The sequence below is a fragment of the Flavobacteriales bacterium genome, assembly GCA_016699575.1.
Taxonomy (GTDB): domain Bacteria; phylum Bacteroidota; class Bacteroidia; order Flavobacteriales_F; family PHOS-HE28; genus PHOS-HE28.
On the sequence record CP064979.1, the window covers coordinates 2593474 to 2706798 of the forward strand.

General features: G+C 59.9%; 114 protein-coding genes and 3 tRNA genes (2 of these 117 cut by a window edge). 63 read left to right on the forward strand and 54 right to left on the reverse strand.

From position 1 onward, the window contains the following. From IPJ76_10680 to IPJ76_10695, 4 genes are all read right to left on the reverse strand, one after another. On the reverse strand, positions 1-996 hold the 5' portion of the coding sequence (locus IPJ76_10680; GenBank protein ID QQR85084.1) for a hypothetical protein. Its footprint begins 891 nt before the window's first position; the window shows 996 of its 1887 coding nt (coding positions 1-996); its start codon is at positions 994-996; its stop codon lies beyond the left edge, outside the window. Positions 997-1035: 39 nt separating this feature from the next. Continuing rightward, positions 1036-1944 carry a TIGR01777 family protein gene (locus IPJ76_10685; protein ID QQR85085.1) on the reverse strand — a complete coding sequence of 303 codons (909 nt, stop codon included), beginning with the start codon at positions 1942-1944 and terminating at the stop codon, positions 1036-1038. A gap of 67 nt (positions 1945-2011) precedes the next feature. Continuing rightward, on the reverse strand, positions 2012-2566 hold the full coding sequence (locus tag IPJ76_10690) for a hypothetical protein (GenBank protein QQR85086.1): 555 nt from the start codon (positions 2564-2566) through the stop codon (positions 2012-2014). Further along, entirely contained in the window at positions 2567-3448 is an 882-nt protein-coding gene (locus tag IPJ76_10695) for a hypothetical protein (protein ID QQR85087.1), read from the reverse strand. Between the two features lie 75 nt (positions 3449-3523). Here IPJ76_10695 and IPJ76_10700 point away from each other — a divergent pair, with 75 nt between their 5' ends. The 4 genes from IPJ76_10700 to IPJ76_10715 all read left to right on the forward strand — a co-directional run bounded on the left by IPJ76_10700 (position 3524) and on the right by IPJ76_10715 (position 8527). Then, positions 3524-3883: a hypothetical protein gene (locus IPJ76_10700; GenBank protein ID QQR85088.1), complete on the forward strand. Its 360-nt coding sequence runs from the start codon at positions 3524-3526 to the stop codon at positions 3881-3883. 89 nt (positions 3884-3972) lie between these two features. After that, positions 3973-6747, forward strand: a complete 2775-nt coding sequence (locus IPJ76_10705) for a 2-oxoglutarate dehydrogenase E1 component (GenBank protein ID QQR85089.1) — start codon at positions 3973-3975, stop codon at positions 6745-6747. Positions 6748-6862: 115 nt separating this feature from the next. Then, on the forward strand, positions 6863-8098 hold the full coding sequence (odhB, locus tag IPJ76_10710; protein ID QQR85090.1) for a 2-oxoglutarate dehydrogenase complex dihydrolipoyllysine-residue succinyltransferase: 1236 nt from the start codon (positions 6863-6865) through the stop codon (positions 8096-8098). Positions 8099-8185: 87 nt separating this feature from the next. Continuing rightward, positions 8186-8527 carry a hypothetical protein gene (locus tag IPJ76_10715; protein QQR85091.1) on the forward strand — a complete coding sequence of 114 codons (342 nt, stop codon included), beginning with the start codon at positions 8186-8188 and terminating at the stop codon, positions 8525-8527. A gap of 69 nt (positions 8528-8596) precedes the next feature. Here the strand turns inward: IPJ76_10715 and IPJ76_10720 are convergent, their stop codons facing one another. The 4 genes from IPJ76_10720 to IPJ76_10735 all read right to left on the reverse strand — a co-directional run bounded on the left by IPJ76_10720 (position 8597) and on the right by IPJ76_10735 (position 11339). Continuing rightward, a complete protein-coding gene (locus IPJ76_10720) occupies positions 8597-9247 on the reverse strand; it encodes a hypothetical protein (protein QQR85092.1) in 651 nt (216 codons plus the stop codon). Between the two features lie 30 nt (positions 9248-9277). Next, positions 9278-10153 (reverse strand): ACP S-malonyltransferase, encoded by an 876-nt coding sequence (gene fabD, locus IPJ76_10725; protein ID QQR85093.1) that lies wholly within the window; start codon positions 10151-10153, stop codon positions 9278-9280. Between the two features lie 93 nt (positions 10154-10246). Then, positions 10247-10885 (reverse strand): GTP cyclohydrolase I FolE, encoded by a 639-nt coding sequence (gene folE, locus IPJ76_10730; protein QQR85094.1) that lies wholly within the window; start codon positions 10883-10885, stop codon positions 10247-10249. A 10-nt stretch (positions 10886-10895) separates the two neighbouring features. Then, entirely contained in the window at positions 10896-11339 is a 444-nt protein-coding gene (locus IPJ76_10735) for a 6-carboxytetrahydropterin synthase (protein QQR85095.1), read from the reverse strand. A 95-nt stretch (positions 11340-11434) separates the two neighbouring features. Between IPJ76_10735 and rfaD the strand changes: the two genes are divergently transcribed. Continuing rightward, on the forward strand, positions 11435-12400 hold the full coding sequence (rfaD, locus tag IPJ76_10740; GenBank protein QQR85096.1) for an ADP-glyceromanno-heptose 6-epimerase: 966 nt from the start codon (positions 11435-11437) through the stop codon (positions 12398-12400). On the opposite strand, the gene IPJ76_10745 is transcribed toward rfaD, so the two are convergent. The 4 genes from IPJ76_10745 to IPJ76_10760 form a co-directional block, all read right to left on the reverse strand. Continuing rightward, positions 12391-12735 carry a MerR family transcriptional regulator gene (locus tag IPJ76_10745; GenBank protein QQR85097.1) on the reverse strand — a complete coding sequence of 115 codons (345 nt, stop codon included), beginning with the start codon at positions 12733-12735 and terminating at the stop codon, positions 12391-12393. The two genes, rfaD and IPJ76_10745, sit on opposite strands and share 10 nt — an antisense overlap. Positions 12736-12772: 37 nt before the next feature. Then, positions 12773-13576: a DUF2490 domain-containing protein gene (locus IPJ76_10750; protein QQR85098.1), complete on the reverse strand. Its 804-nt coding sequence runs from the start codon at positions 13574-13576 to the stop codon at positions 12773-12775. 55 nt (positions 13577-13631) lie between these two features. Next, positions 13632-13718, reverse strand: a tRNA-Ser gene (locus tag IPJ76_10755). A gap of 41 nt (positions 13719-13759) precedes the next feature. Continuing rightward, complete coding sequence (locus IPJ76_10760) at positions 13760-14191, reverse strand: hypothetical protein (GenBank protein QQR85099.1); 432 nt, start codon at positions 14189-14191, stop codon at positions 13760-13762. Between the two features lie 117 nt (positions 14192-14308). Between IPJ76_10760 and IPJ76_10765 the strand changes: the two genes are divergently transcribed. Next, complete coding sequence (locus tag IPJ76_10765; protein ID QQR85100.1) at positions 14309-14671, forward strand: hypothetical protein; 363 nt, start codon at positions 14309-14311, stop codon at positions 14669-14671. Here the strand turns inward: IPJ76_10765 and IPJ76_10770 are convergent. Beyond that, positions 14668-15693: a type I asparaginase gene (locus IPJ76_10770; GenBank protein QQR85101.1), complete on the reverse strand. Its 1026-nt coding sequence runs from the start codon at positions 15691-15693 to the stop codon at positions 14668-14670. The genes IPJ76_10765 and IPJ76_10770 overlap by 4 nt on opposite strands. Beyond that, positions 15693-16457: a TatD family hydrolase gene (locus IPJ76_10775; GenBank protein ID QQR85102.1), complete on the reverse strand. Its 765-nt coding sequence runs from the start codon at positions 16455-16457 to the stop codon at positions 15693-15695. Before IPJ76_10775 ends, IPJ76_10770 begins: the two co-directional genes overlap by 1 nt. A gap of 129 nt (positions 16458-16586) precedes the next feature. On the opposite strand from IPJ76_10775, the gene IPJ76_10780 reads away from it, so the two are divergent. Together IPJ76_10780 and IPJ76_10785 are read left to right on the forward strand one after the other, a co-directional pair. Next, positions 16587-17564 (forward strand): glycosyltransferase family 9 protein, encoded by a 978-nt coding sequence (locus tag IPJ76_10780; protein QQR85103.1) that lies wholly within the window; start codon positions 16587-16589, stop codon positions 17562-17564. Next, a complete protein-coding gene (locus IPJ76_10785; GenBank protein ID QQR85104.1) occupies positions 17561-17920 on the forward strand; it encodes a hypothetical protein in 360 nt (119 codons plus the stop codon). Before IPJ76_10780 ends, IPJ76_10785 begins: the two co-directional genes overlap by 4 nt. 3 nt (positions 17921-17923) lie before the next feature. Here the strand turns inward: IPJ76_10785 and IPJ76_10790 are convergent, their stop codons facing one another. Next, on the reverse strand, positions 17924-18442 hold the full coding sequence (locus IPJ76_10790) for an acyl-CoA thioesterase (protein QQR85105.1): 519 nt from the start codon (positions 18440-18442) through the stop codon (positions 17924-17926). Between the two features lie 95 nt (positions 18443-18537). On the opposite strand from IPJ76_10790, the gene IPJ76_10795 reads away from it, so the two are divergent. Then, entirely contained in the window at positions 18538-19092 is a 555-nt protein-coding gene (locus IPJ76_10795) for a CopD family protein (protein QQR85106.1), read from the forward strand. Here IPJ76_10795 and IPJ76_10800 read toward each other — a convergent pair. The 5 genes from IPJ76_10800 to IPJ76_10820 all read right to left on the reverse strand — a co-directional run bounded on the left by IPJ76_10800 (position 19089) and on the right by IPJ76_10820 (position 24269). Further along, positions 19089-19484, reverse strand: a complete 396-nt coding sequence (locus IPJ76_10800) for a hypothetical protein (GenBank protein ID QQR85107.1) — start codon at positions 19482-19484, stop codon at positions 19089-19091. The genes IPJ76_10795 and IPJ76_10800 overlap by 4 nt on opposite strands. Positions 19485-19539: 55 nt before the next feature. After that, complete coding sequence (locus IPJ76_10805; protein ID QQR85108.1) at positions 19540-20586, reverse strand: SPOR domain-containing protein; 1047 nt, start codon at positions 20584-20586, stop codon at positions 19540-19542. A 169-nt stretch (positions 20587-20755) separates the two neighbouring features. Continuing rightward, positions 20756-21094 carry a GIY-YIG nuclease family protein gene (locus tag IPJ76_10810; GenBank protein QQR85109.1) on the reverse strand — a complete coding sequence of 113 codons (339 nt, stop codon included), beginning with the start codon at positions 21092-21094 and terminating at the stop codon, positions 20756-20758. Positions 21095-21134: 40 nt separating this feature from the next. Beyond that, a complete protein-coding gene (gene kdsB, locus IPJ76_10815; protein ID QQR85110.1) occupies positions 21135-21881 on the reverse strand; it encodes a 3-deoxy-manno-octulosonate cytidylyltransferase in 747 nt (248 codons plus the stop codon). A 6-nt stretch (positions 21882-21887) separates the two neighbouring features. Continuing rightward, positions 21888-24269: a TonB-dependent receptor gene (locus IPJ76_10820; GenBank protein ID QQR85111.1), complete on the reverse strand. Its 2382-nt coding sequence runs from the start codon at positions 24267-24269 to the stop codon at positions 21888-21890. A gap of 122 nt (positions 24270-24391) precedes the next feature. On the opposite strand from IPJ76_10820, the gene dprA reads away from it, so the two are divergent. Next, positions 24392-25498 (forward strand): DNA-protecting protein DprA, encoded by a 1107-nt coding sequence (gene dprA / locus IPJ76_10825; protein QQR85112.1) that lies wholly within the window; start codon positions 24392-24394, stop codon positions 25496-25498. 10 nt (positions 25499-25508) lie between these two features. On the opposite strand, the gene IPJ76_10830 is transcribed toward dprA, so the two are convergent. Continuing rightward, entirely contained in the window at positions 25509-27431 is a 1923-nt protein-coding gene (locus IPJ76_10830; GenBank protein QQR85113.1) for a cytochrome C peroxidase, read from the reverse strand. A gap of 187 nt (positions 27432-27618) precedes the next feature. Here IPJ76_10830 and IPJ76_10835 point away from each other — a divergent pair, with 187 nt between their 5' ends. The 5 genes from IPJ76_10835 (at position 27619) to IPJ76_10855 (ending at position 32440) form a co-directional block, all read left to right on the forward strand. Beyond that, positions 27619-27945 (forward strand): hypothetical protein, encoded by a 327-nt coding sequence (locus IPJ76_10835; protein QQR88443.1) that lies wholly within the window; start codon positions 27619-27621, stop codon positions 27943-27945. 48 nt (positions 27946-27993) lie between these two features. After that, positions 27994-28275: a DUF2752 domain-containing protein gene (locus IPJ76_10840; protein QQR88444.1), complete on the forward strand. Its 282-nt coding sequence runs from the start codon at positions 27994-27996 to the stop codon at positions 28273-28275. A 660-nt stretch (positions 28276-28935) separates the two neighbouring features. After that, the gene (locus IPJ76_10845) at positions 28936-29622 is read left to right on the forward strand and encodes a hypothetical protein (protein QQR85114.1); all 687 of its coding nucleotides are present in this window, start codon (positions 28936-28938) and stop codon (positions 29620-29622) included. 223 nt (positions 29623-29845) lie between these two features. Further along, complete coding sequence (locus IPJ76_10850; protein ID QQR85115.1) at positions 29846-31735, forward strand: hypothetical protein; 1890 nt, start codon at positions 29846-29848, stop codon at positions 31733-31735. 309 nt (positions 31736-32044) lie between these two features. Then, complete coding sequence (locus IPJ76_10855; protein ID QQR85116.1) at positions 32045-32440, forward strand: hypothetical protein; 396 nt, start codon at positions 32045-32047, stop codon at positions 32438-32440. 151 nt (positions 32441-32591) lie between these two features. Here IPJ76_10855 and IPJ76_10860 read toward each other — a convergent pair whose 3' ends face one another. The 4 genes from IPJ76_10860 to IPJ76_10875 are packed head-to-tail and all read right to left on the reverse strand — an operon-like array spanning position 32592 to position 34402. Continuing rightward, positions 32592-32807, reverse strand: coding sequence for a hypothetical protein (locus IPJ76_10860; protein ID QQR85117.1), 216 nt, complete (start codon positions 32805-32807; stop codon positions 32592-32594). A gap of 56 nt (positions 32808-32863) precedes the next feature. Continuing rightward, positions 32864-33112: a type II toxin-antitoxin system RelE/ParE family toxin gene (locus IPJ76_10865; GenBank protein ID QQR85118.1), complete on the reverse strand. Its 249-nt coding sequence runs from the start codon at positions 33110-33112 to the stop codon at positions 32864-32866. 29 nt (positions 33113-33141) lie between these two features. Beyond that, entirely contained in the window at positions 33142-33378 is a 237-nt protein-coding gene (locus IPJ76_10870; GenBank protein QQR85119.1) for a hypothetical protein, read from the reverse strand. Positions 33379-33427: 49 nt separating this feature from the next. Further along, entirely contained in the window at positions 33428-34402 is a 975-nt protein-coding gene (locus IPJ76_10875; GenBank protein QQR85120.1) for a Fic family protein, read from the reverse strand. A gap of 528 nt (positions 34403-34930) precedes the next feature. On the opposite strand from IPJ76_10875, the gene IPJ76_10880 reads away from it, so the two are divergent. The 33 genes from IPJ76_10880 to rplQ all read left to right on the forward strand — a co-directional run bounded on the left by IPJ76_10880 (position 34931) and on the right by rplQ (position 52899). Then, entirely contained in the window at positions 34931-35314 is a 384-nt protein-coding gene (locus IPJ76_10880; protein ID QQR85121.1) for a 30S ribosomal protein S12, read from the forward strand. A 12-nt stretch (positions 35315-35326) separates the two neighbouring features. Beyond that, positions 35327-35791: a 30S ribosomal protein S7 gene (gene rpsG / locus IPJ76_10885; protein ID QQR85122.1), complete on the forward strand. Its 465-nt coding sequence runs from the start codon at positions 35327-35329 to the stop codon at positions 35789-35791. A 15-nt stretch (positions 35792-35806) separates the two neighbouring features. Continuing rightward, complete coding sequence (gene fusA, locus IPJ76_10890) at positions 35807-37912, forward strand: elongation factor G (protein QQR85123.1); 2106 nt, start codon at positions 35807-35809, stop codon at positions 37910-37912. 13 nt (positions 37913-37925) lie between these two features. Further along, positions 37926-38231, forward strand: coding sequence for a 30S ribosomal protein S10 (gene rpsJ / locus IPJ76_10895; GenBank protein QQR85124.1), 306 nt, complete (start codon positions 37926-37928; stop codon positions 38229-38231). Positions 38232-38250: 19 nt separating this feature from the next. Continuing rightward, complete coding sequence (gene rplC / locus IPJ76_10900; GenBank protein ID QQR85125.1) at positions 38251-38868, forward strand: 50S ribosomal protein L3; 618 nt, start codon at positions 38251-38253, stop codon at positions 38866-38868. Between the two features lie 42 nt (positions 38869-38910). Continuing rightward, entirely contained in the window at positions 38911-39537 is a 627-nt protein-coding gene (rplD, locus tag IPJ76_10905; GenBank protein QQR88445.1) for a 50S ribosomal protein L4, read from the forward strand. Beyond that, positions 39534-39830, forward strand: coding sequence for a 50S ribosomal protein L23 (gene rplW, locus IPJ76_10910; protein ID QQR85126.1), 297 nt, complete (start codon positions 39534-39536; stop codon positions 39828-39830). Before rplD ends, rplW begins: the two co-directional genes overlap by 4 nt. Before the next feature lie 20 nt (positions 39831-39850). After that, positions 39851-40690, forward strand: a complete 840-nt coding sequence (gene rplB, locus IPJ76_10915; GenBank protein ID QQR85127.1) for a 50S ribosomal protein L2 — start codon at positions 39851-39853, stop codon at positions 40688-40690. Between the two features lie 6 nt (positions 40691-40696). Then, the gene (gene rpsS / locus IPJ76_10920) at positions 40697-40969 is read left to right on the forward strand and encodes a 30S ribosomal protein S19 (protein QQR85128.1); all 273 of its coding nucleotides are present in this window, start codon (positions 40697-40699) and stop codon (positions 40967-40969) included. 2 nt (positions 40970-40971) lie between these two features. Further along, positions 40972-41370 carry a 50S ribosomal protein L22 gene (rplV, locus tag IPJ76_10925; GenBank protein ID QQR85129.1) on the forward strand — a complete coding sequence of 133 codons (399 nt, stop codon included), beginning with the start codon at positions 40972-40974 and terminating at the stop codon, positions 41368-41370. A 2-nt stretch (positions 41371-41372) separates the two neighbouring features. Next, positions 41373-42188 carry a 30S ribosomal protein S3 gene (gene rpsC / locus IPJ76_10930; protein ID QQR85130.1) on the forward strand — a complete coding sequence of 272 codons (816 nt, stop codon included), beginning with the start codon at positions 41373-41375 and terminating at the stop codon, positions 42186-42188. An 11-nt stretch (positions 42189-42199) separates the two neighbouring features. After that, positions 42200-42622, forward strand: coding sequence for a 50S ribosomal protein L16 (gene rplP / locus IPJ76_10935; GenBank protein ID QQR85131.1), 423 nt, complete (start codon positions 42200-42202; stop codon positions 42620-42622). A gap of 9 nt (positions 42623-42631) precedes the next feature. Then, positions 42632-42835 carry a 50S ribosomal protein L29 gene (rpmC, locus tag IPJ76_10940; GenBank protein QQR85132.1) on the forward strand — a complete coding sequence of 68 codons (204 nt, stop codon included), beginning with the start codon at positions 42632-42634 and terminating at the stop codon, positions 42833-42835. Further along, positions 42832-43107, forward strand: a complete 276-nt coding sequence (gene rpsQ / locus IPJ76_10945) for a 30S ribosomal protein S17 (protein ID QQR85133.1) — start codon at positions 42832-42834, stop codon at positions 43105-43107. The genes rpmC and rpsQ overlap by 4 nt, the downstream gene beginning before the upstream one ends. A gap of 15 nt (positions 43108-43122) precedes the next feature. Further along, the gene (gene rplN, locus IPJ76_10950) at positions 43123-43491 is read left to right on the forward strand and encodes a 50S ribosomal protein L14 (GenBank protein ID QQR85134.1); all 369 of its coding nucleotides are present in this window, start codon (positions 43123-43125) and stop codon (positions 43489-43491) included. 41 nt (positions 43492-43532) lie between these two features. Continuing rightward, entirely contained in the window at positions 43533-43853 is a 321-nt protein-coding gene (gene rplX, locus IPJ76_10955; GenBank protein ID QQR85135.1) for a 50S ribosomal protein L24, read from the forward strand. After that, entirely contained in the window at positions 43853-44404 is a 552-nt protein-coding gene (gene rplE / locus IPJ76_10960; GenBank protein QQR85136.1) for a 50S ribosomal protein L5, read from the forward strand. The genes rplX and rplE overlap by 1 nt, the downstream gene beginning before the upstream one ends. 9 nt (positions 44405-44413) lie before the next feature. Next, positions 44414-44683, forward strand: a complete 270-nt coding sequence (gene rpsN, locus IPJ76_10965) for a 30S ribosomal protein S14 (GenBank protein ID QQR85137.1) — start codon at positions 44414-44416, stop codon at positions 44681-44683. Between the two features lie 12 nt (positions 44684-44695). Continuing rightward, positions 44696-45091 carry a 30S ribosomal protein S8 gene (rpsH, locus tag IPJ76_10970; GenBank protein QQR85138.1) on the forward strand — a complete coding sequence of 132 codons (396 nt, stop codon included), beginning with the start codon at positions 44696-44698 and terminating at the stop codon, positions 45089-45091. 20 nt (positions 45092-45111) lie between these two features. Beyond that, a complete protein-coding gene (gene rplF / locus IPJ76_10975) occupies positions 45112-45666 on the forward strand; it encodes a 50S ribosomal protein L6 (protein ID QQR85139.1) in 555 nt (184 codons plus the stop codon). 11 nt (positions 45667-45677) lie between these two features. Further along, positions 45678-46031: a 50S ribosomal protein L18 gene (locus tag IPJ76_10980; protein ID QQR85140.1), complete on the forward strand. Its 354-nt coding sequence runs from the start codon at positions 45678-45680 to the stop codon at positions 46029-46031. A gap of 10 nt (positions 46032-46041) precedes the next feature. Next, positions 46042-46554: a 30S ribosomal protein S5 gene (gene rpsE / locus IPJ76_10985; protein ID QQR85141.1), complete on the forward strand. Its 513-nt coding sequence runs from the start codon at positions 46042-46044 to the stop codon at positions 46552-46554. Between the two features lie 31 nt (positions 46555-46585). After that, positions 46586-46765, forward strand: coding sequence for a 50S ribosomal protein L30 (gene rpmD, locus IPJ76_10990; protein ID QQR85142.1), 180 nt, complete (start codon positions 46586-46588; stop codon positions 46763-46765). Positions 46766-46780: 15 nt separating this feature from the next. Continuing rightward, positions 46781-47227 (forward strand): 50S ribosomal protein L15, encoded by a 447-nt coding sequence (gene rplO / locus IPJ76_10995; protein QQR85143.1) that lies wholly within the window; start codon positions 46781-46783, stop codon positions 47225-47227. Between the two features lie 8 nt (positions 47228-47235). Then, entirely contained in the window at positions 47236-48579 is a 1344-nt protein-coding gene (gene secY / locus IPJ76_11000) for a preprotein translocase subunit SecY (protein QQR85144.1), read from the forward strand. 3 nt (positions 48580-48582) lie between these two features. Then, on the forward strand, positions 48583-49383 hold the full coding sequence (gene map, locus IPJ76_11005) for a type I methionyl aminopeptidase (protein ID QQR85145.1): 801 nt from the start codon (positions 48583-48585) through the stop codon (positions 49381-49383). A 57-nt stretch (positions 49384-49440) separates the two neighbouring features. Beyond that, positions 49441-49662 carry a translation initiation factor IF-1 gene (infA, locus tag IPJ76_11010; GenBank protein QQR85146.1) on the forward strand — a complete coding sequence of 74 codons (222 nt, stop codon included), beginning with the start codon at positions 49441-49443 and terminating at the stop codon, positions 49660-49662. 17 nt (positions 49663-49679) lie between these two features. After that, positions 49680-49796 carry a 50S ribosomal protein L36 gene (gene rpmJ / locus IPJ76_11015; GenBank protein QQR85147.1) on the forward strand — a complete coding sequence of 39 codons (117 nt, stop codon included), beginning with the start codon at positions 49680-49682 and terminating at the stop codon, positions 49794-49796. Positions 49797-49814: 18 nt separating this feature from the next. After that, positions 49815-50192, forward strand: a complete 378-nt coding sequence (gene rpsM / locus IPJ76_11020) for a 30S ribosomal protein S13 (GenBank protein ID QQR85148.1) — start codon at positions 49815-49817, stop codon at positions 50190-50192. Positions 50193-50234: 42 nt separating this feature from the next. After that, positions 50235-50648, forward strand: a complete 414-nt coding sequence (gene rpsK, locus IPJ76_11025; protein QQR85149.1) for a 30S ribosomal protein S11 — start codon at positions 50235-50237, stop codon at positions 50646-50648. Positions 50649-50693: 45 nt separating this feature from the next. After that, a complete protein-coding gene (gene rpsD / locus IPJ76_11030; protein QQR85150.1) occupies positions 50694-51308 on the forward strand; it encodes a 30S ribosomal protein S4 in 615 nt (204 codons plus the stop codon). A gap of 67 nt (positions 51309-51375) precedes the next feature. Beyond that, positions 51376-52368, forward strand: a complete 993-nt coding sequence (locus tag IPJ76_11035; GenBank protein ID QQR85151.1) for a DNA-directed RNA polymerase subunit alpha — start codon at positions 51376-51378, stop codon at positions 52366-52368. Positions 52369-52422: 54 nt separating this feature from the next. Continuing rightward, entirely contained in the window at positions 52423-52899 is a 477-nt protein-coding gene (rplQ, locus tag IPJ76_11040; protein ID QQR85152.1) for a 50S ribosomal protein L17, read from the forward strand. Positions 52900-52965: 66 nt separating this feature from the next. Here the strand turns inward: rplQ and IPJ76_11045 are convergent, their stop codons facing one another. Next, positions 52966-54516, reverse strand: a complete 1551-nt coding sequence (locus tag IPJ76_11045; GenBank protein ID QQR85153.1) for a S8 family serine peptidase — start codon at positions 54514-54516, stop codon at positions 52966-52968. Positions 54517-54693: 177 nt separating this feature from the next. Here IPJ76_11045 and carA point away from each other — a divergent pair, with 177 nt between their 5' ends. Both carA and eno read left to right on the forward strand, forming a co-directional pair. After that, positions 54694-55824 (forward strand): glutamine-hydrolyzing carbamoyl-phosphate synthase small subunit, encoded by a 1131-nt coding sequence (gene carA / locus IPJ76_11050; GenBank protein QQR85154.1) that lies wholly within the window; start codon positions 54694-54696, stop codon positions 55822-55824. Between the two features lie 9 nt (positions 55825-55833). After that, positions 55834-57120 carry a phosphopyruvate hydratase gene (gene eno, locus IPJ76_11055; protein ID QQR85155.1) on the forward strand — a complete coding sequence of 429 codons (1287 nt, stop codon included), beginning with the start codon at positions 55834-55836 and terminating at the stop codon, positions 57118-57120. A 61-nt stretch (positions 57121-57181) separates the two neighbouring features. Here the strand turns inward: eno and IPJ76_11060 are convergent, their stop codons facing one another. Continuing rightward, the gene (locus IPJ76_11060) at positions 57182-58360 is read right to left on the reverse strand and encodes a T9SS type A sorting domain-containing protein (GenBank protein QQR85156.1); all 1179 of its coding nucleotides are present in this window, start codon (positions 58358-58360) and stop codon (positions 57182-57184) included. Positions 58361-61151: 2791 nt separating this feature from the next. After that, on the reverse strand, positions 61152-63473 hold the full coding sequence (locus tag IPJ76_11065) for a right-handed parallel beta-helix repeat-containing protein (GenBank protein QQR85157.1): 2322 nt from the start codon (positions 63471-63473) through the stop codon (positions 61152-61154). Between the two features lie 24 nt (positions 63474-63497). On the opposite strand from IPJ76_11065, the gene IPJ76_11070 reads away from it, so the two are divergent. Beyond that, positions 63498-63833, forward strand: coding sequence for a hypothetical protein (locus IPJ76_11070; GenBank protein ID QQR85158.1), 336 nt, complete (start codon positions 63498-63500; stop codon positions 63831-63833). Between the two features lie 455 nt (positions 63834-64288). Continuing rightward, positions 64289-65107 (forward strand): hypothetical protein, encoded by an 819-nt coding sequence (locus tag IPJ76_11075; protein ID QQR85159.1) that lies wholly within the window; start codon positions 64289-64291, stop codon positions 65105-65107. Here the strand turns inward: IPJ76_11075 and IPJ76_11080 are convergent. Then, the gene (locus tag IPJ76_11080) at positions 65101-67539 is read right to left on the reverse strand and encodes a hypothetical protein (protein QQR85160.1); all 2439 of its coding nucleotides are present in this window, start codon (positions 67537-67539) and stop codon (positions 65101-65103) included. The two genes, IPJ76_11075 and IPJ76_11080, sit on opposite strands and share 7 nt — an antisense overlap. A 195-nt stretch (positions 67540-67734) precedes the next feature. Here IPJ76_11080 and IPJ76_11085 point away from each other — a divergent pair, with 195 nt between their 5' ends. Then, on the forward strand, positions 67735-68241 hold the full coding sequence (locus tag IPJ76_11085; GenBank protein ID QQR85161.1) for a hypothetical protein: 507 nt from the start codon (positions 67735-67737) through the stop codon (positions 68239-68241). Positions 68242-68244: 3 nt separating this feature from the next. Here the strand turns inward: IPJ76_11085 and IPJ76_11090 are convergent, their stop codons facing one another. Continuing rightward, the gene (locus IPJ76_11090; protein QQR85162.1) at positions 68245-69141 is read right to left on the reverse strand and encodes a MerR family transcriptional regulator; all 897 of its coding nucleotides are present in this window, start codon (positions 69139-69141) and stop codon (positions 68245-68247) included. 133 nt (positions 69142-69274) lie between these two features. Further along, entirely contained in the window at positions 69275-71701 is a 2427-nt protein-coding gene (locus tag IPJ76_11095; GenBank protein QQR85163.1) for a DUF4397 domain-containing protein, read from the reverse strand. Positions 71702-71938: 237 nt separating this feature from the next. On the opposite strand from IPJ76_11095, the gene IPJ76_11100 reads away from it, so the two are divergent. Together IPJ76_11100 and IPJ76_11105 are read left to right on the forward strand one after the other, a co-directional pair. After that, on the forward strand, positions 71939-72568 hold the full coding sequence (locus IPJ76_11100; protein QQR85164.1) for a deoxynucleoside kinase: 630 nt from the start codon (positions 71939-71941) through the stop codon (positions 72566-72568). A gap of 101 nt (positions 72569-72669) precedes the next feature. Continuing rightward, complete coding sequence (locus IPJ76_11105; GenBank protein QQR85165.1) at positions 72670-74379, forward strand: hypothetical protein; 1710 nt, start codon at positions 72670-72672, stop codon at positions 74377-74379. 49 nt (positions 74380-74428) lie between these two features. Here the strand turns inward: IPJ76_11105 and IPJ76_11110 are convergent, their stop codons facing one another. The 3 genes from IPJ76_11110 to IPJ76_11120 form a co-directional block, all read right to left on the reverse strand. Then, positions 74429-74917, reverse strand: coding sequence for a hypothetical protein (locus IPJ76_11110; protein ID QQR85166.1), 489 nt, complete (start codon positions 74915-74917; stop codon positions 74429-74431). A gap of 81 nt (positions 74918-74998) precedes the next feature. Then, on the reverse strand, positions 74999-75955 hold the full coding sequence (locus tag IPJ76_11115) for a hypothetical protein (GenBank protein ID QQR85167.1): 957 nt from the start codon (positions 75953-75955) through the stop codon (positions 74999-75001). 139 nt (positions 75956-76094) lie between these two features. Continuing rightward, a complete protein-coding gene (locus IPJ76_11120) occupies positions 76095-76610 on the reverse strand; it encodes an RNA methyltransferase (protein ID QQR88446.1) in 516 nt (171 codons plus the stop codon). Between the two features lie 127 nt (positions 76611-76737). Between IPJ76_11120 and mutS the strand changes: the two genes are divergently transcribed. Continuing rightward, complete coding sequence (gene mutS / locus IPJ76_11125; protein QQR85168.1) at positions 76738-79431, forward strand: DNA mismatch repair protein MutS; 2694 nt, start codon at positions 76738-76740, stop codon at positions 79429-79431. A gap of 58 nt (positions 79432-79489) precedes the next feature. Then, positions 79490-79565: transfer RNA gene (locus tag IPJ76_11130), tRNA-Gly, on the forward strand. A gap of 112 nt (positions 79566-79677) precedes the next feature. Here the strand turns inward: IPJ76_11130 and gdhA are convergent. After that, complete coding sequence (gdhA, locus tag IPJ76_11135; protein ID QQR85169.1) at positions 79678-81033, reverse strand: NADP-specific glutamate dehydrogenase; 1356 nt, start codon at positions 81031-81033, stop codon at positions 79678-79680. A gap of 232 nt (positions 81034-81265) precedes the next feature. Between gdhA and alaS the strand changes: the two genes are divergently transcribed. Continuing rightward, on the forward strand, positions 81266-83869 hold the full coding sequence (alaS, locus tag IPJ76_11140) for an alanine--tRNA ligase (protein QQR85170.1): 2604 nt from the start codon (positions 81266-81268) through the stop codon (positions 83867-83869). 83 nt (positions 83870-83952) lie between these two features. Here alaS and IPJ76_11145 read toward each other — a convergent pair whose 3' ends face one another. Both IPJ76_11145 and IPJ76_11150 read right to left on the reverse strand, forming a co-directional pair. Further along, a complete protein-coding gene (locus tag IPJ76_11145) occupies positions 83953-84405 on the reverse strand; it encodes a hypothetical protein (protein ID QQR85171.1) in 453 nt (150 codons plus the stop codon). 179 nt (positions 84406-84584) lie between these two features. Further along, positions 84585-85760: a sigma-54-dependent Fis family transcriptional regulator gene (locus IPJ76_11150; GenBank protein QQR85172.1), complete on the reverse strand. Its 1176-nt coding sequence runs from the start codon at positions 85758-85760 to the stop codon at positions 84585-84587. A gap of 133 nt (positions 85761-85893) precedes the next feature. On the opposite strand from IPJ76_11150, the gene IPJ76_11155 reads away from it, so the two are divergent. Both IPJ76_11155 and IPJ76_11160 read left to right on the forward strand, forming a co-directional pair. Continuing rightward, a complete protein-coding gene (locus tag IPJ76_11155; protein QQR85173.1) occupies positions 85894-87351 on the forward strand; it encodes a hypothetical protein in 1458 nt (485 codons plus the stop codon). Positions 87352-87466: 115 nt separating this feature from the next. Beyond that, complete coding sequence (locus tag IPJ76_11160) at positions 87467-90211, forward strand: PQQ-dependent sugar dehydrogenase (protein QQR85174.1); 2745 nt, start codon at positions 87467-87469, stop codon at positions 90209-90211. Between the two features lie 8 nt (positions 90212-90219). Here IPJ76_11160 and IPJ76_11165 read toward each other — a convergent pair whose 3' ends face one another. The 10 genes from IPJ76_11165 to IPJ76_11210 all read right to left on the reverse strand — a co-directional run bounded on the left by IPJ76_11165 (position 90220) and on the right by IPJ76_11210 (position 100783). Beyond that, positions 90220-91176, reverse strand: a complete 957-nt coding sequence (locus IPJ76_11165; protein QQR85175.1) for a hypothetical protein — start codon at positions 91174-91176, stop codon at positions 90220-90222. A 36-nt stretch (positions 91177-91212) separates the two neighbouring features. Next, positions 91213-92553 (reverse strand): ABC transporter permease, encoded by a 1341-nt coding sequence (locus IPJ76_11170; GenBank protein ID QQR85176.1) that lies wholly within the window; start codon positions 92551-92553, stop codon positions 91213-91215. Beyond that, on the reverse strand, positions 92550-93491 hold the full coding sequence (locus tag IPJ76_11175) for an ATP-binding cassette domain-containing protein (GenBank protein ID QQR85177.1): 942 nt from the start codon (positions 93489-93491) through the stop codon (positions 92550-92552). The genes IPJ76_11170 and IPJ76_11175 overlap by 4 nt, the downstream gene beginning before the upstream one ends. A gap of 90 nt (positions 93492-93581) precedes the next feature. After that, positions 93582-95171 carry a glycosyltransferase family 39 protein gene (locus IPJ76_11180; protein ID QQR85178.1) on the reverse strand — a complete coding sequence of 530 codons (1590 nt, stop codon included), beginning with the start codon at positions 95169-95171 and terminating at the stop codon, positions 93582-93584. Between the two features lie 59 nt (positions 95172-95230). Further along, the gene (locus IPJ76_11185) at positions 95231-96181 is read right to left on the reverse strand and encodes a DUF2167 domain-containing protein (GenBank protein QQR85179.1); all 951 of its coding nucleotides are present in this window, start codon (positions 96179-96181) and stop codon (positions 95231-95233) included. A gap of 106 nt (positions 96182-96287) precedes the next feature. Beyond that, positions 96288-97124, reverse strand: a complete 837-nt coding sequence (locus IPJ76_11190; protein ID QQR85180.1) for a DUF2911 domain-containing protein — start codon at positions 97122-97124, stop codon at positions 96288-96290. Positions 97125-97174: 50 nt separating this feature from the next. Next, a complete protein-coding gene (clpX, locus tag IPJ76_11195) occupies positions 97175-98416 on the reverse strand; it encodes an ATP-dependent Clp protease ATP-binding subunit ClpX (GenBank protein ID QQR85181.1) in 1242 nt (413 codons plus the stop codon). 101 nt (positions 98417-98517) lie between these two features. Beyond that, positions 98518-99198 (reverse strand): ATP-dependent Clp endopeptidase proteolytic subunit ClpP, encoded by a 681-nt coding sequence (gene clpP, locus IPJ76_11200; GenBank protein QQR85182.1) that lies wholly within the window; start codon positions 99196-99198, stop codon positions 98518-98520. Positions 99199-99242: 44 nt separating this feature from the next. Continuing rightward, positions 99243-100598, reverse strand: a complete 1356-nt coding sequence (tig, locus tag IPJ76_11205) for a trigger factor (GenBank protein QQR85183.1) — start codon at positions 100596-100598, stop codon at positions 99243-99245. A 103-nt stretch (positions 100599-100701) separates the two neighbouring features. Next, positions 100702-100783 (reverse strand) — tRNA-Leu (locus tag IPJ76_11210). A gap of 99 nt (positions 100784-100882) precedes the next feature. Between IPJ76_11210 and IPJ76_11215 the strand changes: the two genes are divergently transcribed. Together IPJ76_11215 and IPJ76_11220 are read left to right on the forward strand one after the other, a co-directional pair. After that, complete coding sequence (locus tag IPJ76_11215) at positions 100883-101779, forward strand: flavin reductase family protein (GenBank protein ID QQR85184.1); 897 nt, start codon at positions 100883-100885, stop codon at positions 101777-101779. Positions 101780-101804: 25 nt separating this feature from the next. Further along, the gene (locus IPJ76_11220) at positions 101805-102188 is read left to right on the forward strand and encodes a DUF3127 domain-containing protein (protein ID QQR85185.1); all 384 of its coding nucleotides are present in this window, start codon (positions 101805-101807) and stop codon (positions 102186-102188) included. A 4-nt stretch (positions 102189-102192) separates the two neighbouring features. Here the strand turns inward: IPJ76_11220 and IPJ76_11225 are convergent, their stop codons facing one another. Then, the gene (locus IPJ76_11225; protein QQR85186.1) at positions 102193-103356 is read right to left on the reverse strand and encodes a glycosyltransferase; all 1164 of its coding nucleotides are present in this window, start codon (positions 103354-103356) and stop codon (positions 102193-102195) included. A 1-nt stretch (position 103357) separates the two neighbouring features. Continuing rightward, the gene (locus IPJ76_11230) at positions 103358-104332 is read right to left on the reverse strand and encodes a flippase-like domain-containing protein (GenBank protein QQR85187.1); all 975 of its coding nucleotides are present in this window, start codon (positions 104330-104332) and stop codon (positions 103358-103360) included. On the opposite strand from IPJ76_11230, the gene ruvC reads away from it, so the two are divergent. Then, a complete protein-coding gene (gene ruvC, locus IPJ76_11235; protein QQR85188.1) occupies positions 104319-104918 on the forward strand; it encodes a crossover junction endodeoxyribonuclease RuvC in 600 nt (199 codons plus the stop codon). The genes IPJ76_11230 and ruvC overlap by 14 nt on opposite strands. On the opposite strand, the gene IPJ76_11240 is transcribed toward ruvC, so the two are convergent. The 5 genes from IPJ76_11240 to IPJ76_11260 all read right to left on the reverse strand — a co-directional run. Beyond that, positions 104915-105304, reverse strand: coding sequence for an HIT family protein (locus tag IPJ76_11240; GenBank protein ID QQR85189.1), 390 nt, complete (start codon positions 105302-105304; stop codon positions 104915-104917). The two genes, ruvC and IPJ76_11240, sit on opposite strands and share 4 nt — an antisense overlap. Continuing rightward, on the reverse strand, positions 105304-105777 hold the full coding sequence (greA, locus tag IPJ76_11245; protein ID QQR85190.1) for a transcription elongation factor GreA: 474 nt from the start codon (positions 105775-105777) through the stop codon (positions 105304-105306). Before greA ends, IPJ76_11240 begins: the two co-directional genes overlap by 1 nt. 77 nt (positions 105778-105854) lie before the next feature. Beyond that, positions 105855-106913 carry a PorV/PorQ family protein gene (locus IPJ76_11250; GenBank protein ID QQR85191.1) on the reverse strand — a complete coding sequence of 353 codons (1059 nt, stop codon included), beginning with the start codon at positions 106911-106913 and terminating at the stop codon, positions 105855-105857. Positions 106914-106937: 24 nt separating this feature from the next. Next, the gene (locus tag IPJ76_11255) at positions 106938-111035 is read right to left on the reverse strand and encodes a T9SS C-terminal target domain-containing protein (GenBank protein ID QQR85192.1); all 4098 of its coding nucleotides are present in this window, start codon (positions 111033-111035) and stop codon (positions 106938-106940) included. Between the two features lie 19 nt (positions 111036-111054). Next, positions 111055-113325: the 3' portion of a carboxypeptidase-like regulatory domain-containing protein gene (locus tag IPJ76_11260; GenBank protein QQR85193.1), read on the reverse strand. Its footprint extends 1491 nt past the window's final position; 2271 of the gene's 3762 nt are visible here — the last part of the coding sequence; its start codon lies off the right edge, out of view — the gene reads right to left on this strand; the stop codon is at positions 111055-111057.

Here is a 113325-nt window from a genome sequence, read left to right on the forward strand (position 1 = left end):
CTTGGCAAGCATGGGTTCCAGTGCCTCTGCCGTGCGTTTGTCCAACAACCGGCGTTTCACCTCGGCTTTCGGCAACGTGGCCAGTTCGCTTTGCGAGGTCAGCAGCACGTCGCTGAGGAACTCCACCCAGTTCTCGCTGGCCGAGACTTCCGTGATGATGCCTTGCTGCTGGTAGCTCTGCATGGCCGCAACGATGCTCTGCGCGCGCTTTTGCTGCAGTTCCAGGTTGCGTTCCTCGGGCCCCTCTACACTACTGTACGCTTCAATGACGATGCGTTTGATGTGGAAGTCGGTGAGCCGGAGCGAGTCGCGCAATGGTTGCAGGTCGGCAGCGGAGTACTCGGCCTTGTTGCGTTCGAAAGGGATGGTGAAGTGCATCGCTTTGCGCCGCAGGATCGTGTTGCGCACTTCTGTCCGTGAAGTGTCGTACTGTTCGCCGTACGTGAGCGTGTCCATGTACAGCCCCATGTTCAGCAGGTCCCAGCGGTACACGCGCAGGTCGAAGTTGTAGTTGTAGTAGCAGTAGAACCGGTCTTTCAGGATGATGAAGTTGAGCTCGTGATCGGTGTTCCTGAGCGTGTTCGGCAGTGTCCCGACTTTCACTGCGACACCCGTGCCCCAAGGGATCTTGCTGCGTTTCAGTTCGAACTGATAAACTGGTTTCAGCACAGTGCCACGGTACATTCCATCGGCCGCTGGCCCACCCGTTGCACATGAGTAGCGCGAACGAGGGACCACGTCCACCGCGATACCATCACTTGGTTTGGTGATCAACGCGTTGAGCAACCGTTCATCTGTGACGATGAACCAGATGTCGCCTTGTGCGTCGGCAGACAATCCGTACAGTATTTCCTTGGCTTGCTTTTCGAACACGGACCGGCATTCGGTGCAGCGCAGGTCGTACTGCTCGCCCGGGTTGCGGATGTCGAAGACCTCTTGGGGAAATGCCCGACCAGCCAGGAGCCAAAGGAGAAGAACAAGCGTCCTTTCTTTCATGATGGCAAGGTAGCGGCCGCTGGGAAAGGCGAGGATGGCCTACCGCGAGGTGGCCAGTTCGCGCAAAGCGTCGGCCAGTAGACCATACTTGAATTCGAACCCCGGCGCGCTTAGCCGAACGCTCTCCACCCGGCTTCCCTCCGTCAGCAGCGCTGCCATTTCCCCCATGGCGGCCTTCAGGACAAAGCCGGGGACGGCGATCGGGAACAACGGACGATGCACCGAGCGCGCAACGGCCTGCAGGAAACTCTGGTTGGTGTTATGCTCCGGTGCAACGATGTTGTATGCGCCCTGCCAGGTTGTGCCATCAATGGCGCACAGATAGGCGCGCACCAGATCATCGATGTGCACCCACGGAATCCATTGCCTGCCGGACCCCAGCGGCGCGAGAACGCACCAGCGGGCGAGCTGCGCGAACCGTGGCCACGCGCCGCCTTCGCGGGCCAGCACCACCGGCGTGCGAAATTTCACCACGCGGGCCAGTGTGCTCCATTCATCCACCGCGTCCTCCCAGGCACGTGTCAGGTTCCCGATCGCGTCGGTGGCACTTGCATCGTTCTCGCCGAAGATGTGATCCAGGGTTTGGGCACCGTAATATCCCACGCCGCTGGCACTGATGAAGCTCTGCGGTCGCACACCTGCCTCCCTCGCTGCACGCAGGACAAGTCTCGCCGACTCCGTGCGGCTTTCCTCGCACAGTCTCAACCGCTCAGGCGACCAGCGTTTGGCAATGATGTTCTCACCGGCGAGGTGCACGATATGGTCCACGCCCTCAAGTGCTGACGCGTCGATGGTGCGCTCCTGTATATTCCATGCAAAGGCTTGCACGCCGTTGCGCGAGCCCGGCGTGCGGCTCAGGTGGCGGACACTGTGGCCTCGGCCGACCAGCGCATTGGTAAGCGCCGAGCCGATGAGGCCGCTACCGCCGGTGATGAGGATGGTGGGCACGGTGCAAACCAAGTCATGGACGGAACATTGTCCGATCCGGTTCACACATCATTGGATCTCCTGTTGCTCACATGATGGGCGCCTTCTCAAAAAGCTGGAGCAATACGGCCCCGTTCAGGCCGAGCCGGACCAGCACAAGGTTTTCAGCTTGTAGCAGCTCGGTGGAGGTCAACGGTGTCGTCCTGGCGTACTCCACGGTCACGAAGTCGATGAGCGTAATGCCAGCATGAAGCGTAAGCCGCGTGTCGTCCAGCGCTGCGCGGTAGCTGATGTTGTCGAACGAGATGCCACCGCATGGCCCTATGGCGCCATGGAACAGGTGCATCGCGCGGATCCCCACCGTACCCCTGCGGTATGTGCGGTCGCCTGCGAACACCGCGCTCAGAGACAGTTCAGGTCCGAACGCGGTGAGCCCGCTGCCCAGCTTGCGTTGACGGGCGACCATCCACTGGCCGTATAACCCGACTTCCGTGTCGTTCTTCCCGGCGGCAAAACGGAAACCGATCCCGGGGAAGTTCACCCACGGTTCTCTTCTTTCGGCCTTGAGTGTTGTGTCCTGCAACGTTTGCGCTACAGAGGAGCAAACTAGGATGAGGTGCAGGGCGATAGCCGGAACGCGCATCTACCTCGACCGCTCCAACGTCAGCAGGTCTTCCTCAATGAAGCCTTCCTTCTTGCCGAACAACGAAGCATCATCGGCCAGGTACATCAGTTCACCGCTGCCCGCGTTGAACACACGTTTGAAGCAATGGCGGGTCTTGTGTTCGCCGGTCATCACCACATCACTGATGCAAACGCCCTTGTTCTGGGCTTCCACGGCGGTGAGCAACTGGCTTTCGGCCATCACCTGAGCGGTGCCTTTCACATAGCTGGCTTTCACCGTAGCCGCATCGGGGATGCTCTTGTCCAAATGCTCTTTCGCGAGCCAGAACTCGTGGTTGTCGCGCAGTAGGCGGTTGCGGCTGGCGTAGAAGCGATCGGCGGTGCTCTTGTCGGTGAACTTGCCCGCTTCCACCTGCTTTAGGTAGTCCTGGATGTTCTTCACATACACGGTGAGCAGCAAGCTGGTGTTGTCAGCGGCCATCGCGTTGGGGTCGATCATGATGAAGGCCAGTTCCTGCGCCGTGGGGATGTTCGTGAAGCCGCCGTCCTGCGTTTGCAGTGCTTCGCCCTTCTTCTGCTTCCATCCCTGCACCAGCGTCAGGTAGAACGCGCCGTGTTTCTCCGGGTCCACTTTCCAGGTCTTCAGCAGGTAGGTCTTGGTGGCGTCCATGGGCTGCAGTGCCATGTCGTTCACTGTTGCCACGTCGTAGCTGCCGGTGAACTTCCAGTTGGCCTTCACGGCATCCATGATGGCGCGGTTGTACGGCGAGTCGCCGGCATCGAGCACGAGCACGGTGGTGGTGCCCTTCGCGGCGGCAATGGCCTTGGTGTCGAAGCTGCCGTACTGTGCCTTGGCGATGAGGGTGGCAAGCAGGGAGAGGGTGAAGAGGAAATTGCGCATCGGTTCGTTCAACGGTTTGTCGGTCGCGGCCAAACTTAGTGCCACCGTCTGCCGACCTTCGGCCGGGTTTTCCACATGGCCAACGAGGAACTGTCAAGATCCGGGGATGCCCTGCGCAAACGCCTCGATGAACAGGAGGTGCTCTTGTTCACCGTTCAACAGTTGCGCAAGGACCTCGACGAGCCGGACCTGGCCCTGCCACGGTTGGGCAACGAGGCCTTTGAGCAGTTGCGTGCGGAAGTCAAGGCCCGGTTGGAGCTTTGGCAGCGCTCGGGGTCAACGTCCATGGCCCGGGCCATCAACCGTGTTGACCTGACGGAGGCCCAGGTGGATCGGGCCTTGGAAGCGGGCGGTTTGCACGAACTGGCCGGTGCCATGGTGCTGCGTTGCTTACAGAAAGTGCTGCTGCGCGAGCGTTACGCGGGCCGGTTCTGAACCTGGTTTTCCCCGCGCGTACCTGTGCATTTCTCCGTGCCGCCGCGCCTCCATATGACCTATTAGCCCTTCTACCTTCGCTGCCCCGAATGGACAAGTACTCCTACCTGAGCAACGTCGACAGCGCCTGGCTCGACGACCTGCACCAACAATACCAGAAGGACCCCGCCAGCGTCGAAACCGGTTGGGCCCGCTTCTTCGAGGGCTTCGAGTTCGCCCGATCACTGGAAGGCGACACTTACCTGACGGCTGCCCCGAATGCACCAGCACCCGGTGGTAATGACCGCTTCGAGAAGGAGTTCAAGGTGCTCGACCTCATCAATGCCTACCGCCAGCGCGGGCACCTGTTCACGAAAACGAACCCCGTTCGCGATCGGCGCAAGTACAGTCCTACGCTCGATCTGGAGAACTTCAACCTGAGCGACGCCGACCTGGACACCGTTTTCAGCGCGGGCAATGAAGTGGGCATCGGCCCCAGCAAGTTGCGCGATATCGTGGCGCTGCTCCAGCAGACCTATTGCCAGAGCATCGGCGTGGAGTTCAAGTTCATCCGCGATCCGGAAAAGATCAAGTGGATGCAGCAGCGCATGGAAGGGGTGCGCAATACGCCCTCTTTCAGCATCGATCAGAAGAAGGACATCCTGGAGAAGCTGAACGAAGCCGTGGTCTTCGAGCGCTTCCTAGGCAAGAAGTTCATCGGCGCCAAACGCTTCAGCATCGAAGGCGCGGAGGCGTTGATCCCCGCATTGGACACGGTGATCGAGCATGGCGCGGAGCTGGGCATCACGGAGTATGTCATCGGCATGGCGCACCGCGGGCGCTTGAACGTGCTGGCCAATACACTGCGCAAGAGCTACGACCAGATCTTCTCGGAGTTCGAAGGCAAGGACTACGAGGATCAGCTCGTGGAGGGCGATGTGAAGTACCACATGGGGTACAGCAGCAAGGTGAAGACGAACACCGGAAAGGAGGTTCGTTTGACGCTTGCGCCGAACCCGAGCCATTTGGAAACCGTGGGCCCGATCATGGAAGGCATCTCCCGCGCCATCATCGAGCACGACGACAACTTCGCGAAGGGCATCACTGCGCCGATCCTCATCCACGGCGATGCGGCTGTCGCTGGTCAAGGCGTCGTGTACGAAGTGGTGCAGATGGCCGGGCTGAAGGCCTACGAGGTCGGTGGCACCATCCACATCGTGGTGAACAACCAGGTCGGCTTCACCACCAACTACATCGACGCGCGTACCAGCACGTACTGCACCGATGTCGCCAAGGTGACCCAATGCCCCGTCTTCCACGTGAACGGCGACGATGCCGAGGCGGTGGCCTACACCGTGCAGCTGGCCATGGATTTCCGCCAGCGCTACAGCAAGGACGTGTGGGTGGACATCCTCTGCTACCGCAAGCACGGCCACAACGAGGGCGACGAGCCCAAGTTCACGCAGCCGGTGCTGTACAAAAAGATCGCGGCACACCCTGATCCGCGCGAAATCTATACGCAGAAGCTCATCGACAGCGGCGTGGAAGGTGCGCGGGAGATGGCGCAGGAGATGGAGCGCTCGTTCACCGAGATGCTGGACGCACGCCTCACTGAAGCGAAGCAAGTGCGCGTAGGCAAGATCACCAACTTCCTCGAAGAGCGCTGGAAAGGCTTCAAGCGCGCCGACGCGAAGGACTTCCTGAAGTCACCGGCCACGGGCGTGAAGAAGGAGACGCTTCAACTGATCGGGGAAAAGCTGAGCGTGCTTCACCCGGACGGCAAGAAGTTCTTCAGCAAGGTGGAGAAGATCCTCGGTGACCGGAAGAAGATGATGGATACCGGCGTCCTCGACTGGAGCATGGGCGAGCTGCTGGCTTATGGATCCTTGCTGGTCGAAGGTCATCCCGTGCGCTTCACAGGACAGGATGTAGAACGCGGCACGTTCTCACACCGCCATGCTGTTGTGAAAGTCGAGGATAGCGAGGAGGAGTTCATCCACCTGAAGCACATCCGGGAAGGACAAGCGCTGTTGCAGATCTACAACTCGCTGCTCAGCGAGTACGCGGTGCTCGGCTTCGAGTACGGCTACGCGCTGGCCATGCCGAATTCGCTCACCATCTGGGAAGCGCAGTTCGGTGATTTCGTCAACGGCGCGCAGATCGTACTGGACCAATACCTGTGTTGCGCAGAGGAGAAGTGGGGCACGCAGAACGGCACGGTGCTCCTGCTGCCCCACGGCTACGAAGGCCAGGGCGCGGAGCACAGCAGCGCGCGCATGGAGCGCTTCCTGCAGAGCTGTGCCGATGAGAACATGGTGGTGGTGAACTGCACCACGCCCGCTAATTTCTTCCACGCGTTACGTCGCCAGTTGAAGTGGGACTTCCGCAAGCCGCTCGTCGCCTTCTCCCCGAAGAGTTTGCTGCGTCACCCGAAGTGCGTGAGCAAATTGGATGAGTTGACGACCGGCTCGTTCCAAGAGCTGATCGACGATGCAAGTGCCGATGCGAAGAAGGTGAAGACCGTGATCTTCACGCAAGGCAAGATCCACTACGACCTCGCCGAGCATCGTGAGAAGAACAACATCACGGATACCGCGCTCGTGCGCATCGAACAGATCCATCCGCTGCCCGCAGAGCAGATGCGTGCGGTGATCAAGAAGTACGCGAAGGCCGAGCGCTACATCTGGGTACAGGAGGAGCCGTTGAACATGGGTGCGTGGCAGTACATCGCCATGAACTTCACCGATGTGAAATGGGAAGTGATCGCGCGCCCTGCCAGCGGCGCCCCGGCCACCGGCAGCAGCAAACGCAGCGCGAACCAGCAGATCGCGATCATCGAGAAGGCGTTCGCCAATGCGGCGACGAAGGTGAAAGTAAAAGCCTGAGCAAGACTCAATTCACAAGACACAAGTCCAAAGACACAAGTAGGATCACCAAGCACCCGGACCTTGACACTTGAGTCTTGTGTCTTGTGACTTGAGTCTTCAATCAAGAACGATCATGGCAATAGTTGAAATAAAGGTTCCCAGTCCCGGAGAAAGCATCAGCGAAGTGCGCATTGCGCGCTGGCTTGTGAAGGATGGTGATGTGGTGAGCAAGGACCAGGTGCTGGGCGAGATCGACAGCGACAAGGCCACGCTGGAGCTGAGTGCCGAGGCCGAAGGCAAAGTGCAACTGCTCGCTAAGGAAGACCAGACGGTGAACGTGGGTGATGTGGTGGTGAAAGTCGACACCTCGTTCAAGGCCGAGAAGAAGGAGAAAGCCGCCGCACCAGTCGCAGCTGCCTCTGCGCCCGCCGCGAAAGCTGAAGCGCCCAAAGCTGCTCCGGCTGCTACCGCTGCACACGCGACGCCGGTAGCCAAGGCCATGCTCGATGACAAAGGCGTGAGCGCCGACAAGGTGAAGGGCAGCGGTCCGAACGGACGTATTACCAAGAGCGACGTGGTGGCCTACGTGGCCGGCGGTGTAAAGGCCGATGCGATCGCTCTCAACGGCTGGGGCGGTTCCCGTAACCAGAACCGCGTGAAGATGACCACCCTCCGCAAGAAGGTGGCGGAACGACTTGTCGCGGTGAAGAACCAGACCGCCATGCTCACCACGTTCAACGAGGTGGATATGAGCGCGGTGATAGCCCTGCGCGACAAATACAAGGACAAGTTCAAGGAGCAGCACGGCGTGAACCTCGGCTTCATGAGCTTCTTCACCAAGGCAGTGACGGAAGCACTGCGCCTCTTCCCGGCTGTGAACGGCCAGATCGACGGCGAGGAACTCGTGATGCACGACTACGCGGATATCGGTATCGCCGTGAGTTCGCCGAAAGGTCTCATGGTACCCGTGCTGCGGAATGCGGAAAAAATGTCGCTCGCCGAGATCGAGGCGGGAATCAAGACCCTTGCGGTGAAAGCGCGCGACGGCAAGCTCAGCATTGATGAGATGACCGGTGGCACGTTCACCATCACCAACGGCGGCGTGTTCGGCAGCATGCTCAGCACGCCGATCATCAACCCGCCGCAGAGCGCCATCCTCGGCATGCACAACATCGTGGAGCGGCCCGTAGCCGTGAATGGCCAGGTGGTCATCCGCCCGATCATGTACGTGGCGCTCAGCTACGATCACCGCATCATCGACGGCAAGGAAAGCGTGAGCTTCCTCATGGCCGTGAAGCAGATGATCGAGGATCCCGATAAGATGGTCTTCGGGAACCGGGAGCCGGGCGAGGTGTTATTGGGGTTGTAGGTCGAACACGAATTCTATTGGCGCATGCCAGCTCGGGGAACACAACAACTTGAACAGATTCTCCGGGAGAGGTTCACGACGACGTACATGTCGGATTCCAAGTGGAGGAAGTTTGCCGATTTGGTGCGTGAGCCACGCTTCAACATCCAGCAGGTGGTCTGGAAGTTTGTTTACACGGACAAGGAGATTCGCAGCCGACTGAATTGGCTCCAGGACAACGGAGAAGACACGTTCGAAGTAGGACCCTTCTTCTACAAAGAGGTGGAATGGGTCGAAATTCCCCAAGTCGGCTTTAACCATGGCGATGAGAAGGTTCCAACGCGCCACTGGCAGCAGGATGTTCCGGCTTTCCGTGAAGCGCTTTGTGCTCTGGGTGAATTTGAGGTTTTTGCGACAGACCGTGGACTCCGAGTCATCGGATACAGGTGATCATCTTATTGGTCTAGTAGGGCGGGCCTCGCTTTCAGCCATGGTTTAGCCACGCGAAATCGAATCTTACTAGTCCAGCACATCCACCATGATCGCCTCTGTGCTGTCCGGATCCACGTACAGCCAGCGCCAGTTCCGGCCAGGTTGTACCTCCCAGTAGTAGGTGGTGATGGTGTCCCCAAGGTTTTCAGGAGCAAAGGGACCGGCAGCATCCGCGCCACCATATACGCGGTCGGCTGCGTGGCTGACGCTTCGCGTTCCAGTGTACGGGGCCATCGATAGGATCCTCTGGACCTCGCGCGGGCAGGTCTTCATGCGCAGGCTTATGCCGGTGTCGATCTTCGGCACCACTTGATCGCGATGGTCGGTGACAGTCACGCAGGCGGGTGTTTCGTCGAAGAATGCTGCATATATCTCGCTGCCTGTTCTTGGCTTGAAGGCGTCCGGTATGCCGCGAACCACTTCGCTCGCCTTGTCCATTCCCGCGCGCGTTGTATGGAAGACATCCTGCGCGTCTTGAGCAACTCCTCTTGCAGCACCTGCGGCTTTGTGGGCGGTCAGGTATACAGCGCTTAACCCACAACCCACTGCAACGACCAGTGCAGCAACGGCGCCAAGGATCCAAAAGGGTCGCTTCTTGATCAGTCCGAAGATCAGGAGCAGCAGGAACGCCAACCCGAAAAGGCCGCACGCAACGAAGAGCAGGGCGATGGTCAGCATGGTTGGTCGCTCCCCCCTCGGGTGCCGAGACTATGCCCCCACCGCCTCCACCTCCTTGCTCACCTTCTTGAAAAGCCCTTGTAGCACGGTGCCCGGCCCGACTTCCACCACCTTCTTCGCGCCATCGCCGAGCATGTTCTGCATGGTCTGCGTCCAGCGCACGGGCGCGGTGAGCTGCGCGATGAGGTTGGCCTTGATGCGCGCAGGGTCGGTGTGTGCGCGGGCGTCCACGTTTTGGTAAACTGGGCAGCGCGGGTTCACGATGGGCGTGTACTCGATCGCAGTGGCGAGCTCGGCACGTGCGGGTTCCATCAGCGGGCTGTGGAACGCGCCGCCCACTTGCAGCACGAGCGCACGCTTTGCACCGGCGGTCTTCATGGCTTCGCACGCGGCGTTCACGGCTTCCACCGTGCCGCTGATCACCAATTGGCCGGGGCAGTTGTAGTTGGCGGGCACCACCACGCCGGGGATGGCAGCACAGATCTCTTCCACTTTGGCATCTTCCAATCCGATGATGGCGGCCATGGTGCTGGGCTGCAGTTCGCAGGCTTTCTGCATGGCGTTGGCGCGCGCGGCCACCAGCTTCAAGCCATCGCTGAATTCCATGGCACCTGCCGCCACCAGCGCGCTGAACTCGCCCAGCGAGTGCCCGGCCGTCATGGCGGGTTGGAACGCATCGCCCATCACTTTGGCCTTCACCACGCTGTGCAGGAAGATGGCGGGTTGCGTCACCTTGGTCTGCTTCAGGTCCGCCTCGGTGCCCTTGAACATCACATCGGTGATGTTGAAGCCGAGCGTGTCGTTGGCATGCTCGAACCAGATGCGGGCGTTGTTGTCGGCGTCGTACAGGTCCTTGCCCATGCCGGGGAATTGGGAACCCTGGCCGGGGAATACATAGGCGGTCATGCGTGATGGGTTGTTGGTGCGTCCCGGAGCGCGCTGCTCGTCGGAAGCGTGACGAATATCGCTAACGGCCCGATCGCTCGGTGTTCCGGCGGGTCAATGAAGTTTCGAGGAGATGAGCTGGATGAACTCCTTGCGGGTAGTATCACTCTTGAGGAACACGCCGGTGAAGGCACTGGTAGTGGTGACACTGTTCTGCTTCTGCACCCCGCGCATGCGCATGCACAGGTGGTCGCACTCCATCACCACGGCCACGCCTTGGGGCTTCAACGTCTCATGGATGCAGTCGCGGATCTGGTCGGTGAGGCGCTCCTGCACCTGCAACCGGCGTGCGAAGGCGTCGACCACGCGCGGGATCTTGCTCAGGCCCACGATGCGGCCGTTCGGGATGTAGGCCACGTGTGCCTTGCCGAAGAAGGGCAGCATGTGGTGCTCGCACAGGCTGTACACCTCGATGTCCTTCACCAGCACCATCTGGCTGTACTTCTCCGTGAACATGGCGCTGCGCAGGATCTCGCGCGGGTCGAGGTCGTAACCGTGCGTGAGGTACTGCAGCGCCTTGGCCACGCGCTCGGGGGTCTTCGCCAGGCCCTCGCGCTTGGGGTCCTCGCCGATCTGGTGCAGGATGTCGCCGTAATGCTGACCGATGCGCGCAATGCGCTTCGCGTCGTACATGTCGATGCGCTCGTAGCCCTCGGCCGAGTCGCCCGTTGCGGAGGTTTTGCTTTTGGCCATGGTCGATCGTTCACCTCTTCACCGGAGAGGATGGGTGAGGCCCGTAGTACTCCACGCTGTTGTTCTCCGTCTCCTGCAGCTTGATGCAGTGCAAGGTGCAACCCAGCGCGTTGATGGGCTGTTCCAGTTGCTTCCAGAAGGCGATGGCCAGGTTCTCCGTGCTGCTGTATGTGCCCTTCATGAACGCCACGTCGAGGTCGATGTTCTTGTGGTCCACCTGATCGATGACGCGCTCCTTGATGATGCGGCTCACCTGCGACAGGTCGGCCACGAAACCGGTCTCGTTGCTGGGCTCGCCCTTCACCGTCACCCACAGCTCGTAGTTGTGCCCATGCCAGTTGGGGTTGGCGCACTTGCCGAACACGCTCATGTTCTTTTCCGGCGACCAGTCGGGCCGGCTCAGCTTGTGGGCCGCGCTGAACCGTTCGCGGCGGGTGATGAACACTGTGGGCATCGTGCCTGGTTATGAGGGCGGCGAAGGTAGGCCGGGCGCTTTCGCCGCTCCTACTTTCGCCCCCCGTCTTCGCCTAAGGCTATGGCGGCCAACGCATGATCGTCGTCACGGGTGCCGCAGGTTTCATCGGGAGCTGTTTGCTGGGCGAGCTCCAGCGCCAAGGCTGGCACGACCTGGTGGCCGTGGACGATTTCTCGCGCGTGGACAAGGCGCCCAACCTGCTCAACAAGAAGCTGACGGCCCGTGTGGATCGGCGCGACTTTCCGCAGTGGCTCGATGCCAACCAGAAGTTGGTGCAGTTCGTCTTCCACCTCGGGGCGCGCACGGACACCACCGAGTTCGACAAGAGCATCTTCGACGAGCTGAACGTGCGCTACAGCAAGGCGGTGTGGGAGCGGTGCACGCGCTACCAGATCCCCTTGGTGTACGCCAGCAGCGCGGCCACCTACGGCGGTGGCGAACTGGGCTATGATGACGATCATGCACTGATCCCGCAGCTCAAGCCGCTCAATCCCTACGGCGATAGCAAGAACGAGTTCGACCAGTGGGTGCTGGAACAGGCGGAGGCGCCGTTCTTCTGGGCAGGTTTGAAGTTCTTCAACGTGTACGGCCCGAACGAGTACCACAAGGCACGGATGGCAAGCGTCATCTTCCATGCCTTCAACCAGGTGCGCGACGAGGGCGAGGTGAAGCTCTTCCGCAGCCACCGGCCAGACTACAAGGACGGCGAGCAACTGCGCGACTTCGTGTACGTGAAGGACCTCTGCAATGTGTGCATGTGGCTGATGGAGACGCGCAAGCACCCTGCGATCTACAACCTCGGCAGCGGCCGCGCCCGCACCTTCCTCGACCTCGTGCGCGCCACCTTCAAGACGATGGGGAAGGAGGAGCGCATCGTGTTCATCGATACGCCGGCGGACATCCGCGACAAGTACCAGTACTTCACGGAAGCCCGCATGGAGAAGCTGCGTGCTGCGGGGTACGACAAGCCTTTCCACACGTTGGAAGAGGGCGTTGCGGATTACGTGGGGAACTACCTGCTGAAGGCCGCTTACTGCTGATCGAGCAGGTTGCGCAAGGCGCTCAGTTGGCTGCGCACGTCAAGCAGCTTGTCGTGCAGGTCGGTGGCGGATCCCTGCACTTTGTGCTTCGCCTTCAACTGGGTGCGTGCACCTTCAATGGTGTGGCCCTTCACCTTCAGCAGTTCGTACTGCTCGCGCACCATGTTCTTTTCCTCGGCCGTATAAAGGCGGTCGCCCTTGGCATCGCGCTTGGGACTGGGCTTGCCGAACTGTTTTTCCCAGAAGCGGATCTGCGTGGCGGTCACCCCCAGCTCAACGGCGATCTCGCCGATGGTCCAGTAGAACTTGCCGATCGTTTTCGGTTTCAGTGGCATGCTAGGCACCGCGAATGTACCTGCGACGGTGGCATGATCAAGGCTTGTGTGTGGGCGGAGCGGTCTTGCGGAAGTCGAGGTTGTAGGTGAGCAGTAAGTGCACCGTGCTGTTCATCTCCTGCAGGTCCGCTCCTTGCGCCGCTCCGGGTCGTTGGATGGTCTGCAGCAGATAGCCGATCTGCACATTGCCACCGGAACTGTACTGGTACCCGAGCAACGCGCTCAAGCGGTTCTGCTGCACGAAGTCCGCTCGCTGGCTATCGCCGAAGCTGATGAACAGTTCGTCGTAGGCCGTGGCGAAAAGCGCGCCCTGTTCCACTTTGGTGTGATTACCGAACGGCACCGTGATGCCGATGCGGTAACGGAAGCGGTTCTGGTAGTTGTAACGGTCGAGCTCGTAGGCGCCAGGCTCATTGGCCACGGGTTGCATCACGCTCAGCCAGCGCTCCTCCATGCGGAAGCGGTGCGAAAGCGCCACGCGGCCAAGCGCATTGGACAGCGTCACCTGCTGGTAGAGGTTGTGCTCCCAGGCTCGCGTTGCGATCGGGTAGTTGCCGTACGGATAATTGATGTAATAGCTGTAACCCCCGGTGATCACCACCTCCGGGCGCCAGTGGAAACTGACGGCAGGGCGCACGAGCAGCTGTTGCCAGTGTTCGCCCAGTCCTGAACGACGCCAGTGCGCTTCGGAATGAAAGCTCCAACGGTCATGCAACATATGATCACCGAGGTGGCTCACCCACAGGTGCGCGTTGCGATCAATGGCCCGTTGTGCGGCGGCCTTCGCGCCGTGCATGAACACCACCGCGGCGAACACGGTGTGCAGGAGCAGGGATCCCATGGGCGTCCGTTCCATCTCAAAAGAGAAGAGCCACGTTCGGTGGCTCTTGTTCCAGCGGAGAGAGAGGGATTCGAACCCCCGTTACCCTTTCAGGTAAACGCACTTTCCAGGCGCGCGCCTTAAACCACTCGGCCATCTCTCCTTCCGGCCATCGGGACCCTCCCGCTGGCAAGGGCGGCGAAACTAACCAAGACGACGGAGGGACTGCTTCCCGGGGCCCCTGCGGGCGCTTTCCATCAGCTCCGCGCGTGCTATCGGGTCGCGGAAGTGGATCTGCAGGTTGTGGAACACGCTTCTGACCTGCATTTCGACAAGCGCGTGCCTTGAGAGCAGCAGCACGTCATTTCCGGAAAGACGGAACTCCAGGCACAGGGCAGGAGAGGTGGTCGGGACCGTCTCCCAGTTCGACCGGTCGGCGTCGCAGTGAAGTACGAGCATGGCACTGTTCTCCAGGACCGCGATGACCAGGATGGAACCCAAAGGGTCGAGGAAACGTCGCGCCAAGCCGGTCAGGCGAACATAGAGTACCGGCTGGTCATCGACGGTGGCGAGCCAGATGGCGGAACCCGTCGTGCCGGTCTGCCAAGGGCCGGTGAACAGGACGCAGCTGTGCATGTCCTTGGAACGGAACAGTAACGCAACGGTTACATAGATACCCAAAGGTTATTGAGTGAGGACATCAACGTTCTTTGCGCGCGCGGACCAACCCCTCCCCACTGGGACCTTCGCAACGTGGCAGTCCATATCGGCACAGAGCTTCGCAAGAGGCTGGTGGTAAGCGGCATTCCAGTGACCCGCTTCGCGAAGCGTATCGGTACATCGGCCAAAACGGTGCACGCCCTTTTCAAGCGCCCCAGCATGGACACCATGCTGCTGAAGAAGTGCTCCGAGGTGCTCAACTTCGACTTCTTCCGGTTGTACAGCGACGAGCTCCGGCCGAAGTTGCGTGACGGTGAAGCTGTATCAGAACCTGCCGCCCGCTACGGCAAACGGGCGGCGATGGACGAGCTGGAGATCATCATCAGGCCTGGCCAGAACCAGGAGCTCCTTCAATCGCTTATCAAGGCGATGGAAAAGAAGGACAAGGGCCGTTAGATGGTCAGCTCACCGCAAAGCGGTACACCGAAGCGTTCCTGCACAACACGTTCAGCAAGGCCTTGGCCGAAGAGGAACATGAGTTTTGTAACGGCTGCTTCGACGGTCATGTCGCTTGCCGGCGTTATGCCCATATCGTTGAACGCCCGACTGGTCTCATAGCGTCCCTGTTCCACGCGACCACCGAAGCACTGTGTGGCGTTCACCAGAACGATGCCGCGCGCGCGCGCTTCGCGCAGAGCGTTCAGGAAGTCCTCGTTGCGCGGTCCATTGCCACTGCCGAAGGTGGTGAGCACGGCCCCGCGCAACCCTGGTGTAGCCAAAGAGTGCCGTACCCATTCGCCGGTGATCCCGGGGAAGAGACGGACGACGCCCACATTGGGATCGAGCAGCGGATGCACATCCAACGGGCCAGTGCGCTTCGGTAGCATGGCGGCGAGGTTCCAGCGGATGTGCACGCCGGCCTCGGCCAGCCTCGGCCAGTTGGGGCTACGGAAGGCCTCGAAGCGTTCGGCATGCGTCTTCACCGCACGGTTGCCGCGGTACAAACTGTATTCGAAGTAGATGGCCACCTCCTGCAGCGTAGCAACGCCATCGGTGTGCGCCGCGGCGATCTCGATGGCGGTGAGCAGGTTTTCTTTTCCGTCGGTCCGCAGCACGCCCAATGGCAACAAGGCCCCGGTGAGCACCACGGGTTTCGTCAGGCCTTCAAGGAGATAGCTCAGCGCGCTTGCCGTGTAGGCCATGGTGTCCGTGCCGTGCAGCACTACGTAACCGTCCTCGTTGGGATGTTGGGCAATGAGCTGTGCGATGCGCACCCAATCGGCGGGCCCCATATCGCTGCTGTCCATTACCGGTTCCAATGATGCAGTGCTAAGCGCGGCGGGGATGTTGCCCAGTTCCGGCACCAGGTCTTCCAGATGCTCGAGGTCCATGGGTTGCAGAGCCCCTGTGCGCGGGTCTTTCATCATCCCGATGGTGCCTCCGGTGTAGATCAGCAATACCCTGCGGTGCTTGGCCATCAGCTGAAGAGTTGTTGTGCGTTGCGCGTGGTGGTGCGGGCAATGTCGTCGAGCGACAGGCCCGTTGCCGTGGCCAAAGCCTGCGCGATGAACGGGATGTAACTGCTCTCGTTGCGCTTGCCGCGGTGCGGGACCGGGGAGAGGTACGGTGCGTCGGTCTCAAGAACGCAACGGTCGGCGCCCACCTCGGCAATGGTCTGTGCCAAACCACTTTTGGGATAGGTGATCACTCCACCAATGCCGAGGTAGAATCCATCGAGCGCGAGAATGCGACGTGCCTCGTCGGCGCTGCCGGTAAAACAATGGAACACGCCACGCAGCTCCGGTGTCTTCTCTTCTTCCACGATGGCAACGGTCTCCGCGAAGCTCTCGCGGCAGTGGATGGCGATGGGCAGCTTCTTCTCCTTGGCCCAACGGATCTGCTGGCGGAAAGCCAACTGCTGCTGCGGAAGGTTGCTCTTGTCCCAGTACAGGTCGATGCCGATCTCGCCGACGGCTGCATAGCGACGCTCGCTGAGCAAGCGCTCAACATTGGCCAGTTCCTGCGAGGGGTCCACACCCACATGGCACGGATGAAGGCCCATCATGGGGAAACACGCGTCCGGGTACGCAGCGCACAGATCGTGCATCGGCCCCACGCTTGCCATGTCGATGTTCGGCAAGTAGAGCTTCGTGACACCGGCATCCAGGGCGCGCTGCACCATGGCTACGCGGTCCTCAGCGAACCTGTCCGCGTACAGGTGGGCATGGGTGTCGACGAACATGGTGCGAAGAAAGGCCATGAGGACATGTGACCATGGGCCCATGTGGCCATGTGACCGTGCGGAAGCTGCACGGCGCGCGATCCTACATTCGCCCCCTATGAGCGCATGTCCACATGGGCCCATGGGCACATGAAAGTCCTCATCATCCGCTTCTCGTCCATTGGCGACATCGTGCTCACCTCGCCTGTGGTCCGTTGCCTGAAGCTGCAGCGTCCGGATGCCGAGATCCACTTCCTGACCAAACGTGTTTTCGCCGATCTGGTTCAGCACTCGCCGCACATCGCCAAGGTGCATCTGTTGGATGATGGGCTCGGTTCGATCCTTCCCGTGCTGAAGAATGAGCGTTTCGATGCGGTTGTGGACCTGCACAACAACCTGCGGACCTGGCGGGTGAAGCGTGCGCTTGGTTTGCCCTCCCACAGCTTCCCGAAACTGAACTGGGAGAAGTGGTTGATGGTGAATCTCAAGGCCGACCGGCTGCCGAAGGAGCACATCGTGGACCGTTACTTGAGAACGGTGAACGGCCTCGGGGTCAAGAACGACGGTATGGGCTTGGACTTCTTCGTTCCTGCCAACAGCGAGGTGCCGCTCACAGCATTCCCAGAGCCGCACAGGAATGGCTACACGGCACTATGCATCGGTGGTGGTCATGCCACCAAGCGCCTGCCGCCGCACAAACTGCTGGCACTGGCCAGGGAAGTGCAGGGTCCCATCGTCATCATCGGTGGGAACGAGGACAGCGCCACTGCGCAACGCATTTCCACGGAGATCGGACCGCGCGTGTTCGATGCAACCGGCCAGTTCGACCTCTTGGGCAGTGCCTCGCTCATCCGTCAGGCGCGCAGTGTTGTTGCTCACGATAGCGGTGCAATGCATGTGGCGGCAGCGTTCAACAAACCACTGGTGAGCGTGTGGGGCAACACGGTGCCGCACTTCGGTATGGGGCCATACATGCCGCAGCACAAGGAGCGCGCCCATGTGGTGGAAGTCATGGGCCTGGGGTGCAGACCGTGCAGCAAGCTCGGCTACGACAAATGCCCCAAGGGCCACTTCCACTGCATGGAGAAACAGGACATTGGACGCATTGCACAATTGGTCAACCAATGAGCTGGGACATCTACATCCAGGACCTGCCGCCTGTAAAGAGCGTGCGTGACCTTCCGGCGGACTTCCAGCTGAAGCCGATCGGAACCCGGGCTGAGCTCGAAGACAAGATCACCGCAGCGGTCGGGCACGCGGAGAAGCAAGATGGATGGCTCTTTGTGCAAGGCAGCGGCATCGACCTGAGCATTTCGTTCCAGATGGAAACGCCCGAGCTGGTGCGCTACATCACTGTGCATGTGCACGGCGGCGAGCAGAGCGCGGCCTGCGTGGCAGCCATCGTGAAACAGCTTGGCTTGCGTGCCCTGGACACGGCCACAGGCGAGTTCCTCGACACGGACGCGTTGGACGAGAGCTTGTAGCTACTACTCGAACAACGCCTTCAGCTCCGTCGCTTCCTCGGGCTTCATCTTGCCACTGAGGATGAGCCTTAGCTGGCGGCGGCGCAGGGCACCGTCGTAGCGCTTTTGTTCTTCTTCGTTGGTGGGTTCAACGGGCGGCACCGTCGCGGTATGTCCGCCATGGTCCACGGCCACGAACGTGTAGATGGCGCTGTTGCACTTGATGCGCTCGCTGGTCAGCTGGTCTTCCACCCACACGTCGGCCCATACTTCCATGCTGGTGCCGAACGCACGGCTCACGTGGCTCTTGATGGTGACGAAATCGCCGAGCTTGATGGGCCGGTCGAAGCTCACGTGGTTCACGGCCACGGTGACCACCACGCGTTTGCAATGCCGGTGGGCGCTGATGGCGCACGAGATGTCCAGCCATTCCAGCAGACGCCCGCCGAACAGATTGCCCAAGGTGTTGGTGTCGTTGGGCAGCACCAGGTTGGTGGTCTCCGCGTAGCTGTCCGTGGCCGGTCGGGCGCTCTTCATGTTCATGGCGCAAAGGTGCGCAGGTCCTGTGCAGCGCTCCGTGGGCGCATCAACTCTTTTCAACCGTTCGGCGGGCCGCAAGCACGGGCTACCTTCGGAGCATGTTCAGCTACGAGGGCCAGCACGTGCTCCATGTGTTCTTCACGGTGGGCTATTTCGCAGGCACGTTCAGCACACTGTGGATGATAGCCCAGCTGAAGGAGGCGGAGCGCAAGTTCGATCCCGACCGGGGCATCATCACGGCCCAGCTCTCTCGTATGATGCGGCGCACATGGCTGCACATCGCATGGCCATCGCTCATCGGCATGCTGCTGATGGGTGTTCTGCTGATCGCGAAGAACAGTGGGCTCTTCATGGAACCGTGGATGTACACGAAGACCGGGCTTGTCGCCCTGCTCATCGTGCATCACAGTGTCACTCATGGGCTGTGGGCGAAGGCGCGAGCTGGCGAACTGCGTTGGAAGAGTATCACCGTTCGCTTGTGGAACGCGTTGGCGATGTTGCTCTTGTTCGCGCTGATCTATGTGGTCGTTCGTCGCGGCGAGCTGGGCACGCTGTGGGGCGTGCTGGGAGGCGTGATGCTCGCGACCGCCGTGTTCCTGCTGGTGCGCAAGCTCCGCAACGGGAAAAGCGCGGACGGTGAAAAGGCAGCCTAGGCCGAACCCACCAAGTGCCGCTGCTGATCCAGCCAGGTGAGTGCGCTGTCCATGTCGCCGAACAGCTGGATGGGCCGTTGGGGCTTGTTGTAACGCACGAACACATTGGCCGTGAGCTGGTGCCCGAAGTCCCGCACCACGATGGCGTCCGCTGCGATGTACTTGGATGACTCCGGTGATGAGGCGTACTGGCGGGCTTCGTTGCTGAGCGTGCTGCCCACGCCCACGCTCACCACCAGCAGCACCTTGCGGCCATTGCGGCCCTCGGCAGCGGCCTCGAACATCGCTTGCACTTCCTCGGGGCTCACCGTGTGACCGTCCTTGAAGTGCGCGTGCACAACATCGTCTTCGATGAAGGTCAGCGTGCAGACGTCGAGTTCGATGGAGCGCAAGGGAAGTGCGAAAGGGGCGCAAATCTATGCGGACGGTGCACCGTCCGTCACGCTCTTATTTGTGCAGGATCCAAGCCCCGGGGGCTTCCTCTTTGCGAGCGGCGACCAAAGCCTCCACGGCGATGCGCTCGTCGGCAAAGCTGCCGATGGCCACGCGCCACAAGCCCCGGTGCTGGTCGATGATGCCGGCATCGAACCCGCGTCCGCGCAGCCCGGCAACCAGGTTGTCGGCATTGCCCCGCACTGAGAAACAGCCCGCCATCACATGGTAAAGACCCTTGGCGCGCGGCGTAACGGGTGTCACGGCCACATGCGTGGTGTCCGGGAGAACGATCGGGGCCACCACCAGCTCCACACCGGGTTCCACATCCACCGTCACTGCTGAATCAAGCGTCTCGGGAAGGCTGAAGTTCTCGTCTCCCGATTCCTCCACGATCACAGGTGTTGTACCCCGCTGCACATAACCGGGTGCTTCACGCTGCAGCCAGCTTGCCCACCCGCCTAATTGCTCGTTGCCGGTGGTGGGGGTGAGCACGAACGTGGCCACCGCCACCAGCACGGCTGCAGCCGCGGAAGCAGCCCACAGCAGCGGACGGTTGCGCGATGCGGAAGTGCCTTCGTCGGCCAGGACGGGCTCCAGCTTCCTCACCACCGCCTCTTTCAACGTCTCCACCACCACCGGCTTGGCGATCGGCGATGCCGCCACGGCCCGCAACCCGAACGCATCCTTCAGAAAGTTGGCGTGCGGGTCCGGTTCAAAGCGGAGGTTCCGGGCGGTATCGGTCCAGAAGGTGCCCACGCCGGAGACTTCCACGCGGCCGCCATGGCCCAGCGTGCGCTGCCACTGTTCCACTTGTTGGGCCACTTGGGTACGTGCTTGCTCGAAGCGCACATCGTCCTGCTTGGCCACCGAGTCCACCAACAGCCCGTCGTTGCGGGTCAACTGCTTGTTGAACCCCACTTCCTTGCTGGGCGGATGCACCAGTCGGCGTGCTTCGTCGATGCGGGCACCCTTGTACTGCACCAGGAACCCGCCGAACTCGGGCACGATCACGCAATCGTGGTCGAAGAGCAGTTCGCGGATGCGCTGGTCGATGGACATGGCGCGGCGAACTTAGTGAGCCACCCGCCGCCGTGCTATCTCTTCCGTCGTGGTGAAGTTGGATGGAGACTGGTCTGGCATTGCGTAAACCGATCTGTCACCCTGAGCCCGTCGAAGGGCGACTCCAAGTCTTATTGAGCCCAAGGCGGGCTATTCTGTCAAAGCAGGACTAGATGTCACCTTTATGAAGCGGTGGGAAGACCCGTCTGCTGTAAGCCAAGGAGTTGAGGGAAAGAGATCTCAGGTCACCGGCTATCAATGCCTCTTTCTTCCTCCGGGACCATCCTTTCAGCTGCTTCTCGCGGGCCAGCGCTTGTTCGACCCGGTTGAACCATTCGTAATGGGCAAGCTCTACGGGCCTTCGGGAAAACGTGAAACAGCCGCGGTCAACGCCTTCAAAATGTTCCAACATGCGCCGTTCCAGATCATTTGTCACACCAGTGTAGTAACTGCCGTCCGCGCATCGGAGGATGTAAACGAAGTAGTTGTGGAAACGGGTGGAGGGCATTGTTCGGGCATCTGGTTCCGCCGGTCATGGTTCGACGGGCTCACCATGACAGAACCCGCCGCCGTGCCTCTTCCAGGTCGGCCGGGGTGTCCACGCAGAAGGACGGATGCTCCGTAAGCCCCACCCGGATGCGGAGCCCAGCCTCCAGCCATCGCAGTTGTTCCAAGGACTCGGCCCGTTCCAGTGGCGAGGGTTCCAACTGGACAACCCGCGCCAGAGCTTCCGTCCGGTAGGCATAAAGACCCACGTGCTTCAAGTATCTGAACTGCTGGTGGCGGGGACGATGGTCCGGGTTGCGCAGGTAGGGGATGGGCGCCCGGGAGAACAGTACGGCGTTCATCGCATGATCCACGACCACCTTGGCTTCACCGGGATCGTCGATCTCGCGGTCGTCGCTGATCACTTGCACCAACGTGGCGATGTCCACAGCGGTGCCGTTCAGCACGGCAGCCACTTCACCGATCTGTTCAGGGGCCACGAACGGTTCATCGCCCTGGATGTTCACCACGCCATCAAAGCGGCCACCGGCCAAGAGCAGGGCTTCGTGGCAGCGATCCGTTCCGCTCGGATGGTCGGTGCGTGTCATCACGGCCTCCCCACCGAACACGCGCACATGGTCCATAATGCGCTCATCATCCGTGGCCACCACCACGCGCGAAAGCGCATTTGATGCCTGTGCCTGTTCCCACACCCGCTGCACCATGCTCTTGCCACCGATGTCCACCAGTGGTTTGCCGGGCAAGCGGCTGCTGCCGTATCGGGCGGGAATGATGCCGAGCAGATCCATCGGCGATCAGAGCGCGTAGGTCATCATCACCTGGAACGATCGCGGCGCTTCAACGCTCAACGGGCGTATGGCGTACACCTCGTTGCTGATGTTGTTCACGATGAACGAGGCCTGCACCTGCTCGCTCAGTTTCCATTGCACGCGCGCGTCGAGGATCCAATCGCCGCTGTTGTGGTCCGTCATCCACTGATCCACGCCCGTTGCCAACTGGCCTGACCGGTCGAGGTTCACGAAGATGACGTCGATGTTGCGCACATGGCTGTTGTAACGCACGCTGAACCCGAAGCCGAAGCGCTTGTAGTTCATCTGCACATCGCTGCGGAACATTTCCTCCACGCGGAACTTCAGCACGTTGTCCACATTGGTGTAGCTCGTGTTGTTGTACGTGCTTGCCGGGAAGCTGGCGCCTTGTTGGGTGGCTTCGGCGTAAACGAAGTCGGGAGTGGTGCTGACGGGTTTGGTCTTGGTATAGCCGATCAGGGTGCTCACCTCCACCATGCCGATCTTCCCTTTTGCCGCAAGCTCCAGTTCCAGACCTGTCACGCGTGCGTTGCCGGTGTTGGTGCTGCGGAAGCCCAGGCCGAGGAAGTTGTCGATGGTGACGGCGCCCCACTGCCCGAAGGTGAACTCGATGTAGTTTGCGTATTCCTGCTGGAAGACGACAGCATCGAAGTAGCCGCTGAAGTTGCCGATCTTGAAGCCTTGCTTCAGGCCGCCTTCCAGGTTCCAGCTCTCTTCGGGCTGAAGACCGGGATTCGGATAGATGTTCAACTGCCCCACGCTGGTGGTGATGAACCGCTCGCCGATGGTGGGGAAGCGGTAGCCCTGGCCGTAGCTGGCGCGCAGGTAGGTGGCCTTATGGAACCGAAAGGTTGTGCCTGCGCGGAAAACGGGTTGCTCCTGCGTGTCATCATTCACCTTGAAGTGCTCGTAGCGCATGCCGCCGCTCAGCATCCAGCGGTCGAAGAACTTCTTGTCCAGTTGCAGATAACCGCTGGCGTTCACTGCGGTGTTGGTGCTGTTGCCCTCCACGTTGCCGCTGTAGAGCTCGCTGTTGCTGATGGTGCTCTGCCCGCTGAAGCCGGCCGTCACGTTCATTTCGCCGAGCAGGTCCACCTTCTGCTGTATCTGGTACTCGCCGTAGAGGAAGTCGCTGGCGTTGCTCTGGCCGTTGTCGTTGTCGAAGATCTGCCGGTACCAGCGGCCGCGCAGGCTGTGCTTGGTGCCGCGCGCGCCGAAGTAGTTCACGTACGGGTCAACGTACACCTGCGTGCCCACGGTGCGGGTAACCGTGCCGGGCTCCGGGCGAAGGATGTTATCGCTGCCGTTGTCCCAGATGAACACGCTGGTGCTACGGCTTTTCATGGCGTTGGCGTTGATGCCGTAGTTGAGGCCCTTGATCTTCTTGCTCCGGTAACGCGTCGCCACATTGAAGCGGACGCGGTTCTCATAACCGCCGGGACCCACCCGCAACGGATCACCGATGCTGTCCGCCGGCAGTGGTTCTGGGCCCACGTATCCCGCATCGGACCATGCGTTGCCGCCGAGCACCAGATCGAACCGCCCGAACTGACGGCTATGGAAGAAGTTGGCGCCGCTGAACAACGGAGAGTTGTTGTCCCACCAGCGCGCCGGCTCGTGCCCGGGGCCATCGTACATGCCGGCGAACACGTTCACGCGCGTCTGTGGCTCCAAGCGCGGATAGGCCGTGCGCACGTTGATGACGCCGGTGAGCGCCGCGCTTCCGTAGAGCACGCTGCTCGCGCCTTTCATCACCTCGATCTGTTCCAGGTTCTCCGTGGGCAGGAAGGCCCACTGAGCGCGGCCGATGTCGCCGCTGAGGACCGGCAGATCGTCCACGAGCAGCATCACACGGCTGCCCGCACCGTAGCTGAACCCGCTGCCACTGCGGATCTGCGGGTCCTCGTCGATGATGATGACGCCCGGCACCTGGTCCAGCGCCTCGCTCACCTTCATGTTGTTCTTGTTGCGCACCAGTTCGGTGGGCAGCACGCTCAGGCTTTGTGTCACTTCACCTACGCGCTGCTTGAATTTCCCGGCGCTCACCACCACCTGGTCCAGCTGCTTGGCCGTGGCCTTCAACCCGGCATCCAGCGTTACGTCCTGTCCTGCCACGGTGGTCACGGTCAGTTGCACAGGCTCGTAACCGATCATGCTGAAGGTCACGGTCAGCGCTCCCTTCGGCGCTACAACGCGGAACGTGCCATCGAGGTCGGTACTGGTGCCTTGGCCAACGGCCCATGAAACACCGGCGCCGTATAAGGGTTCCTTGGTTTCGGCATCGGTAACGGAACCCACCAGCACGGCGTCCTGCGCGGTCAAGGTGGTGACAAGGAAAGCGCAAAGCGCGAAGAGGCAGATCCGCATACGGGTGGGTGTCGGGCGAATGTATTCCTATCGCAGTTGCGACCAAGTTGGCCGGACAACGCCGCCGCGTTCGCATATTGTCACCGGGGCTTCGACGGTAATCCCGTCGGATGCACCGTTCCATGGACGACCGCACACTGGTGCACCGTATCGCGCTCAGCATGCTCAAAGGCATCGGCCCGGTGAACGCGCGCAACTTGGTGGCGTACTGCGGCGGTGTGGATGTGCTCTTCACCGACAAACACATCAGGCGGAAGCTTGATAGTGTACCGGGCATAGGTGCAAAGCTCATCGGCAACATCCTCGACCGGTCGGTGCTTCAACAGGCCGAACGTGAACTGGAGTATGTGCGCAAGCATGATGTGCGTGTGCTTTTCTACCTCGATGACGATTACCCGAAACGATTGCGCAACTGCGAGGACGCGCCCGTGCTGCTCTTCGCCAAAGGCAACACGGACCTGGATGCGCAACGCACCGTGAGCATCGTAGGCACCCGCCAACCCACCGAGCACGGCAAGCTCACCTGCGAGCAGCTGGTGGAAGAGCTGGTGCCCACTGGTGCCACCATCATCAGCGGACTGGCTTACGGTATAGATATCACCGCGCACCGTGCCGCGTTGAGGCACAAACTGCCAACGGTGGCCAGCGTTGCGCACGGCCTGGACAAATGCTACCCCAGCGAACATGCGGCCACCGCACGTCAAATGATGCGGCACGGCGCACTGGTCAGCGAACTGCCGAGCGGGTCACCGTTCGCTCCGGGCAATTTCCCCGCACGCAACCGCATCATCGCCGGCTTGGGCGATTGCACCATTGTGGTGGAAAGCGGGCCCAAGGGCGGTTCGCTCATCACGGCCGACATCGCCAACAGCTACGACCGCGATGTGATGGCCATTCCAGGGCGTGTTGCCGACACCCGCAGCCTCGGATGCAACGCCCTCATCAAGCAGAATAAGGCAGCGCTGATCACCGGGGCGGAAGACATCATCAAGGCGATGGGGTGGGAGGAACGCAAGAAGAAGGCCCCCAAGCAATCCGCGCTCTTCGTGGACCTGAGCCCGGAGGAGCAGCAGTTGGTGGAAGTGCTCAAGAAAAGCGGCAAAGCGGAGATCGACGAGCTCTGCCTTCACAGCCGCATGCCGCAAGGCAAGGTGGCCGCGCTGCTGCTGAACATGGAGTTCAATGGCGTGGTGAAAAGCCTGCCCGGCAAGGTGTGGGCGCTGGCGTGAAGGAGCGCGATCAGTACTCGCCGCCCACCTTCCGGCGTGCCATGCTCTCAGCGGTGCATGCGGGTAGTTTCACGGGAACGGTGACGACCGGCAGGTCCTCGTTCAAGGAGATCATGAAAGCTTCCAACGCGCGCTTTTCCGTTTCGGACAGGTGGAGACTATCGCTGGAAAGCGTCTGGTTCGGCACATCGAGCCCGCGCCCGGCACCGCCACCGTTGTTGTAGTGGTCGATCGTTTGCCGCAGCGTGCGGAACACGCCGTTGTGCATGTAGGGCGCCGTGCGTGCGATGTTCCGCAGGCCACCGGTGCGGAAGGCATGGTCCATTTCCGGTTCCGGCAGCGCATCGAAACGACCGCGGTCCTCGCTGAGCGCGGTGTAGGCCGTATCGGCCGGCGTGCCGATCACTTCGAACTCGTTACTGCCGTACGGCGGTTTCACCCCGTTGAAGTGCGGCACGAAATGGCAGGTGGCGCACTCGGCCTTGCCCATGAACAGGTTGAACCCGTGCACGACTTCCGCCGGTGCCGCCGCCTTGCCCTGCATGGCCCTGTCGAACGGCGATAAGCCGGTGCTCTGCCGGGTGTAGAAGTAGGTGATGGCGGAGAGTACGTGGTGCGGTCCGATCCCCGTCAACCTGGGTGTGTACTTGAGCAGCGGTGTGAAGCCCTTGACGTACTCGGGGCTGCGCTGCACGCGGTCGATCACGGCGGTCATTTCGCCGCCCATTTCGCGCGCATCGCTGATCACCGCATGTGCTTGTGCGCGCAAGTGCGCGTGCCTGCCATCGTGCATCAGCAAGTGGTTCAGGTCGGCGTTGATGAGCGTGGGCGCGTTGCGGTCCAGGGTGCCTTGGTGGTCGAACACGATGGGCGTAGCACGCGTGGTGTCGGTGAAGGCCATCGCTGAGGAATGGCACGAGGCACAGCTGCGCTGTCCGTTCCCGGAAAGGAGCGGGTCGAAGTAGAGCTGGCGTCCGAGCTCTTCTAAGCGCTTCAGGTCTGCAGCATCCGTCACCTGCGCGAACACGCCCTTGCCATCCTGTGCGCTGTAGAGCCCTTTGCTGAAGAGCTCGCGCTCGGTGGGGCTCAGTGCATAGTCCACCGTGCTGCTGCTGCGCACGCCGTAGCGAGCTATCATATCCTGCACGGAGCGGTACAACGGTGCCACATGGTTGCGCAGGAAGGTGTACCTGTCAAAGGCGTCAGCATCGTTCGGCGCGGCTTGCACGAACTCCAATGCGGCCGAGTACAAGCGTTGGTGTTCAGGTGTGATCGGCGTGCTGGGGTAGGTGGCGTTGAAGGCCGCATGCGCTTCCAGTCCCGCGCTCAACAAGGCTTCCAGCTCGGGCACCAGCCGGTCGGCGTCCGGGCACTCGAAGCCTGTGGTGTAAATGGCGGCCAGGTTGAGGATCTGCAGTCGTTCGCAGAAAAGGAAATGGTCAGGCTGGGCCAGCTTGGCCGACAGACCCTTGTAGCGTTGTACAGCTTCTTGGGCAGGGGCCAGGAGCGAGCGAAGGGCTTCACGGGTCGGATGCTCTTCATCGGTCATGTGAAGCTCGGCCAGGATCAAGCCCGCACCGGTCCGCTTATGCGGGCGTCCGTTCTTCTCGTACGCTTCAGACTCCCACTCCACCGGTAATGGACCATTGATCGAGCGGTACCCGACCGGATCGAGGTAGCGCAACCAGAGATCGGCGCGCTTCACGGCTAGACGCGCTTCGTGCAGTGAAGCCAGGATGATGGCGCGCCCGTTCTCCGTGGCCGGATCTTGCGCATCCACGGTGTGCAGCGCCTTCTCCAGCGCTTTATCCACAGCGGTAACGCGTTCAATGAAAAGTGTGGGGTAGGCCGCGTCGTTCTCGCGGTAACCGGCGCCGAGGAACGCAGTGCACAGCGCCACCACCGCTCCGATGACCATCCACTTCGCACGCATGGCCGGCGAAAGTACCCCGGCGTCCAACTGTTATGCCTGCCGACTGTCAGTCCATTGTCATAGTGGTAAGCAACCCGCATCAGACCGCAGTTCGGAAAATCCTTTTCTTGCCGCACGAACGAACGTCATACCCGCCCATTCCATGGACACATCCAATACCGGCCGCATCGATCAGCCTCTTCCACCCTTGGGTGGCCCTGAGCCCATTCCCAATTCCACCACGGCTCTTGTGCTGGGCATCTTGTCCATTGTGTTCTGCTGGTGCTATGGCGTTATCGGCTTGACGCTCGGGATCGTGGCCTTGGTGCTGGCGAACAAAGGCAGGAAGCTCGATGCCCAGAACCCGGGCTTTTACACCCCTGGCTCGCGCAACAACCTGAACGCCGGACGTGTCTGCGGGATCATCGGCATTTGCCTCTCGTCGATCTACGTCGTGTTCCTTATCATCTACGTCTTCATCATCGGAGCTGCGTTTATGACCCTGCCTTTGCAGGAGCTCATGAACCAGCAGTAGTTCTGGAATGGATGGTCGAAGCTTTCGACGCACTGTCCAATGGATGAGCTGGAGCAGCACTTGTTGCCGTGCTTCTACAAGCAATACTTCGGCGTTGATTGCCCGGGTTGCGGCATGCAACGATCAATGGTCGCTCTGCTGGAGGGCAACTTCTCCGAGAGTTTCCACTTGTTCCCTGCGTTGGTCCCGATGATGGTCATGCTGGGCTTCCTCGCCCTGCACTTGGTGTTCAAGTTCGAGCGGGGCGGCACCTGGTTGAAGTACATGTTCATCGGTGTAGCGGCCATCGTTACGGTGAACTATGTGTGGAAGATGGTGTGCGCGCAGTAGGAACGGCCGATTGGTTGTGCTGGCTATCGGCACAGGCTCAACTTCCCACAGCGCCAGGTCTTTCGCGACGGAGTGGTTCCATTGAACGTGCCTGACGGTCTCTATTGTCAGGTGGAGCGTGTCTTGGGGCGGAGTGAGGGCTTCTCGCACGGCGCTGACCTTGTCCTTTTAGGGGCGGAGATCTTCTTGGAAGGCTTGAAGAGCTTGTTGTCAAGGGCGGAGGGCTTCTTGGAAAGGGCGATGAGGTTGTTGGGAGGGTGGGAGTGGATGTTTTGTCAGGGAGAGAGGCTTTTGGAGCGGTGTGCGAGCGTTTGCCAACACCAAGTCGTTTCCACCTTTTGCTCGCCAAAAGGTGGAGCCAAAAGGCGCCCACGATCAAAGCACTGGCCCAGCCCACGCAAGGCCCACGCACGGCCTTCGGGCTGGGCCGTGCCGCGCTGATCGTGGACATCCCCGCACGACTGCCTGCCGAGGCAAACACGCGAGGGCAAGCGGGGTAATACAGGGTACCGGTGACGCTGCTTTGTTAAATGGTACCGTTGCTGAGATCGGGTGGCGGAAATGCACGGTGGGCGTGGGTTTGGACGTTGATGAGTGCGAGCCCGGGCATTGTGCCCGGGAACCGAAGGGCGGCCGGACCGCCCAGTAAAACCAAGTACCATGAAGAAGACCGCTGAGAACCGCATGAGCATGTTCTATGCGGTGGAGGGGGTGTGCGACAAGCACACGCTCGTGTGGACCCCTTTGGTGCCCTACGCCACGGCCGTGGGCGAACTGAAGGACAAGATCCTGTTGTTGGAGGACGCTGTGCAGCTGCAGGAAAGCGAGCTGAAGGGCTACGCCGAGGACAAGCGGCACAAGAAGGAGGCGATGGTGGACAAGACCCTTGAGGTTGCGCAGGCCACCTACGCCTTGGCGGTGGACAAAGGCGACGATGTGCTGAAGGCCCAAATGGACCACAGCCGCAGCGACCTGCTGCTGGGCCGCGATACGGTGGTGGGCCAACGCTGCCAGGACGTGCACGACCTGGCCAATGCGGTGGTGGTGCAACTGGCGCCGTACGGCATACTGCCCGCCGACATGACCGCGCTACAAACGGCCATTAACGCCTACGTGACGGTGGTGGACGCACCGCGTGTGGCGGTGACCGTGCGCAAAGGCGCCACGACGGCCATTGACAAGTTGGTGACGGAAGCCACGGCGATCCTGACCGAGCGGATGGACAAGCTGATGGTGGAGTTCAAGAGCAGCGCGCCGGACTTTTGGCAGCAGTACTTCGATGCCCGGATCATTGTGGATCTGGGCGGGAAGGAAGAGGACGAAGAACCGCCGCCGCCTACGCCTTAAGGCGGTGATGTGGAAGCCCGCGCAGAAGACAGCTGCGCAGGGCACACGCCAACAAGTGGCCCTGTTGGCGGCGGCAAGGCCCGGTGAAAGCCGGGCCTTGTTGTTCGTGTGAGGATTTCGGATACGTTTGGATTGACCATGCACAGGACAGGAGGCGGGCCAGAGGCCATAGAGCGTCCCGGTAGGGACGGGGACTTACTCGGGCAAGACTCGGGCGCGTTCAATGGACAACGTTCGAGCGTTTGCGGGGCCTGGAGTGTGGGCGTTTCGCTTTATAGCCGTTGTTGGCTGGCTTTACGAAACCCCCTTCCTCACCCAAGCCCGGATATTGACGCAATGCGTTAACCCTCAGTTACCTGCAAGGCTAAAAAACGACACGACAATGAAGAAACTAACTGTAATAATATTGACTTTCTCTTTTGCATTGACTGCATTAGGACAGACATTTGAACCTCAAATTTTAATTTTGACACCAAATGAGTTCAAGTACGAAAAAACTTTTGATAAGGAGATAAAATCAGCTAACAAAGAACTCTCAAAAAGACCAAAGAATTCCGAACAAACCGACTTTGTAAAATCAGAAGAATTTAAAAAGCAGCCTGACAACATTCAAAGAATAACGCTTTCTGAAATCAGCTTTTCAGAGAAACTTGACTTTTCAAAACAAGCAAGTTTTATTGCACAGCAGTATTTAGCTTATCGTTTTTATGAACGTTTTCCAAATTTGCTCATTCTACTTTCTAATAACAAATCAAATGGCAGTCCGACAGAATTAAAGAAAATCGCAGACAGTGATAAAATTCAGTATGTTCTAAATTTTCCACGAATAGAACTTTATAAAAGAGACGGGATTAGTTTTGCGAAAATAACCGTTCAGCTATATGACAATTCTTCTCAAACCTTTCTAATAAATACCGAATATGAAGGAGATTGGACAAACCCAGGTTTTGAATTTGCTTGTACTGACAAATCTATTGACTGCACAATTAGCAACGCCTTATCAAAAGCACTTGGAGATGTAATTTATCAAGTAGCTTCAAACAGTCCGACAATAAAAAGAGACCGAGAACTTGCACAACTTCGTTTTGACGAGCTTGTTTCAAAGTATTATTCAAATACTAACAACAAGGAGTTTTTAAAACCAATAATTACTCAGCCTGACAGCAATATTGTGTTAAAAGACCAATATCAAATTTTGATAGACCCTTCACAAACTAAGTTTGTTGCCTTTTTCATAGAACAAGTTTCTGCGCAGGACTTCAAAGCTATGAAAGACAACAAGAGAGATAAAAATGTAAATATCATATCAAGCAAAGACATTAAAGATGAAGGTTTCTTAGATGATATTCCACAAACTTATGCTTACATTGTTAAGGGTGTAAAACATAATGAAAAGTGGTATTACGAAAAATCAAATGTTACTTACTTTGAAGCAAAAACTCTTGAAGAAGGCAAACAGAAATATTTTTACAACCTTAATAAATGGAACTTTTTCAAAGAGAACTCAACTGAATTTAATCCTGACTTTTGGGAAACGAGTCTATTCAAAAAAGTCAAAGACTTAAAACAAGAACCTGATTGGGACAAATACGGTGAAACTATATGGAAAACTCAAGAAGTAAACGACCGTCCTTATATTGGTCATTATGAAATTGTCGCCAATCAACTAAAAAAAGATGCTTCAGCGAAATCAGAAAACTTTGACCGAAAAATAATTGAAGAAATAACACGACCACTTTCTGAAAAAATCAAGATAGAAGGAAATTACGAGATTGTTTCTCTAAAACAAATGTCAAAGGACTATTTGTTAATCTACCCTACGGACAAATCAATTATACTGACCCCTATTAAAGTCAAAGAAAAAGATGGAGAAATGTTTATAAGATACTTTGTTCTTATTCCAAACAAAGACAGTTATGACATTTATGAATGGAATTACTTAGACCCGAAAAAATTTAAGAACTCGCAATTGGGACCGAGTTTTATGGACCAAATCAATACTTTGACAACTTGGAATTTTTCATACAAAAATTTAGACGACAAAGATTTTTGGGAAAAGTATGTATTATTAAAAGTAGGTGACAACTATAAATACCTAACCAAAAGACAATGACAACAAAGAGAAGCCCAGCAGGTAACAGCACCTACCCAAAAGTGGCGGTTCAGTGGTTAAATCAAGCTTTGTGCTTTTATCAAAGTTTGTGCTTGGTTGACAGTGAAGTGCTTCGAAATCGCCACCTTCGGGTAGCTGCAAAACGTTATAGGGCATTTTAAAAGACTACAAAAGCACGACAAAAATGATAGTTCGGAGGGAAAAATATTCATACAATCCAATAATGCAAAACCTTATTTTTTCTAAATTTGGAAAGACATTGAAAAATAATTTTTAGGTCAATTCGATTAACACAATAAAAAAGAAAATATGAACACAACGTTGAGACATTTAATATTTCTTCTTCTAGTAACTGCATTTTTAAGCTCTTGCGAAAAAGAGACTATTATTGATTACTATATAGATAACCAATCCTCAACCTCGATTTCTATAGATGGAACTGATATTATTCATTCGGTGGATATAGACTATACTATATCTGAAAATGAAAAAATGAAAATCACTAATTGGTCAAAACGAGGTATTCAATCCGACTTATTTGAACCTACGACAATGTTTGGAAATGATTTGCTAATTATTAATTCCAATAGTGATACACTTCAGAAAGATTATAAACTCTTGTCGAATTGGCAATCTAGTGTGGACGACGAAAGAAAAACTGTTTCTCACGACTATATTTTAGTAATAACAGATGCAGACTTCTAAAAAACGCCCTATAACAGCACCTACCCAAAAGGCGGGGTTTCGTGTTCTAAAGACAGTTTTGTGGTTAATCAAACATTAGTTTTTCAAATCAGGTTTTGTGGTAAAAGTCCCGCCCTTCGGGTAGCTGCAAACCGTTAGCGGTCGTTTGTTTTCAGTGACTGGTCGGATGCCTGTACACCGCCGCCCTGCCTTCCCCGATCCTCACCAGTCGCGCCCTTGCCACCGCCTCGGCCAGATCCCTGCTCGCACTGGCCGTGCTGAGCCTTGGGAACGCGTTCATGTGATCCTTGCGGCGGAATGGACGGTCCGGTGCTTGGGCCATGAAGAGCGCGATGCGGTCGGGTGCGCGGCGCACGGGGTCGGGCATGGACAGGAGTTCGGCCAGGGCTTCATCGAGGCGAAGTCTACTGGTCTGCGCGAAATTCAGAAGGGCCTGTCTGCCGGGTTGCGCCGAACGTGCCAAAGTGTGAGGACGTGCACGGCGTTCGACGTGGCGCTGTAGAAGATCAAATGGTCTCCTACGGTCTTCACTCGAACGTCAGGGTCGCTTGTCGGTCGCCCGATCTTCGGTTGGGAGGCGATGAGCCGGAGGGCGGAACGGAACATGCCGTCGAGTTTTTCGCTGTAAAGCGTTGAGCCATTGCGCTCGACCCAATAAGCCAGGATCTCCAATCGCTGCCGGTGGGCTTGCGCGGACCAGACTATTTGCCGAACCATTCGTCCACGGCCTTGTTGGCCTGCGCGGCCGAGAGCGTACGGCCCTCTTTGATGTCTTTCTTGCCGCGCTTGATGGAAGCTTGCTGCTCCTTGCTCAACTTATACGGTTCCAGGTCTGCGGCGTCGGTGCCGAGCAAGCGGTAGGCTTCGCGGAGCAAGGCACTATCGCGTGAGCGCTGAATGCGGTTGATGAGGCGCTTTTTCAGTTCAACATCCGACATGGTGCAATGGATCGATCGCGTAAATCTAGCGTGCTAACGGTCGTTTGTTTCAGTGACTGGCCGGATGCCTGTACACCGCAGCCCGGCCTTCCCCGATCCTCACCAGTCGCGCCGTTGCAACCGCCTCCGCCAGATCTCTGCTCGCACTGGCCGTGCTGAGCCGCGGGAACGCGTTCATGTAATCCTTGCGGCGGAAGGGCCGGTCAGAGGCTTGGGCCAGGAAGAGCGCGATGCGGTCAGGCGCGCGGCGCACGGGGTCGGGCATGGACAGGAGTTCGGCCAATGCTTCATCGATGCGCTCCATGAGGTAGGTGACGAAGAGGCCGCAGTCGCCCTGGCGGTCGGCGTACTCGAGCGCGGCGTAGTAGGCGGGCTGGGTGCGCTGGATGAAGCCCTCCACCGGCAGGAAGCCGAAGACGGGCCAGTGGCGCATGAGCACGCGGCGCTGCCAGAGTCGGGCCATGCGCCCGTTGCCGGCAGTGAAGGGCCGCAAGTACACCAGGCCGAAGTGCAGCAAACAACTGGTGATGATGGGCGGCGCATCGTCGTTCTCCACGAAGTGCAGGAGCTCCTCCACCAGCACGGACATGTTCTCGGCCGGGGCCACGCGCAGCGGAGGCGGTTCGCCGTAGAGGACGTCCATGGGCCCGGTGCGGTAGGTGCCGGCATCGAGGGCCAGGCCGTGCATGAGCACCCCGTGCGCGTGGCGCAGGTCGTGGGCCATGAAGGGGTCGAGCCCCGGCAGCAGCTCATGGGCGCGCTGGGTGTTCACGGCTTCCAGGGCTTCGGGCCCGGCGGTGTGGGTGGGGTGCGCGACGAGTTCGGCCACGGGCAGGGGCTCCAGCTGGTTCCCTTCCAAAGCCAGCGTGGCGTGCACGGTGCGGATGCGGTATGCCAGGTCGAGGTCGGCCGCCGGGCGCCCCAAGTGGCGGGCGTGCACTTCGCCCAAGCGATGGTAAATGGACGTGAGCAGGGTGAGCATCCTGCTGTGCATGGTGTAGAAGGCGTAGGAGGAGGGGAGCATGGAGTTCAAGTGTCAAGGCTCAAGTTCCAAGTCCCAAGCTTCAAGAAGACTGAAGACACAAGGCCATAGGCGCAAATGGCTTCGAGCTGTGAGCCATGAGCAGCGAGCGCTGGTAGGGTGGGAGTGAATGAAAAAAGTAGAATGAAGAATGTAGAAGTGGGAACGCGGTGGGGCGAGGCTTGAGGCTCATGGCTAGGCGCGAAAGAAGGGCTTCAAAGGTGGCAATATGATATCAAATGATGCTATCGAATGGATCGGAGGGGTGGGAACAGGGGTGGGGCAGATGGAGATGTTCTGGAGATCAACGAGGGTGCGGGATCCTGGGACGGGGATAGCTGGAGTGCTTGATGGACAAGGGTTTCGGAGGGTCGGCCGCGGGAAAGGCCGATCAGATCAGGGAGGTGGTGAACGAGGGTGGTGAGATTTTTCATTGAACAGGCATGCGTTGAAAGGGTGGTTCGGCTACATTTGCAGCCCGTTTTTCGCGCCGCATGCGAAACCGGCTGAAAGACAGAAGAAAACCGCGCGATGCCAACCATCCAGCAGCTCATCCGCAAAGGCCGCGAAAGCCAGACCTACGCGAGCAAGTCGGTAGCCCTCACCCGCTGTCCGCAGCGCCGTGGGGTATGCACCAAGGTGTACACCACCACCCCGAAGAAGCCGAACTCGGCCCTTCGCAAGGTGGCCAAGGTGCGCCTGACGAACAAGTACGAGGTGATCGCCTACATCGGCGGCGAGGGCCACAACCTGCAGGAGCACAGCATCGTGCTGGTGCGCGGCGGCAGGGTGAAGGACCTTCCCGGCGTGAAGTACCACATCGTGCGCGGCGTGCTGGACACCGCCGGTGTGGAAGGCCGCAACCAGCGCCGCAGCAAGTACGGAACGAAGAAGCCCAAGGCCAAGAAGGCATAAGAGCACTGAGCCATGCGCAAGAAAGCAGTCAAGCACGCCACGCTCCCCGACCCCAAGTTCGGTGATGTGATGGTGACCAAGTTCGTGAACAACATGATGTACGACGGGAAGAAGAGCAAAGCGCTCGACATCTTCTACGGCGCCATCGACATCGTTGCCGAGAAGAGCGGCGAGGACGGTCTGGAGACCTTCCGCAAGGCCCTCAGCAACGTGACCCCGCAAGTGGAAGTGCGCAGCCGTCGCGTGGGCGGTGCCAACTTCCAGATCCCGCAGCCCGTGCGCGAGGACCGCAAGAAGAGCCTGGCCATGAAGTGGCTGATCGGCTACAGCCGCGGTCGCAACGAGCGCGGCATGACCGCCAAGCTGGCCGGCGAGATCCTCGCTGCCGCCAAGGAGGAAGGTGCAGCCTTCAAGAAGAAAGAAGAAGTCCACAAAATGGCCGAAGCGAACAAGGCCTTCAGCCACTTCCGCTTCTAAGCCAACGAAAGCCACATGGCACGCGACCTCAAATACACGCGCAACATCGGCATCATGGCGCACATCGATGCCGGGAAGACCACCACTTCCGAGCGCATCCTGTACTACACCGGCCTTGTGCACAAGATCGGTGAGGTGCATGACGGTGCTGCCACCATGGACTGGATGGAGCAGGAGCAGGAGCGCGGTATCACCATCACCAGCGCCGCCACGACGACGAGCTGGAAGTACCGCGACCAGTTGTACAAGATCAACCTGATCGATACGCCGGGCCACGTTGACTTCACCGTGGAGGTGGAGCGCAGCCTGCGCGTGCTGGACGGTGCCGTTGCGTTGTTCTGCGCGGTGGGCGGTGTTGAGCCTCAGAGCGAGACGGTGTGGCGCCAGGCCAATAAATACAAGGTGCCCCGCTTGGGCTTCGTGAACAAGATGGACCGCAGCGGTGCGGACTTCTTCAACGTGGTGAAGCAGATCCAGGAGCGTTTGGGCGCCAAGCCCGTGCCCCTGCAAGTGCCCATCGGCGCAGAGGCCGGTTTCAAAGGCGTTGTTGACCTGATCAACAACCGCGGCATGGTGTGGAACGAGGCGGACCAGGGCATGACCTGGAACGAAGTGGCCATCCCTGAGGACCTGAAGGAGACGGTGAAGGAGTGGCGCGACAAGCTGATCGAGGCCGTGGCCGAGAGCGACGACACCTTGATGGAGAAGTATTTCGCTGATCCCGACAGCCTCACGGAGGCCGAGATCATGAATGCCGTGCGCAAGAGCACCATCAACATGAGCATCACGCCGATCCTGTGCGGCAGCGCCTTCAAGAACAAGGGCGTGCAGACGATGCTCGATGCCGTGATGGCCTACCTGCCGAGCCCGGTGGACATCGACGCCGTGACCGGTACCGACCCCGACAGCGGTGAGGAGATCCTGCGCAGGCCGAACGTGACCGAGCCGATGGCGAGCCTCGCGTTCAAGATCGCCACGGACCCCTTCGTGGGCCGTCTGGCCTTCTTCCGCTGCTACAGCGGCAGCGTGCCCGCCGGCAGCTACGTGAAGAACATGCGCACCGGCAACAAGGAGCGCATCAGCCGCATCTTCCAGATGCACGCCAACAAGCAGAACCCTGTTGAGGTCATCGAGGCCGGCGACATCGGTGCTGCAGTGGGCTTCAAGGACATCCGCACGGGCGACACGCTCTGCGCGGAGGACAAGCCGATCATCCTGGAGAGCATGAGCTTCCCCGAGCCGGTGATCGGCATCGCGGTGGAGCCCAAGACGCAGGCCGATCTGGACAAGATGGGTGCTGCCCTGTACAAGCTTGCCGAAGAGGATCCGACCTTCAAGGTGCACACCGACGATGAGACCGGTCAAACGGTGATCAGCGGTATGGGCGAACTCCACTTGGAGATCCTGGTGGACCGCATGAAGCGCGAGTTCAAGGTGGAGTGCAACCAAGGCGCTCCCCAGGTGAAATACAAGGAGTCCATCACCGGCACCGTGAACCACCGCGAGGTGTACAAGAAGCAGACGGGTGGTCGCGGTAAGTTCGCTGACATCCACGTCACCATCGAGCCGCAGACGGACATGACCAAGGAGGGCTTGGAGTTCGTGGACTCGATCAAGGGCGGTTCGATCCCCAAGGAATTCATCCCGGCCGTCGAGAAGGGCTTCAAGGCCTGCCTCAAGAACGGTACGCTGGCGGGCTTCCCCATGGAGCGCCTGAAAGTGACCCTGACGGACGGCAGCTTCCACAACGTGGACTCGGATGCGTTGAGCTTCGAGATCTGCGCCAAGAGCGCCTTCCGCGAAGCGGTGCCCAAGTGCAAGCCGGTGCTGATGGAACCGATCATGAAGATCGAGGTCATCACCCCCGAGGAGAACATGGGCGACATCGTGGGCGACCTGAACCGCCGTCGCGGGCAGATCGAAGGCATGGAGGACCGTGCCGGTGCGAAGGCCATCAAGGCCACCGTGCCCCTGAGCGAAATGTTCGGCTACGTGACCAGCCTGCGCACGCTCTCGAGCGGCCGCGCAAGCAGCACGATGGAATTCTCGCACTACACCCAGGCCCCCGGCAACGTGCAGGAGGCCGTGATCGCCAAAGTGCGTGGCAAAGTGACCGCCTGATCCAACAAGAACCATGAACCAGAAGATCCGGATCAAGCTGCGCTCGTACGACCACAACCTCGTGGACAAGAGCGCGGAGAAGATCGTGAAGACGGTGAAGAGCACCGGTGCGGTGGTGAGCGGGCCCATCCCCCTGCCGACGCACAAGCGCATCTTCACCGTGCTGCGCAGCCCGCACGTGAACAAGAAGGCGCGGGAACAGTTCCAGTTGTGCTCCTACAAGCGCATCATGGACATCTACAGCAGCAGCAGCAAAACCATCGACGCGCTGATGAAACTGGAGCTCCCCAGCGGCGTGGACGTGGAGATCAAAGTCTGACCGATAGCACTACGAAGCCATGAGCGGGATCATTGGAAAGAAGATCGGGATGACCAGTCTGTACGACACGGACGGTAGCCTTGTGGGCTGCACCGTGATCGAGGCAGCACCCAATGTGGTCAGCCACATCAAGACGGCGGAGAAGGACGGCTACGCGGCCATCCAGCTCAGCTACGGCGACAAGAAGGAGAAGCACGCCACCAAGGCGAGCATCGGCCACTACAAGAAGGCCAGCACGGCCCCCAAGGCGAAGAGCCACGAGTTCAAGGAATTCGAGGAAGAGTTCAAGCTGGGCGATACGGTAGGCGTTGGCCTCTTCGAAGAGGGCAGCTTCGTTACCGTTACCGGCACGAACAAGGGCAAGGGCTTCCAGGGCGTGGTGAAGCGCCACGGCTTCAGCGGCGTGGGCGAGGCAACGCACGGTCAGCACGACCGTTTGCGCGCCCCCGGTTCGCTGGGCGGATCGAGCTATCCCGCACGCGTGTTCAAGGGCATGCGCATGGCCGGCCGCGACGGTGGCAAGAAGATCACCACCGAGAACCTGAAAGTGGTGAAGGTGGACGCAGAAAAGAACCTCGTGCTGTTGCGCGGAGCCGTTCCCGGCCCCAAAGGCAGCTACGTCATCATCTGGAAGTAGATATGGTAAGGGCGGGACATGTCCCGCCCCAACAAGACAACAATGGAACTCGACATCCATAGCGCTGACGGAAAAGCCACTGGCAAGAAAGCCAAGCTGAGCGACGCGGTATTCGCGATCGAACCCAACGATCACGCGATCTACCTCGACGTGAAGCAGCACCTGGCCAACAAGCGCCAAGGCACGCACAAAGCGCTTGAGAAGGGCGAAGTGAGCGGCAGCACGAAGAAGTTGCACCGCCAGAAGGGCACCGGTGGCAGCCGCAAAGGCTCCATCAAGGCCCCGAACTTCAAGGGCGGTGCACGCGCCTTCGGTCCGCGCCCGCGCGACTACTCCTTCAAAGTGAACCAACAGGTGAAGGACCTGGCCCGCCGCAGCGCCCTTACCTACAAGGCCAAGGACGGCGCCATCAAGGTGATCGACGCACTGGCGCTGACGGCCCCCAAAACGAAGGACTACGCCAAGATGCTGGGCGCCTTCGGTCTGGACCGCAAGAGCCTGCTGGTGATGGCCGAGCGCAACGACAACGTGCTGCTGAGCGCCCGCAACCTGCAAGGTGCGCGCGTGGTGATGGCCACCGAGCTGAGCACCTACGACATCCTCAACGCGAACGGCCTCTTGATCGTGAAGGACGCGATCGCGCCGATCGAAGCCACCCTGAGCAAATGAGCAAGACCATCCTCATCCGTCCGGTGATCACCGAAAAGGTGACCAAACAGACCGAGAACGAGGGCCGTTACGGCTTCGTTGTGGCGCGCACCGCCAACAAGATCGAGATCAAGAACGCCGTGGAGAAGGAGTACGGTGTTTCGGTAACGGGCGTGCGCACCATGATCGTGCGCGGCAAGAACAAGACCCGCTACACGAAGACCAACATCCTCCAAGGTGGGACCAGCAGCTACAAGAAAGCGGTGATCACCCTGAAGAAGGGCGAGGTCATCGACCTGTACAGCGCCATCTAAGACAGCGATAGCAGAGCGCCATGGGCATCAAGAAACTGAACCCCGTCACCCCCGGCACACGCCACCGGGTGATCACCGACCACGAAGGCATCACCACGCGTGTGCCCGAAGCGAGCCTCACCGAAGGCCGCGTGAAGAGCGGTGGCCGTAACAACACCGGCAAAATGACCATGCGCTATCTCGGCGGTGGTCACAAGCAGCGTTATCGCATCATCGATTTCAAGCGCGACAAGCACGGCATCAACGCCACGGTGAAGACGATCGAGTACGATCCGAACCGCAGCGCGCGCATCGCCCTGCTGCAGTACGCCGACGGTGAGAAGCGCTACATCCTCGCGCCCAACGGGGTGAAGGTGGGCCAGGTGCTCGTAAGCGGCACCGGCGTTCCGCCCGAAGTGGGCAACACGCTGCCGCTGGGCGAGATGCCCTTGGGTACCATCGTGCACAACGTGGAACTGCAACCCGGCAAGGGCGGCAGCTTCGTGCGCAGTGCCGGCACCTTCGCGCAGCTGAACGCCCGCGACGGCAAGTACGCCACGCTGAAGATGCCGAGCGGTGAAGTGCGCATGGTGCTCTGCGCCTGCCTCGCCACCGTGGGCACCGTGGGCAACGCCGAGCACATGCTGCAGAAGAGCGGTAAGGCCGGTCGCAGCCGCTGGCTGGGCCGCCGTCCCCGCACCCGTGCCGTTGCCATGAACCCGGTCGATCACCCGATGGGTGGTGGCGAGGGCCGTGCATCGGGCGGACACCCGCGCAGCCGCAAGGGCCTATTGGCGAAGGGCAAGAAGACCCGCCACCCGAAGAACACTTCCAGCAAGTTCATCATCTCGCGCCGCAAGAGCAAAGCGGCCGCCATCTGATAGCACATGAGCCGTTCACTCAAAAAACCGCCGTTCATCCACTACAAGCTCGCGAAGCGCGTAGGGGAAGCCACGGCCAGCGGTAAGAAGAGCGTGATCAAGACCTGGTCGCGCGCCAGCACCATCGCTCCGGAGTTCGTGGGCATGACGTTCGCCGTGCACAACGGCAACAAGTTCATCCCCGTGTACGTGACGGAGAACATGGTGGGCCACAAGCTGGGCGAGTTCGCGCCCACGCGCACCTTCCGCGGCCACAGCGGTAACAACAAAGGCGCATAACCATGGGAGCCCGCAAGAAACTGAGCGCCGATAAGCGCAAGGAAGCCATGAAGACGGTGGCCATCGCCACGCTGCGCAACGTGCCCACCAGCCCGCGTAAAATGCGCCAGGTGGCCGATGTGATCCGTGGCCTCGAAGTGGAGAAAGCCCTGGGCATCCTCCAGTTCAGCACCCGCCACACCAGCCTGCCGATGCGCAAGCTCCTGTTGAGCGCCATCGCCAACTGGGAGGCCAAGAACGAAGGCAAGAAGGCCGATGAGAGCAAGCTGGTGGTGAAGACCATCCAGGTGGACGAAGCCAAGGGCCTCCGCCGCATGTTGCCCGCACCGCAAGGCCGCGCCTACCGCATGAAGAAGCGCAGCAACCACGTGACCCTCATCGTCGATACCGCAGCCAACTGATAATGGGACAGAAAGCACATCCGATCGGACAACGCCTGGGCTTCATCAGGGGCTGGGACAGCAACTGGTACGGCGGTAGCGACTACACCGACAAACTGGTGGAGGACGAAAAGATCCGCACGTACCTCATGGCCCGCTTGAAGAAGGCGAGCGTGAGCAAGATCATCATCGAGCGCACCATGAAACTGGTGACGGTGACGATCAACACGGCGCGCCCCGGCGTCATCATCGGCAAGGGCGGCACCGAGGTGGACAAGCTGCGCGAGGAACTGAAGAAGTTCACCGGGAAGGACGTGCAGATCAACATCTTCGAGATCAAACGTCCTGAGCTGGACGCCAAGTTGGTGGCCGACAGCATCGCCCGCCAATTGGAAGGCCGCATCAGCTTCCGCCGCGCCATGAAGATGGCCATGGCCAGCAGCATGCGCATGGGCGCCGAAGGCATCAAACTGCAGGTGAGCGGCCGCTTGAACGGCGCCGAGATCGCCCGCACCGAGAAATACCGCGACGGCCGTGTGCCCCTGCACACGCTCCGCGCCGACATCGACTTCGCGATCAGCGAGGCGCACACCAAGATGGGACGCATCGGGGTGAAGTGCTGGATCTGCCGCGGCGAAGTGTTCGGCAAGCGCGACCTGAGCCCCAACGTGGGCCAAGTGAAAACGACCGGTACGGCAGCCCGTGGTGGTGGCCGTCCGGGCGGCGACCGCGAACGCCGTGGCGGCGATCGTCCTGACCGTCGTGGTCCGGGCGGTGATCGCCGTGGTGGCCCCGGTGGAGATCGCCGTGGTGGTGGACGTGATCGTAACAACAGCTAAGAACCAAGGCAATGCTCCAACCGAAGCGTTCCAAGTTCAGGAACATGCACAAGGGCCGCATGAAAGGCCAGGCCCAGCGCGGGCACCGCGTGGCCCTCGGCTCCTTCGGCCTGAAGGCCGTTGAAGGCGCGTGGCTCACCGGCCGCCAGATCGAAGCCGCCCGCGTGGCGCTCACCCGTCACATGAAGCGCGAAGGCCAGGTGTGGATCCGCGTGTTCCCCGACAAGCCGGTGACCAGCAAGCCCGCCGAGGTGCGTATGGGTAAGGGCAAAGGTGCCCTGGACCATTGGGTGGCCGTAGTGCACCCCGGTCGCATCATTTTCGAGGCGGATGGTGTGCCCATGGCCACCGCCAAAGCAGCCCTGAAGCTGGCCGCTGGCAAACTGCCCATCATGACCAAGTTCGTGATCCGCGAGGACTACGCGGGCCAATAAGACAGCGCCATGAAAAAGAAAGGAACAGAGATCAAGGACCTCACCGTGCAGGAGCTGCAGGACAAGGTGGCGGAAACGCGCCAGACCCTTGGCAAGCTGCGCTTCAACCACGCGCTGAGCCCCATCGAAAGCCCTGCCCAACTGCGCACCAAGCGCAAGGAAGTGGCCCGCCTCCTCACTGAACTGCGAAAGCGCGAACTGAACGCGAAATGAGCACCGAGAAGACCCCCATCGAGCGCAACCTGCGCAAAGAGCGCATCGGCATCGTCACCAGCGACAAGATGACCAAGAGCATCACGGTGACCGTTGAGCGCCGGGTGATGCACCCCAAATACGGCAAGTTCGTGAAGCGTTCGAGCACCTTCATGGCGCACGACGAGAACCGCGACGCCAAAGTGGGCGACACGGTGAAGATCGAAGAGACCCGCCCCTTGAGCAAGCTGAAGCGCTGGCGCCTGGTGGAGATCGTTGAACGCGCCAAGTAATCCCGCACCCGAGCCATGATCCAACAAGAATCCCGCCTGGCGGTGGCCGACAACAGCGGCGCCAAGGAAGTGCTCTGCATCCGCGTGCTCGGTGGCACCGCCCGCCGTTACGCATACATCGGCGACACCATCGTGGTGAGCATCAAACATGCATTGCCCAACGGCACCGCCAAGAAGGGCACCGTGAGCAAGGCCGTGGTGGTGCGCACCAAGAAGGAGACGCGCCGCAAGGACGGCAGCTACATCCGCTTCGATGACAACGCCGTGGTGCTGCTCGATGCGGCCGGCGAGATGCGGGGCACCCGCATTTTCGGTCCGGTGGCCAAGGAGCTGCGCGAGAAGAAGTTCACCAAGATCATTTCGCTCGCACCCGAAGTACTCTGATCGTTAAGGGCGGTGCGTGCACCGCACCAACAAGAGATCCCATGAAGAAGACACACATCAAGAAAGGCGACCTGGTGAAGGTGCTGAGCGGTACCGAGCGCGGCAAGCAAGGCCGGGTGCTCGACGTGGACCGCACGGCCGACCGCGCCTTCGTGGAGGGCCTGAACCTGGTCTCCAAGCACAGCAAGCCCAACACGGCAAACCCGCAGGGCGGCATCGTGAAGCAGGAGGCGGCCATCCACCTGAGCAACCTCATGCTCATCGATCCCAAGAGCGGCGAAGCCACCCGTGTGGGCCGCAAGAAGGACAAGGACGGCAACCTCGTCCGTTACGCAAAACGCTCCGGCGCAACCATCCAGTGATGAGCACCTACCAACCCCGCCTGAAGGAGAAGTACCGGGCCGAAGTGGCGCCGGCACTGAAGAAGGAGTTCAACTACACGAGCTCCATGCAGATCCCCCGCCTGATGAAGATCAGCGTGAACCAGGGATTGGGCAGCGCCGTCGGTGACAAGAAGCTCATCGAGAACGCGCAGACCGAGATGACCACCATCACGGGCCAGAAGGCCGTGCAGACGGTGAGCCGCAAGGACATCAGCAACTTCAAGTTGCGCAAAGGCATGCCCATCGGCGTGCGCGTAACACTGCGCGGCGACAAGATGTACGAGTTCCTCGACCGCTTGATCAGCGTGAGCCTGCCCCGTACCCGCGACTTCCGCGGTGTGAAGCCCAGCGGCTTCGACGGAAACGGCAACTTCACCTTCGGCGTGAAGGAGCAGATCATCTTCCCGGAGATCGACATCGACAAGACCCCGAAGATCCAAGGCATGGACATCACGTTCGTGACCTCGGCCCGTACGGACGAAGAAGCAAAAGCCCTATTGACCGCGTTCGGGATGCCGTTCGCCAAGTAAGCGCAGACCATGGCCAAAGAATCGATGAAAGCCCGCGAGCGCAAGCGCGCCCGCATGGTGGAACTGCACAAGGACAAGCGTGCAGCCCTGAAAGCAGCAGGCGATTGGGACGCGCTGCAGAAGATGCCCCGCAACGGCAGCTACGTGCGCATGCACAACCGTTGCCAGCTCACGGGCCGTCCCCGTGGCTACGTGCGCATCTTCGGCATCAGCCGGAACATGCTCCGCCAAATGGCCCTGGAAGGCAAGATCCCGGGCGTAACCAAGTGCAGCTGGTAAGACCATAAGACCATGACCGACCCCATTTCAGACTACCTGACCCGCTTGCGCAACGCCATCATGGCGCGCAAGAAGATCGTGGAGGTTCCCGCCAGCGGCCTGAAGAAGGACATCACGCGGATCCTGTACGACAAGGGCTACATCCTGAGCTGGAAGGCCGAGGACGACGGCAAACAGGGCACCATCAAGATCGCCCTGAAGTACGATCGCGCCACGCGCCAGAGCGCCATCCGTGAGCTCTCCCGTGTGAGCTCGCCCGGCCTGCGCCAGTACAGCCATGTGCGCGAGCTGCCCCGCGTGATGAACGGCCTCGGTGTGGCCATCATCAGCACCAGCAAGGGCGTGATGACCGACAAGGAAGCCCGTCAATTGAACGTGGGCGGCGAAGTCCTCTGCTTCGTCAGCTGATCCACAAAGAGCACAGTACCATGTCACGCATTGGAAAAGCACCGATCAGCATCCCGAAAGGCGTGCAGATCAACATCAGCGACAAGAACCTGGTGACCGTCAAAGGTCCCAAGGGCACGCTGGTGCAGAGCGTCGACCCGACCATCACGGTGAAGGAAGAGGACGGCAGCATCAACGTGAGCCGCCCCAGCGACGCCAAGCCGCACCGGTCCATGCACGGTCTTTACCGTGCGCTCATCGCCAACATGGTGAAGGGCGTTACGGAAGGCTTCGTGATCGAGCAGGAACTGGTGGGCGTGGGTTACCGCGCCACCACCAAGGGCCAGCGCCTCGACCTGTCGTTGGGCTTCAGCCACAACGTGGCGTTCGAACTGCCCAGCGAGATCAAGGTGACCGCCGCCCAGGAGAAAGGAAAGAACCCCATCATCCGCATGGAGAGCGCCGACAAGCAATTGTTGGGCGCCGTGGCTGCCAAGATCCGTGGCCTCCGCAAGCCTGAGCCGTACAAAGGCAAGGGTGTGCGCTTCGTGGGTGAGATCGTCCGCCGCAAAGCCGGTAAGGCCGCAGGCAAATAAGAGAACCGACCATGGCAACGACCAAGACCATCCGCCGCGCCAAGATCAAGCGCCACATCCGCAAGCGCGTGAAGGGTACGCCCGAGCGCCCGCGGCTGAGCGTGTACCGCAGCAATGCCGATTTCTACGCGCAGATCATCAACGACGAAGAGGGCCGCACGCTCGTGAGCACCGGCAGCCTCAAGGACAAAAAGGCGCATGGTGCCAGCGGCATCGAGCAGGCCAAATTGGTGGGCGTGGCACTGGCCGAGAAGGCCAAGGCAGCGGGCATCGAAAAGGTGGTGTTCGATCGCAACGGTTACCTGTACCATGGCCGCGTGAAGGCCTTTGCCGACGCAGCACGCGAAGCCGGTCTCAACTTCTGAACACAGCAACATGGCTGACAGCAACAAAGTCAAGAGCAGCGACCTCGAACTGAAGGACAAGCTCGTAGCGCTGAACCGCGTCACCAAGGTGACCAAGGGCGGCCGCACCTTCACCTTCGCCGCCATCGTGGTGGTGGGGAACGAGAAAGGCGTGGTGGGCCACGGTCTTGGCAAGGCCAAGGAAGTGCAGGAGGCCATTGCCAAGGGCGTGGACGATGCCAAGAAGAACCTGGTGAAAGTCCCGGTCCGCAAAGGCACCATCCCCCACACACAAGAAGGGAAGTTCGCCGGTGCGAAAGTGCTGCTGAAGCCTGCCGCGCACGGTACCGGTGTTATCGCCGGTGGTGCCATGCGCGCCGTGCTGGAGAGCGTGGGCGTAACGGACGTTCTGGCCAAGAGCAAAGGCAGCAGCAACCCGCACAACGTGGTGAAGGCCACGATCCAGGCCCTGCAGAGCCTGCGCGATGCGAACGCGGTGAGCACGCAGCGCGGTGTGGCGGTGGAACGCGTATTCAACGGATGAACCGGTCGGTAACGGCCAACACGAGAACACGATGAGCAAGTTGAAGATCACCCAGACCAAGAGCTGGATCAAGTGCCCGAAGCGCCAGAAGGACACCCTCACGGGGTTGGGCCTGGGCCGCATCGGCCGCACGGTGGAGCACAATGCAACGCCGCAGATCCAAGGCATGGTGGCCAAAGTGGCGCACCTGGTGAAAGTCGAACAGCTCTGATAAAGGAACCACGAGATGGACCTCAGCAAGATCAAGCCCGCCAAGGGCGCGGTGAAGAGCAGCAAGCGCATCGGTCGCGGCCAAGGCAGCGGCAAGGGCGGCACCTCCACCAAGGGCCATAAGGGCCAGCAGAGCCGCAGCGGTTACAGCCGCAAGCGCGGTTTCGAGGGCGGCCAGATGCCCCTGCAGCGCCGTGTGCCGAAGTTCGGCTTCAGCAACCCCACGCGCATTGAGCACAAGGGCATCAACCTCGATGCACTGCAACTGCTCGTGGAGAAGAAAGGACTGAAGGCCATCGACCCCGATGTGCTCCGCGCCAACGGCATCCTCGGCAAGAACGAGACGCTGAAAGTGCTGGGCCGCGGCGAAGTGAAAGGCGCATTGGACGTGAAGGCCCATGCCTTCAGTGCAACGGCCAAAGCGGCCATCGAAGCGAAGGGCGGAAAAGCGGAGACGATCTGAACCAGGCCATGAAGAACCTGATCGCAACCATCAAGAACATCTGGCGCATCGAAGAGCTGCGCAACCGCATCCTCATTACCCTGGGGCTGCTCTTGGTGTACCGCATCGGCTCTTACATCGTGCTGCCCGGAGTGGACATCACGCGCCTCGGCTCGGGCACCAACAGCGGCGGCCTTGCCGGCCTGCTGGAAGTGTTCACCGGTGGTGCCTTCACACGGGCCAGCATTTTCGCCTTGGGCATCATGCCGTACATCAGCGCGAGCATCATCGTGCAGCTGATGGGCATGGCCGTGCCGATGGTGCAGAAGATGCAGCGCGAGGAGAGCGGGCGCAAGAAGCTGAACCAGTGGACGCGTTACCTCACCATCCTCATCTGCATGGCGCAGGCCCCCGGCTACTTGTACACCTCGGTGCCGGAGGATTCGACCATGTTGATGGCCGATGGCACCCGAGCACTTCGCAGCTGGTCGTGGGTGTGGCTCAGCAGTGTGCCCATCCTCGTGGCCGGCACCCTGTTCGTGATGTGGCTCGGTGAGCGCATCACGGAGCGCGGTTTGGGCAACGGTATCTCGTTGATCATCATGATCGGCATCATCGCCAACTTCCCGCAGGCCCTTGCCCAAGAGGTGATCGGTCGCACGAGCGGTGGCGGTGGACTGGTGATGCTCCTGCTCGAGCTGGTGTTCCTGCTCTTGACCATCGCAGGCATTATCCTGCTGGTGCAGGGCACGCGCCGTATCCCAGTGCAGTTCGCCAAGCGCGTGGTGGGCAACAAGCAGTACGGTGGTGTGCGCAACTACATCCCGCTGAAGGTGAACGCGGCCGGTGTGATGCCCATCATCTTCGCTCAGGCCATCATGTTCATCCCCTTGTACGTGTACCAGTACACGCAGTGGAATTGGCTCGCCGGCACGGTGGACATCTCCAGCATCGGCTACAACCTGGTGTTCTTCCTGCTGGTGGTGGTGTTCACCTACTTCTACACCGCCATCATGGTGAACCCCAACCAGATGGCCGACGACATGAAGCGCAATGGCGGCTTCATCCCCGGCGTGAAACCGGGCAAGCAGACCGCCAACCACATTGATGAACTGTTGAGCCGCATCACGCTTCCGGGAGCCATCTTCCTGGGCTTCGTGGCCATCCTTCCCGCCTTCGCCATGATGGCCGGCGTGAAGCAGCAGTTCGCGTACTTCTTCGGTGGAACCAGCATGCTCATCACGGTGGGCGTGTTGCTGGACACCTTGCAACAGGTGGAAAGCCACCTGCTGAACAGGCATTACGACGGTCTGATGAAGTCAGGCCGTATCAAGGGTAGGACGAATCCAGCGTTCAGCATGGCGACAAGCTAGATCATGGGCAAGTCCGTGATCTGTTTGAGCGATGAGGAGATCGCGCTGGTGAGGGAGAGTTCTTTGCTTGTTGGAAGGACCTTGGCTGAAGTGGCCAGGATGATCGGACCGGGGGTCACCACCCGCGAGCTCGACACCTTGGCCGAAACCTTCATCCGTGACAACGGCGCCGTGCCGGGCTTCAAAGGCCTGTACGGTTGCCCCAGCACCCTGCTCACCAGTGTTGATGATGCGGTGGTGCATGGGCTCCCCGGCGATGTGCCCTTGGAAGAGGGCAGCGTGGTGAGCGTTGACTGCGGCGTGCTGATGAACGGCTTCTACGGCGATAGTGCTTACACCTTCATGATCGGAGAGGTGAGCGCCGATGCGAAGAAGCTGCTGCGCGTGACGCAGGAATGCCTGGCGCTGGGCATCGCGCAAGCGGTGGACGGCAACCGGGTGGGCGACATCGGGTACGCCATCCAGCACCACGCGGAAAGTCACGATTACGGTGTGGTGCGCGAGCTGGTGGGCCACGGCGTGGGCCGCAAGCTGCACGAGCCGCCCGAAGTGCCTAACTACGGTCGTCGCGGACAGGGCGTGCGGTTGAAGGCGGGGATGGTCATCGCCATCGAGCCGATGATCAACGGCGGCACCAAAGAAGTGCGCCAGCAACCCGACGGATGGACGATCGTGACGCGCGACGGTAAACCGAGCGCCCACTTCGAGCACACCGTGGCGGTGCGTGACGGCAAAGCAGAGGTCCTTTCAACGTTCGAGCACATTGAAGCCGTGCTCAGGGCGAAGAGGAGCGTATTGAATTGAAACAACGGCCAACGCACAAGCAGCGGCCACGAAGAATAGGAAGGAAGGAAGAACGGAATGACGAAGACGGGCAACATAGAGCAGGACGGCATCATCAAAGAGGCCTTGTCCAACGCCATGTTCCGGGTGGAGCTGGAGAACGGCCACACGATCGTGGCGCACATCTCCGGCAAGATGCGGATGCACTACATCCGCATTCTCCCCGGCGACAAGGTGAAGCTCGAGATGAGTCCGTACGACCTCAGCAAAGGCCGCATCACCTTCCGATACAAGACCTGAAGAAGAAGCAACGACCCATGAAGATCAGGGCCTCCATCAAGAAGCGTTCAGCGGACTGCAAGATCGTGCGCCGCAAGGGACGCCTGTACGTGATCAACAAGAAGAACCCCAAGTTCAAGCAGCGTCAAGGCTGAGAACACAACCGAACGAGCATGGCACGTATCGCAGGTATCGACCTACCGAAACAGAAACGCGGGGCTATCGGCCTCACCTACATCTACGGCATCGGCCGCAGCACCGCCTTGTCCATCCTGGAGAAGGCGGATGTTGATCCGGACATCAAGGTGGAGGACTGGGATGACGACCAGCAGGGCCGCATCCGTACGGTGATCAACGAGAACATCAAGGTGGAAGGTGCGCTGCGCAGCGAAACGCAGCTCTCCGTTAAGCGCTTGATCGACATCAACAGCTACCGTGGCAACCGCCACCGCAGCGGGCTGCCCGTTCGTGGACAGCGTACGCGTACCAACAGCCGCACGCGCAAAGGCCGCCGGAAGACCGTTGCCAACAAGAAGAAAGTCACGAAGTAAGACCGTAGGGCCCGCGCAAGCGGACCCGCAACCCAGCAGACCATGGCCAAACAAGCAGCCGAAAAAGGAGGCGCCGCCGCCGGCAAAAAGAAGAAGAAGACCGTCCTCGTGGAGGCCTTCGGGCAGGCGCACATCCGTGCCACCTTCAACAACATCATCATCAGCCTCACCAACAACAAGGGCGAAGTGATCAGCTGGGCCAGCGCCGGCAAGATGGGGTTCAAGGGCAGCAAGAAGAACACCCCTTACGCTGGCCAAACGGCCGCTGAGGAAGCCGCACGCGAAGCCCACGAACTGGGCCTGCGCAAGGTGAAGGTGTTCGTGAACGGCCCCGGCAGCGGCCGCGAAAGCGCCATCCGGGCGTTGCACAACAGCGGTGTGGAGGTGACGGAGATCATCGACGAAACACCGATGCCGCACAACGGTTGCCGCCCTCCCAAAAAGCGCCGCGTCTAACACAACAACAAGCAAGGGCACGACAGGTCGCGCCCATACGGAACAATGGCACGTTACACAGGACCCAAGACCCGCGTCAACCGCAAGTTCAAGGAGCCGATCCTTGGCGCTGACAAGTGGATGGAGCGCAAACCCTACGGCCCCGGCCAGCACGGCAGTGGCGTAGGCAGCAAGCGCCGCAACAAACAGAGCGAGTACAGCACCCAGCTGCAGGAGAAGCAGAAGGCGAAGTACACCTACGGCATCCTCGAGCGCCAGTTCGAGAAGATGTTCCACACGGCCGCCAGCAAGAAGGGCATCACCGGCGAAGTGCTGTTGCAGCTTTGCGAAGCCCGCCTGGACAACACGGTGTACCGCATGGGCATCGCCCGCACGCGCCGCGCTGCCCGCCAGTTGGTGAGCCACGGCCACATCACCGTGAACCGCTCTTTGGTGAACGTGCCGAGCTACACCCTGCGTCCAGGTGACGTGGTGTCCGTGCGCGAGAAGAGCCGCTCGTTGGAGACCATCACCAACAGCATCCATGGCGCTCCTGCCCGCCACGATTGGATCGAGTTCGATCCCACGTCGATGAGCGGCAAGCTGATCGCCATGCCCGAGCGCGCGCAGATCCCGGAGACGATCCGCGAGCAGCTCATCGTGGAATTGTATTCGAAGTAAGCCTTTAGGGCGCGAACGCGGAGGACGAGGAACGAACGAACCATCAACGAACAACCAGCAACCAAACATGCCCATTCTCGATTTCCAGCGGCCCGACAAGGTCATGATGATCGAAAGCGACGACCAGCGCGGAACCTTCGAATTCCGTCCGTTGGAGCCCGGCTACGGCATCACCATCGGCAACGCGCTGCGCCGCATCCTGCTCAGCAGCCTCGAAGGTTTCGCCATCACCAGCATCCGCATCGACGGCGTTGCGCACGAGTTCAGCACCATCAAGGGCGTGATCGAGGACGTGACGGAAATGGTGCTCAACCTCAAGCAGGTGCGCTTCCGCCGCCAGCTCGAGGACGTCAGCACCGAGAAGGTGAGCCTCACCATCAGCGGGAAGGACAGCTTCACCGCGGGTGACATCGGCCGCCAGACCACGGGCTTCCAAGTGCTGAACCCCGATCTGGTGATCTGCCACATGGACAGCAGCGTGAAGCTCACCATTGAGCTCACCGTGGGCAAGGGCCGCGGCTACGTGCCCGCTGAGGAGAACAAGACGGCAACGGCTCCCATCGGGACCATCTTCGTGGACAGCATCTTCACCCCGATCAAGAACGTGAAGTACACGGTGGACAACACCCGTGTGGAGCAGAAGACGGATTACGAGAAGCTCACCATCGAAGTGGTGACCGACGGCAGCATCAGCCCGAAGAACGCGCTGCAGGAAGCCGCCAAGATCCTGATCCACCACTTCATGCTCTTCAGCGACGAGCGGATCAGCCTGGAGGTGGAAGAGCGCGTGAAGGAAGAGGACTTCGACGAGACGAGCCTGCACATGCGCCAGCTGCTGAAGACCAAGCTGGTGGACATGGACCTGAGCGTGCGCGCGTTGAACTGCCTGAAGGCGGCCGACATCGAGACGCTCGGCGACCTGGTCGCTTACAACAAGAACGACCTCTTGAAGTTCCGCAACTTCGGGAAGAAGAGCCTCACCGAACTGGAGGACCTGGTGGAGAACAAGGGCCTGAGCTTCGGTATGAACGTGAGCAAGTACAAACTGGACAAGGAGTGATCATAGGGGCGGGATCTGTCCCGCCCGTTATGGCACAACGCAGACGACAAAGTCATGAGACACGGGAACAAGAACAACGCGCTCGGCCGCAAGAAGGCCCACCGCGACGCGCTGCTGAGCAACCTAGCGGTGAACCTCATCGAGCACAAGCGCATTGAGACCACGCTGGCGAAGGCCCGCGCTCTGCGCCGCTTCGTTGAGCCCCTCATCACCAAGAGCAAGAGCGACGACACGCACAACCGCCGTACGGTGTTCAGCTACCTGCAGAACAAGGATGCCGTGAGCACCCTGTTCCGCGACGTGGCACCGAAGGTGAACGCGCGGCCGGGTGGCTACACGCGCATCCTCAAGATGGGCAACCGCTTGGGTGATGCTGCTGAGATGGCCATGATCGAGCTCGTGGATTTCAACGAGATCTACGTGAAGGAGAAGGCCGGTGCCGAAGCCAAGAAGACCCGTCGCAGCCGTCGCAGCACGGGCAAGAAGGCCGAAGGCGAAGCTCCTGCTGCCGAAGAGGCCAAGAGCGAGTAACCGACAACACATTGATACGACAAAGGGCTCTGATCGGAGCCCTTTGTCGTTGTAGGAGGGTGGAGATCACAAGGCCAGCGCACAATTCACGGCAGCGGCGGCATTGACGTTCCCGTAGCCTTTGGAACTGCTTGGAGCGCCCGCGAACTGGGCGGTGCTCGTGAGGCAGCTCAGGACCTGTGCACGTGTAGCCGTGGGTTTGGCGGCCCACACCAGAGCCGCGACGCCCGCCGCCGTGGCCGTGGCCGAGCTGCTGCCGCCGATGTAGTTGGGCGCATTGCCCGCGGGTGCAAGCGAGAGGGAGTTGCGCGAACTATTGCTGCTGCGCTCCATGCAGATCGTGAGGTCGATCTGCGACCCGTCGTGGCAGCTGCCGCATTTGCCGCCGTTCTCCTTCACACCGGTAACGGCCACACAGTTGCTGTAGGCCGCGGGGTAGATGACGCCCCACCAGCTCGTCCAGCTGAAGCTCGTGCCACCGGCCGCCATCACCAGCTTGCCAAGGCCGTGCGCGTAGTTCACGCCGTCGCTCAGCACGCTGTAGCTGAACGGCGAACCGATGCTCATGCTGATCACGCGCACGTTGGCATCGTTGCCCAAGGCGATGAGGGCGTTCTTCACGGCCGTGCGCTCGCTGCTCTTGTCCAGCACCACATCCTCGCACGCACGGATGAACCGGAAGCTGCTCTTGTAGGCCACGCCGGTGGTGGCGCCGTTCGTGTTGCGCGGCCCAACAGCCTGTCCGCCCATGCTAGTGCCGTGCGAGCAGCTGGTGTAGGCTGAAGTACCCAACGTGGCAGAAGCGCTGAAGGTGCGGCCCACGTTGCTGTCGCCGTTGTTCAGGTCGCTGCCGATCAGGGGCTGCGCCGAACTGAGGCCAGCATCGATCATGCCTACGGTGATGCCAGCGCCCTGCGATGAGTTCCAAGCCGAGGGGATGTTGTGGTTGTTGAAGTTCCAGGGCAACTTGGCGTTCGGGCTGATCGTGGTGTAGTCGGCGCTGTTCAACGCGTAGGTGCTCGGGCTGCAACCGGAGGTGCTGCGTTCTTCCATGGCGGCCACCAGCGGCCAGTAGTCCAATGGTTCGATGTAGCGCACGTTCTCCAGGTTCAGCAAGCGGGTGATGACATCCTTGTCCGTGATGCGCAGGGTGATGATCGGCAGGACAGGGTCGTCCTCCACAAGGATGTCGCGAAGCGTCACTTTCCCGCGGGCATTGCGGTTCAGTCCATCGAGGACCAGCTCGATGATAGCGTCGTGCACTGCGCGCCATTCCGACCGTTTCACATCAACGGTGTGCAGCTGCTCGTCCACGTTACCGGCGGTCGCGGGCTTGTAGCCGATGGACACGCTGTGGTCGTTGTAGAGCGTTGCGCTCCAAAGCGTGCGGACATCCACCCATTCCCAACGGAAGTCGTTGCGTTCTTCCAGAAGGCCGATGATGGTGCGATCGAGTGCTTGCTGCGAGAGCGGGTCGCCAGCCGGGACTTCCACGGTGGTGGGTTTGTCCTTCAGCACGCCATCGTTTTGTCCGGTGGAGGGTGGCGCCATTTGGGGTTCACGTGCGCAACCGGCCAACAAGGCCGCCATTGAGAACAGGATGAGGTGGTGCTTCATGGGTTGTGTTTCGGGGTAGGGAAACTAGCCGGGTGTTCGATAGGTGCGGAGGTGATTTCTCCACAGCCCGGTGCGGGCGGTCTTTGCTAACACCTGTGCAGAACATTGGACATTCGGGTCTTGGGGTGCGGATATCTTCGCGCCCGCCTGCCGCCAGGCCGGGCCGCTTACCAGCCGATGCTCATCAGTCACCGTCCCGAAGCCTTGTTGTTGCTCGCGGACGGCACCGTTTTCAGGGGCAGGGCCATCGGCGCCATCGGTACTACTGTTGGGGAGATCTGCTTCAACACCGGCATGACCGGCTACCAGGAGATTTTCACGGACCCGAGCTACACCGGCCAGATCATGGTGCTGGCCACACCGCACGTGGGCAACTACGGCGTGCACGCTGACGAGACCGAGAGCAAGAGCTTGAAGATCGCCGGATTGGTGGTGAAGAAGTTCAGCGAGGTGTGGAGCAGGCCCGCAGGCTCCGGTAGTTTGCAGGATCACCTGGCCAAGGGCGGCGTGGTGGGCATCAGCGATGTGGACACACGGAAACTGGTGCGGCATATCCGCGATAACGGAGCACAGAACGCCGTGATCAGCAGCGCCACCCTGGATGTGGACGTGCTGAAAGCCACCTTGGCCGAAGCCCCGGACATGGCCGGGCTTGAGCTCAGCAGCAAAGTCACGTCACCGGCGGCCTACACAGTGGGCGAAGGCCAGTACCGCGTGGCGCTGGTCGATTTCGGTGTGAAGACCAACATCGAGCGCTGCTTGGTGGAGCGGGGCTGCACCGTACGGGTTTTCCCCATGACCACGCCGATGAGCGAAATGCTGGCCTGGAAGCCGCACGGTTTTCTGCTGAGCAATGGCCCCGGCGACCCCGGTGCCATGCCGGCAAGTGTTGCTTTGGTGAGATCCATCGTGGACAGTGGTTTGCCCGTGTTCGGCATCTGCCTCGGGCACCAATTGCTGGCCGAGAGCCAGGGCATCGGAACGGAGAAGATGCACCACGGCCATCGCGGGATCAACCATCCGGTGAAGAACCTCATCACGAGCCGCGATGAGGTGACGAGCCAGAACCACGGCTTCGTGGTGAACCGCAAGCAGGCCGAAGCGAATCGCGCCATCACCATCACGCACGTGCACTTGAACGACGGTTCTGTTGCTGGCTTCAGCCTGAAGGACCGTCCGGTGTTCAGCGTGCAATACCACCCGGAGGCAGGGCCCGGTCCGTTCGACTCCCGTTACCTCTTCGACGATTTCGTGGAGAACATGCGGACGCACATCAGCGTATCACGCGGCCAACTCCAGAACGCCTAAGCCAACAGCATGAGCCTTATTGCCAAGATCGCCGCCCGCGAGATCCTCGATTCCCGCGGCAACCCCACCATTGAAGTGGACGTGTACACGGAAGCCGGCCACATGGGCCGTGCCGCGGTGCCCAGCGGTGCCAGCACCGGCGCGCACGAGGCTGTTGAACTCCGCGATGGCGACAAGAAGCGCTACCTGGGCAAAGGCGTGCAGAAGGCGGTGGAGCACGTGAACGAAACGCTGAACAACGAGCTGCACGGCGCGAACGTGGCCGACCAAGTGATCATCGATCGCGTGATGTGCCAGTTGGATGGCACGGACAACAAGAGCAACCTCGGCGCGAACGCCATGCTGGGTGTGAGCCTCGCCGTGGCCAAGGCCGCCGCCAGCGAAGCCGGGCTACCGCTCTACCGCTATGTAGGTGGGGCAGGGGCGCGCACGTTGCCCGTGCCGATGATGAACATCCTGAACGGCGGTGCGCATGCCGACAACAAGGTGGACATCCAGGAGTTCATGGTGATGCCCGTGGGTGCTTCGACGTTCGCCGAGGGCCTGCGCATGGGCGCCGAGATCTTCCATCACCTGAAGGCGGTGCTGAAGAGCAAGAAGCTCGGTACCAACGTGGGCGATGAAGGCGGTTTCGCGCCGGACCTACAGAGCAACGAAGAGGCCCTGAAGTTGGTGATGCAGGCCATCGAGAAGGCCGGTTACAAACCCGGCGACGATGTGGTGCTCGCACTGGATGCGGCGAGCACCGAGTTCTACGATAGCAAGAAGGGCGTGTACACCTTGGAGAGCACGGGCGATAAGCTGAGCAGCGCCGACATGGTGGGCATGTGGAAGGACTGGTGCAAGCGCTACCCCATCGTGAGCATTGAAGACGGCCTGGCGGAAGACGACTGGAAAGGCTGGAAGCAGCTTACCGAAGCGCTCGGTAGCAAAGTGCAGCTGGTGGGCGATGACCTGTTCGTGACCAACACGGAGCGACTGTCCAAAGGCATTACCGAAGGCATCGGCAACAGCATTTTGGTGAAGGTGAACCAGATCGGCACGCTCACCGAAACGTTGGAGGCCGTTGAGCTGGCGCACAAGAACGGCTACACCGTCGTCATGAGCCACCGCAGCGGTGAAACGGAGGACAGCACCATAGCTGACCTGGCCGTGGCCACGAATTGCGGCCAGATCAAGACCGGAAGCGCCAGCCGCAGCGACCGGATCGCGAAGTACAACCAGCTCCTCCGCATCGAGGAGCAGTTGAGCAAGGTGGCCGTGTACCCGGGTCGGCGCCTGCGGTACGTGGGCTAGCGTGACCGATCGCTTGCGCCTGATCCCGTGTGAATGGCGGGTGTTGGAAAAGCGGTGGGGCTTACTCCACAACAAGCTTGGCCCCGCTGAGCCACGTTGTGCCTTGCGCTAGATGCACGTAGTACAACCCGTCGCTTAGCGCAGACAAGTCGAGCGTGTTGGCGCCGTCTTGCGCTGCTTGCTCGTGGGCTACTTGCCCTTGTGCATTCACGAGCACCAAGCGCAGCCGTCCTCGTCCCGACGCGTCGGGACCATTGCGCTGCATGGAAGCGGGCAGTTGCACTTGCACGGTTGCCGAGCGGTTCGCCGGGTTCGGAAACACAAGGAATTGCTCTCTGCGCGCAGTTGTGTTCTCCTCCTGCACCCCCATCCCGAAGTTGCCCAAGTGCAAACGGCTCACGAAGCGTTGCCCCGGGTCGTTGGTGGTGCCATCGTTGTAATCCCAGTAGGAACCGCAGACATACATGTGCTGATTCGCTGTATCGAAGGTGACCGATACAATTGCCGCGTTGACCAGAAATCCATCATCGAACAAACCCACACCACAATCATCGAACCAAGGCAGCACAGTACCCATCGAATCGAAGACACAGATCCCACTACGCGGCTCGCCATTCACATACCGGAATTGCCCCACTGCAAGTATGCCTTCCCCCCATGGATATAGGTTGATCACACTCGGCCCGATGAACGGACCGTTGAGCGTATCATCGGTGAACACAGGAATGGCGAACGTGCTGTCGATCGAACCGTTCACGTTGAACCGTGCGAGTTCGATCGTATCGTTAGGCGCCTGGGAGCGCCTATAATTGCCACCTACATACACCCGGCCGTCATTCATCGGCAAAAAGCACTTGGCGCTGCCCACGGAAACACCCGTACGGAATGTGGTGTCCGGGCTGCCATCACTGTTCATCCGGAAGAGCCAATCCACCTGCTCTCCTTCCCACTCCGTTATGTTGCCCGCACCGATGAACTGGCCGTTGGGCAGTTCCTTGAAACGCAGCAAAGCGCCATTGCCGCGCCGATGGATCATGGTGGTGTCCAAGTAGCCCGTGTTGCTGAACCAGATCAAGCCATAGTTGCCAATAAACCCCCTGAGCGTGTCACTTAAGGTGTGCCCACCGCTCATCAGGATGCGACCGTCAGGGTACACATGATATCCTCCGCTTTGCCCTGAGGTAAAGTAAGGCCCATTGTTCATCATGATGAAACTTGAATCCACTACGCCGTCGGCCATCAACCGACGCACAAGTCCATTTGTGACATAGTACTGACCATTCCAAGGGGCAATCCCCCCCCCCCCTGTGGATGCTGGGAATCCAGGGAAACCCAAATCGCGAGTACCATCTGGCCAGACCCGGGATGCCCCTCGCCAAGTCAGATCGCCGGGGTACATCATCTGCCCAGAGAATAGCACTTTCCCGTCGGAAAGGACAACCACTGAGTTCACCGCTTGTGAAATCAGTTCTGTTTGGAAAGACGTATCGACAGAGAACGGCGCTTGGGCCCTGCCCAGCATGGCCGCACTAGCGGCCATGCTGAACAAGAGACCCAAGGAGACGTTCCGATTCATCGTGCGATCAAGAGCTTCTCAGCGTGTTCCACTTTGCCATTTACTTCAAGTTCCACGTAGTAAGCGCCATTTGCCAGTGCCCTGGTGTCCAGTAAGTGTTGGCCTATTTGGTTGCCAAGTCGTTCGGTTATCAAGAGCCTACCGCTCATGTCGCGCAGCGCCAAAGTAGCCCTATCTGAAGTGTAGGGGAGTGCGTAGTCCACTGCCGCCCATTGCGAAGCGGGGTTCGGGTGAACAACGATAGTGACCTCCGTCGCGTTGTCGGTCTCGTTCGCGTTGGCCTGCGACGGGCTGCGTGGTTCGCCTGCACCACCGGTATGTGGTGGACTGCACTGCCCGTATGCGGCGCACAACAGGTTGGCGGCCCAGCGGCTCGGCCTGTCGTAGTGGTCGGTTACCAGGGTTTCCAACACGCCCAATTCGGTGCCGTCCAAATGATAGGCATCGCGGTTGTCCAAGGCGGCATCGCGCAGCACAGCAATAAAGGCGAGCATGTTCACGCGCTCGCCTTCTTCTTTTTCGTTGGGTTCGCGCTCCGTAGGCATGGCCTCCACTACGGCGTAGGCGGCTGCGTGGTTGCCGGTGCCCATGAGCAAGGCGGCCTCGGCATAACGTGCGCTGTTGGTGCGCACTTGTTGCCACAAGGCGCGCACGGTGTCCGGTGGCACCGTATCGGTTTGGTACAAGTACAGCAGGTGGTTGGCAGCTTGGGTCATGTTGGCGTGCTGCGTACCCAACTGCACCTCCAGTTCGGTGCGGTAGGTGCGCTCGTCCCAACTGGCCACAATGGTGTTCAGGGCATACTGAGGCAGGGGATAGTCGGCCTCGTCGCGGGCCCATTCCAGGAAGCCTTCCTCCTTGGTGCCGTCGGGGTTGGCCACGCAGATCTCCGTCTTGATGGCCACCGGGGCAGGTTTGTTGATGAGGCTCTTGAGGGCTTCGGCGCTGAGGTAGGGGCTTAGCGACAGCAGGTAGTCGCGCAGCTCCCAAACATCCTGGGGCCAGGCATTGGTGATCTCCAGCACCACTTCATCGGTGCTGCCGCCATCCATCAGCTGGTCGTAGAGGTAGCGGGTGTTACCGTACTCCAGCTTGTGTGCCTGCAAAGCGGGGCGCAGGGTGCCCACGGTTTGCCCGCCGCCCACCACACCGGGGCCGGGGTTGGTGCAGGCGCTGGTTTGCCCGGTGAGGGGCACGGGCACCAGTTCGTGTACGCCCGGAACGCTGGTGAAATACAGCGGCTCCTGTGCGGCGGGACCTTGCTCGTAATAGTAGTTGATCTGCGGTACGAACTCCGTGGTGATCTCGAAGTCCCAGTTGGTTACGTTCTGATCGAACGAGTTGCCTGCCGCCAATTGTGGCGAGCCTTGGTGGCCACGGATGGTGTGCAAGTCGGGGTTGATCAGGTCCGAAATGGCAATGCTGCTCGAGAGATTCGTTGCATTGCCGTTGTTCTGGTTGCACTGGAACTGCAGGCCCAGGAAGTTGGCTTGCCCGCCGTTCACATCGGCACTGATGCCCTCGCCCACATAGGCGCGCCGCATGCCGCTTACGGTGTTGTTGTACACGATGTCGTTGTGGTCGCGCACATAACCCACCACAATGCCCTCCTTCTCCACAGTCGGGTTTGCATCCACAGAGGGGGCAATGGTGTTGTCCTGGATGCTGAAGGCGTAAGCATCGGTGCTGAAGATGGCGCGGTGGTGGTCCAGCCAGAACTCTTCGCTTGCGTCAGTCAATGTCACGCTCCACTTGCCCAGCTCGAAGTTGCAACCGCGCACGCTGAAGCCGGGCATGCCGTTCACATACACGCCGCAGATGTTGTTGGTGAACTGGCTTTGGATAATGTTGGTGTACGGCGAGCCGAAGGCCGCCGTGCTGTGTACGGCGTGGTCGAGGTTGCTGAAGAGGGATGGTGTTGCACCGTTCGGCCACACGGCCACGTTGGCATTGAACGACTCGATGCCGTAGCCCATGCGATGGCTTTCGGTGTGCGTGGGCAGGTCGTTGCTCATGGTGTTGCCCACGAAGAGCACCTGGCCATGGTCGGCTACACGCACATGGGTCTTGGGGTCGAGGGCGGCGTAGTTCAAGTGCCGCGTGGTTCGGAATTGGGTGTTCTCGAAGTAGGGAATGTCCCAGTAGTCTTCCCCGAAGACCTCACCCGGTCGCCCGTGAATGACCACATCGTGCAGGTTGTTCTCGAAGACGGCATCCGTGCAGAACACCCAGCCGGGTTTGCTGTTGGCGCTGCTGAAGCCGGGGTTCATGATGTCGGCAGCCTCACCGCACAGAACGCCCGTCATGGCATTAGCGATCGTACCACCGGAGTACACTTCTACACGTCCGTTGTCCGTATTGGGGTCGGAATCGCCGATGGACCGTATGCCATCCCACATACTGCTGGCGCAACCATTTCCGGGAACGTTGGTGAGCAGGGCGCCGTTCTGCACCTTCAGCAAACCTCCCGGGTGCACCTCCACGCGTGTGAGAGGATTTGCATCGATGCGGCTGTCGGCAAAGCCGATCGTGGCCCCGTCGATGGTGAGCGATGCGCTGGCTGGCACCTCAACCACGCCCTTGATGTTCGCGTCGTCGGTCCATACCTCGTCGCCGCTAACGATGTAGCCTGCGGAGATGTCGAAGCCGGTGTTGAGCTTGTATAGAACGACACTGCCAAAGTCCTGAGGCACGGTAACGGAACCGGTGTAGATGTTGCCGTACACGTCACTCCAACAGCCGGGGGCGAGCGTGTAGGTCGCGATATCGTACGGGTTGTTCGCATCATCGCCAGGATACCGTCATCCATGTAGATGAAGAGCCTGTGTTCGTCAGTGGGTTCCAGGGTGCCGTCTTGCTTCGCAACGGCCACGTTGTCGATGTCGAAGGTCCGTTGCGTGGCACCTACAAGGAATTCGGGGTCGCGGAAGTGGGAGTAGATCCATTCGATTGGGCAGTTCGGATCAGGCGATACCCCGGGTAACAGGATAGGCACACTGTAGTGCCTCCACTCAGGGCCCACATCAACGAATCCGCCGGTGGGGGCCGGGAGGTAAGTGAACCTGTTCAGCAGGAATACTTCGAGCGCACCGGGCATATCGGACCTTGCGTCGAACTCGAACAGCCAATAACCCTCATCCGCCGGTCGCTGAACATTGCGGAATGCCGAAAGGTTCTGGACTATCTCCGCACCCGAGGTCCGCATGAAAATGTTCCCGTTCTGGTTCGGAAAGGTAGGGGCCGCGCCATTGGAGCTGCTCCATCCAGAACCCGACGAACTGAAGTCGGGGTCCGTCACAGTCACCGTCACCCCAGTGTTGAGGGTAAAGTCATTCGGCTCCACATCATGCACTGGGCTTGCATGGCTGTTCACGTCCTCATCGAACCATGCTCTCCAGCGTTCCAAGGTCATCGGCACCGGCTGGTCGTCGTAGGTCACATACTTCGGTACGATCCAAACCGGCAGGTCGCTGAACGGGTTGAAGTAGTAGTTGTCCTTGAAGGTGCCGAAATCCACCAGCGGCTCAGCGCCTGCCCATGAGTCCGCGTGCGCGTTGAGCACCTGCAAGCATCGTTGGTCTTCTTTGATGCTGTAGCAGATGTTGCCGGAGTATTGGTCGTTGTATGAGGGTTTGTAGACAGGGCAGGAGCAATCGTCGTCCGTTTGCTCGTTCGACGCATCGCTGACGCTCAGTTGCACGGCATTGTCGAAGAAGGTATTGCGCAGTATCCGATTGTTCTCGCTGAAGTGCGTGTGATCAATGTGCGTTCCCGCCGAGCAACCGGTGACGGTGTTCCCCTCAACGCGGGTGTTCTTCACACTGAAGAAACCGAAGTAGATGCCAAAGCTGATGTCCTGATAGGCATAGTAGGCCTTGGACGTGCTCACCGCATTGTTCGGGAAGTTCGTAGAGAGCCCGCTGACGATGTTGTCCTCTATGACAAGGCCATCACAGTCGTCAACAGCCACTCCACCTCCATCGTTCAGGATTTTCAAGGCCCCGTTGATGTAGTTACGTGAAATGGTGCCACTGCCGTTCACATCCATGGCAGAGTAGCCGATGTTCGTGAAGGTGTTCTCGGTGATGGTCACGCCGGGGCCGGTGGACAGCAATCCACGGTAGTCACCGTACACGCCAGCGCCCATGCCGATCTCCAAGCCGATATCGACGAAGTCATTACCTTGTATCAACGCGTTGGAACCACTGCTCAGAAGACCGAGCGTGTAGCAGCGCTGGAACAGGTTGTTGGTGTACTGGCAGTTCGCATTGCCGGGTGGTGGCGGATCCTCGCCAATGCCTTGGGTGCACTCCACGAATTCACAACCCGTGACATGCAAGGAGTTGCAGTCTTCGCTGTACAACCCCGTGATGATGTAGCGCTCGAAGCGTATGTCCGATACGGTGCAGTTATCGGCATTCTGGAAGTCGAGTCCCTTGTCCCAGACAGCAGCCGTGATCGTTCCCGGTGCACCCCCGTTGAGACTCATTACCCTGAGATCCTGCCCGTTCGCATGCCATTCACCAGGAGCATCACAATCCTCCAAGCGCTTCTGGAGGAAGTACCCCCAGCCAGCGGTGGTGCCGTCGAAAAGGAATTCCAAGTTCAGCGTCGAAGCCACCGACCAACCGTTCTGCTGAAGACCAGGGCCGCCCATTGTACCCTTGTCATACTGCCAGTTCGCGCAACGCAGCACCACCTCCGAGCCTATCCAGGCAGCTCCGGGATAGGCTGCATCAACAAGTTCAAAGGCGTTGGTGCCGGCATCTGTTTCCAACTAACCGGTATCCGGGTATCGAGCATGATGCAGCAACACTCCGTTCTCGTACACGAAGCCAGGAACAAAACCAAAACCCGTGCTGATGTACCGGTTCGCTGGCGCGCCACCGCCCTCGATCTGCAGGTTTGGCACGCTAACGTCACCGTAGAATACCGGCCTCGCACCAGCACCATAAGCGGCAAAAGTCAACCCATCGTTCCCGGGGGCGTCAACAGTGAGTTTGCCCGGATAACGCCCGCCGCGTTCAAAGAAGAACGTGGTGTTCCCCACTCCACCATTGAGCAGGGTCTGAACATGCTGAAAGGTTTTCCAAGGGTTCCCCAAGCTTCCGTCGCCTGTTGCATCACTTCCGTTTAGCTCCGAGATGTAGTAAGGCTGCCCCATCACCACCCCTCCGCACATCCCCGCCAGCATCATCCCCGCCCATCGACATCGCCGCCACCAACCACCTGCATGCCGGTCGGCCCGGCTACCGTGTTGCTTGTTGATGGCACTTCCAGTGCCATTGCTTGCGCGCATTGCCGCAAGCCTGTTCCTCCCCAACGTTCTGTTCATCGTCTCCATGTTCGTAAGGGTTTAGGTGTTTTCGGACCTCGGACCGGGAGGTCATTGGCGGTTGAACACGAACCTATTCCCCAGCGCCACGCATAGTGCACGGGCCCATGCCAACATGTGCGGCTTGTGTACAGGTCAGGTGTTAGGGTGTGGGTACGCAGCACAGGGCCGCTTATTGCGCGGGGGGAGAACTTTTGACCCGGCGCGATCGGTGGGAGCGCAATGCGGGTTCGCGCGGCGTGCACCATCTTCGGGGCATGGCCCGCCTTGCTGGAAGTGCGTTGTTCCTCGTGTTGTGCGGGGTGCGCCTGCATGCCCAGGATGCCGCGACCGACAGCACGAACTACTGGCAGCAGGAGCGCCAATGGAAGGTGCGCAACTTCGGGCACACCATCGGATTCGAAGCGGCGTGGACCAAGGCCCACGACCTGTCCGTGATGCAGCAGTTCGCGCGCAGCGCCAATGTGGTTGACGCGGACCAAGACTATGACTTCATCTACTTCCTGTCGGCTTCGCTGGCCATCCATGCGCAACAGGATGTGAGCATCAGCCGCTGGGACAATGGCAACATCACAGGCCACCAATGGAGGGTTTCGTTGGACCGTTTCATCGGCCGCACCTCAGGGGTTGTGGTGGAGCATGATTCCGTGGCGAGCACGGATTCGCTCTACCGGCTGGGAACCATCTACCTCTATTCACAGAACGAACTGGCGCTGGGCCTGGAGCGGCGTTGGCGCACCGATGAAACACGGCCGTTCTATTTCGGTGCGTCGCTCGGCGCCAACATCGGCACTACCACCAGCAACACCATTGTCGTGCTCAACTACACGCAGCTACGTGTGGTCGATGGAACGCAAGAGGTGGAAAGCCTGGAGGAACAGTATCCGGGCAGGAGGTGCAGTTATCTGCGTGGCCATGTGGGATTGCGCGCCGGCTTCAGGATCAAGCGCCGTTTGGATGTCGCATTGGAAGGCACTTACGGCGTAGGCCTCCAGATGATCAGCACGGACGTGGTGCGGCCCATCACGTCGCGGGTGACGGCGGTGCTTGCTACACGCTGGACCTTGGGTTACTGACCGCGAGCGGCCACCACCACGCGACCGATGCACCGTGGCGCGGTGTTCAATGCATTGTGCAGCACTTGGTACGCACCGGGGCCCATATCCGAGATGCTCAGTTCCAAGCGGGCGCCGGTGATGGTGGTGTCTTTCACAGTTCTTCCTTGCGCATCGATCAAGCTGATGGTTCCATTGGGCATCGCACCCGCAACATTCGTCACCAAGACCAGTCCATGGGCGGCATCATGCACCACGTTCCAGGCAGCTACTTCCGGCGCAGTGGTGGGGGCGATGCCCACCGCGCTTTTGCGCCAAGCGAGGGTGTATTCGCCCAGTTGCAGTGCGGTGAAATCGATGCGGCCCGCACCGTCCGTGGGGCTTCCTTGGGTGTTCACGGTGGCCGTGGTCACGCGTGTCCACGGCATTCCGGGCGAGCTCCGGTGCAACAGCACCAAGCTGTCCTCATGGAATGCCACACCACCGAAGTCCTGGACAAGTCCCACGTCGTATGAGCCCGCTGCGGTCGGCCTTCCATCGAAGGTGATACGGCCGCTGAAGTCGCAACCCGCGGGCACTAAGCCCGTGAAGCGCCAGTAGCGGTCGGGTGAAACGACGTAGGCGAACGGCTCATCGGTGAGGTCGTCCGCTGCCACCCAGTATTCCTCCACGCGGACGATGGCCGTGTCGGGCACCGTGTTGGCGGTGATGCGGAAATTGGCGAGGTTGTATTGGTTGGTCCCCGTGCCGGTGATGGTGTCCTGTTCGGCGGTCATGGCCAGGCTGATGCGCTCGTCGTTGTTCAACCAGATCATGGCCGGTTCGAATGGTGATTGCAGCTGGATGGTCGAGTTCGCACCGCTCAGGGAATGCAGTTCACTGTGCAGTGCGCCGTTGGCACCAACACAGGTGACCGTAACGGGAACATTGCTGTACAGATGGTCCGCGTGGCGGAGCTTCTGCTGAAGTTGCACGGTGACGGAGTATCCGCCACCGTTCGGTGACGAGGAAAAGCCGTCCACTTCGAACGCGGCCCAACCCGGTTGCTCGATCCAATCGCTGAAGAAGTCCGTCAGGTCCACACCGGTGGATGCCGCCAATTGGTCGCGTAGTTCCGTGGTACTGATGTCATTGAACGCATAGGAATTGAGCACGTTGGTCAGGCCGCTGCTGAAAAGTGCATTGCCCAGGTAGCCGCGCAAGGTGTGGAGCACATCGGCCCCCTTGTTGTAGGTGTGTTCACCATAGGTGAACTCCTGCGGCACCGCGTTCAACGCATACCAGCCTTCGTCCGTCACGTGTGCGGTGTGGAGCATGTCGTGGTGGTTGTTGCGCACTTCTTCCATGTAGCGCTCGTTGCCGTAAACCGCTTCCAGGAACAGATAGCTGAGGTACTCCGCGAAGCCCTCGTTGATGTACATCTCCTCCGCCCGTGCGCACGTGATCAGATCGCCGAACCACATGTGGGCGAGCTCGTGGGCCATGGTGGCTTCGAACTGAAGGCCACCATCCACGATAGAGGTAGGGTAGGAGATGTTGCAGGGATGCTCCATGGCGCCCTGCGGTGTAAGGCAGTAGCCCACGCGCTCCCAGCGGTACGCACCGAAGGTTGCCTCGAACGCATCGAAGGCTTCCTTCAGGTGAGTGAAGGAGTTCTTCAGGTCCGTGGTGTCTGCTGGTTGGGCAACCAAATGCACGGGCACGCTGCCACCACCAATGCTCGGGAACGTGTCGTTCACCGCGGTGTAGTTGCTGGCGGCCACGGAGGCCAAGTAGCTGGGGATGTTGCCCTCCATCTTCCAGTGGCTTTCCCACAGGCCGCCGCCCAGGTCCGTCTCGGAAAGGCGCTCGCCGTTGCACCAAGCGTGCCGGTTGAGGTCGGTACGTACGATGAACTCGAAGGTGCTGCGCTCCACGAAATTGTCGAAGCACGGGAACCAGGCCCGGCCATAGGAATGCGGTTGGGACTCGAAGGCGACCCCAAGGTTGTAGATGATGCTGCCACTGGTATAGAAGCCGCCCCAGCCACTGCCATCGATGGTTGGGTCGCCACCATAGTGCACCGTGAGTTGCGACGTGTCGGCCGGATCGTAGGTGCCGCCGAGGTTGATGGTGAGCAGTTCACCGTTCTGGTTGAAGGCGAGGGTTCCGCCGTTCATCGTCACGGAATCAACGGTGAGGTCAAGCAGGTCCAACGGCAGCTCCGTTATGCCGTTCACCTTGGGAGCGAAACGCAGCGTGGTCTTGGCCTTGATGATGCCCTGGTCCACCGGTGTCAGATCAAGGTCGATCAAGATGTGCAGGATGTCGATGCTGTCACTGCGCGAAGCGTCGGCTTTGGTGTGCGTTGCAGCACTCGTCAGCCGTTTATGATCGGCACATGGTTGAGCGAGGACATGGAGACTGCCCAGGAGCAGGGCGATCACGAACACGATACGGGAAACCACCATCATTGACCGATTTGCTTTGGGTGGAAAGTTAGAGGTGCTGCTGTTGCGTGTTCGTCGACTTGTGGCACAAGCTGACGACGGAACCCTGCGTTGGCTTTTCAGGAAGGGGAGCCCGGCTCTAGCGTACGAGCGGACCGACCTGAGCCGACGGTTCCGTTTTCCGGGGATACCTTCGGTCCCCAACACCCGCCAAGTTCCATGAGCATCGGTGCACGCCAGACCTCGGTAGCGTTGATGCTTCTTCTTGCAGCATCAACAACGAGCGCCCAGGCCACGAACACCTCTTATCGCCAGAAGCCGGGCACTGTGAACGAACAGGTGGTGGACTTTGCGCAGGAACGGATGGGCAAGAAGGTCGGCCGCGGTGAATGCTGGGACCTTGCGGCTGAAGCCCTCAACAATGCTGGCGCTACTTGGGACGGCAGTTATGGCTGGGGTGTCGTCCTCGACCCCGGCAAGGACAGCATCCTTCCGGGGGATATCATCCAGTTCAAGGACGTTGAGCTGGAATGGGAGGAAGGCAACAGCCGCAACCGTATGACAATGCCCCATCACACGGCTGTGGTCATGGAGGTGAAAGCACCGGGCGTATTCATCATCGCGCACCAGAACTTCGGTCCCATCGGAAGGAAAGTGGGCACCACGGAACTCGTCATGGCCCATGTGAAGAAGGGGCGCGCAACGTTCTACCGGCCGCAGGGCTGAGGCTTACCGCAGCAGAAGAGGCACCATATCCGTGAAGTGCCCGAAGACACGCACGTTCAATGGCAGCTCCGTGCCACTTCCGGATACGGCGCTAGGTCCGGTCAGCCAATGGGATATGAACGACTGCCCCAGATGCTCTCCCAGGTCCGAGAGGAAACGGTCCGTACCGCCATCGAAGTTGGAGGTGAGGACGGTCACCATCACCAACGGACCGGAGAGCGTTGATGCCAAGTGGACCAGATCGCCGAGGGGCACGCTCTGGCCGAGATAGATCACATGCTTGCCCGCACTTCGTAGGAGATAGTTGGCGTAAAGCAGGCCGAGCTCGTGCACCTCGAATTCGCGCAAATAGAGGATGTGGGTGGGGGGGCCGGACGCCACCGTCAATGAGCGGGTCTCCGCTTCCAGACGACGACGAACGAGATTGCTGGCGAAATGCTCGTGCGCCGGGCGGATACTGCGTGACTGCCAGAGCAGCCCGACCTGCATCATGAAGGGAAGAAAGACCCCTTCGGCGAGTTCCCGGAAGCCGTGTTCCATGGAGAACACGTTGCAGCGATCCTCGAACCGGGCCTCGTCGAAGTGAAGCATGCTCATGACCAGTTCTTTGAGCATGCTTCCAGCATCCGCAACGTTCGCCAATTCCCGCACCTTCTCTTCGCGCGAGGTGTTCGTCATCGCGGCGATCTTGGAGATCTTCACACCGCTGGTGTTCAAGTATGCGATGTTCAGGAGGTCGCGCAGCTCCTCCACGCTGTAGTGGCGGATGTTGGTATCCGTCCGCGCGGGCCGAATGAGACCATAGCGCCGTTCCCACACGCGGATGGTATGGGCCTTCACCCCCGAAAGGTTCTCGAGGTCGCTTATGCTGAAGCGCGTGGCGAACGGACTGGTGGGCACGGACGCAAATGTGCGGTCTTCCCGGCTCCCTCGCTGCGGCGCATTGCCAAGGGCTCGGGGTTTGTTCGCCCAAGGACGCCGGAAAGGGAGCCCCGGATCCCCGGAGCTCCCTTCCTCAGGACCGTTGCCCCTGTCAGCGTGCAACATGGAAAACCATGCTCTTCACGGCGTTGCCGGAGAGGACTTGCAACGAGTAGTGGCCCGGTGCCAGAGTGCTTACCGGTACTTCGAGACGAGTGGCCCCGTTCAAGGCGATGTTGTCGGCAACCGACATCACTTCCCGACCGGTCGCGTCCATCACCCTGAGTTGTGCATCACGGGCTCCATCGGCCTTCAGTTCCACGCTCAGGACATCGCTCACCGGCACGGGCCAAAGCGCGCTTCCGGCGAACACATCGTTCTCTTCCACGCTGGTGATGAGCGGGAGTTCCACCAGGTCGCCACCGCCGGCCAGTGCTACCCAAAGGCCGAAAGCAGGTCCATTGCTGTTCTGCGTGGGCGCCAAGAAGCCGCTGGCAAGAACCGTCAAGGCGGCACCATCGAGGCCTGGGAGCGCAAGCGGTGCTTGGTAGTTCACCAGAGGCGCACCCTGTTCGTCCTGCACTTGCAGTGCATAGTCGCCGGTGGCTACTTCGAGGTAGCCGTTGAATTCACCGTAGGCCAGGTCGTCCACCAGGGTGGCTCCTCCTAGAACAGCGGTCTCCGCTACATCCACCACGGGTGCATCCGTGGCGCCATGGAAGACGAGGATGTCCGTGTTCGTGGAAGTGTTCGCCACTTCGCGCGCACCGGCGAAGGCATACAGGTTGAAGGGCTGAAGAGGGTTGTAGCCCGAAGAACTGACGATGCCGTTGGCCACGACCACATAGGTCTCATCGGCTTCGAGGTTGAACGATTGGTTGTAAATGGCATCGCTGGCCTGTGTGCTGTTCGGCAAGGCGATGCCAACATTGAGGTCCACCCCCGCCTGCGCATCCACGAACGGTGATGCGGTCCTGAACTCGAAATCGTCCAACAGCAATGTGTTGTTCAGCCAGACATCCACGGTACTCGCGGCCAGATCGGCGCTGTTGTGGATCAGTTGCAGTCGGGATGTGGGGATGGAAGCGGATGGGAGAGGCACGAGCGCACCACCGCTTGGCAATGCGGCCCAGAGGCCGAACGCCGGTCCGTTGCTGTTCACTGTGGGATCGAGGAACCCACTGGCCAGCACCACCAGCGCTGAACCGCCCAGGCCCAAGGTGCTCAATGGGGCACCATAGGCTGCCACGATAGTGCTGTTGTCGGCTGTACGCACTTGAACCGTGTAATCGGCCGTGGGAAGTTCCAAGTAACCCGCAAAAGAGGGGTAGCTCAGGTCATCAACGATCATTGCACCCACCACATCGCTCTCGAAAACATCAACGTTAGGTGCGTCCGTGGCGCCATGCAAAACGAGCACGTCGGTCATCATCGCTCCACCATTGGAAGCCTCGCGACCTTGGTCGAAGACTTCGATACTGAAGGGCGTTGCAGGCTGATAACCCGGACCACCAAGCGTACCACTGGCCACGAGCACATAGGTCAAACCGTCCTCCAAATTGTAGTTCACTTGCACCAGTGCATCGCTGCTTTGGGTGCTGTTGGGCGGTGCAACGCCTACGGTGAGGTCCACCCCTGCTTGAAGGTCCACGAAAGGGGACGCTGTGCGGAACTCTAAATCGTCAATGAGCAGCGTATTGTTCAGCCAGATGTCCACAGTGCTGGCGCCGAGGTCAGCGCAATTGTGGATGATCTGTGCGCGGGCAGTGGGGATGGAAGCCGTTGGCAATGGTACAAGGGGACCACCGGATGCGAGCGCGGCAAACAGGCCGAACGCAGGCCCACCGCTGTTCACCGCAGGATCGAGGAATCCACTGGCCAAAACAGTGATGGCCGCCCCGCCCAGGCCCAAAGTGGCAAGAGGAGCTTCATAGGCTGCCACAATGGTCGAATTATCGGCCGTGCGCACTTGCAATCCGAAGTCTAGCGTGGGCAGTTCCAAGTATCCCGCGTAGCTGGGGTATGAAAGGTCATTGACCACCGTGGAGTTGGTCACCACGTTCTCGTAAACGTCCACCATAGGCGCATCGGTCGCGCCATGGAGCACAAGAACGTCCGTGAACAAAGGGCCACCATTGGCCACCTCTCGTCCTTGCGCGAAGACCTCCAGCGAAAACGGCGTCGCTGGTGAATAGCCGATAGGGCTTATCGTTCCGCTTGCGACCACCACGTAGGTTTCTCCTGCCGTCAATGTGAACGACAGGTTGAAAATGGCGTCGCTGGCCTGGGTGCTGTTCGGTGGCGCGACCCCCACGTTTAACGGCACGCCCGCAGGGGCATCGATGAACGGCGACGCGCTGCGGAAAACGAAATTGTCCAAGAGCAGGGCATTGTCCAGCCAGACGTCCACGGAAGCAGCGGCGAGATCGGCGCAGTTGTGGATGACCTGTACACGGGCAACACCACCACCCTCGGCGAATGCACCACTGGTGCACAGCAGCCCAAGGGCGAAGGCTGCGGGTTTTAGGTTGGGGTTCATCGGTGTTATTGTTTAGTCATTACGACGGCAAACATGAACAATAAGTCGTCCAAAATGTTCAGGAGATAAGCAAAAAAGATTGAACATGACGCTTGGATGACATATCCGTCGACCTGCCACAGCGCCGATCTGAGGCTAGCCCGTGGCAAAGGGTCGTCTCGCAAGTGCATTATCCGCGCTTCACGAGGCGGTCGGCAGCGTTCGCATGCGACCGCCGCCCTTAGCATTGCGCCTTGGATGAAGTACGGTTACATCGCGGTAGAGGGACTGATCGGCGCCGGAAAGACCACTCTGTGCAAGCGCCTCAGCGAGCGTTACAACGGGCGCTTGGTGCTGGAGGAATTCGACGAGAACCCCTTCCTGCCTCGCTTCTACGAGGAGCCGGAGCGCTATGCTTTCAGTGTTGAGCTCAGCTTCCTCGCGCAACGCTACCACCAGCTCAAGCGCATCACCGACCGCGATCTGTTCGCTCCGCTGACCATTGCCGACTACAGCATAGGCAAGTCGCTGGTGTTCGCCAGTGCCACATTGCCCCCGGACGAGTACGCCCTCTTCCGCGACCTGTACACCATCATGTACGGCGACCTGCCCAAGCCTGAGCTCATCGTTTACCTGCACCTGCCCATGGAACGGGTGCGCGAGCGCATCAAGCAGCGCGGGCGTTCCTATGAACAGAGCATACCGGAGGAGTACTTGGCCCGTTTGCAGGAGCGCTACCTCGACCACCTTCAGAAGCAAAGCGGCTCCCAAGTGCTGATCGTGGACCTCGAGCGGACCGACCTCCTGCACGATGTCGAAGCCTTCGATCGGCTGCTGATGAACCTTGCGGCTGAAGGCCCGGGATCGCCTGCCGTACTGCGGTTCTGAATCACCCGTCGAATGTGGACAAGTGTTGGTCGGTTGGCCGAAAACACCGCCATGGGCGCGGCTATACTTGCGGCCTGTTAAGGCCCCCTATTCCCACGCACATGCAACCACGTCCGTTGAAAGCCATTGTCACCACTGCCTTTGCCGCCACCCTGCTCATCGGTTGCGGAGGTATCGGCAAAATGAACAAGTACGTTGAGAACATCAAGTACACGGTGGATCCGAATCCGCTGATCGTACAAGGCGATAGTGTGGAGCTGAACGTGCGTGGCAATTTCCCGGGGAAGTATTTCTACAAGAAGGCCACTGCGGAATTGACCCCGACCTTGGTCTATGCAGGTGGCGAAACGCCCTACAAGATGACCTGCTTCCAGGGTGAAAAGGCCGCTGGCAACTGCACCGTCATCCCCTACGAAACCGGCAAGGACTTCACCTATACCCACAAGATCGCCTACCGCCCCGAGATGGAAGTGAGCGAGTTGAAGGTGCGGATCCTCGGCAAGCAAGGCAAGAAGGAGAAGCCCTTCGATGAAGTGAAGATCGCTGACGGCGTGATCACCACGCCCTACCTGATGCTGAGCGACGACAAAGTGATCATCGGCGCCGACGCTTTCCAGCGCATCACGAGCCACACCACCACGGCCCAGCTGAACTACCTCGTTGCGAGCAGCACCCTGCGCCCCGGCGAGATGAACGACGCCGATATCAAGGACATGAGCAAGTGGCTCAAGAGCATTGCCAAGAACGAGCGCATCGTGATCAAGAACGCCACGATGGACGCTTGGGCCAGCCCCGAGGGCGAGATCCAGATGAACGCCAATCTGGCCGACGATCGCGCCGCAAGCGGCAAGAACTGGCTCAAGGGCCAGTTGAACTCGAACAAGATCGCGGCCGGTAAGAACGACTCGCTCTATGTGCTCAACGCCAACGGCGAGGACTGGGAAGGTTTCAAGAGCGCCATGCAGGCCAGCAACTTCGAGGACAAGGATCTGGTGTTGCGCGTGATGCAAATGGAACCCGACGTGCAGAAGCGCGAAAGCCAGATCAAGGACATGGCCGCCACCTACACCAAGATCGCCGAGGACATCCTGCCGAGCCTGCGCCGCACCGTGATCACTGTGAACTACGAGAAAGTAGGCTACAGCGACGAAGAGCTCACCACCATGAGCCGCTCGATGCCCGATAGCCTGAACGCTGAAGAGCTGCTGTATGCCGCCACGCTGACCAACGACCCGAACGAGAAGCTGCGCATCTACAAGGAGTGCGAGCGCGTGCACGCGAACGATTGGCGCGGCTCCAACAACGTTGGTACCATCCACTTCATGCAGAACCGCATGGCCGATGCAGAGGCGAGCTTCCAAAAGGCCAACAGCATCACCGATAATCCGGTGAGCACGAACAACCTGGCCGTCATCGCACGCCAGAAGGGCGACCGCAAGAAGGCCATGGAAATGCTGAAGAAGGCCACCGCCGCAGGCCCTGACGTGAAGTACAACATGGGCCTCATCGATATCCAGAACGGCAACTACGGCAGCGCCAGCACCAACTTCGGTGGTACGAACAGCGTGAACGCTGCGTTGGCCAAAGTGCTCGGTGGTGATGCCGCCGGTGCACAACGCATCCTGGAAGCCGCTCCTGACAAGGACACGGCCACGGGCCACTACCTCATGGCCATCATCGGTGCCCGCCAAAGCAACGGTGACATGGTGCGCAACAGCTTGGCACAGGCCGTTGCAAAGGACCCCAACATGGCCGCCAAGGCGAAGAAGGACCTCGAGTTCCGCGCCTTCAAGGATAATTTGGGGATCTAACGAACCCGACCTCTTTGAGAAGGGTGTCCGAGCGGCGCCCTTTTCCTTTTCAGGGGGCCGTTCGCACCTTGAAGAACCTTGTGGCCGCCATGACCATCCCGCCGGTGCGCAGGTCTTCAACATAAAGTGTGTCGGTCAACACAACAGTAGATGTATCGAAGAACAGTGTCCTCTGGTCCCCTGCGACGCTCGAATACGAATAGGCCCCATCGTTCTTGTCAAGCCGAGCGAGCAACGTGCTATCGATCGGCTTATGGACGGCCTCCCCTTCGATCAGCCAGGTACGCTTCCTGTAGCGCACATCCCAACACAAACAACTGTCGACTCGCCTCAGGTTTTTCGAACTGCTCATGTACGCCGCTATCAACGGTTGGCCTTTCCACCAGCACTGCGTCTCGAGCGTATCGTTCAAAAGCCTGATGGTCGTGTCCTCGAAATGCGGAAGCCAGTTGTGGGCCACGAGGGGCATGTTCCAAATGGCTTCTTTGTCGGTACGCGCGACAACCGTGGTCGCAGGTGGCTTGGTCTTGCAGGCCAACAAGAGCCCTGAAAGAACTGAACAAAGGACCCCTGCTGGAAAAGCCGCGCGAAGAACTCCACCAATGTGGATCGGCATCCTTTAGAAGACGATCTTCTGTCTGCGGATGCGTGTACGGTACTTCTTGCCGCCGCTCGTGCGGTACTTGTAAACCTTGTAGTGGAAGCGCGCCTGCAGGAACAGGTAAGCATCGTTGTCCTTGCTGTCGCCACGCTGCGCATTGGTCCCGGTCTGCCCGGGGATCTGGCCGAGGTTCGGATCCGCCAAGTACGCTGCCAAGTCGCCGTAATTGTCCCGAATGGCATCATTGTCATAGTATACACCGCTCACGTCGTCCACGTAGTCCGTGAAGGTCATGGTGTATTGGAGTTCCAATCCGGCGCTCCACTGTTTGCTCAGCGCTTTACGCACCCCGAAGCCCATGGGCACGCAGAACTGGTATAGGCTGTATTCCTCGGGCCCGCCTTCCAGTCCCTGGCCTTCCGTATGCAGTGGTTTCAATGCGACATAACCGTTGTTCACGGGGGCCTTCGGGTTGAAGTAGAACCCGCCAACGCCTAGGAACACGTACAAGCCTACACGTTTGCTTTTCTGGCCCTTCACGCCACGCAGATCGTACACGTGGCCCAATTGCTCCTTGTAGAAGTGGTACTCGATCACACTGCTGAACTCGAACACATCGCTGCGGAAGGCCATGTTCCTGTTCTGGCGGAACGGCTCCGTGGTGAGGTTGTCGTTGCCACTGAGCACACCGTAGGTGAGCGCGTTGCGCCACGAAACCCGTTCACGCAAGTAGTACTTGTGCGTAATGCTCAGTGCGGGTTTCGTCTGGCTGAATTCAAGGTCCCAAACGAAAGGACTTCCGATCTGGTTCCGGCCACCAAGTTCCCCAAGGAAGTTCGACACGCCCATGCCGATGCTCCACTCGTTGCGATGGGTCTTCCAGTAACTACTGCTGCGGAAGTACTGCGCCAAAGCCGGGGAGACCAGGAGCATCAATAGAGCGGGAAGCAGGAAACGGCGGTAGGATTGCGTCATCGGCAGGGACCAGTAGCGTTCAAATATAGAGGAGTGTATCGGGGTGGGGCGACCGGGAAGCGCAGCCGTCAACAGGACATGGTCAAGACCGCCCATTTTGACCGGGGTTGCCTTTGAACGGCCGCACACTTGGTCTGGATCAGCGCAACGCGCCGGAAGTCAGGTGCCAGAGCACGATCCCGGCACAAACGGAAACGTTCAAACTGTGCTTGCTGCCGTGCTGCGGGATGGTGAGGCACTCATCGGCCGCCGCAATGATCTCCGGAGCCACACCGCTGAGCTCGTTCCCCAGTATCAAGGCCAAGCGCTGGTCCGGCCGTGCCACGAACGTGCTCAGGTCCACGGCTTGCTCCGTCTGCTCAACGACAAGGACCCGGTAACCGTCCACCTTTAACTGCCGTACCGCCTCCAGCGTTGTGGTCACATGCATCCACGGCACTGACAGTGTGGCCCCCAATGCGGTCTTCTCGATCTCGCGGTGCGGTGGCGCCGGGGTGAACCCGCAGAGCACCAGCCCTTCAAGGCCGAACGCATCGGCTGTGCGGAAAGCGCTGCCCACGTTGTGGCGGCTCCTGAGGTTGTCCAGGACCAAACGGATCGGCCGCAGGTCACGGGCACCGTATTCCTGCGCGCTCACACGACCGAGCTCGGTCATGGACAGTTGCCGGTCACCGGTGGGCATGTGCGAAAGATGTTGGCAACAGATGGGTGCTGAAGAAGGTCTGGAACCCGCGACCGGGGTACATTTCCGGGCTTTTCGGCCCACACGGCAAAGAAAGAGGATGAAAAAGAACCGCGCGGTGAAGTCCGGCTCAGGAACGGAAACGCCTTTGATGCAGCAATACGCACGCATCAAGGCCCAGTTCCCCGATGCGGTGCTGCTCTTCCGGGTGGGCGATTTTTACGAAACGTTCGATGCTGATGCGCGTGTGGCGTCGCGCGTGCTGGGATTAACGCTCACAAAGCGCAACAATGGGGCGGCCGCGTCCATGGACCTGGCCGGGTTTCCTCACCATAGCATAGAGAGCTACCTGCCTCGACTGGTGCGTGCTGGGCACCGCGTGGCCATTTGCGACCAACTTGAAGACCCCAAGCTGGCCAAGACGATCGTGAAGCGCGGCGTTACCGAGGTGGTGACGCCCGGCGTGGCCTTCAACGACCGTGTGGTCGACCAGCGCTCCAACAACTGGTTGGCGGCGGTGGTGGCCGGCAAACACCCCAAGTCCAAGAACCTACCATGGTATGGCGCGGCCTTCCTGGACGCCACCACAGGCGAATTCCTTGTGGGCGAAGGTGACGCTGCCAGTATCGGCAAGTTCATGGTGGCTTACTCGCCGAGCGAATTACTGTTCCCGAAACAACATGGGGACGTACAGCTTGGGGCTTGGACCACCTCGTTCCACTCATTCGGGCTCGACGACTGGGCTTTCACGCACGACTTCGCCCGCGAACGCTTGCTGCATCAGTTCGGCACGGCATCATTGAAAGGGTTCGGCATTGAGGAACTGGCGCTGGCCCAGTGCGCTGCCGGCGCGGTGTTGCACTACCTGGCCGAGACGAAGCACGACAAGCTGGCGCATTTGAGCAGTGTTGGACGTTTGGGGGAAGACGGGCATCTCTGGTTGGACCGTTTCACCGTTCAGAACCTTGAACTGGTGCAACCGGCACACGAAGGCGGGCATTCGCTCTTTGCTGCCATGGACCGGTGCCTGACGCCGATGGGTGCCAGGATGCTGCGCCGCTGGTTGTTGTTCCCTTCATTGGACGAAGAGGTGGTCTCGAAGCGCCTTGATGGTGTGGGCGAACTGCTGGCGAACAGCACGCTGACCGAGGCACTTGCTGAGGAGCTGCGCAGCGTGGGCGACATTGAGCGCACGGTGGGCCGGGCCGCAGTGGGCCGCATCCACCCGCGCGAGATGCTGCACCTGCAGCGTGCCATGGAAGCCGTTGGGCGAAGTGCCGCGAAGCTTCATGGGACGAAGGCCTTGGAGCATCTGGCCGGGCGCATGGAAGTACCGACCGGGCTTATCGAACGCATCGGCACCACCATAGAACCCAACGCCCCCACGAACCTGATGCGTGGCGGTGCCGTGCGCGGTGGCGTGCACACCGAGCTGGATGAGCTGCGACATGTTGCCACCCACGCGAAAGAGCTGCTACTGGAAGTGCAGACGCGGGAAAGCCGAGCCACCGGCATTGCTTCTTTGAAAGTAGGGTTCAACAATGTGTTCGGGTACTATTTGGAGGTGCGCAACACGCACAAAGACAAGGTGCCCAGAGAGTGGACGCGCAAACAGACGCTCACTGGTGCGGAGCGTTACGTGACGGAAGAACTGAAGCAGTTGGAGGAACGGATCCTTGGCGCAGAGGAGCGTTCCTTGGTGCTGGAGCAGGAAGTTTTCAATGGACTGGTGGAAGCAGTTTGCGGGGAGATGCCGGGCCTGCGCAGGCTGTGTGCTGCGGTGAGCGAACTGGACGTTCTGCTGGCCTTTGCCATGAACGCGCGGGCATGGAACTACTGCCGGCCGGCCTTCACCAGCGGGCGTGCGATCAGCATCGCGCAAGGCCGTCACGCGGTCATCGAGCAACAGTTGCCGCCAGGGGAGACCTACGTTCCCAACGATATGCACCTTGACGGTGAAGACCGGCAGGTCCTGATGATCACCGGACCGAACATGAGCGGTAAGTCGGCGTTGCTGCGGCAAACTGCCCTCATCAGCATCATGGCCCAGGTGGGCAGCTACGTTCCGGCAAAGTCCGCTACGCTCGGATTGGTCGACCGGGTGTTCACGCGGGTGGGCGCGAGCGACAACCTCAGCACCGGCGAGAGCACGTTCATGGTGGAGATGAACGAGACCGCGAGCATCCTGAACAACCTTAGCGAACGGAGCCTGGTCCTATTGGACGAGATCGGGCGCGGCACGAGCACGTACGATGGGATCAGTATTGCCTGGGCCGTGGCTGAGCATCTGCACCAGCATGCAGGTAGGCCCATTACTCTGTTCGCCACGCACTACCATGAGCTGAACGAAATGGCCGCGGTGTTCCCGCGGATCAAGAACGCCCACGTGGCAGTGCGCGAGGCAGGAGAGAAGGTGCTGTTCCTCCGGAAGCTCCTGCCCGGCGGCACGGACCGCAGTTTCGGATTGCACGTGGCTCGGATGGCCGGCATGCCGCGCAGCGTGGTGGACCGCGCGGGCAGCGTACTGAAGCATCTGGAGAAGAGCCACGCTGGCAACCTCGGCGAAGAACCCGGTGCGGAGGCCCCTGAAAGGAACTCCCTGAAAGCCGACCTGAGCGGGATCGGCAATGATCTGCAGCTCAGCATCTTCCAACTGGACGACCCCGCCTTGGAGCGCATCCGGGAAGAGATCGCGGCGCTGGACATCGACACGCTCACTCCCGTGGAGGCCCTGCTGAAACTGAACGAGATCAAGCGCTTGGTGGTTCCCAAGGCCAAGCTACGGAAGGCCTGAACGAAGTTCTTTCCAAGGCTACCGCCGATCGATCACGCTTCTATATTTGCGCCCCCAAGCGAGAGTAGCTCAGTTGGTAGAGCACGACCTTGCCAAGGTCGGGGTCGCGGGTTCGAGTCCCGTTTCTCGCTCCAGTGAAAGGCCGCCCGAAAGGCGGCCTTCTCTTTTTCGACAGGCCCATGCATTGAAAGCAAAAAGGGCCGGTGCTGATGCGCCGGCCCTTTTCAATGTTCTGGTCTCCGGGTACTACACCACGCCCTGGTCGAGCATCGCATCGGCCACTTTCACGAAGCCGGCGATGTTGGCGCCCTTCACGTAGTTGATGCCCTTGCCCTCCTTGCCGTGCTTCACGCAGGCGGCGTGGATGTCCTTCATGATGCGGTGCAGATGGTGGTCCACCTCGTCGCGGGTCCAGCTCATGCGCAGGCTGTTCTGGCTCATCTCCAAGCCGCTCGTTGCCACACCACCTGCGTTGCTCGCCTTGCCGGGGGCGAAGGCCACACCAGCACCTTGCAGCACGGTGATGCCTTCCGGGGTGGTGGGCATGTTAGCCCCTTCGGCCACGTACTTCACGCCTTTCTTCACCAGGTCCTTCGCGTTCTTGTCGTTCAGTTCGTTCTGCGTAGCGCAGGGCAGTGCCACGTCGCACTTGGCCACGATGTCCCACACGCGGGCGCCCTTCTTGTAGGTGCTGCCCTTGAACTTCTTGGCGTACTCCTCGATACGGCCGCGCTTCACGTTCTTCAGGTCCATGATGTACGCGAGCTTCTCACCGGTGATGCCGGCGGGGTCGTAGATGGCGCCGTCGCTATCGCTCGCTGACACCACCTTGGCGCCCAACTGGGTGGCCTTTTCGATGGCGTATTGGGCCACGTTGCCGCTGCCGCTTACCGCCACGATCTTGCCCTTGAAGTCCTGCTTGTTCTCCTTCATCATCTCCGCGGCGAAGTACACACAGCCGTAGCCCGTGGCCTCCGGACGGATGAGCGAACCGCCCCAAGTGCGGCCCTTCCCGGTGAACACACCGGTGAACTCATTGCGCAGTCGCTTGTCCTGGCCGAACATGAAACCGATCTCGCGGCCGCCCACGCCGATGTCGCCCGCGGGCACATCGGTGAACTGGCCCACGTGGCGCCACAGCTCGGTCATGAAGCTCTGGCAAAAACGCATCACCTCCGCATCGCTCTTGCCTTTCGGGTCGAAATCGCTGCCGCCTTTGCCACCGCCCATGGGCAGGGTGGTGAGGCTGTTCTTGAAGGTCTGCTCGAAGCCCAGGAATTTCAGGATGCTGAGGTTCACGCTCGGGTGGAAACGCAGACCGCCTTTGTAAGGACCGATCGCGCTGTTGTACTCCACACGGAAGCCGCGATTCACTTGCGTCTGGCCCTTGTCATCCACCCAGGGCACGCGGAAGATGATGGTGCGCTCGGGCTCCACCATGCGCTCCAGGAGCATCTTGCCTTTATACTTGGGGTTGGCCTCGATGAAGGGGATCACCATTTCAGCCACTTCGTGCACGGCCTGGAGGAATTCCGGCTCGTTGCCGTTGCGCTTCTTCACTTCGGCCATGAAGGCATCAACGGCCTTGTTCGACTTTGCCATTCGTGTGCTTCGTTTTTTGGAAAGCGGTGCGAATGTAGCCGGGCGGTCAAGGCGGGCAAGTCCATGGCGGAAGCGCTGTTCCAACAGGTTCTTGTAGAGGGGAAAGTCAGGCTATGACCAGTGGTGAACGCAATCCGGCCCATGCCGACCAAGCGCGCCGTGCCGTAAGGTCGACGGGGCCCACGTCTACTTTCGCGGCCCGCAAACGAAGCCCATTACGGGCCGCAGAGACATGCTCACCAGCCAACAGATCCGCCAGAAGTTCCTCGATCACTTCAAACGCCACCAGCACGAGATCGTGCCCAGTGCTCCCATGGTGGTGAAGGACGACCCCACGTTGATGTTCACCAACGCGGGCATGAACCAGTTCAAGGACCTGTTCCTGGGGAATCGGCCCGCGCAGCACAAGCGCATCGCCGACACCCAAAAGTGCCTACGTGTTTCGGGCAAGCACAACGACTTGGAGGAGGTGGGTATCGATACCTACCACCACACCATGTTCGAGATGCTCGGTAACTGGAGTTTCGGCGACTACTTCAAGAAGGAGGCGATCCAGTGGGCGTGGGAACTGCTCACGGACGTTTACGGCATTGATCAGAACAACATCTACGTCACCTATTTCGGTGGCGACGAGAAGGACAAGCTGCCCGCCGACAACGAGACCCGCGACCTGTGGAAGCAGTTCATGCCTGAGGAGCGGATCCTGCCGTTCAGCCGCAAGGACAACTTCTGGGAAATGGGTGACACCGGCCCTTGTGGCCCGTGCACGGAGATCCATGTTGACGTGCGCACCGCAGGGGAGAAGAAGGCAAAGCCCGGTCGCGAGCTGGTGAACAACGATCATCCGCAGGTGATCGAGATCTGGAACAACGTGTTCATGCAGTTCGAGCGGAAGTCCGACGGTTCATTGGTGGAACTGCCTGCACAACACGTGGATACGGGGATGGGCTTCGAGCGCTTGTGCATGGTGCTGCAAGGAAAACGCAGCAACTACGATACGGATGTTTTCCAGCCGCTCATCCAAGCGATCGCCAAGCTGTGCAAGCAGAACTACGGCCACTACGAGAAGAGCGATATCGCCATGCGCGTAATCGCCGATCACTTGCGCGCCATCAGTTTCGCCATAGCAGATGGACAACTGCCGAGCAACACCGGCGCTGGTTATGTGATCCGTCGGATCCTTCGCCGTGCTGTGCGTTACGGTTACAGCTTCTTGGACCTCAATGAGCCTTTCATCCACAAGCTGGTGAAGACGCTCGCGGACCAGATGGGCGATCAGTTCCCTGAGCTGCGCAAACAGCAAGGCACCATAGAGGCCGTAGTGATGGAGGAGGAGAAGGCTTTCCTGCGCACGTTGGCACAAGGCACGCGGCGCCTGGAACAACTGTTGGTTGAATCGAAGGGCACCTTGCCCGGGGACAAGGCCTTTGAGCTCTTGGATACGTACGGTTTCCCCATCGATCTCACTCAGCTCATGGCACGCGAGCATGGCCGCGATGTGGATATGAAGGGATTCGAGGTGGAACTACAGAAGCAGAAAGAGCGTTCCCGTGCCGCGACATCCATCACCACCGGTGATTGGGTTGAATTGGCCCAAGGCGGAACCACCTTCGTCGGTTACGATGAACTCCAGTGCGAGGCACGGATCCTGAGACACCGGAAGGTATCGGGCAAGGGTGGCGACCTTTTCCAAGTGGTGCTGGACCGCACCCCCTTTTATGCGGAGGGCGGTGGTCAGGTTGGCGACAAGGGGTGGCTCATAGCGGGCGATCAGAAGGTGGAAGTCGTGGATACGAAGCGCGAGAACCAGCTGATCGTGCATTCCTGCAAGAGCCTGCCGGCCGATACCGGTGCGACCTTCACCGCACATGTGGATGCGTCGCGCCGCAAGCTCACGCAGCGCAACCACACCGCCACGCACCTGCTGCACCACGCCCTGCGCAAGCACTTGGGCACGCACGTGGAACAGAAGGGTTCGCTCGTAGCTCCTGATCGGCTGCGGTTCGACATCAGCCACTTCGCCAAGGTGACGGCCGAAGAACTGACCACTGTGGAGCGCGAGGTGAACGCCATGATCGCAGAAGACCTGGGCTTCGAGGATTTCCGGCGCATGCCGATCGCCGAAGCGAAGGCCATGGGCGCCATGGCTCTGTTCGGGGAGAAGTACGGGGATGAGGTGCGCGTGGTGAAGTTCGGACCGAGCGTGGAGCTATGCGGAGGCACGCACGTGCCTCGCACCGGCGAGATCGGAGCGTTCCGCATCGTGGGCGAAGCAGCCCTGGCGGCCGGTGTGCGCCGCATTGAGGCCATCACCAGCGTTGAGGCTGATCACTACATCAGCGAACGCCTGGAAAAGCTGGAGCAGGTAAGTGCTCTGCTCAAGGATCCGGAGAACCTGGTGGGGGCCGTGCAGCAGCTGCTTGATCGCAACGCAGCCTTGGAAAAGGAGCTCGAGAAAGCGGCGAAACAGAAAGTGGCGGCGTTGCAAGGCAGCATCATGCAACAGGTCCGCGAGGTGAACGGAGCCAAGCTCATCGCCACGCAGGTTGACCTTGACGCTGCGGGCATGAAGGACCTGGCATTCCGCCTGCGCGAACAGCACCAGGACCTGTTGATGGTGCTGGGCAGCCAACAGGGCGGCAAGGCATTGCTCGCGGTGATGGTGGGCGATGCACTGGTATCGGGCAAGGGCCTCAAAGCCACCGACATCATCAAGCAGCTCAGCATGCACATCAAAGGCGGCGGCGGCGGACAGCCCTTCTTCGCAACAGCCGGAGGCAAGGACCCCGCAGGGTTGAAGGCAGCCATCGAGGCGGCCGGATCGCTTTTGAACTGAGCGGGTCCAGAACAGCGAAGCCCCCACGACTTGTCGCAGAGGCCTCGGTGCGGCGTGAAGAGCGCTTGGAGCGAGCTATTTCCTCACGCCATCTGAGGGCGGGGCGTCAGCTTGTGCGGCTTGGCCAACGGCGCTTGGTTGTACACGGGACCACGGTAACGGGTTTCGTGGCTAAGGCCCATGTTCAGGATGTAGATCCCGTTGAGCAAGATCACCAGCACATAGTCGATCGTGTCGCGCTTGCCGAAACTCTGCACCACCTCGATCCACACCTTGCCGAACATGTAAAGGTTATAGCCGGGGATGAGGAACAAGAGCAAGTGGCTTGCGGGCCGGCCCACGATCTTCAGGAACACGATGAAGTTCCAGATGGGCACCAACGCGGCCAGTCCCGGCTGCCCGGCCTTCTCATACAACTTCCACTGGGCCAGCAAACCCACGACGGCCAGGAAACCGAACATGTAGTACATGGTGTGGCCCATGACGGCATAAATGCTGTCATGCACACCTACGAGCCAGGTCCATAAGGCGTCCATCAGGGTACGTATTAGAGGTTAGCGCACGTTTACTCCGTTGCAGGTGCTTGGGAGACGCTCGTTGCGGGGTTTGGTTGCCTATGCAACGTTACCCGGGCCCTGGAGCGTGTGCACGTTCGCCCTGTGGAAGTTCTGCACCGATGAACGGTTGAGAAAGCAAGAGGAGCGGCAAAAGGCTATCAGGCCTTGGGCACGGCGTACGCTTTCACCTCCGCATCGGTGATCTCCTTGTCACTGAGGATCACGAGCCGTTCAATGACGTTGCGCAGCTCGCGCACGTTGCCGGTCCACGGGAGCTTTTGGAGCTCCTTCACCGCCTTCTCACTGATCTTCTTCACTGGGATGCCCTGCTCGGTGCACACCATGGAAACGAAATGCTCCGCCAGCAGGGGAACGTCCTCCAGCCGGTCCTTGAGCGCAGGGACGTGGATGGGGATGACGCTCAGACGGTGGTAGAGGTCTTCACGGAAGTTGCCCCGCTCGATCTCCTTGCGCAGGTCCTTGTTGGTGGCGGCCACCACGCGCACGTTCACCTTGATGTCCTTGTCGCCGCCGACCCGTGTGATGCGGTTTTCCTGCAATGCACGGAGCACCTTGGCCTGCGCACTGGCGCTCATGTCCCCGATCTCGTCCAGGAAGAGCGTGCCGCCATCGGCCAGTTCGAATTTGCCCTTGCGCTGGGCGATGGCGCTGGTGAAGCTGCCCTTTTCGTGCCCGAAGAGCTCGCTTTCGATGAGCTCGCTCGGGATCGCGGCGCAGTTCACTTCAATGAATGGACCGTCCTTCCGGGCGCTTTTCTCGTGGATCATGCGCGCAACGCCTTCCTTACCGGCGCCGTTGCCTCCGGTCACCAGAACGCGTGCATCGCTCGGTGCTACCTTTTCGATCATGGTGCGGATCTCGGTCAGGGCCTTGCTTTCACCGATCATCCGGTTGGGGCCGCCCTTTTCCTTTTGCACCTTCTGTCGCAACGTCTTGGTCTCCTGCACCAAGTTCTTCCGGTCAAGTGCATTGCGGACCGTAACGAGAATGCGGCTGATGTCCGGTGGTTTCTGGATGTAGTCGAAGGCGCCCTTCTTCAGTGCATCAACGGCGGTGTCGATGGTGCCATGGCCACTGATCATCACCACGGGCAGGTCATCGTTGTGCGCCATCAGTTTCTCCAGCACCTCCAAGCCGTCCATCTTGGGCATCTTGATGTCGCAGAGCACCACGTCAAAGGCCCCCTTCTTGGCCTTGTCCAGACCTGCCGCGCCGTCCTCGGCCTCCTCCACGGTGTGTTTCTCGTGCTCCAGGATGTCCTTCAGCGCGTTGCGGATCGCTTTCTCGTCGTCGATGATGAGGATCTTGGCCATGGTTGTTCGTCGCTTCGATATCAGTCCAGCACTGATGTGTCGGGCCGAAGATGGCAAAGGGGATTTTGCCTGCGACCGGGTCCGGTTCTGTAAGTATCGTCAGGCAGCCCTTTTGGCTTCATGCGTCTGGATCATGAACACCTCTGCAGCTGGCGCTATGAAACCGCTACCGGCACTGTTGGCCGCTTCACTTCACATGGGCCTCGCCCTGAGCGCCAAAGCCCAATGCAACATGGCATCGAACGGTGGCAACTGGTGGTTCACTTGCGCAAGCCCGGGCACCGCAGCAGACCTGAACGAATCTGTTGCATGGATCGGCGGCACACCGCCGTTCACCGTGCAATGGGCTCCAGGGCAACAGCAGGTTGTCCTTACGAACTCGGCCGTGCGGGCCACCTACTATCCGTCCGCACCGCATGTGGTGTATCCATCCGTTGCGATAGTGATCACTGACGCCATGCAGTGCCAAGTGCAGATCACCTATCCACCGCCTGCCGCGCTAATGTCCCTTGTAGGTCTTCAATTCTCGCTCGCCGCGACCAATTGCGCTGCAGGGGTGTTCGCCGCAACGCTCACCGATCAGCCACCCCCAGCGTTCCAATTGCTCTCCGCGGACCTTTCGTGCATTACCTATACACTGAAGAAGAACGGTTCGGTGCTTCAAACCGGACTATTGAGCGGCGTTTTGCTACAAGGGCCGCCACGGCTGGGTTTTCCTGGCCTCACGCAGGGAGACTACGATCTGGAGTTACTTCAAACCTCCACATGCAGCCCGAACACGGCCTATTGCCCGCAGTTCTCCGTACGCTCGTTCCAAGTGCCAGGTCCGGGCGATTGTATTACCGCCCGGGTGCGTACGATGCTGCAAGGCCCAACACCATCAGGTGCGAGTTTGATGAACGATGATCTTCGGGTTGCAGGATCGATCCCGACCACGGAGCCCTATTCTGCCTTGGGCTATGCGTACACCGGAACCTCACCTGGAGCCTCCGTGCCGGTTGCGCTGTTCTCAACCACTGGAAACAACGCCGTGGTCGACTGGGTGGTGGTCGAGTTGCGTTCTGCGATATCGCCTTACCCTGTTGTCCATTCCAAACCTGCTCTTTTGCAGCGTGACGGGGATATCATGGATCTCGATGGAGCGGGGTATGTCTCGTTTCCCCAAGCAAACGGGAACTACCGGATTGCTGTGAGGCATCGTAACCACCACGGCATCATGTCGTCTACCGCTTTGGCGCTCTCGAGCAACCCATTGGCAGATGCCTCCCTTGCGAATTTCAAGACGGGTTCAACGTCGACGTACGGTACGAGTGCCAGGTATTTCAATGGCGCCGTTTTGTGCCAATGGGCGGGAGACGTCACGAGGAACGGAACCATTGCCTACACCGGTGCCGGTAATGATCGCGATCCAATTTCGGTGGCGATCGGCGGGAGTACGCCTACTGCGACCCTCACTGGGCAATACCGCTTGGAAGACGTCAACATGGATGGTGCGGTGAAGTACACGGGTGCGAACAACGATAGGGACATCATTCTTCAGAACATCGGCGGAACCACGTCAACCGCAACACGCTTGCAGCAACTCCCCTGACAAGGTGGGCGACTTGTCAAGACCTTGAACAGGCCTTGCGATCGGCCTATTTTGCCGCGCCCTTTCGTTTTCCCTGTCCGGTCCTCCAATGCCAATGTCGCGAAAGCATCTTACCATGCTGGCCCGACCATGGCGGGCCCTGCTCGCCGCTGGTCTGTTGGTTTGCGGTGTTACAGTGGCCCAATTGCCGCCTTCGTTCAGTCAATCCACGTTGGCGGGGCTCTATGGGCAGCCCGTATCGTTGGAATTTCTTCCCGATGGGCGTCTGCTGGTAGCCGAGAAGTCGGGCCTGATCACCCTTGCTAGCGGCACGAACCTGTCGCAACAGAGTGCTTACCTGCAGCTATTGAACATCGAGAACAGCCAGGAAAGGGGACTGCAGAGCATCGTTCTGCATCCTCAGTTCGATCAGAACGGCTGGTTCTACTTGTACTATAGCGCGCTTTCCTCATCGTCCTTCCGGGTTTCGCGGTTCACCCACGTGCAGAACGGTGGTGGCGCGGCGAGCTTTTCTTCGACAACAAGTGAAGTGGTGATCTGGGAAGACCCCTTGCCCTACAGCGGCTGCTGCCACTACGGCGGTGGTATGGACATCGGCCCGGACGGCAAGCTCTACTTGGCCATCGGTGAGCACAACAACGCGGCGCATCCTCAGGACATATCCGTACCGCATGGGAAGATCCTACGGTTGAACCTGGACGGTAGCGCGCCGACGGACAACCCGTACGCGGATGGCAACGGACCGAACTACGATGCGATCTGGTGCGAAGGTTTGAGGAACCCCTTCAAGCTTTCGTGGGATGCGACCTACAACAAGCTTTACGTGGGCGATGTGGGTGCCAATGACCCCACCACCGCGCGCGAGGAAGTGCACGTCGCCTCATCAGGCGCCAACTTCGGATGGCCGCATTGCGAGGGTTCGCAGTGCAACTGGCCGATCTCGCCACCGGCCAACCTAGTGTCGCCGTTGTTCGACTATCCGCATCCCGGGATGGGTGGTGGTGCGGTTATCGGTGGACTTGTCTATCGCGGCGCGTTGTTCCCGGCCACCTACCAGGGATCGTATTTCTACGCCGACTTCGTGCATGGTTGGATCCGTTGTGCGCAGCTTTCCTCCAACGGTGCTTCTGTTCTTTCGGACAACGGTTTCATGACAGGCGCTGGGCTGGTATCGGACATGGAGGTGGGCACTGACGGGGCACTGTACTACGGCGATCTGAACGGATCGGTGAAGCGCATCGGCTACACAGGCTCGAATCAAGTGCCGCAGTGCAGTGGTGTTGCAGTGTCGCCGCTTTCCGGGCCTGTTCCCCTGAACGCAACTGGTGCAGCTTCGGTGCTGGACCCGGAAGGAGCAGCGCTCACCTGCACATGGCTGTGGGATGATGGTTCTCAGAGCGTGCACGTGCTAGCAGCGGGTAGTGGATGGCGAACGGTGCCTTCCTCTCCCCACACCTACGCAGCGAGCGGCCTGTTCGCTCCTGTTCTGCGTGTTTCGGACGGAAGCAATACGGTGGATTGTCCTTCGGCCCCCGTGAGCGTTGGTCAAGGCCCGGCTTGCAGCATCACTTATCCGCCGGAAGGGTCATCGTTCCAAGCCGGTGATGTGATCCTGTACGGTGGTAGTGCCTCCGACCCGAACGGCGCGCTCACCCCGGCAAACTACCTCTGGGAGGTTGTGTTCGTTCACAACGAACATGCACACCCGGAATCGGGCCCATCCAGCGGTTACACCAGTGGTGCGTTCACCGTTCCGTACGATGGTCACGACTTCAGTGGTAACACCGGCTACGAGATCCGGTTGACGGTAACGGATGCCGACGGTTTGCAAGCGCACGATACGGTCCGCGTGTGGCCGGAGAAAACGGTGCTAACCTTCAACAGTGTTCCGTCCGGGCTGTTCGTGGAGATCGATGGCGTGCAGCGTCAGACGCCTTATGTGCTGGATGATCTGGTCGGTTTCCATCACTACATCAACGCGCCAGTGCAGTGCTATGCCGGACAGCAATACGGCCCGTCCACATGGTCCAATGGTGGGACAGGTTACCAGATGATCGTGGTGCCGACCACACCGACCAGCTACACCCACACGTTCACGTCGTGGGGGGCGTGCCAGACAAGTGTGAAGGTCTCTCCGAAGGTGATGCTCGGGGGCGCCTATGACCAGTTCACGGGCCTGATGCAGAACAACCTTGCCGTGCTCGGGTTGGTGCCCACCACACAACCCTACACCCAGCTGGGCCTTGTGCCGGTGGGTGGTGGCAACACGAGCACTTCATCGGCAGTGCTGTCGGCAACCGGCAACAATGCCATCGTCGATTGGGTTTGGGTTGAACTGCGCAACGCACTTCAACCAGCAACGATCACGGCTTCCCGGGCTGCGCTGGTGCAGCGCGATGGGGATGTGGTGGAGACCGACGGCACTTCGCCAGTGACGATGAACGTTGTGGCAGGCAGCTACTTCGTTGCGGTGCGGCACCGCAACCATTTGGGCGTGATGACAGCTCAGCACGTTGCACTATCGACGAATCCAACTGTGGTGGACTTCACGCTATCGTCCATGGCCACGTATGGTTCTGCTGCACGGACGCAAGTGAACGGTGTGATGGTTCTGTGGCCTGGCGATGCGGGCTTCAATGGTGTGGTGAAGTATACGGGCGCGAACAATGACCGCGACCCGATCCTCGCTGCAATAGGAGGGACGGTTCCCACCGGACTGATCACCATGCAATACCGCGGCGAGGATGTGAACATGGACGGATTGGTCAAGTACACCGGCATCGCGAACGACCGTGACCCTATTCTACTGTGCATAGGAGGTAGCGTGCCAACTGCGGTGCGGCAGCAGCAACTTCCGTGATACGGCCTTCAGGTGCGCAGTAGCCTGGCCGCAGCGCCCTCTTTGAGTGCGTACTTGCTCCAGCGCAGTTCGCGGATGCCGCCCGCAATGAGCACCCGCTCTATCGCGACCAAGGCAATGACAACGGTGTCCACACGGTGCTCCGGAAGTCCTGGTACCGTCAGGCGCTCACTTCCGTGCATGGTCATCAACCGGTCCTTCAGCGCATCGAACTCCAACGCGCTGAAGGCGAGAGAAGTTGCTGTCTGGTCATGGGTGCTTCCCCTGGTTGAATGCACCATGGCAGCGAGTGAATCGAACGAACCTGCACTACCGATCAGCTCATGCGGTTCGTGGCGATCGATGATGTTCCATAGCGGCTCCAATTGGGCATCGAAGTGCTCCGCTAGCCTGAACTGCTCTTCGGTGGTCATTGGATCGCTGAACCTGAAACGGTCACGGATGCGCGTGACGCCCAGCTCAAAGCTGCGCTTCCACATGAGCGCCTTGTCGGTGGCCAGGATGAACTCGATGCTGCCGCCTCCGATGTCCATCACCAACGCCGGACGTGCACTGAACGGAACGGCGAGGCGGACACCTTCCAGGATGAGTTCGGCCTCTTCATCGCCTTTGATCACGGTGATGTCCACGCCGCACAGCTCACGAGCCGCCCGGAGAAAGTCGTGGGTATTACGTGCGTTCCGGAACATGCTCGTGCCGAAGCCGACGCAGCGGGAAGCTCCCAGTTCCTTGGCGTGCACCGAATGTGCCTTGAGCGCATCAAGCCCACGCTCGAACGCATCCCTTGCAATGACACCTTGCTCAATACCGCCGCGGCCAAGGAATACCGGCAGCTCTGAGGAGTGAACGATGCTGAACCCGGTAACTGGGGGTGCATGCTCAACCACCAACAAGTTGAACGTATTGGTCCCGAGATCGATGATGGCGGTGCGGTAGGCCATAGGTCCATGTGCCCATGTGTTCATGTGCCCATGGTCGCATGGCCACATGAGCACATGGCGTCATCCCCGGTAGAACAACCACTTGCCCAGTTCGCGCCAAGTCACCTTCTTGCCGTACATAAGGATGCCCGTACGGTAGATGCGACCGGCCAACCATGTGGTGAAGATGAAGGTGGCGACCAAAAGAGCCATGCTCAGGATGAGCTGCCACGGATGCTCCAGAACGTCGCCCATGGCCACACGGACCAGCATCACCACCGGGCTCGTGAAGGGGATGATGCTGCACCAGAACACCGCTGGTCCATCGGGATTGGCGACGGCGGTTTGTGCAACGAAGATGGAAAGCATCATGGGCAGCGTAACGGGCAGCATGAATTGTTGCGAATCGCTCTCGCTGTCCACTGCTGAACCCACCGCTGCATAAAGGGAGCTGTACAGCAGATATCCGCCCAGGAAGTAGAAGACGAAAAGTCCGAGCATCATGGCGATGGGCAGTTGGTCGACGACCTTGAGGGCCTCCTCCAGTTTCTTCACATTGTCCTTTTCGTCCATGCTGGGGTTGGCGCCTTGGTCCATGGCCCGCTGCAGTTCCGAGGTCATCATGGTGCCCTGTTGCTCCTTGGCGAACTGTGCGATCTTTTCGTGTGCAAGACCGATGGCGATCGTGCCCAGGATAGCGGAAACAATCACCCACAGTAGGAATTGGGTGAGTCCGACCATGGCAATGCCGATGATCTTGCCCATCATCAGCTGGAACGGTTTGACGCTGCTCACCAGGACTTCCACCACGCGGTTCTGCTTTTCCTCCATAACACCGCGCATCACTTGGATCCCGTAGAGGAACACGAAAAAGAAGATCAGATACCCGAAGGCGAATCCGATGCCAGCTCTGGCCTGTACATTCCCATCATCCCCACCGGTGGTCGCGTCAAGCAGTTGGAACTCAAGCGGACGGGTGATCTCCTTGAATTTCTCCGGATCGTAGTTGTTCACCCTCAATTTCTCTGCATGGAGCACGCGTTCCAGTTCTGCACTGATCTGGTTCTGGACGAACTGGCTTGGAAATTTGACGTACTTGAGCTCCACTGTTGTGTTCCTCATCGGGTCGTCCGAAAGCAGCGCTTTCAACGTGTAGGGTCCACCGGTCAGTAGTGTGTCGTCGATGTCCACAGGTGAATAGGCGAAGGCGAGGTGTTCCGTGTTCTTCAGTTTGCCGGTCACCAGCCCTCCCGGGTCCACAACGAGGACCTTGTGGTCGCCGGTCTCGTGAAGCGTTGCGTAAACGACTGCCACGATGCCGCCTATGAGCAACAACGGCCCGAGGATCGTCATGATGAGGAAGCTGGGCTTGCGCACGCGCGTCCAATACTCCCGCTTGATGATGAGGGCGATCTTGTTCATTCGGTCATGTCTTTGGGAACCGCGGGTGCGTCTTCGCCACCCACCACGCGGATGAACACCTCGTTCATGCTGGGCACTTCTTCCTGCACACCGTGGATGCGGACGGAAGGGAGCACTTGTTTGAGCACGTCGTTCAGTGTATCGCCAGCGCCCAGCTGCACGCGACTTGTCGCCATGCCGTTCTTCTCTTCGGTGTCCAGCAGCGTGCCTACGAAGCTCAACGCATTGGCAAAGGCCACCCGTGTGCCTTCGTACTCGATGCGGTAGGTGTTGGTCGCGTATTGCCGCCGGATGGCACGCACTTCACCGTCCAGCACCTTGCGGCTCTTGTCGATGAGAGCGATGTGGTCGCACAACTGCTCCACGCTGCCCATGTTGTGGGTGCTGAGCATCACGGTGGCGCCTTCGTCGCGCAGTCGCAGGATCTCGCTGCGGATGAGCTCGGCATTGATGGGGTCGAAGCCGCTGAACGGTTCGTCGAGGATCAACAACTTGGGTTGGTGCAGCACCGTGGTGATGAACTGCACCTTCTGCGCCATGCCCTTGCTCAGCTCTTCCACCTTCTTGTTCCACCATCCACCGATCTCCCAGCGCTCGAACCATTCCTTCAATCGCTTGGTGGCTTCCTTTTTCGGCATGCCCTTGAGCTGGGCCAGATAGAGTGCCTGCTCACCCACCTTCATCTTCTTGTAAAGGCCGCGCTCCTCGGGCAAGTAGCCGAGTTGGGCCACGCTCTCGTCGGTGAGCGGTTGGCCGTCCAGCCAAACATGTCCCTCGTCAGGGCCAGTGATACGGGTGATAATGCGGATCAGCGAGGTCTTGCCCGCGCCGTTGGGGCCCAAGAGCCCGAAGACCTTGCCAGTAGGTACTTCCATGCTAACGCCGTTAAGCGCCACATGGTCGCCATAACGTTTCACGATGTTCTCCAGTCTCAGCATACGGTGCGCAATTGCAGGGCGGACGAATGTAGCCGCACCCGTGCTGGGCGCCTGACCGGTTGTACGAGCGGGCGGTCGGTAGGATGGATGTCAGTACCGCAGCAAGTAGTGCGTCCCGACGACGGAAGGGCGGCGTGCTGGCAGCAGGAAGTCGATGGTGACGACCTGGACTGGGAACGCCGGGAACGACCATTCTTGAAGGGGGGGGTGCCCTGCGCGGATGAGAGCCTCGCGACCTTCGTCGTTGCAATAGACGTAGCGCCCGGGACGGATGCTCTCGCTGGCTTCGCGGATGTCCCGCAGCCATTCTACGCGGTATCCGGCGTGGAAGTCGAGTGCACGGCTCAACGTGGCGAAGTTGCGCAGGTCGGCTTGGGCCACACCGAGCTCGCGCACCTTATCACCCACTTGTGTGCCGGCCTGATAACGGAGCAGGGTGGGGTAGAAGTGTCCGTTGATGACGAGCGCAGCGCCGATGGTTATTATGAACGTCGGCCACAAAGCGCGGGCGTGTTCCCGGCTTCGGGCATAAACGACCAGTGCTACAATGCAGCAAAGACCCGCCGCCACCGCCCAAGGAGTGCCGCTATTGGGGAATGCGACCAAGGCCAACCATGATCCAAGACCAAAGGTCAACAGTGCCAGCAGCAGTTGCAAGAGGTCGAAGATCCGTGCGTGGCGCCCGACCAGTGTACGCGCCCCAATGACGCACGCAAAGGGCATCAGCACAAAGAGATAGTGCGGCAGTTTGTAGTGCGAGAAGCTGAGCGCCGTGAGGGTGAGTACGGCTCCGCACAGGCTCGCATATTCCGGTACCCGCGACTTGCGGCGCACCACACCGAATAACTCTTTTACCGTGCCATAGACGATGAAGAGCGTCCACGGCGCGGCTACCCATACAAGCGTATGCAGGAAGAAGAACCCGGTGCTGTCATCATGCCAGCGGTTGCTTCCGGTAATGCGACCGAAGCTCTGTTCCCAGAAGAAGAACTGCACACCTTGCCATCCGTGCTGCAGGTAGAGTGCGTAGCACATCGGGGCCAGCATCGCCCCGATGACCAAAGGCACCAGCAGCAAGCGCGCATCACTTAGTGCACGCCATTGACCGGTGATGGCGAGATGGCCTCCGATGGCGAGGCCCGGCACCACCGCACCGATGGGCCCCTTGGCCAGCATGGCCAAGCCGATGAACAACGCACCGAGCAGGAGGTGCTTCAGTTGCCGTTGGCCCAACCAGGCCATCCCTGCCCAGGTTGCGAGGATCACGTTGGCGGTGAGCAGCGTATCGCAGCGGACATCATTGGTCATTTGCAGCAGCGCAACGGAGCTGCCGTACATGAGCGCCGCGAGGTGTGCCGTGCGTCCGTCGTGGTGCAGACGAGTGAACTTGAATACGCCCCAGCAACCGGCAAAGGCGAATAGTACGCTGGGCAGTTTGTAGGCCCAGGCGACCTGTCCGAACAGGTGTATGGAGCAGGCGCTAAGCCAGAACACGAGAGGCGGTTTGTCCAAGTAGGATACCTCCCTGTCGAACACCTGTAGCCAGTTGCCTTCGCGCAGCATCTGCGCGCTCATGCTCGCATACTGCGCCGCATCCACATCCATCACCGGCACCAGCACGCCCAAGGCATGCACTACCAACAGCCCTGCCCAGGCGATAAGGACACGTCTGCGGTCCACTGCGGAACTTCGGTTCGACTGTTACTGCATGCACTTCAATGCAGTCCGCGCGCTGTTCCTCACGGCTTGATGATCTGTGCGCCTTCGGGTACAGCGTTCTTCTTGCGTCCGCTGATCAGGCGCCAGATGCCAGCTCCTGCGGCAATGATACCCAGGATGATGAACTTCAGGAACTTGCCCAGACCAGCGAACAACCCGGCTTTTGCCAGCACCTTGCCAGCAACAAGTCCACCCACGGACAGCGCCGCGATCTCGTCCGTGCTATCATCGAACTGGTCATAGCGGTAGCCGTCGTTGAACGTGGCCATGGACAACACGGCCGGAATGTTGGCCTTCACGTTGTCGAGTTCGGACATATCGCTCACAGCGTTCAACTGGAGCACGCCTTTCCGGCCCAGGATGCGGACGTTGTAGTTGAGGGTATTGCTCGTCGTGCTGTCGCCGAATTGGAGCTCCTTGGCCCAGTGCAGCACCTTCTTCGAGTTGTCGTAATACGGTTTGGACGCCCAGCCAATGGTGTAAACGGGGTCGTAGCCCATTTGGGCGCGCGCTTGGTTGTCGGTCTTGTCCTCTTCCTTCAACTGCACCAACATGTCGTCGTAGTTGATGTCCGCAGCATCACCGTCTTCCACGAATCCCATCTCGTCGTAGGTGATGATGAAGGCATAGCCGCCTTCATCCAGTACACCTTCGTTCTCCGGGAAGAGCATGCCCAATGTGCCTTCGGCGCTGGGATTGCCCCAATGTTCCACCAGTACCACAGCTGACTGAGCGGCATCGAGGAACTTGAATCCTGCGGGTACATTGATGGTAGCCGCCCCATCGGCCAAGGGCACGGCACCGGTCTGCCACTTGAAGCTGCCCTCCACGCTGTCCACATAGGCCATGAACATCAACGCGGAGGAATCACTCAGGTCACCGGTGGGCACTGAGGACAACGTGTCGGTGGGGTCTGGCGTGTCGGCTATTGCGAACGGGATCGCGAGTACGATGCTCGGCAGGATGCTCATGGAGTACGGTTAAGGCCGGGAAAGTAGCGCGTGGGTGTATTGGGCATCATGGAACGAAGAACCCCGGCATTTGCCGGGGCTCTTCGTTCCAGGGACTACGCGCAGTTCACTTGCTCCACTCCGCGATCTTCTGCTCGTTCAACTTCACGTATTGTGCATCGCCGTCCTTCGAGGCCATTTCCATGCTCTCCTTGGCCGTGGTGATGGCTTCAGCCTTCATTCCGTTGGCCGCGTAGCAAAGTGCGAGGGTGTGTTTCACCCAGTACCGTTGCTCCATGCTGTCCGACTTCTTGGCCCACTCCAGAGCCTGCTTCGCATCGATGTTACGATCAAGGTAGAAGCGCGCGCAGCGATGGTAGGTGCCGGCTTTCACTTCCTTGGCCGCCATTGCTTCGGTAATGTTGCGTTTGCCCTGCTCCAGCGCATCGGCATGGAACGGCACCGATATCTGGGTTTTCTCCCAGCGGAACTGGAGAACAGCATGGTCGTCCTTCACGGCATCAAAACCAATGGTGAAGGTCTCCGTGTACGATCCGGTCTCCTGGGCCTCGGCCTTCAATGTGGCCACGTTCTTGGCTTCGTCGTACCCGTCGGTTCCTCCCAAGGTGGTATCGCTGTTCAGATAAATGAGCCAACCATCCTTCGCGGGCGTGCTCAACACGGCATATTTCCCGGCGGGGACCACCTGTCCGCTGAAGTCCATCGGGCCATCGAAAGAGATCTTGGTGCAAGCATTGGCCCCTGTGCGCCAAAGGGTGTTGAAGGGGACGAGTTCCCCGAATACACCGCGGTCGCGCGCGCTGGGGCGGCTGTATTCCACGGTGACTTTGGTGAGACCCACGATCTGCTCCACTTTGCAGAGCGGGCTGGGTGCGGGCAGGTTCTGTGCTGGTGCTGTCGCCGCTAAGGCGAGCGAAAGGGCAAAGATGCTGGTGCGTTTCATGTTCGTTGGAATGGGGATGCGAAGCTACCCCATCCAACACATGCGCATGGTCAAGCCACTTTCAGTTGGCTCATTCGGCTGCGCTCGAACTTCTCCCGTGCGTAGCTGAGCGTGATGCGCAGGTCGGCAGGCCGATCGGTGGCACCGGGCATCTCGTACATGGCATCGGTCATGATGGCCTCGCAGATGGAACGGAGGCCGCGGGCCCCGAGCTTGTAATCGATGGCACGCTCCACGATGAAGTCGAGCACTTTTTTGTCGAAGGTGAGCTTCACCTTGTCCATTTCGAAAAGCTTCACGTACTGCTTGATGAGCGCGTTCTTGGGCTCGGTCAGGATCCTGCGCAAACTCTCGCGGTCAAGGGGTTCCAAGTAGGTGAGCACGGGGAAGCGGCCGATGAGCTCGGGGATCAAGCCGTAGGATCGGAGGTCCTGCGGGCTAACGTATTGCAGCAAGTGCTCGTCGTCGATGCGTGCGCTGTCGCGGCTTGCCTGGTAGCCCACCGCAGTGCTCTTCACGCGGCGCGCGATCATCTTCTGGATGCCGTCGAAGGCACCACCGCAGACGAAGAGGATGTTCCGCGTGTCAACCTGGATGAGCTTCTGCTCGGGGTGTTTTCTGCCTCCCTGCGGGGGCACGTTCACCGTGCTTCCTTCAAGCAGTTTCAGCAGCGCTTGCTGCACGCCTTCGCCGCTGACGTCGCGGGTGATGCTCGGCGTGTCGCTCTTACGGCTGATCTTATCGATCTCGTCAATGAACACGATCCCGCGCTCGGCCTTAGCAACATCGTAGTCGGCGGCTTGCAGTAGGCGGCTAAGTATGCTCTCCACGTCTTCGCCCACATACCCGGCTTCGGTGAGTACCGTGGCGTCGGCAATGGCGAAGGGCACGTTCAGCATTCGGGCGATGGTCTTGGCCAGGAGTGTTTTGCCGCTGCCGGTTTCGCCTACCAGGATGATGTTGCTCTTCTCGATCTCCACCTCATCGGATGTGGAGGCAGGCTTCTGCATCAAGCGCTTGTAGTGGTTGTACACCGCAACGCTCAGCACCTTCTTGGCCTCGTCCTGGCCGATCACATACTCGTCCAAGTGCTTTTTGATGTCAGCAGGCCGTTGCAGGATCATGCTACCCGCGATGTCGGCACGTTTCCGCTGGCTCAGTTCTTCGGCGATGATGTTCTGCGCCTGTCCGATGCAGCTGTCGCAGATGTGCCCGGTGATACCAGCGATAAGCACGTTCGTGTCCTGCTTATCACGTCCGCAGAACGAGCACTTCACTTCCTTTTTGTCCATGGGGGATGGCTTACGGGCCTTGCAGCGGAAAAGTTCGGCAATTTATGCCGAGGCCCGACCGGTCGTCCAGTCGGGCCCCGCACAGGTCTTGGTATGCTGTGCTACTTGGGGTTGCGCACCAGCAGCTCGTCGATCATGCCGTAGGCCTTGGCCTCCTCGCTGGTCATCCAGTAGTCGCGGTCGCCGTCCTTCTCCACCCGGTCGAAGGGTTGGCCGCTGTGCTGGCTGATGATGTCATAGAGCTCCTTCTTCAGCTTGATGACCTCGCGCACGGTGATCTCCATGTCCGTCACCTGTCCTTCGGCGCCGCCCATGGGTTGGTGGATCATCACCCGGCTGTGCTTCAACGCACTGCGCTTGCCCTTGGTGCCGGCGCAGAGCAGAACGGCACCCATGCTGGCGGCCATGCCTGTGCAGATGGTGGCCACATCGGGGTTGATGTACTGCATGGTATCGTAAATGCCGAGCCCTGCATAGACACTGCCGCCCGGGCTGTTCAGGTAGATCTGGATGTCCTTCTTGGCATCGGCGCTTTCCAGGAACAGCAACTGCGCTTGGATGATGTTGCTCACATAGTCGTTGATGCCTGTGCCCAGGAAGATGATGCGGTCCATCATCAATCGGCTGAACACGTCCATGGAAGCCACGTTCAACTGGCGTTCCTCGATGATCGTCGGGCTGATGTAGTCGGCCCGTACACTGCTCACGTAACTGTCATAGCTGGCGCTGCTGATGCCGCGGTGCTTCACCGCGTACTTCCGGAACTCGTCGGGTGGGAACATGTGTTTTGCTTGTGCGGTAAAGGAAGGGTCGTCGTCAGGGGGGCTCAACCCTTCTTCACCAAGTTTATGAACGCATCGAGGCTCATGCGCTCCTCCTTCGGGCTGAGCATGGCCTTGAAGTGGGTGATGAGCTTGCGTTCCACGATGCTGTCGCGCATGCGCTTGATCTGCTCGCGGTCGCCCAAGAGGCGTGCGGCCATCTTCTGCAGCTCTTCACCCTCTGGGGCGGGCATGCCGTACTGCATGAACTGGTCGGCCACGTAACGCTTAGCGAAGGCGTCGAGCTCTTCGCCCTTGGCTTCCAGGCCGTACTTCTCAACTATGCGGTCCTGCAACAACTGCCGTTTGATGCCCTCGGCATGGCGGGCGTAGTTGGCCTCCACTTCTTCGGGTGTGGTCGGTTGCTCGCTCGTTTCCAGGATCCAACGCTTCAGGAAGGTGTCCGGCAGTTCGATGTTGGTGCGATCATAAAGGGCCTTCAGGACTTCACGGGTGAAGATCCGATCGGTATCCCGCCCAAAGCCGCTTTGCAGGCTCTCCTTCACTTTGGCACGGAAGGCCGTCTCGTCGGTAACCGCACCCTGGCCGAAGACGCGGTCGAAGAACTCCTGGCCCATGTCGGCCGACACCATCCGTTTGATGCTGTCGATACGGAACAGGAAGTTGCCCTCAAGGTGGTGCACGCGGTCATGGTCAACGCCCAGCATCCGTGCCAGGTCGTCGTGGCCATCGCTCACGGCATGCGGGTCCAGGGTCGCTTCATCGCCTGCGGCTTTGCCGATCAGCAGGGCTTTTGCGGCTTCGTTCTTCAAGAACTCCAGGCTGATGGTGGTGCGGTTCATGATTCCGCCCTCCTTCACGGTGCCATCGGCGTTCAGCTCGATCATGTCGCCGATCACCATGTCGTTGGCTTCGCTCGTGGTCGCATCTTCCACCTTGCCGAAGCGGCGGCGCATGTCGCTGATCTCTTTGTCAAGCGTGGGCTCGTCGATCTCAACCACAGGCATGGAAACGCCCAGGTTCCCGTTCAGTTCAATATCGAAGGTGGGCGCAATGCCCATCTCATAGTGGAAGTTGAATTCACCAGGCTCGTCCCAGTTGTTGGCGTTGGCGAGATCCTGCTTGGGCAACGGCTGGCCCAGCACACGAAGGCGGTTACCCTCAATGTGCTGCTGGATGCTCTGGCCGATAAGGCGCTCCACTTCGTTCACCAGAACGGCTTTGCCCACGCGTTTCTTGATCAAGGGCATGGGCGCTTGGCCAGGGCGAAAGCCGGGCAGCACGGCAGTGCGGCGTTGTTCTTTGAGCTGGGCTTCCACACCGGGTGAATAGTCCTCGGGGGTCAGCTTCAGTTTCAGCGTGGCGGTCAGCGGACCGGTCTGTTCGCGTTCGATGTTCATCCGGGGTAGTTGTTCGTTCTTCGTTGCTGGTTGTTGGTCTGTTCTTCTGGTGGTCGTCGTTGCACCCACGACCAAACGACCATCAATCACCAACCAACTTCAGTACGGACGGGGGGACTCGAACCCCCACACCTTGCGGTACTGGCTCCTAAGACCAGCGCGTCTACCAATTCCGCCACGTCCGTATTTCCGTCGAAAGGGCGGCGAAGATAGCCCGGTGCTATAGCGTGGGTACATTCGCCGACCTGTGATTTCCGGATGTCAGGGGATCATTTGCGAACGGAATGAAAACGCATGTGCTCAGCGAGTTGCCGGTGCCCCAGCGGCACGGGTTGTTGCTGGGTGCCATCGGCCCGCGGCCCATCGCGTTCGCCAGTACGATCGATGCCCAAGGCCGCCCGAACCTTGCGCCGTTCAGTTTCTTCAACTGCTTCGGCAGCAACCCGCCCACGCTCATTTTTTCACCCGCTCGCCGCGGTCGTGACAACACTACGAAGCACACCTACCACAATGTGAAGGCCGTGCCGGAGGTGGTGATCAACGTTGTGACGTACGGTATGGTGCAACAGTCCAATGTTGCAAGCGGTGAATACCCTGAGGGTGTGAGCGAGTTCGAACAGGCCGGCTTCACGCCCATGGCCAGCGAGCGCGTGAAGCCGTTCAGGGTGAAGGAAAGCCCGGTACAGATGGAGTGCGTGGTGAAACAGGTGATCGAAACCGGCGACCAAGGCGCTGCTGGCAACCTCATCATCTGTGAGGTGCTGGTGATGCACGTGAACGAAACTGTGCTCAACGAACGCGGCACCATCGATCCGCACAAGATCGACCTGGTGGGTCGCATGAGTGGCCACTGGTACTGCCGAGCCAATGGCGATGCGCTTTTTGAGCTGGCCCAGCCAATGACGCATGTTGGCGTCGGTTTCGGCGCGCTGCCGCCCGAAGTGAGAGCGAGCAAAGTACTTACGGGGAACGACCTGGGCCAATTGGCCAACTGCCCCACCGTGCCGGACGAGACAAGTGTGAACGAGCACAAGCTCACCGAACTGAGCGAAGTTTTCATTGATCTGCAAGGCCGCCCGGAAGAATTGCTGCGCGCGTTGCACCTTCGCGCACAGGGACACTTGCAGCACGGCCGCACGGATGAGGCGTGGAAAACCGTATTGGCCTTCAACAACCGATAACAAGCGCCGGTAACGGCATCACATCATGGCACAAGTCACCATCTCAGGAAGCATCAAAGTGGTCGGCAAGACCCAACAGGTCAGCGACAAGTTCAGCAAGCGCGAGCTCGTCATCACCGAACCAAGCGGCCAGCGCCCGCAGCACATCCCGGTCGAGTTCACGCAGGACCGCACCAGCCTGCTGGACAGTTTCAAACCCGGCGATGAAGTGACCGTAACGTGCTACGTGAACGGCCGCGAATGGACGGGCAAGGATGGTGTGACGAAGTACTTCCTCAGCCTTAGCGGCAACCGCATCGAGCGCGCCGGTGGCAACGCCGGTGGAGGAGGTGGAAGCTACCAAGCCGCTCCTCCGCCCACGGCGGCTGATGCTCCGCCCGCTGGCGACGACGACGATCTGCCGTTCTGATCGCTCAAACGCGACGGCCTTTCCATGTGCTGCGCAGGAAAAGCGAGAGCACGGCCAGGATCGGCGCGTATATCGAGAAGAGCACTAGGCTCCCGGCCAGGCCCTGTGAGGAAGCTCGTTGTCCGATCCGCGCTCCCATGGTTTGTGCGAGCACGACGATCGGGAGCAGCCAGCCAAGCCAAAGCAGTAGTGGCACAACCACCGGGATGGGAGCAGGAACGGACCAGCCGTCCTCTGCGAGGCGTTCAGCCGGGCGGGTGAACAACATCAATGTGCTTGCCCAGAGCATGACCGGCGCCATGAGCGCCAGGGCCGGGATGATGCCGGTGATGCCGATGCCGCCGCGCCGCATTTTGCCTGCCCACCGCAGCCGTTGGTGAACGAACGCGCTGAGCGTTGGTTCCGATCGCACGCTCACCAGTACTTCAGCAGCCGCCACGTAAGCCACGGTTTTGTTGGCCGCTTGCATGCTGCGGAGCAGGAACATGTCGTCGCCGCTGGCAATGTGCCGGTGCCGTTGGAAGCCGCTGAGCAATTCGAAGGTGCTGCGACGGAAGGCCATGTTCGCTCCGTTCGCTATGAGCGCCCGGCCACCACCCGCCGAAGCCGCCGCTACGGCCATGAAGCCCAACTGTTCGTTGGTCTGCAGCTCTTGGAGCCAGCTTCCGTCGGTTGCCACGGATATCGGCATCAATAGAAGATCGAACGGGTCACGTTGCCAAGCGCGCGCAACGAACTGCAATCGTAGTGGCCCACAGCGGGCATCGGCATCGGTCACCAGCACCACGTCCCCTCGGGCCTCCACAACCGCGCGCTCGATCGCGGCCTTCTTGCCGAAGCCGTCGTGCAGGTCGAGCAGTCTCCAAGTCGCACCAACGCATTGTTCCGCGAGCCGTCGGGTCGCATCCGTGGAACCGTCGTCCACCACGATCACTTCGAACCTGTCCGGGGGATAGTCCTGCACCCGCAGATCACCGAGCAGTGAGCTGATCGTTGCTTCTTCGTTCCGCGCAGGCACCACCACGGAGATGAACGGAGCAACTGCTGGCCTGAAATCGGGGAGTTCATCATCACCAAGCAGTAGCCGCATGGCGTGCAAGGCGAAGAACAACTGGCCGATCACCAATGCCGCCGTGGCTAGAATGATCCACCACGGCCAGCCCTCCATTTCAGGCAGCCGTTATTTCGATGGGTTTTTCGAACGCCGTTTCCCTGCGCTGGGCCCAGAGAAGGACGATCCCAACGACAGCAGGCGCTACGACGTTCATGATCCACATGACGAGGCAAGCCACCAGGATCCCTGGCTCGCTCATGCCGGCGGGCGCCAGCAAGGCGACTGCCGCGGAGCCGCGCACCCCCAATTCACTCAGCACCATGGTAGGTACGATGGTGGTGGCCAGATAAATGATCGGCACTGCAACAATGGCGCTCGCCCCGTCGGTCGTTCGAGTGCAGAGTACGATCAGAAGCGCGAATTGTGCAGCGAAGAGAAGGTAACGGAGAATGCTCCATCCGAGGAAGCGGGCGCGGTCGAGCGGTGCGTACTTAAGGAGATGCTCCGAGGAACGTTTGATGTTGACGGGCAAGGGAAGCAAGCGTGCAAGGGTGTGCAAGGCACGCGTGTGGAAGTAGAGAAAGAGCAGCGCCGCCGTGCAGGCACCGGCGATCAGTGCCAACGTCGGAAGGGCGGCATGGAAGGAGCCGCCTGAGCCGGCCACCATGGGCAGCATTGCAAGAGCCAGTAGCCCGAACAATGCGGTGGTCACTGTTTGTGCAGTGCTGCCGAGCAACGCGGCCAGACCTGTTCGCGTCCGCAATCCCTTGTCGGCCTGCATGGCGCGACCGAACCACTCGCCGGTGCGGTTCGGGGTGAAGATCCCCAAGCTTGTGCCGACCAGTGTTGCGCGCAGCGCGGTGCCGAACGACGACGGGCTCAGTGGTTGCATCAAGAGTTTCCACTTGTGCGCTTCGACCGCCCAACTGGCACCGCCCAGCAACAGCGCTAGCAGGAGAGGCCATTGCAAGAGCGTGCCCCAAGCTCCGCTCCACGCGCGGCTATCTTGCGCCTGCACGGCCAAGAACAGGTATAAGGCCACCGCCAAGAGCACCACCCATCGTATCCCGTTCTTGATGTCGCGTCCCATGGCCGTCGCCGAAAATAGTCCCGCTGAGCGGGTGATCCTCGGCATTGATCCGGGTACAACGGCCATGGGCTTCGGTGTGCTGTTGGAACAAGGACGCAGCATTGCCCTCGTGGATGCCGGGGTGGTACGGTTCCCGGGCCTGGACGACCATACGTTGAAGCTCAAGGAGATCTTCGATCGGACGCTGGCCATCATCGATCAGCACCACCCGGACGAGTTGGCCATTGAAGCACAGTTCTTCGGGAAGAATGTGCAAAGCATGCTCAAGCTAGGGCGTGCACAGGGTGTTGCGATCGCCGCGGCATTGCACCGGCAGATCGCGGTGGTGGAGTACGCCCCAAAACGTGTGAAACAGGCCATCACGGGCAATGGTAACGCGAGCAAGGAGCAGGTTGCGGCCATGCTGGGCGGCCTGCTTCAAGGAGCAAAGCTGCCCACCAGCACCGATGCCACGGATGCCGTGGCAGTGGCCTTGTGCCATCATTTCTCGCGCGGCAACACGGTCCGCAGGGGCGGTGTGGCCCGGGGCAGCAGCACCTGGGGTTCGTTCGTGCGCAACAACCCGGGAAGGGTAAAGAAGCCTTAAGCCAGGCGGATGCGCTCGGCGATGGCGGCCAGTTCCGCCTGGCTGAACTTCAGCTTGGGCCGCGAAAAATCCATGTCGTGCACGGTGTCGATGGGAATGAGGTGCACATGTGCGTGCGGCACTTCCAATCCGATAACGCTTACACCGATGCGATCGCAAGGGATCACTTCAGCGATCTTCCGGGCAACACCTTGGGCGAACGGCATGATGCCCGCCAGGACCTCCTCAGGCAGTTCGAAGAACTTGTCCACCTCCAGTTTCGGTACCACTAGCGTGTGGCCTTCGCGCAGCGGGTTGATGTCCAGAAAGGCCAAGTAGCGATCGTCCTCGGCCACCTTGTGGCAGGGGATATCGCCGTTGACAATGCGCGTGAAGATGCTCGGCATCAGCGGCTGATCTCGATGATCTCCAAACGCATGGTGCTGCCCGTCGGGGTGGTTACCTCGGCCACTTCTCCTTTCGTCTTGCCCAGCAAGCCTTTGCCGATGGGTGAACTCACGCTGATCTTCCCGACTTTGATGTCCGCTTCACTTTCCGCCACTAGTATGAACTCACGGTGCGAGTTGTTGTCCACCATGCGCACCATCACTTTGCTGTGGATGTAAATGCGGCCCTCTTCAAGCATGCCGGCTTCAATGATGCGCGCATTCGCGACCACGCCTTCCAACTTGGCGATACGGGCTTCCAACAGACCTTGATCTTCTTTGGCCGCATGGTACTCGGCGTTCTCGCTCAGGTCACCTTTGTCGCGGGCGTCAGCGATCTGCTGGCTCAGGTGACGGCGCTCCACGGTTTTCATGTGGTGCAGTTCGTCCTGCAGTTTCTTGAGGCCCTCTTCGGTGTAGTAAGCAGTGCTCATGGCACGTTCGATGATGGTGGAAAGAAAGGAAGAGGACCCCGACGGGTCCTCTTCCGCTAATGTAAGCGACGATGGGCTTAGAGGCTGATGCGCACGCCGATACTGTGGACGCCCCCGAACGGATTGGTGGCACGGTAGCCGTAGTCGAAGGCGATGGCGCTCTTCTTTTCCTCGCCGAACGGCAGGTCAACGCTAAGGCCGGCGCTAGGACCCGTGAAGACCGTTTGACGGTCCTCGTTGGTGATGTCCTTTTCGTAGAGGTACCCGCCGCGCAGATGGAAGATCCGCTTGAACCCGTACTCAACGCCGAACAGCCCTTGGTCCTGGGTGAAGGAGTTGCTCACGAACGTCCCGGCCAAGGTCAAGCGGTGCATCTCACCGGTTACCACGTCCCACGCAGCCCCGATCGTGAGCATGCTGGGCAGTTCGAAGCGCTCGCTGCGTTGCTGCAGGGTGAGCACATCGCTCCCCGTGCTGACGAGGCCCTGGACCCCGAGACCATCACCTGCAAAGCGCATGGCCGGTCCCACGTTCTTGAGCGCGATGCCGAACTTGATGTTGTCCTTTTCGCCCGTTACGTAATGGATCCCAGCGTCAAAGCAAATGCCCGTGGCGCGCACGTTGGCAATGCTCTCGCTCACAACGCGTATCAGCAAACCGCCGTAGATGCTGTTGCTGAAGCTCTTGGCATACGCCAGCGAGATATTGCTCATCGTTGGGCTGAACGTGCCCAATCCCCCTTCCGGCTGAGCATCCGTGGTTACCTGAAGATCACCGAACCCCATCACGGTGGCGCTCAGTCCGAGCACACCGCTCTCGCCCACCTTCTGGCCCAAGCCGATCGCGTTGATGCGAACGCCGGAGCCTTGCAACCATGTGGTGTTGGTGAAGTAGATCTCGGTCTTGCGTGTGTGAGCGAGGCCCGCCACATTGCCGTACATGCTTTCCACGCCTCGAAGCGAAGCATAGTTGGCCAAGCCCCAGCCGCTGCTCCGGGCCCACGGGTTGATCAGCAGTTGCGAACCACCCGCCTGGCCGGCCCGATCAGGATTGCCGGCGAATGCCTGCACACCGATCAGAGCACCGCACAAGAGCAGCCCGAACGCTTTGCCCATGTTGTTCTTCTTCGTTTCCATCTCGTCGTTGTCGTTATCGGTGGCTTAGAAGTTCTGCAGGTCAACGGGACGGATCACACCGAACCACTTCACCACTTTTTCGCCCACGCCGGGCACATCGATGTGGCAGATATAGGTGCCACCGGCAATGGGCACCGAGTTGCCGTTCTTCAGGTCCCAATCCAGATAGGTGAGGTCGTTGTCCTTGCGGAAGGTCCTGATCAGCGTGCCGCCCACGTTGTAGATCTTGATGGTGCACGTTTGAGGCAGGTTGATGAACTTGACCCGGTTGTCCAAGCGACTGGTCTCATAGCCGCTGAACGAGTAGTACGGATTGGGCACAACGCTGATCATATCCAGCGCATCCTCAGCCACGTCGGCTACCGAGGTGATGGTGGCCTGAGGGCTGCTGTTGAACGTGTACAAAGGCTTGCCACCGTTGCGCAGGTCGTTTTCTTGGCCTGTCAAGGGTATTTCGGGCGAATAGCCACTGTACGGGTTCACGTATTCGCGGTACGGCTGCGCCGTGCGCAGCAGGATCTTGGTTTCGGCCGGCACCAGGCCATCGGCAATGCTGAGCATGGTCGTGCCCGGCACGGGCATCATACTGCCGACCCACATGCAGGAGCGGAAGGCGTTCCGGCGGGAAGTCCCCGTGCCGAGGGTAAGTTGATCGTACAGGAACTTGCCCTCGTCGTACTGGGGCATGAAATCCTCATCCTCGAACTGGCGGCGCATATTGCCGAACACGTAGATCCAGTGGCAGCCGCCGAAGAGCGGCTCGCCCAAGTTGGTAACGAAGCGATCGCTAGGATTGAACAAGAAGTCCTTGCCGTTCTGTTGGCCGGTGTACGGATCGGGCGTGCCCCAGAAACTGTTCTCGCTAAATGCCATGTTCAGCCGTTCGCCGCTGGCCAAGTCAATGGCATACCCGGGGAACCAGCCCATGCCGTTCGATCCGGTAAGCGTGGCCTCTGCGGGGTTTTCGTTCCCGCTACCAGCCCGGTTGCCGTACTTGTCCACACTGGCGCCAGAGCGCAGGTAGTTCTTCTTCACGCCGCCTTCGGAAATGGCATCGTTTTCTTCGTTCTCCAGCACGGGGCAGCGGGTCCATTTGCTGCGATCCGGGGTCATTACCACCACAACGCTGCGCGAGTTGCTCAGCCGCGAAACGTTGCGCGAGGATTCCAGGTCCGGCGAACACGGCTGGAACGCCGTGTCACCACAAAGTACCCACGGCGCCCACGTACCGGCGAGGATGCCTTCGTATTCCTCGTTGTCGTCCTCGCCCAAATAATCATTGTAGCTGTTGCCATCCTCGTCACTGGTGCCCGAACGGATCCAGTTGAAAGCGATCTCACCTTCACCATCAGGTATCCCGGTGAACCAGGGTGTTTGGGCGCCTTCGATCTGGAAGGTCCCCAGATCCAACAACTCGGTGAAGTTGTTGTTGTCTGTGTAGGCCGATTGCTGGATGGTCACGGAAAGCCCCCAGTCCAGCACCAGTTGTTCGTTCAGGACCTCGATAGCGCGCTCGCTGTGGACACTGTCCGGGGCACCATCAGCGTTCGCATCGATATCCAAAGCCACGAGCGTCCATGAAGCATCTTTCAGATTGTCCGGCGTGGCATCGTTGAACCACAGCTCGAACTTCCCGTTGGGCACCTTCAGTGGGTCCACCACCTTCACGTTCACGGGTGCCAAACCCGGCTTGTAGGTCACCTCATCGGCGCGCCATGGGTAGCCGCTCAGGATGTCATCAACGGTGGAATCTTCCAGGTCGAGCAGGTTCGTTGCGTTGCCCTCGCCCTCCAAGCGGGTAATGCTGAAGCCGTCCCCGTAGCCTGACTGCTGTATCGTGCCGCCATTGGCCGGGGTGGGCTTGTGGGGAATGCCGGAGAAGGAGATGATCTCGCCACGTGTGCTCTTACGGCCGCTCTTGAAGGGGAACGCCTGACCCGTTAGCTGCGAGGGGTTGTAATCCTGGTAGTTGTTGTACCCATAGGAGATGGCCATGAAGTAGTAGGTCTTGAAATTGACCAAGCGTACATCCCCTTGAGCGAACTTGTCCTCGGTTACCCGGATGGAGTGTGCAATTCCCTCGTCAGCACCGTTCACCATCTCCGTGGGAACCGGGAGGCCGATCTGCTCATCGAAGTTGTAGTTCACCAATTGGCCGATGCCGTCCTCGATATCCCCTTGATAGATAAGGCGGGCCTTGGTGGGGTCGCTCAGTTCAGCGGCCGATACGAGGGAGTTCTTCAACTGGTAGACCATGTAGCCCTGGAAGTTGTAGGTGCGGTCCGAAGCACTTTCGGGGATCGCCGGGTCCAGTTCTTCATAATCCTCGGGGATGCTGTCGTTATTGTTGCTACCGTCAGGGTTGCTGATGTAAAGTATCAGCTCGCGATCAAGTTCTGTGATGGTCAGGTCAGGTGCGAACGGACCGTCCAGGATGTTGAAGCAATTGTCGAAGAGCGATTGCGCCTTGTCATCCGCCTTGCGCACTTCCTCAACACTGGCGAAGGGACCACCGGTGGTGGCACGGGCCCATACAACGCCCACGGTTATGTTGTTGTACGCACCCGGTTCCAGTGTGAACGGCCCGGCGCTCTGGATGAACCGACGATCGCCTTCCGCATTGCCTTCAGTGATCTCCGACCAGTCCGGTTGAGGTACACAGTTCGTGCCCCAGCCTAGCGGATCGCTGTCACCAGGGAACATGTACAGGGCGGGAATGTTCGGATCCCCCCCACCACCGATGTGGCCAGTGCCGAAATACAAGTTCGGCGAGTTGTCCTTCCAGATCGCACGCAGGAGGTTGTAGTAGTCGATCGCAATGCTTGGGTCGCCGGTTACGGAACCATCATTGTTGTGGTACAGGAAGGCACGCATCCCGTAGCGTTCATTGTCCACTACTGTATCACCGTACCCGATGCCGATGCCTTTGTACGGGATACCCAAGCCGGCTCGAGCTGCGTTACAGTCGGTGGTCAAGGGGTTATCCACCCCGTCCGCATCCTGGAAGGGGCCTTCAAAGAAGTCCACGCCGATGGCAGGTGGCTGCACACCATACCCGACGGCGCCGCCAGCACAGGCCGCACCTGCGTCGTTGTCGGTGCCGTTGTAGGCATAGCCCAATCCGCGCTGCACATCGCAGCCGACGTAGTCATCGTTGGCGCAACCGAGGTCCGCGTCAACCCATTGCCCGAAATAGGTGTTCGTGAGGGTCTGTGTGCCTTGGTTGATGACCACGTAGTTGTAGAAGGTCATGTTGTTCACCTCGTCGTTGGTGGCGAAGGCGAACGCTTGCGCACGGATCTCCATGCCGATCGGCTGGCCGCTGGTCTCGGTGTGGGCGTTGCCCTTGTCGTTGAAGATCCAGAAGATGTTCTCATCGCCGAACAATGGGATGGGATCCTCCCGGAAACGCGCTTTGCAGTCGATGGTCCCGTCAAGGTCATACCCGGGCGAATCGCCGTCGTCCGGATTGTAATCGCCGTCGCCGTCGAAATCGTTGAAGGGCGCCAGATAGATGTCCTGACCGCCGGCCACATCACCAATTGCCGGCCACTCGGCGAAGATCGCGGGGTAGTTATAGCCGGGGAACTCTACCTGCTCGTTGCAGTTCGGATCCTCAATGCAGTTGTGGTAAGCAACATGCGCGGCCACGTCGTCGCGTTTGGTCTTCCACGTTTTGTCATACGCGGTACAGACTTCCTGCGGTATGGATGCGGTGCCATCGTTCGTGAGCGGACCCGGCCAGAAGTCGTTACCGACCTGCCGGAACCTTACGGCGGCCAACTTCAGTTGATTGTCGGGCGACAAACCGCCCATCCAGAGGGAACCGGCGAACAGGGCGTGCGGCCCCGAGCGATCGTCCGTTTTGGGCACTTCGTAGGCCGGCCCCCCGGGGCTTGACCTGTCCTGCCACATGTTGCCGCCGGTCTCGATCAACGCACGTACGTTGTTCAGGTCGATCTCCGTGCGTGCGGTCGACGGGGAGCAGTTGTCGGCCTTGGCCGAACCCCTGCTGCCTGCATCGGCCCTGCGGCCGTTCTGGTTCTCACGAGCGCTCGCCCCAGTGCTGATCAACAGCAGGCCGAGAGCAGGGACAACAGTTCGTATGGTGATGCGGTTCATGTCCTTCTGTTCAGTCGGTTCAGAAATCGAAACGGAGGCCCAAACGAATGGTGCGCGGGGCACCGAAATTGCCCGGGTCGTTCACTTTCAGGGCATACAATTCACGGTAGCGGGCCGGGTCGATCTCTGCGTTGATCGCATCCTGGTATTCCGCCGCAGCCAAGTAACCATCGTCATCCGGGGATCCAGTGCCGCGCCAAACGTCCACCACGTTGCGGGTGTTGAGCACGTTGGTCACGAGCAGGTAGATGTTCAGGTTGGCGCTCTTCGCCTTGTCCTCGCCTTTGCCGAACTTCAACGGTAGGTCGCGGTCCAACTGAAGGTCCATATTGAACTGCCAAGGCAGGCGGCTGCCGTTGATACCCCCGTTCAAGCTGTGGCTACCGATTGCCTCGCCCTCGTTGATGATGCGGCTGCTGGCGCTGTACGGTGTTCCACTGCCCAGATTGGTCACCACGTTCACGCCCGTGGATTGCAGGATGGGTTTGCCGAACAGCATCGGACCATTGTAGTCCTTGCCGCGCCCGTAGCGGAAGTCGGCCGTGATCTGGAAGGCGTGGCGCTGGTCGAAGTTGAGCGGTGCGATGGTGCGCAGGTTGGGCTGGCCGCTATTGATCAGGCGAAGGCTGGTGTTCGGGTCGCTACCGGTTCCGTCGGCGAACTGAAGTGTGTAGCTGGCACGCATCCAGAGGTTGCCCGTGCGGCGCATGTCGTACGTGAGGCTGAAACCCTTTACCGTACCGAAGTCGATGTTGTCGAAGGTCTGGTAGCTGGTTGGCCAGGCCTGGGCCATGTTGCGCACTTGGATCATGTCGCGCAACTCGCGGTAGAACGCGGCGATCTTGAGCGAGCTGCTCTTTGTAAGCACCTGCTGGAAACCAAGCTCATAGTCGATGGTCTTGGTGGGCCGCAGGTTCGGGTTGTTCACCACGTTCTGCGTGGTCTGGATGTACGAATAGTTCATCAGGTCGAGCCGGCTTGCGCTTGTGGGGCGCTGCGTCAAAACGTCGTAGTGCGCGAAGAACACGGCCTCGTCGCTGATGGGGAAGCTGAAGGCCACGCGCGGCATGATGTTCACCACCGGCTCATAGTCCCTGAACGCATTCTGGTTCAGGCGGCTACCGTTCAATTGGTTGTCCTCGCCGCGCCCGATGAGGTAGGGCTGGATGCCGCTCGCTGATTGGAGGATGCTGGGGTCGGTAACCCGCTCTCCCAAGGCGTTGTACCAGTCATCGCCGTCCCGGTAGCCGACCACGTTCAGCGGTCCGGTATAGTCGTTCACGTACACCACGAAGTCATCGCCGATGTTGCTCGGACGGTTGTTCAGCTGTTGTTGGATGTTACCGTCACGAACAGCGTCACCGGCGGAGTAGGCGTTCTGCCAGAGATAGGGGTCTTTCAGTACGCTTTGGTTGGCGTCATAACGGTCCACACGCACACCAACGTTGAAGATGATGTCGTCGAACGAGAACTTGTCCATGATGTAGCCAGCGATGTAGATGGGCTGGAAGGGCGCCTGCAAACGCGTGTAGTTGCCATTTGCATCGCGGTCGTTGAAGAAATCGTCCAACGAAGGTCGACCGGTCAGCTTGTTGCCGGTGTGGTCATAACCGAAGTAGCTGTTCACCAGACCACCACTGGGCGTGAAGATGTTCTCACCACTGTTGATCAGTTCATCAGCACTGAACATGTCGATGGACAGGAGCGAAGGATCAACAGCATCGAGATTGATGAAGTCGGATCCGTTGGGGTCCAAACCGAGCACCTCACGCAACTGACGATCGAAGTAGGACTGGTTCTGCAGGTCGATCAGGCGTGGATGGTCCACCAAGGGGTACTGGCCGATGACATAGTTCGTATCAGCCAACGTGGCGTCGATCTCGCGGATGTGATCGTTCACGTAGTTGCGGGCAAGGCCCCAGAAACCCACTGGCGACAAGCGGTAGTCGCGCTGGGTGAGCTGCTCATACTCAATTCCAATGCTTACGGCATGTGAGCCGATATCAGCTGAGCCGGTGGCTGCAAGGCGCATCTGGTCGGTCTGGCGTTTGCGGTAATCGTTGGCCAGGGAGCCGATGTTGTTGAATAGGCCGTACACATTGTCCGGCCCCTGGCCGTTCAGCAGACCTTGTCCGCTCTGGATGGCATTGAAGTTCTGGTACGGGCCGTCCTCCTCAGCCGGGTTGAACGGGTTGTAGGGGGCCTGGTCGAACAGTTGGAAGTACTGATCGGTTATCGCCGCCACATCGGGGTTCAGGTCACTGGCCTCGAACGTCACCAAGGTGTCCAC

What these genes read in the sequence shown, in the direction of transcription:
- rpsE (QQR85141.1), top strand. Translation starts at nt 46,042, where the DNA reads ATGGCTGACAGCAACAAAGTCAAGAGCAGCGACCTCGAACTGAAGGAC.
- rplW (QQR85126.1), top strand. Translation starts at nt 39,534, where the DNA reads ATGAGCAAGACCATCCTCATCCGTCCGGTGATCACCGAAAAGGTGACC.
- IPJ76_11160 (QQR85174.1), top strand. Translation starts at nt 87,467, where the DNA reads ATGCTGGCCCGACCATGGCGGGCCCTGCTCGCCGCTGGTCTGTTGGTT.
- IPJ76_10695 (QQR85087.1), bottom strand. Translation starts at nt 3,448, where the DNA reads ATGCGCAATTTCCTCTTCACCCTCTCCCTGCTTGCCACCCTCATCGCC.
- IPJ76_11215 (QQR85184.1), top strand. Translation starts at nt 100,883, where the DNA reads ATGAAAACGCATGTGCTCAGCGAGTTGCCGGTGCCCCAGCGGCACGGG.
- dprA (QQR85112.1), top strand. Translation starts at nt 24,392, where the DNA reads ATGGACGACCGCACACTGGTGCACCGTATCGCGCTCAGCATGCTCAAA.
- IPJ76_10750 (QQR85098.1), bottom strand. Translation starts at nt 13,576, where the DNA reads ATGGGATCCCTGCTCCTGCACACCGTGTTCGCCGCGGTGGTGTTCATG.
- greA (QQR85190.1), bottom strand. Translation starts at nt 105,777, where the DNA reads ATGAGCACTGCTTACTACACCGAAGAGGGCCTCAAGAAACTGCAGGAC.
- rpsS (QQR85128.1), top strand. Translation starts at nt 40,697, where the DNA reads ATGAGCCGTTCACTCAAAAAACCGCCGTTCATCCACTACAAGCTCGCG.
- rpmD (QQR85142.1), top strand. Translation starts at nt 46,586, where the DNA reads ATGAGCAAGTTGAAGATCACCCAGACCAAGAGCTGGATCAAGTGCCCG.
- IPJ76_10780 (QQR85103.1), top strand. Translation starts at nt 16,587, where the DNA reads ATGAAAGTCCTCATCATCCGCTTCTCGTCCATTGGCGACATCGTGCTC.
- rpsC (QQR85130.1), top strand. Translation starts at nt 41,373, where the DNA reads ATGGGACAGAAAGCACATCCGATCGGACAACGCCTGGGCTTCATCAGG.
- folE (QQR85094.1), bottom strand. Translation starts at nt 10,885, where the DNA reads ATGGCCAAAAGCAAAACCTCCGCAACGGGCGACTCGGCCGAGGGCTAC.
- IPJ76_10855 (QQR85116.1), top strand. Translation starts at nt 32,045, where the DNA reads ATGAACACAACGTTGAGACATTTAATATTTCTTCTTCTAGTAACTGCA.
- IPJ76_10735 (QQR85095.1), bottom strand. Translation starts at nt 11,339, where the DNA reads ATGCCCACAGTGTTCATCACCCGCCGCGAACGGTTCAGCGCGGCCCAC.
- carA (QQR85154.1), top strand. Translation starts at nt 54,694, where the DNA reads ATGCTCATCAGTCACCGTCCCGAAGCCTTGTTGTTGCTCGCGGACGGC.
- secY (QQR85144.1), top strand. Translation starts at nt 47,236, where the DNA reads ATGAAGAACCTGATCGCAACCATCAAGAACATCTGGCGCATCGAAGAG.
- IPJ76_11045 (QQR85153.1), bottom strand. Translation starts at nt 54,516, where the DNA reads ATGAAGCACCACCTCATCCTGTTCTCAATGGCGGCCTTGTTGGCCGGT.
- rpsM (QQR85148.1), top strand. Translation starts at nt 49,815, where the DNA reads ATGGCACGTATCGCAGGTATCGACCTACCGAAACAGAAACGCGGGGCT.
- IPJ76_11120 (QQR88446.1), bottom strand. Translation starts at nt 76,610, where the DNA reads ATGACCGAGCTCGGTCGTGTGAGCGCGCAGGAATACGGTGCCCGTGAC.
- gdhA (QQR85169.1), bottom strand. Translation starts at nt 81,033, where the DNA reads ATGGCAAAGTCGAACAAGGCCGTTGATGCCTTCATGGCCGAAGTGAAG.
- rpmC (QQR85132.1), top strand. Translation starts at nt 42,632, where the DNA reads ATGAAAAAGAAAGGAACAGAGATCAAGGACCTCACCGTGCAGGAGCTG.
- IPJ76_10805 (QQR85108.1), bottom strand. Translation starts at nt 20,586, where the DNA reads ATGTCCATCGACCAGCGCATCCGCGAACTGCTCTTCGACCACGATTGC.
- rpsN (QQR85137.1), top strand. Translation starts at nt 44,414, where the DNA reads ATGGCCAAAGAATCGATGAAAGCCCGCGAGCGCAAGCGCGCCCGCATG.
- IPJ76_10875 (QQR85120.1), bottom strand. Translation starts at nt 34,402, where the DNA reads ATGCTCCCCTCCTCCTACGCCTTCTACACCATGCACAGCAGGATGCTC.
- IPJ76_11060 (QQR85156.1), bottom strand. Translation starts at nt 58,360, where the DNA reads ATGGCCGACGGCGTAGTGGATTCAAGTTTCATCATGATGAACAATGGG.
- map (QQR85145.1), top strand. Translation starts at nt 48,583, where the DNA reads ATGGGCAAGTCCGTGATCTGTTTGAGCGATGAGGAGATCGCGCTGGTG.
- rplD (QQR88445.1), top strand. Translation starts at nt 38,911, where the DNA reads ATGGAACTCGACATCCATAGCGCTGACGGAAAAGCCACTGGCAAGAAA.
- IPJ76_10720 (QQR85092.1), bottom strand. Translation starts at nt 9,247, where the DNA reads ATGCTGACCATCGCCCTGCTCTTCGTTGCGTGCGGCCTTTTCGGGTTG.
- IPJ76_11085 (QQR85161.1), top strand. Translation starts at nt 67,735, where the DNA reads ATGAGCATCGGTGCACGCCAGACCTCGGTAGCGTTGATGCTTCTTCTT.
- rplV (QQR85129.1), top strand. Translation starts at nt 40,972, where the DNA reads ATGGGAGCCCGCAAGAAACTGAGCGCCGATAAGCGCAAGGAAGCCATG.
- IPJ76_11230 (QQR85187.1), bottom strand. Translation starts at nt 104,332, where the DNA reads ATGGGACGCGACATCAAGAACGGGATACGATGGGTGGTGCTCTTGGCG.
- IPJ76_11255 (QQR85192.1), bottom strand. Translation starts at nt 111,035, where the DNA reads ATGAACCGCATCACCATACGAACTGTTGTCCCTGCTCTCGGCCTGCTG.
- IPJ76_10880 (QQR85121.1), top strand. Translation starts at nt 34,931, where the DNA reads ATGCCAACCATCCAGCAGCTCATCCGCAAAGGCCGCGAAAGCCAGACC.
- IPJ76_11095 (QQR85163.1), bottom strand. Translation starts at nt 71,701, where the DNA reads ATGAACCCCAACCTAAAACCCGCAGCCTTCGCCCTTGGGCTGCTGTGC.
- IPJ76_10700 (QQR85088.1), top strand. Translation starts at nt 3,524, where the DNA reads ATGGCCAACGAGGAACTGTCAAGATCCGGGGATGCCCTGCGCAAACGC.
- rplC (QQR85125.1), top strand. Translation starts at nt 38,251, where the DNA reads ATGAGCGGGATCATTGGAAAGAAGATCGGGATGACCAGTCTGTACGAC.
- IPJ76_11165 (QQR85175.1), bottom strand. Translation starts at nt 91,176, where the DNA reads ATGAACACATGGGCACATGGACCTATGGCCTACCGCACCGCCATCATC.
- eno (QQR85155.1), top strand. Translation starts at nt 55,834, where the DNA reads ATGAGCCTTATTGCCAAGATCGCCGCCCGCGAGATCCTCGATTCCCGC.
- IPJ76_10745 (QQR85097.1), bottom strand. Translation starts at nt 12,735, where the DNA reads ATGCCACTGAAACCGAAAACGATCGGCAAGTTCTACTGGACCATCGGC.
- IPJ76_11145 (QQR85171.1), bottom strand. Translation starts at nt 84,405, where the DNA reads ATGGACGCCTTATGGACCTGGCTCGTAGGTGTGCATGACAGCATTTAT.
- rplN (QQR85134.1), top strand. Translation starts at nt 43,123, where the DNA reads ATGATCCAACAAGAATCCCGCCTGGCGGTGGCCGACAACAGCGGCGCC.
- rpsG (QQR85122.1), top strand. Translation starts at nt 35,327, where the DNA reads ATGCGCAAGAAAGCAGTCAAGCACGCCACGCTCCCCGACCCCAAGTTC.
- IPJ76_10845 (QQR85114.1), top strand. Translation starts at nt 28,936, where the DNA reads ATGAAGAAGACCGCTGAGAACCGCATGAGCATGTTCTATGCGGTGGAG.
- rplX (QQR85135.1), top strand. Translation starts at nt 43,533, where the DNA reads ATGAAGAAGACACACATCAAGAAAGGCGACCTGGTGAAGGTGCTGAGC.
- IPJ76_10790 (QQR85105.1), bottom strand. Translation starts at nt 18,442, where the DNA reads ATGAACATGAAGAGCGCCCGACCGGCCACGGACAGCTACGCGGAGACC.
- IPJ76_11170 (QQR85176.1), bottom strand. Translation starts at nt 92,553, where the DNA reads ATGAACAAGATCGCCCTCATCATCAAGCGGGAGTATTGGACGCGCGTG.
- rpsK (QQR85149.1), top strand. Translation starts at nt 50,235, where the DNA reads ATGGCCAAACAAGCAGCCGAAAAAGGAGGCGCCGCCGCCGGCAAAAAG.
- IPJ76_11175 (QQR85177.1), bottom strand. Translation starts at nt 93,491, where the DNA reads ATGCTGAGACTGGAGAACATCGTGAAACGTTATGGCGACCATGTGGCG.
- IPJ76_10795 (QQR85106.1), top strand. Translation starts at nt 18,538, where the DNA reads ATGTTCAGCTACGAGGGCCAGCACGTGCTCCATGTGTTCTTCACGGTG.
- IPJ76_10775 (QQR85102.1), bottom strand. Translation starts at nt 16,457, where the DNA reads ATGTTCGTCGACACCCATGCCCACCTGTACGCGGACAGGTTCGCTGAG.
- kdsB (QQR85110.1), bottom strand. Translation starts at nt 21,881, where the DNA reads ATGGATCTGCTCGGCATCATTCCCGCCCGATACGGCAGCAGCCGCTTG.
- odhB (QQR85090.1), top strand. Translation starts at nt 6,863, where the DNA reads ATGGCAATAGTTGAAATAAAGGTTCCCAGTCCCGGAGAAAGCATCAGC.
- rplP (QQR85131.1), top strand. Translation starts at nt 42,200, where the DNA reads ATGCTCCAACCGAAGCGTTCCAAGTTCAGGAACATGCACAAGGGCCGC.
- IPJ76_10820 (QQR85111.1), bottom strand. Translation starts at nt 24,269, where the DNA reads ATGCGGATCTGCCTCTTCGCGCTTTGCGCTTTCCTTGTCACCACCTTG.
- IPJ76_10715 (QQR85091.1), top strand. Translation starts at nt 8,186, where the DNA reads ATGTCGGATTCCAAGTGGAGGAAGTTTGCCGATTTGGTGCGTGAGCCA.
- IPJ76_11100 (QQR85164.1), top strand. Translation starts at nt 71,939, where the DNA reads ATGAAGTACGGTTACATCGCGGTAGAGGGACTGATCGGCGCCGGAAAG.
- IPJ76_11225 (QQR85186.1), bottom strand. Translation starts at nt 103,356, where the DNA reads ATGGAGGGCTGGCCGTGGTGGATCATTCTAGCCACGGCGGCATTGGTG.
- IPJ76_11080 (QQR85160.1), bottom strand. Translation starts at nt 67,539, where the DNA reads ATGATGGTGGTTTCCCGTATCGTGTTCGTGATCGCCCTGCTCCTGGGC.
- IPJ76_10850 (QQR85115.1), top strand. Translation starts at nt 29,846, where the DNA reads ATGGACAACGTTCGAGCGTTTGCGGGGCCTGGAGTGTGGGCGTTTCGC.
- infA (QQR85146.1), top strand. Translation starts at nt 49,441, where the DNA reads ATGACGAAGACGGGCAACATAGAGCAGGACGGCATCATCAAAGAGGCC.
- IPJ76_10760 (QQR85099.1), bottom strand. Translation starts at nt 14,191, where the DNA reads ATGCACAGCTGCGTCCTGTTCACCGGCCCTTGGCAGACCGGCACGACG.
- IPJ76_10705 (QQR85089.1), top strand. Translation starts at nt 3,973, where the DNA reads ATGGACAAGTACTCCTACCTGAGCAACGTCGACAGCGCCTGGCTCGAC.
- rplQ (QQR85152.1), top strand. Translation starts at nt 52,423, where the DNA reads ATGAGACACGGGAACAAGAACAACGCGCTCGGCCGCAAGAAGGCCCAC.
- rplO (QQR85143.1), top strand. Translation starts at nt 46,781, where the DNA reads ATGGACCTCAGCAAGATCAAGCCCGCCAAGGGCGCGGTGAAGAGCAGC.
- tig (QQR85183.1), bottom strand. Translation starts at nt 100,598, where the DNA reads ATGAACATCGAACGCGAACAGACCGGTCCGCTGACCGCCACGCTGAAA.
- rpmJ (QQR85147.1), top strand. Translation starts at nt 49,680, where the DNA reads ATGAAGATCAGGGCCTCCATCAAGAAGCGTTCAGCGGACTGCAAGATC.
- IPJ76_10810 (QQR85109.1), bottom strand. Translation starts at nt 21,094, where the DNA reads ATGCCCTCCACCCGTTTCCACAACTACTTCGTTTACATCCTCCGATGC.
- IPJ76_11150 (QQR85172.1), bottom strand. Translation starts at nt 85,760, where the DNA reads ATGGCCAAGATCCTCATCATCGACGACGAGAAAGCGATCCGCAACGCG.
- IPJ76_11105 (QQR85165.1), top strand. Translation starts at nt 72,670, where the DNA reads ATGCAACCACGTCCGTTGAAAGCCATTGTCACCACTGCCTTTGCCGCC.
- IPJ76_11190 (QQR85180.1), bottom strand. Translation starts at nt 97,124, where the DNA reads ATGAAACGCACCAGCATCTTTGCCCTTTCGCTCGCCTTAGCGGCGACA.
- IPJ76_10980 (QQR85140.1), top strand. Translation starts at nt 45,678, where the DNA reads ATGGCAACGACCAAGACCATCCGCCGCGCCAAGATCAAGCGCCACATC.
- IPJ76_11220 (QQR85185.1), top strand. Translation starts at nt 101,805, where the DNA reads ATGGCACAAGTCACCATCTCAGGAAGCATCAAAGTGGTCGGCAAGACC.
- fusA (QQR85123.1), top strand. Translation starts at nt 35,807, where the DNA reads ATGGCACGCGACCTCAAATACACGCGCAACATCGGCATCATGGCGCAC.
- IPJ76_11035 (QQR85151.1), top strand. Translation starts at nt 51,376, where the DNA reads ATGCCCATTCTCGATTTCCAGCGGCCCGACAAGGTCATGATGATCGAA.
- clpP (QQR85182.1), bottom strand. Translation starts at nt 99,198, where the DNA reads ATGTTCCCACCCGACGAGTTCCGGAAGTACGCGGTGAAGCACCGCGGC.
- IPJ76_10785 (QQR85104.1), top strand. Translation starts at nt 17,561, where the DNA reads ATGAGCTGGGACATCTACATCCAGGACCTGCCGCCTGTAAAGAGCGTG.
- rpsQ (QQR85133.1), top strand. Translation starts at nt 42,832, where the DNA reads ATGAGCACCGAGAAGACCCCCATCGAGCGCAACCTGCGCAAAGAGCGC.
- IPJ76_11240 (QQR85189.1), bottom strand. Translation starts at nt 105,304, where the DNA reads ATGCCGAGCATCTTCACGCGCATTGTCAACGGCGATATCCCCTGCCAC.
- alaS (QQR85170.1), top strand. Translation starts at nt 81,266, where the DNA reads ATGCTCACCAGCCAACAGATCCGCCAGAAGTTCCTCGATCACTTCAAA.
- rpsH (QQR85138.1), top strand. Translation starts at nt 44,696, where the DNA reads ATGACCGACCCCATTTCAGACTACCTGACCCGCTTGCGCAACGCCATC.
- rfaD (QQR85096.1), top strand. Translation starts at nt 11,435, where the DNA reads ATGATCGTCGTCACGGGTGCCGCAGGTTTCATCGGGAGCTGTTTGCTG.
- IPJ76_10860 (QQR85117.1), bottom strand. Translation starts at nt 32,807, where the DNA reads ATGCCCGACCCCGTGCGCCGCGCACCCGACCGCATCGCGCTCTTCATG.
- IPJ76_11250 (QQR85191.1), bottom strand. Translation starts at nt 106,913, where the DNA reads ATGGAAACGAAGAAGAACAACATGGGCAAAGCGTTCGGGCTGCTCTTG.
- rplB (QQR85127.1), top strand. Translation starts at nt 39,851, where the DNA reads ATGGGCATCAAGAAACTGAACCCCGTCACCCCCGGCACACGCCACCGG.
- rplF (QQR85139.1), top strand. Translation starts at nt 45,112, where the DNA reads ATGTCACGCATTGGAAAAGCACCGATCAGCATCCCGAAAGGCGTGCAG.
- IPJ76_11155 (QQR85173.1), top strand. Translation starts at nt 85,894, where the DNA reads ATGAACACCTCTGCAGCTGGCGCTATGAAACCGCTACCGGCACTGTTG.
- IPJ76_10690 (QQR85086.1), bottom strand. Translation starts at nt 2,566, where the DNA reads ATGCGCGTTCCGGCTATCGCCCTGCACCTCATCCTAGTTTGCTCCTCT.
- rpsD (QQR85150.1), top strand. Translation starts at nt 50,694, where the DNA reads ATGGCACGTTACACAGGACCCAAGACCCGCGTCAACCGCAAGTTCAAG.
- fabD (QQR85093.1), bottom strand. Translation starts at nt 10,153, where the DNA reads ATGACCGCCTATGTATTCCCCGGCCAGGGTTCCCAATTCCCCGGCATG.
- IPJ76_10770 (QQR85101.1), bottom strand. Translation starts at nt 15,693, where the DNA reads ATGGCCAAGCACCGCAGGGTATTGCTGATCTACACCGGAGGCACCATC.
- IPJ76_10870 (QQR85119.1), bottom strand. Translation starts at nt 33,378, where the DNA reads ATGTCGGATGTTGAACTGAAAAAGCGCCTCATCAACCGCATTCAGCGC.
- IPJ76_11115 (QQR85167.1), bottom strand. Translation starts at nt 75,955, where the DNA reads ATGACGCAATCCTACCGCCGTTTCCTGCTTCCCGCTCTATTGATGCTC.
- clpX (QQR85181.1), bottom strand. Translation starts at nt 98,416, where the DNA reads ATGGACAAAAAGGAAGTGAAGTGCTCGTTCTGCGGACGTGATAAGCAG.
- ruvC (QQR85188.1), top strand. Translation starts at nt 104,319, where the DNA reads ATGTCGCGTCCCATGGCCGTCGCCGAAAATAGTCCCGCTGAGCGGGTG.
- rplE (QQR85136.1), top strand. Translation starts at nt 43,853, where the DNA reads ATGAGCACCTACCAACCCCGCCTGAAGGAGAAGTACCGGGCCGAAGTG.
- rpsJ (QQR85124.1), top strand. Translation starts at nt 37,926, where the DNA reads ATGAACCAGAAGATCCGGATCAAGCTGCGCTCGTACGACCACAACCTC.
- mutS (QQR85168.1), top strand. Translation starts at nt 76,738, where the DNA reads ATGAAAAAGAACCGCGCGGTGAAGTCCGGCTCAGGAACGGAAACGCCT.
- IPJ76_11075 (QQR85159.1), top strand. Translation starts at nt 64,289, where the DNA reads ATGGCCCGCCTTGCTGGAAGTGCGTTGTTCCTCGTGTTGTGCGGGGTG.
- IPJ76_11070 (QQR85158.1), top strand. Translation starts at nt 63,498, where the DNA reads ATGATGCAGCAACACTCCGTTCTCGTACACGAAGCCAGGAACAAAACC.
- IPJ76_10830 (QQR85113.1), bottom strand. Translation starts at nt 27,431, where the DNA reads ATGCGTGCGAAGTGGATGGTCATCGGAGCGGTGGTGGCGCTGTGCACT.
- IPJ76_11185 (QQR85179.1), bottom strand. Translation starts at nt 96,181, where the DNA reads ATGAGCATCCTGCCGAGCATCGTACTCGCGATCCCGTTCGCAATAGCC.